This window comes from Stomatobaculum longum, assembly GCA_000242235.1.
GTDB lineage: Bacteria > Bacillota > Clostridia > Lachnospirales > Lachnospiraceae > Moryella > Moryella longum.
Genome location: JH590864.1, coordinates 1 through 115343, shown reverse-complemented (window position 1 = coordinate 115343; position 115343 = coordinate 1). Strand labels below are relative to the sequence as shown.

General features: G+C 50.3%; 108 protein-coding genes, 2 tRNA genes, 1 rRNA gene and 8 pseudogenes. 10 read left to right on the top strand and 109 right to left on the bottom strand.

The genetic code is table 11. The features are described 5' to 3' along the window. Positions 1-59: 59 nt before the first annotated feature. Together HMPREF9623_RS09055 and HMPREF9623_RS09050 are read left to right on the top strand one after the other, a co-directional pair. Positions 60-998 carry an ABC transporter ATP-binding protein gene (locus tag HMPREF9623_RS09055; protein WP_009533583.1) on the top strand — a complete coding sequence of 313 codons (939 nt, stop codon included), beginning with the start codon at positions 60-62 and terminating at the stop codon, positions 996-998. After that, positions 991-1746 (top strand): ABC transporter permease family protein, encoded by a 756-nt coding sequence (locus HMPREF9623_RS09050; RefSeq protein WP_009533582.1) that lies wholly within the window; start codon positions 991-993, stop codon positions 1744-1746. The genes HMPREF9623_RS09055 and HMPREF9623_RS09050 overlap by 8 nt, the downstream gene beginning before the upstream one ends. 281 nt (positions 1747-2027) lie before the next feature. Here the strand turns inward: HMPREF9623_RS09050 and HMPREF9623_RS09045 are convergent, their stop codons facing one another. The 5 genes and pseudogenes from HMPREF9623_RS09045 to HMPREF9623_RS09025 all read right to left on the bottom strand — a co-directional run bounded on the left by HMPREF9623_RS09045 (position 2028) and on the right by HMPREF9623_RS09025 (position 5583). After that, entirely contained in the window at positions 2028-2459 is a 432-nt protein-coding gene (locus tag HMPREF9623_RS09045) for a hypothetical protein (RefSeq protein WP_009533581.1), read from the bottom strand. 300 nt (positions 2460-2759) lie between these two features. Continuing rightward, positions 2760-3164: pseudogene (locus HMPREF9623_RS09040) on the bottom strand (hypothetical protein); the annotation flags it as partial. 233 nt (positions 3165-3397) lie between these two features. Further along, positions 3398-4636, bottom strand: a complete 1239-nt coding sequence (locus HMPREF9623_RS09035; RefSeq protein WP_009533579.1) for a tyrosine-type recombinase/integrase — start codon at positions 4634-4636, stop codon at positions 3398-3400. A gap of 156 nt (positions 4637-4792) precedes the next feature. Continuing rightward, the gene (locus tag HMPREF9623_RS09030) at positions 4793-5002 is read right to left on the bottom strand and encodes a DUF6462 family protein (protein WP_009533578.1); all 210 of its coding nucleotides are present in this window, start codon (positions 5000-5002) and stop codon (positions 4793-4795) included. 14 nt (positions 5003-5016) lie between these two features. Further along, positions 5017-5583, bottom strand: a complete 567-nt coding sequence (locus HMPREF9623_RS09025) for a hypothetical protein (RefSeq protein WP_009533577.1) — start codon at positions 5581-5583, stop codon at positions 5017-5019. 322 nt (positions 5584-5905) lie between these two features. Here HMPREF9623_RS09025 and HMPREF9623_RS09020 point away from each other — a divergent pair, with 322 nt between their 5' ends. Further along, positions 5906-6283: a hypothetical protein gene (locus HMPREF9623_RS09020; protein ID WP_009533576.1), complete on the top strand. Its 378-nt coding sequence runs from the start codon at positions 5906-5908 to the stop codon at positions 6281-6283. Between the two features lie 188 nt (positions 6284-6471). Here the strand turns inward: HMPREF9623_RS09020 and HMPREF9623_RS09015 are convergent, their stop codons facing one another. After that, positions 6472-6825, bottom strand: a complete 354-nt coding sequence (locus HMPREF9623_RS09015) for a helix-turn-helix domain-containing protein (protein ID WP_009533575.1) — start codon at positions 6823-6825, stop codon at positions 6472-6474. A gap of 85 nt (positions 6826-6910) precedes the next feature. Between HMPREF9623_RS09015 and HMPREF9623_RS09010 the strand changes: the two genes are divergently transcribed. Continuing rightward, on the top strand, positions 6911-7267 hold the full coding sequence (locus HMPREF9623_RS09010) for a hypothetical protein (protein WP_040800281.1): 357 nt from the start codon (positions 6911-6913) through the stop codon (positions 7265-7267). Between the two features lie 56 nt (positions 7268-7323). On the opposite strand, the gene HMPREF9623_RS09005 is transcribed toward HMPREF9623_RS09010, so the two are convergent. The 8 genes from HMPREF9623_RS09005 to HMPREF9623_RS08975 all read right to left on the bottom strand — a co-directional run bounded on the left by HMPREF9623_RS09005 (position 7324) and on the right by HMPREF9623_RS08975 (position 12363). Then, positions 7324-7644: a hypothetical protein gene (locus HMPREF9623_RS09005; protein ID WP_009533574.1), complete on the bottom strand. Its 321-nt coding sequence runs from the start codon at positions 7642-7644 to the stop codon at positions 7324-7326. 151 nt (positions 7645-7795) lie between these two features. Next, complete coding sequence (lexA, locus tag HMPREF9623_RS09000; protein WP_009533573.1) at positions 7796-8398, bottom strand: transcriptional repressor LexA; 603 nt, start codon at positions 8396-8398, stop codon at positions 7796-7798. Between the two features lie 200 nt (positions 8399-8598). After that, positions 8599-9528, bottom strand: coding sequence for a helix-turn-helix transcriptional regulator (locus tag HMPREF9623_RS08995; RefSeq protein WP_009533572.1), 930 nt, complete (start codon positions 9526-9528; stop codon positions 8599-8601). An 8-nt stretch (positions 9529-9536) separates the two neighbouring features. Continuing rightward, positions 9537-9848 (bottom strand): DUF1287 domain-containing protein, encoded by a 312-nt coding sequence (locus HMPREF9623_RS12190; protein ID WP_083826803.1) that lies wholly within the window; start codon positions 9846-9848, stop codon positions 9537-9539. 108 nt (positions 9849-9956) lie between these two features. After that, complete coding sequence (locus tag HMPREF9623_RS12275) at positions 9957-10430, bottom strand: nucleotide-binding domain-containing protein (RefSeq protein ID WP_408640652.1); 474 nt, start codon at positions 10428-10430, stop codon at positions 9957-9959. A gap of 55 nt (positions 10431-10485) precedes the next feature. Next, positions 10486-11274: an SMODS domain-containing nucleotidyltransferase gene (locus HMPREF9623_RS10980; RefSeq protein WP_050806356.1), complete on the bottom strand. Its 789-nt coding sequence runs from the start codon at positions 11272-11274 to the stop codon at positions 10486-10488. 182 nt (positions 11275-11456) lie between these two features. Next, positions 11457-11900, bottom strand: a complete 444-nt coding sequence (locus HMPREF9623_RS08980) for an IS1634 family transposase (RefSeq protein WP_456300439.1) — start codon at positions 11898-11900, stop codon at positions 11457-11459. Between the two features lie 4 nt (positions 11901-11904). Then, positions 11905-12363, bottom strand: coding sequence for a hypothetical protein (locus HMPREF9623_RS08975; RefSeq protein WP_009533568.1), 459 nt, complete (start codon positions 12361-12363; stop codon positions 11905-11907). Between the two features lie 538 nt (positions 12364-12901). Here HMPREF9623_RS08975 and HMPREF9623_RS12270 point away from each other — a divergent pair. Beyond that, on the top strand, positions 12902-13147 hold the full coding sequence (locus tag HMPREF9623_RS12270; protein ID WP_083826802.1) for a helix-turn-helix domain-containing protein: 246 nt from the start codon (positions 12902-12904) through the stop codon (positions 13145-13147). Between the two features lie 98 nt (positions 13148-13245). Here HMPREF9623_RS12270 and HMPREF9623_RS08970 read toward each other — a convergent pair whose 3' ends face one another. From HMPREF9623_RS08970 to HMPREF9623_RS08940, 7 genes are all read right to left on the bottom strand, one after another. After that, positions 13246-13434 (bottom strand): cysteine-rich KTR domain-containing protein, encoded by a 189-nt coding sequence (locus HMPREF9623_RS08970; RefSeq protein WP_009214000.1) that lies wholly within the window; start codon positions 13432-13434, stop codon positions 13246-13248. 22 nt (positions 13435-13456) lie between these two features. Beyond that, positions 13457-14890 (bottom strand): sensor histidine kinase, encoded by a 1434-nt coding sequence (locus HMPREF9623_RS08965; RefSeq protein ID WP_009533567.1) that lies wholly within the window; start codon positions 14888-14890, stop codon positions 13457-13459. A 14-nt stretch (positions 14891-14904) separates the two neighbouring features. After that, the gene (locus HMPREF9623_RS08960) at positions 14905-15597 is read right to left on the bottom strand and encodes a response regulator transcription factor (RefSeq protein ID WP_009213998.1); all 693 of its coding nucleotides are present in this window, start codon (positions 15595-15597) and stop codon (positions 14905-14907) included. 76 nt (positions 15598-15673) lie between these two features. Next, positions 15674-16420, bottom strand: coding sequence for a DUF3108 domain-containing protein (locus tag HMPREF9623_RS08955; protein WP_009533566.1), 747 nt, complete (start codon positions 16418-16420; stop codon positions 15674-15676). Further along, positions 16413-17201: a lantibiotic immunity ABC transporter MutG family permease subunit gene (locus HMPREF9623_RS08950; protein ID WP_009533565.1), complete on the bottom strand. Its 789-nt coding sequence runs from the start codon at positions 17199-17201 to the stop codon at positions 16413-16415. The genes HMPREF9623_RS08955 and HMPREF9623_RS08950 overlap by 8 nt, the downstream gene beginning before the upstream one ends. Beyond that, entirely contained in the window at positions 17198-17962 is a 765-nt protein-coding gene (locus HMPREF9623_RS08945) for a lantibiotic immunity ABC transporter MutE/EpiE family permease subunit (RefSeq protein ID WP_009213995.1), read from the bottom strand. The genes HMPREF9623_RS08950 and HMPREF9623_RS08945 overlap by 4 nt, the downstream gene beginning before the upstream one ends. After that, a complete protein-coding gene (locus HMPREF9623_RS08940; protein WP_009533564.1) occupies positions 17959-18660 on the bottom strand; it encodes a lantibiotic protection ABC transporter ATP-binding protein in 702 nt (233 codons plus the stop codon). The genes HMPREF9623_RS08945 and HMPREF9623_RS08940 overlap by 4 nt, the downstream gene beginning before the upstream one ends. 299 nt (positions 18661-18959) lie before the next feature. On the opposite strand from HMPREF9623_RS08940, the gene HMPREF9623_RS08935 reads away from it, so the two are divergent. Beyond that, entirely contained in the window at positions 18960-20129 is a 1170-nt protein-coding gene (locus tag HMPREF9623_RS08935; RefSeq protein ID WP_009533563.1) for an IS4 family transposase, read from the top strand. A 142-nt stretch (positions 20130-20271) separates the two neighbouring features. Here the strand turns inward: HMPREF9623_RS08935 and HMPREF9623_RS08930 are convergent, their stop codons facing one another. From HMPREF9623_RS08930 to HMPREF9623_RS08645, 63 genes and pseudogenes are all read right to left on the bottom strand, one after another. After that, the gene (locus HMPREF9623_RS08930) at positions 20272-20736 is read right to left on the bottom strand and encodes an SLATT domain-containing protein (RefSeq protein WP_009533562.1); all 465 of its coding nucleotides are present in this window, start codon (positions 20734-20736) and stop codon (positions 20272-20274) included. Next, on the bottom strand, positions 20729-20971 hold the full coding sequence (locus HMPREF9623_RS11685) for a hypothetical protein (RefSeq protein WP_009533561.1): 243 nt from the start codon (positions 20969-20971) through the stop codon (positions 20729-20731). The genes HMPREF9623_RS08930 and HMPREF9623_RS11685 overlap by 8 nt, the downstream gene beginning before the upstream one ends. 33 nt (positions 20972-21004) lie before the next feature. Further along, positions 21005-24088 (bottom strand): type III restriction-modification system endonuclease, encoded by a 3084-nt coding sequence (locus HMPREF9623_RS08920; protein ID WP_009533560.1) that lies wholly within the window; start codon positions 24086-24088, stop codon positions 21005-21007. After that, positions 24088-25197, bottom strand: a complete 1110-nt coding sequence (locus tag HMPREF9623_RS08915) for a PDDEXK nuclease domain-containing protein (protein ID WP_009533559.1) — start codon at positions 25195-25197, stop codon at positions 24088-24090. Before HMPREF9623_RS08915 ends, HMPREF9623_RS08920 begins: the two co-directional genes overlap by 1 nt. Continuing rightward, complete coding sequence (locus HMPREF9623_RS08910) at positions 25197-27089, bottom strand: site-specific DNA-methyltransferase (RefSeq protein WP_009533558.1); 1893 nt, start codon at positions 27087-27089, stop codon at positions 25197-25199. Before HMPREF9623_RS08910 ends, HMPREF9623_RS08915 begins: the two co-directional genes overlap by 1 nt. Beyond that, complete coding sequence (locus HMPREF9623_RS08905) at positions 27082-27708, bottom strand: DUF4391 domain-containing protein (RefSeq protein WP_009533557.1); 627 nt, start codon at positions 27706-27708, stop codon at positions 27082-27084. Before HMPREF9623_RS08905 ends, HMPREF9623_RS08910 begins: the two co-directional genes overlap by 8 nt. After that, complete coding sequence (locus HMPREF9623_RS08900) at positions 27709-30939, bottom strand: helicase-related protein (protein WP_009533556.1); 3231 nt, start codon at positions 30937-30939, stop codon at positions 27709-27711. Positions 30940-30974: 35 nt separating this feature from the next. After that, complete coding sequence (locus HMPREF9623_RS08895) at positions 30975-31196, bottom strand: helix-turn-helix domain-containing protein (protein ID WP_009533555.1); 222 nt, start codon at positions 31194-31196, stop codon at positions 30975-30977. 438 nt (positions 31197-31634) lie between these two features. After that, positions 31635-32432, bottom strand: coding sequence for a hypothetical protein (locus HMPREF9623_RS12305; RefSeq protein WP_456300440.1), 798 nt, complete (start codon positions 32430-32432; stop codon positions 31635-31637). Positions 32433-32651: 219 nt separating this feature from the next. Next, positions 32652-33050: pseudogene (locus tag HMPREF9623_RS12300) on the bottom strand (relaxase/mobilization nuclease domain-containing protein); the annotation flags it as partial. Between the two features lie 59 nt (positions 33051-33109). After that, positions 33110-33448, bottom strand: a complete 339-nt coding sequence (locus tag HMPREF9623_RS08885) for a plasmid mobilization protein (RefSeq protein ID WP_009533553.1) — start codon at positions 33446-33448, stop codon at positions 33110-33112. Positions 33449-33461: 13 nt separating this feature from the next. Beyond that, positions 33462-33806, bottom strand: coding sequence for a DUF4316 domain-containing protein (locus HMPREF9623_RS08880; protein ID WP_009533552.1), 345 nt, complete (start codon positions 33804-33806; stop codon positions 33462-33464). Between the two features lie 39 nt (positions 33807-33845). Next, the gene (locus tag HMPREF9623_RS12265; RefSeq protein WP_009533551.1) at positions 33846-34013 is read right to left on the bottom strand and encodes a hypothetical protein; all 168 of its coding nucleotides are present in this window, start codon (positions 34011-34013) and stop codon (positions 33846-33848) included. Between the two features lie 88 nt (positions 34014-34101). Beyond that, positions 34102-35841, bottom strand: a complete 1740-nt coding sequence (locus HMPREF9623_RS08875) for a DNA topoisomerase (RefSeq protein ID WP_009533550.1) — start codon at positions 35839-35841, stop codon at positions 34102-34104. A 64-nt stretch (positions 35842-35905) separates the two neighbouring features. Next, positions 35906-37912, bottom strand: coding sequence for a JAB domain-containing protein (locus HMPREF9623_RS10975; protein ID WP_009533549.1), 2007 nt, complete (start codon positions 37910-37912; stop codon positions 35906-35908). Then, on the bottom strand, positions 37887-38045 hold the full coding sequence (locus HMPREF9623_RS11540; protein WP_009533548.1) for a hypothetical protein: 159 nt from the start codon (positions 38043-38045) through the stop codon (positions 37887-37889). Before HMPREF9623_RS11540 ends, HMPREF9623_RS10975 begins: the two co-directional genes overlap by 26 nt. Next, positions 38038-38208, bottom strand: coding sequence for a hypothetical protein (locus HMPREF9623_RS08865; protein ID WP_009533547.1), 171 nt, complete (start codon positions 38206-38208; stop codon positions 38038-38040). The genes HMPREF9623_RS11540 and HMPREF9623_RS08865 overlap by 8 nt, the downstream gene beginning before the upstream one ends. Positions 38209-38296: 88 nt before the next feature. Then, on the bottom strand, positions 38297-39178 hold the full coding sequence (locus HMPREF9623_RS08860) for a DUF4366 domain-containing protein (protein WP_009533546.1): 882 nt from the start codon (positions 39176-39178) through the stop codon (positions 38297-38299). Further along, positions 39171-39584 (bottom strand): DUF4315 family protein, encoded by a 414-nt coding sequence (locus tag HMPREF9623_RS08855; RefSeq protein WP_009533545.1) that lies wholly within the window; start codon positions 39582-39584, stop codon positions 39171-39173. Before HMPREF9623_RS08855 ends, HMPREF9623_RS08860 begins: the two co-directional genes overlap by 8 nt. A gap of 89 nt (positions 39585-39673) precedes the next feature. After that, complete coding sequence (locus tag HMPREF9623_RS08850; protein ID WP_242822173.1) at positions 39674-41593, bottom strand: C40 family peptidase; 1920 nt, start codon at positions 41591-41593, stop codon at positions 39674-39676. A gap of 12 nt (positions 41594-41605) precedes the next feature. Continuing rightward, positions 41606-42064 (bottom strand): annotated as a pseudogene (locus tag HMPREF9623_RS08845) (VirB4-like conjugal transfer ATPase, CD1110 family); the annotation flags it as partial. 120 nt (positions 42065-42184) lie between these two features. Continuing rightward, positions 42185-44068, bottom strand: coding sequence for a group II intron reverse transcriptase/maturase (gene ltrA, locus HMPREF9623_RS08840; protein WP_009533542.1), 1884 nt, complete (start codon positions 44066-44068; stop codon positions 42185-42187). 734 nt (positions 44069-44802) lie between these two features. Then, positions 44803-46695 (bottom strand): annotated as a pseudogene (locus HMPREF9623_RS08835) (VirB4-like conjugal transfer ATPase, CD1110 family); the annotation flags it as partial. A gap of 16 nt (positions 46696-46711) precedes the next feature. Next, positions 46712-47149, bottom strand: a complete 438-nt coding sequence (locus HMPREF9623_RS08830) for a PrgI family protein (protein ID WP_040800268.1) — start codon at positions 47147-47149, stop codon at positions 46712-46714. Between the two features lie 18 nt (positions 47150-47167). Next, a complete protein-coding gene (locus HMPREF9623_RS08825; protein WP_009533540.1) occupies positions 47168-48034 on the bottom strand; it encodes a VirB6/TrbL-like conjugal transfer protein, CD1112 family in 867 nt (288 codons plus the stop codon). A gap of 101 nt (positions 48035-48135) precedes the next feature. Continuing rightward, positions 48136-48297 (bottom strand): Maff2 family mobile element protein, encoded by a 162-nt coding sequence (locus HMPREF9623_RS12185; protein WP_083826800.1) that lies wholly within the window; start codon positions 48295-48297, stop codon positions 48136-48138. A gap of 21 nt (positions 48298-48318) precedes the next feature. Continuing rightward, entirely contained in the window at positions 48319-49929 is a 1611-nt protein-coding gene (locus tag HMPREF9623_RS08820) for a recombinase family protein (RefSeq protein WP_002569232.1), read from the bottom strand. A gap of 111 nt (positions 49930-50040) precedes the next feature. Then, positions 50041-50229 carry a transposon-encoded TnpW family protein gene (locus tag HMPREF9623_RS08815; RefSeq protein ID WP_002569233.1) on the bottom strand — a complete coding sequence of 63 codons (189 nt, stop codon included), beginning with the start codon at positions 50227-50229 and terminating at the stop codon, positions 50041-50043. After that, on the bottom strand, positions 50226-51080 hold the full coding sequence (locus HMPREF9623_RS08810) for an ATP-binding protein (protein WP_002569234.1): 855 nt from the start codon (positions 51078-51080) through the stop codon (positions 50226-50228). The genes HMPREF9623_RS08815 and HMPREF9623_RS08810 overlap by 4 nt, the downstream gene beginning before the upstream one ends. Next, entirely contained in the window at positions 51077-51826 is a 750-nt protein-coding gene (locus tag HMPREF9623_RS08805; protein WP_002569235.1) for a phage replisome organizer N-terminal domain-containing protein, read from the bottom strand. The genes HMPREF9623_RS08810 and HMPREF9623_RS08805 overlap by 4 nt, the downstream gene beginning before the upstream one ends. Then, positions 51816-52028, bottom strand: coding sequence for a hypothetical protein (locus HMPREF9623_RS11280; protein WP_002569236.1), 213 nt, complete (start codon positions 52026-52028; stop codon positions 51816-51818). Before HMPREF9623_RS11280 ends, HMPREF9623_RS08805 begins: the two co-directional genes overlap by 11 nt. A 185-nt stretch (positions 52029-52213) precedes the next feature. Beyond that, on the bottom strand, positions 52214-53836 hold the full coding sequence (locus HMPREF9623_RS08795; RefSeq protein ID WP_002569237.1) for a relaxase/mobilization nuclease domain-containing protein: 1623 nt from the start codon (positions 53834-53836) through the stop codon (positions 52214-52216). Continuing rightward, complete coding sequence (locus tag HMPREF9623_RS08790; RefSeq protein WP_002569238.1) at positions 53808-54206, bottom strand: plasmid mobilization protein; 399 nt, start codon at positions 54204-54206, stop codon at positions 53808-53810. The genes HMPREF9623_RS08795 and HMPREF9623_RS08790 overlap by 29 nt, the downstream gene beginning before the upstream one ends. Positions 54207-54830: 624 nt before the next feature. Next, complete coding sequence (locus tag HMPREF9623_RS08785) at positions 54831-55034, bottom strand: helix-turn-helix domain-containing protein (protein WP_003505336.1); 204 nt, start codon at positions 55032-55034, stop codon at positions 54831-54833. Further along, on the bottom strand, positions 55024-55470 hold the full coding sequence (locus HMPREF9623_RS08780) for an RNA polymerase sigma factor (RefSeq protein WP_003505338.1): 447 nt from the start codon (positions 55468-55470) through the stop codon (positions 55024-55026). The genes HMPREF9623_RS08785 and HMPREF9623_RS08780 overlap by 11 nt, the downstream gene beginning before the upstream one ends. A gap of 204 nt (positions 55471-55674) precedes the next feature. Beyond that, positions 55675-56442 (bottom strand): class I SAM-dependent methyltransferase, encoded by a 768-nt coding sequence (locus HMPREF9623_RS08775; protein ID WP_009533539.1) that lies wholly within the window; start codon positions 56440-56442, stop codon positions 55675-55677. A 213-nt stretch (positions 56443-56655) separates the two neighbouring features. Beyond that, entirely contained in the window at positions 56656-57111 is a 456-nt protein-coding gene (locus tag HMPREF9623_RS08770; RefSeq protein WP_003505401.1) for an XRE family transcriptional regulator, read from the bottom strand. Positions 57112-57192: 81 nt separating this feature from the next. Next, positions 57193-59112: a tetracycline resistance ribosomal protection protein Tet(32) gene (gene tet(32), locus HMPREF9623_RS08765; protein WP_003505402.1), complete on the bottom strand. Its 1920-nt coding sequence runs from the start codon at positions 59110-59112 to the stop codon at positions 57193-57195. A 361-nt stretch (positions 59113-59473) separates the two neighbouring features. Continuing rightward, entirely contained in the window at positions 59474-59995 is a 522-nt protein-coding gene (locus tag HMPREF9623_RS08760) for an AAA family ATPase (protein ID WP_003505403.1), read from the bottom strand. A gap of 262 nt (positions 59996-60257) precedes the next feature. Beyond that, positions 60258-60398, bottom strand: a complete 141-nt coding sequence (locus HMPREF9623_RS11265; protein WP_009533538.1) for a Maff2 family mobile element protein — start codon at positions 60396-60398, stop codon at positions 60258-60260. Between the two features lie 290 nt (positions 60399-60688). Next, complete coding sequence (locus tag HMPREF9623_RS08750) at positions 60689-61186, bottom strand: hypothetical protein (RefSeq protein ID WP_009533537.1); 498 nt, start codon at positions 61184-61186, stop codon at positions 60689-60691. A gap of 117 nt (positions 61187-61303) precedes the next feature. After that, a pseudogene (locus HMPREF9623_RS08745) lies at positions 61304-62323 on the bottom strand (VirD4-like conjugal transfer protein, CD1115 family); the annotation flags it as partial. A gap of 133 nt (positions 62324-62456) precedes the next feature. Continuing rightward, positions 62457-64364, bottom strand: coding sequence for a group II intron reverse transcriptase/maturase (gene ltrA, locus HMPREF9623_RS08740; RefSeq protein WP_009533535.1), 1908 nt, complete (start codon positions 64362-64364; stop codon positions 62457-62459). Positions 64365-65051: 687 nt separating this feature from the next. Next, positions 65052-65849: pseudogene (locus HMPREF9623_RS08735) on the bottom strand (type IV secretory system conjugative DNA transfer family protein); the annotation flags it as partial. Continuing rightward, positions 65846-66382 (bottom strand): PcfB family protein, encoded by a 537-nt coding sequence (locus tag HMPREF9623_RS08730; RefSeq protein WP_009533533.1) that lies wholly within the window; start codon positions 66380-66382, stop codon positions 65846-65848. The gene HMPREF9623_RS08730 and the pseudogene HMPREF9623_RS08735, both read right to left, overlap by 4 nt. 58 nt (positions 66383-66440) lie before the next feature. Then, entirely contained in the window at positions 66441-67214 is a 774-nt protein-coding gene (locus tag HMPREF9623_RS11910) for a DUF7768 domain-containing protein (RefSeq protein WP_009533532.1), read from the bottom strand. Positions 67215-67227: 13 nt separating this feature from the next. Beyond that, the gene (locus HMPREF9623_RS08720; protein WP_009533531.1) at positions 67228-68097 is read right to left on the bottom strand and encodes a DUF6017 domain-containing protein; all 870 of its coding nucleotides are present in this window, start codon (positions 68095-68097) and stop codon (positions 67228-67230) included. Between the two features lie 201 nt (positions 68098-68298). Continuing rightward, positions 68299-69357, bottom strand: coding sequence for a DUF5688 family protein (locus HMPREF9623_RS08715; RefSeq protein ID WP_009533529.1), 1059 nt, complete (start codon positions 69355-69357; stop codon positions 68299-68301). Further along, complete coding sequence (locus HMPREF9623_RS08710) at positions 69347-69544, bottom strand: hypothetical protein (protein ID WP_040800260.1); 198 nt, start codon at positions 69542-69544, stop codon at positions 69347-69349. The genes HMPREF9623_RS08715 and HMPREF9623_RS08710 overlap by 11 nt, the downstream gene beginning before the upstream one ends. A gap of 157 nt (positions 69545-69701) precedes the next feature. Continuing rightward, positions 69702-70103 carry a hypothetical protein gene (locus HMPREF9623_RS08705; RefSeq protein ID WP_009533528.1) on the bottom strand — a complete coding sequence of 134 codons (402 nt, stop codon included), beginning with the start codon at positions 70101-70103 and terminating at the stop codon, positions 69702-69704. Positions 70104-70134: 31 nt separating this feature from the next. Beyond that, on the bottom strand, positions 70135-70449 hold the full coding sequence (locus HMPREF9623_RS08700) for a hypothetical protein (RefSeq protein ID WP_009533527.1): 315 nt from the start codon (positions 70447-70449) through the stop codon (positions 70135-70137). A gap of 4 nt (positions 70450-70453) precedes the next feature. Further along, complete coding sequence (locus HMPREF9623_RS08695; RefSeq protein ID WP_009533526.1) at positions 70454-70993, bottom strand: hypothetical protein; 540 nt, start codon at positions 70991-70993, stop codon at positions 70454-70456. Between the two features lie 126 nt (positions 70994-71119). After that, the gene (locus tag HMPREF9623_RS08690) at positions 71120-72043 is read right to left on the bottom strand and encodes a DUF6017 domain-containing protein (protein ID WP_009533525.1); all 924 of its coding nucleotides are present in this window, start codon (positions 72041-72043) and stop codon (positions 71120-71122) included. A 53-nt stretch (positions 72044-72096) separates the two neighbouring features. Continuing rightward, complete coding sequence (locus HMPREF9623_RS08685; RefSeq protein WP_009533524.1) at positions 72097-72450, bottom strand: replication initiator protein A; 354 nt, start codon at positions 72448-72450, stop codon at positions 72097-72099. Further along, positions 72443-73387 carry a ParB/RepB/Spo0J family partition protein gene (locus tag HMPREF9623_RS08680; RefSeq protein WP_009533523.1) on the bottom strand — a complete coding sequence of 315 codons (945 nt, stop codon included), beginning with the start codon at positions 73385-73387 and terminating at the stop codon, positions 72443-72445. The genes HMPREF9623_RS08685 and HMPREF9623_RS08680 overlap by 8 nt, the downstream gene beginning before the upstream one ends. Beyond that, positions 73377-74162 carry a ParA family protein gene (locus tag HMPREF9623_RS08675; protein WP_009533522.1) on the bottom strand — a complete coding sequence of 262 codons (786 nt, stop codon included), beginning with the start codon at positions 74160-74162 and terminating at the stop codon, positions 73377-73379. Before HMPREF9623_RS08675 ends, HMPREF9623_RS08680 begins: the two co-directional genes overlap by 11 nt. Positions 74163-74175: 13 nt before the next feature. Next, a complete protein-coding gene (locus tag HMPREF9623_RS11680) occupies positions 74176-74331 on the bottom strand; it encodes a DUF6462 family protein (protein ID WP_195891220.1) in 156 nt (51 codons plus the stop codon). A 46-nt stretch (positions 74332-74377) separates the two neighbouring features. Next, positions 74378-74728 carry a DUF6462 family protein gene (locus HMPREF9623_RS11905; RefSeq protein WP_242822170.1) on the bottom strand — a complete coding sequence of 117 codons (351 nt, stop codon included), beginning with the start codon at positions 74726-74728 and terminating at the stop codon, positions 74378-74380. Next, entirely contained in the window at positions 74725-75012 is a 288-nt protein-coding gene (locus tag HMPREF9623_RS08665) for a DUF6462 family protein (RefSeq protein WP_009533520.1), read from the bottom strand. The genes HMPREF9623_RS11905 and HMPREF9623_RS08665 overlap by 4 nt, the downstream gene beginning before the upstream one ends. A gap of 406 nt (positions 75013-75418) precedes the next feature. Then, positions 75419-75907 (bottom strand): annotated as a pseudogene (locus HMPREF9623_RS08660) (lysine--tRNA ligase); the annotation flags it as partial. A gap of 563 nt (positions 75908-76470) precedes the next feature. Next, a complete protein-coding gene (locus HMPREF9623_RS08655) occupies positions 76471-77718 on the bottom strand; it encodes an SLC13 family permease (protein ID WP_009533518.1) in 1248 nt (415 codons plus the stop codon). 42 nt (positions 77719-77760) lie between these two features. After that, positions 77761-78693, bottom strand: a complete 933-nt coding sequence (locus tag HMPREF9623_RS08650; protein WP_009533517.1) for a hydroxymethylglutaryl-CoA lyase — start codon at positions 78691-78693, stop codon at positions 77761-77763. Between the two features lie 28 nt (positions 78694-78721). Then, positions 78722-79915 carry a CaiB/BaiF CoA transferase family protein gene (locus tag HMPREF9623_RS08645; RefSeq protein WP_009533516.1) on the bottom strand — a complete coding sequence of 398 codons (1194 nt, stop codon included), beginning with the start codon at positions 79913-79915 and terminating at the stop codon, positions 78722-78724. A gap of 277 nt (positions 79916-80192) precedes the next feature. Here HMPREF9623_RS08645 and HMPREF9623_RS08640 point away from each other — a divergent pair, with 277 nt between their 5' ends. After that, positions 80193-82031, top strand: coding sequence for a sigma 54-interacting transcriptional regulator (locus HMPREF9623_RS08640; protein WP_009533515.1), 1839 nt, complete (start codon positions 80193-80195; stop codon positions 82029-82031). A 130-nt stretch (positions 82032-82161) separates the two neighbouring features. Here the strand turns inward: HMPREF9623_RS08640 and HMPREF9623_RS12020 are convergent, their stop codons facing one another. From HMPREF9623_RS12020 to HMPREF9623_RS08575, 13 genes and pseudogenes are all read right to left on the bottom strand, one after another. Next, positions 82162-82641 carry a DUF6462 family protein gene (locus HMPREF9623_RS12020; RefSeq protein ID WP_009533514.1) on the bottom strand — a complete coding sequence of 160 codons (480 nt, stop codon included), beginning with the start codon at positions 82639-82641 and terminating at the stop codon, positions 82162-82164. A gap of 32 nt (positions 82642-82673) precedes the next feature. Further along, the gene (gene lysS / locus HMPREF9623_RS08630; RefSeq protein ID WP_408640651.1) at positions 82674-84569 is read right to left on the bottom strand and encodes a lysine--tRNA ligase; all 1896 of its coding nucleotides are present in this window, start codon (positions 84567-84569) and stop codon (positions 82674-82676) included. Between the two features lie 49 nt (positions 84570-84618). Beyond that, complete coding sequence (gene greA, locus HMPREF9623_RS08625) at positions 84619-85113, bottom strand: transcription elongation factor GreA (RefSeq protein ID WP_009533512.1); 495 nt, start codon at positions 85111-85113, stop codon at positions 84619-84621. Between the two features lie 37 nt (positions 85114-85150). Beyond that, positions 85151-86149, bottom strand: coding sequence for a tRNA dihydrouridine synthase DusB (gene dusB, locus HMPREF9623_RS08620; RefSeq protein WP_009533511.1), 999 nt, complete (start codon positions 86147-86149; stop codon positions 85151-85153). Next, a complete protein-coding gene (locus HMPREF9623_RS08615) occupies positions 86146-86484 on the bottom strand; it encodes a DUF6145 family protein (protein WP_009533510.1) in 339 nt (112 codons plus the stop codon). Before HMPREF9623_RS08615 ends, dusB begins: the two co-directional genes overlap by 4 nt. 8 nt (positions 86485-86492) lie before the next feature. Continuing rightward, positions 86493-87467 carry a 6-phosphofructokinase gene (gene pfkA / locus HMPREF9623_RS08610; RefSeq protein ID WP_009533509.1) on the bottom strand — a complete coding sequence of 325 codons (975 nt, stop codon included), beginning with the start codon at positions 87465-87467 and terminating at the stop codon, positions 86493-86495. A gap of 98 nt (positions 87468-87565) precedes the next feature. Further along, positions 87566-91033, bottom strand: a complete 3468-nt coding sequence (locus HMPREF9623_RS08605) for a DNA polymerase III subunit alpha (RefSeq protein WP_009533508.1) — start codon at positions 91031-91033, stop codon at positions 87566-87568. Between the two features lie 81 nt (positions 91034-91114). Further along, positions 91115-91369: an HPr family phosphocarrier protein gene (locus HMPREF9623_RS08600; protein WP_009533507.1), complete on the bottom strand. Its 255-nt coding sequence runs from the start codon at positions 91367-91369 to the stop codon at positions 91115-91117. Positions 91370-91372: 3 nt separating this feature from the next. Beyond that, entirely contained in the window at positions 91373-92320 is a 948-nt protein-coding gene (whiA, locus tag HMPREF9623_RS08595) for a DNA-binding protein WhiA (protein ID WP_009533506.1), read from the bottom strand. 2 nt (positions 92321-92322) lie between these two features. Next, positions 92323-93192: a UDP-N-acetylmuramate dehydrogenase gene (gene murB / locus HMPREF9623_RS08590; RefSeq protein ID WP_009533505.1), complete on the bottom strand. Its 870-nt coding sequence runs from the start codon at positions 93190-93192 to the stop codon at positions 92323-92325. Positions 93193-93429: 237 nt separating this feature from the next. Then, a pseudogene (gene hprK, locus HMPREF9623_RS08585) lies at positions 93430-94347 on the bottom strand (HPr(Ser) kinase/phosphatase); the annotation flags it as partial. After that, positions 94301-96187 (bottom strand): excinuclease ABC subunit UvrC, encoded by a 1887-nt coding sequence (gene uvrC / locus HMPREF9623_RS08580; protein WP_009533503.1) that lies wholly within the window; start codon positions 96185-96187, stop codon positions 94301-94303. The pseudogene hprK and the gene uvrC, both read right to left, overlap by 47 nt. After that, complete coding sequence (locus HMPREF9623_RS08575; RefSeq protein ID WP_009533502.1) at positions 96180-96758, bottom strand: hypothetical protein; 579 nt, start codon at positions 96756-96758, stop codon at positions 96180-96182. Before HMPREF9623_RS08575 ends, uvrC begins: the two co-directional genes overlap by 8 nt. Positions 96759-96860: 102 nt before the next feature. Here HMPREF9623_RS08575 and HMPREF9623_RS08570 point away from each other — a divergent pair, with 102 nt between their 5' ends. Further along, the gene (locus tag HMPREF9623_RS08570) at positions 96861-98333 is read left to right on the top strand and encodes a DUF1846 domain-containing protein (RefSeq protein WP_009533501.1); all 1473 of its coding nucleotides are present in this window, start codon (positions 96861-96863) and stop codon (positions 98331-98333) included. Between the two features lie 358 nt (positions 98334-98691). Here the strand turns inward: HMPREF9623_RS08570 and ftsH are convergent, their stop codons facing one another. Continuing rightward, a complete protein-coding gene (gene ftsH, locus HMPREF9623_RS08565) occupies positions 98692-100977 on the bottom strand; it encodes an ATP-dependent zinc metalloprotease FtsH (protein WP_009533500.1) in 2286 nt (761 codons plus the stop codon). A 188-nt stretch (positions 100978-101165) separates the two neighbouring features. Between ftsH and HMPREF9623_RS08560 the strand changes: the two genes are divergently transcribed. Beyond that, positions 101166-102554 carry an MATE family efflux transporter gene (locus HMPREF9623_RS08560; protein WP_009533499.1) on the top strand — a complete coding sequence of 463 codons (1389 nt, stop codon included), beginning with the start codon at positions 101166-101168 and terminating at the stop codon, positions 102552-102554. A 57-nt stretch (positions 102555-102611) separates the two neighbouring features. Here HMPREF9623_RS08560 and HMPREF9623_RS08555 read toward each other — a convergent pair whose 3' ends face one another. The 3 genes from HMPREF9623_RS08555 to HMPREF9623_RS08545 form a co-directional block, all read right to left on the bottom strand. Then, positions 102612-103331, bottom strand: a complete 720-nt coding sequence (locus tag HMPREF9623_RS08555; RefSeq protein ID WP_009533498.1) for a hypothetical protein — start codon at positions 103329-103331, stop codon at positions 102612-102614. Next, entirely contained in the window at positions 103328-103552 is a 225-nt protein-coding gene (locus HMPREF9623_RS08550) for a hypothetical protein (RefSeq protein ID WP_009533497.1), read from the bottom strand. Before HMPREF9623_RS08550 ends, HMPREF9623_RS08555 begins: the two co-directional genes overlap by 4 nt. A gap of 117 nt (positions 103553-103669) precedes the next feature. Further along, positions 103670-103749 (bottom strand) — tRNA-Leu (locus tag HMPREF9623_RS08545). A 128-nt stretch (positions 103750-103877) separates the two neighbouring features. Here HMPREF9623_RS08545 and HMPREF9623_RS08540 point away from each other — a divergent pair. Next, entirely contained in the window at positions 103878-104834 is a 957-nt protein-coding gene (locus HMPREF9623_RS08540) for a LysR family transcriptional regulator (protein WP_009533496.1), read from the top strand. 367 nt (positions 104835-105201) lie between these two features. Here the strand turns inward: HMPREF9623_RS08540 and HMPREF9623_RS08535 are convergent, their stop codons facing one another. The 8 genes from HMPREF9623_RS08535 to HMPREF9623_RS08500 form a co-directional block, all read right to left on the bottom strand. Then, the gene (locus HMPREF9623_RS08535; RefSeq protein ID WP_009533495.1) at positions 105202-106074 is read right to left on the bottom strand and encodes a B12-binding domain-containing radical SAM protein; all 873 of its coding nucleotides are present in this window, start codon (positions 106072-106074) and stop codon (positions 105202-105204) included. Positions 106075-106112: 38 nt separating this feature from the next. Beyond that, positions 106113-107090, bottom strand: a complete 978-nt coding sequence (locus tag HMPREF9623_RS08530; RefSeq protein ID WP_009533494.1) for an ABC transporter ATP-binding protein — start codon at positions 107088-107090, stop codon at positions 106113-106115. Beyond that, complete coding sequence (locus HMPREF9623_RS08525; protein WP_009533493.1) at positions 107074-108162, bottom strand: ABC transporter ATP-binding protein; 1089 nt, start codon at positions 108160-108162, stop codon at positions 107074-107076. The genes HMPREF9623_RS08530 and HMPREF9623_RS08525 overlap by 17 nt, the downstream gene beginning before the upstream one ends. A 15-nt stretch (positions 108163-108177) precedes the next feature. Beyond that, a complete protein-coding gene (locus HMPREF9623_RS08520) occupies positions 108178-109236 on the bottom strand; it encodes an ABC transporter permease (protein ID WP_009533492.1) in 1059 nt (352 codons plus the stop codon). A gap of 1 nt (position 109237) precedes the next feature. Next, complete coding sequence (locus HMPREF9623_RS08515) at positions 109238-110173, bottom strand: ABC transporter permease (protein WP_009533491.1); 936 nt, start codon at positions 110171-110173, stop codon at positions 109238-109240. Positions 110174-110248: 75 nt separating this feature from the next. Further along, entirely contained in the window at positions 110249-111949 is a 1701-nt protein-coding gene (locus HMPREF9623_RS08510; protein WP_009533490.1) for a peptide ABC transporter substrate-binding protein, read from the bottom strand. 201 nt (positions 111950-112150) lie between these two features. Further along, positions 112151-112223 (bottom strand) — tRNA-Gly (locus HMPREF9623_RS08505). 69 nt (positions 112224-112292) lie between these two features. Beyond that, positions 112293-115185: ribosomal RNA gene (locus HMPREF9623_RS08500) — 23S ribosomal RNA — on the bottom strand. Positions 115186-115343 lie beyond the last annotated feature (158 nt).

Sequence of the window (115343 nt, the reverse complement as noted above, 5' to 3'; positions counted from 1 at the left end):
ACACATCTCACATGAAATCGAATCGGATACAACCCTTGGCAAGACAGCGGAGGACGCGAATGATTTACTGTGTTGATCAACTTACGAAGTCATTTGGGAATCATACCGCACTCAGGAATCTGTGTGTTGAGATAAGTGAACCCGGAATTTACGGGATTCTGGGGCCGAACGGTGCCGGAAAAAGCACCTTTATCAAACTGATGTTAAAGATATTAACGCCAAGCTCCGGGAACATATACTATAACGGCAAAAACATCGAACACGCCGGAAATGATTATTTTAGGAATATCGGTGCCGTACTTGAAGGGAATCGAAATTTGTATTGGTATATGTCTGCCAAGGAGAATTTGCGTTATTACGGACGCTTAATGGGTCTGGCCGACAACGTCATTCGAAACCGGACAGAGGAATTGCTCTCCATTATGGATTTACAGGGGCACGAGAACAAAAAAGTGGGCTATTGCTCCAGAGGAATGCAGCAAAAAGTCGCCTTGATGACAGCACTCATTCATTCCCCTAAAATTCTGTTCCTGGATGAGCCCACCTTAGGCTTGGATTTAACAACGAAGTTGAGTGTTATTTCTGAAATCCAAAAGATGTCAGAACAGGGCACGACTGTTTTTCTGACGACACACCAGATAGATGTATTGGAGCGCCTTACAAATAAACTCATCATCTTAGAAAACGGCGTTGCCACCTATCAGGGTAGCGTCGATGCTCTCGTAAACGCGCACAAGGGACAACAACGTACGGAATACACCTTGCCCTATACGAAAGAAACCATTGAGGCGCTCGCATCTCTTATGCCCTCGGAAGCAATCCGTATCCATGAAGAAAAAAAACAAATTCATTTGAGCCTTTCCGAGTCCGAGGAAGCTTTTGCGTACTCTCTCGTACAAATGTGTGCAGAGAAGCAGATAAGAATCATAGCTGTCACACCGGAAACACCGACCTTGGAGGAGGTTCTCATTTTTTTTTGGAGGAATCATCATGGCTAAGATAAGGCGTTGCTTTACCGCTGAGTTGCGAAAGTACTATTTGGAAGCGAAATGCTATTATCCGGATCACATCGTCAACTTATTCGTGCTTTTTATCATGTTCGTCGGCTTCTTCAAACTGTTCTCAAACTCTGCCGAACGCCCCAACTCTGCGTATTACATAGGCTTCGTGTATTGGTTTTACGCCAACGGCATCATCGGCGAATCTTCCATGGCGATTTCATCCGAGAAACAGAGCGGAACGTTTGAACAGTTGCTAATAAAGCCCACCGCTCTCTCCGGCATTTTATTTTGCAGAGCAGTCTGCTGGTTGCTGTTTCAGTCCGTCGAAATCATTTTGGTCATGTCCGCAATTCATGTATTGTTTTCTATCCCCATGGCTTTCTCATGGATGGTTCTCCCCATATTTGCGATTACTATGCTGGGGCTCGTCGGAATATCCTATTTTCTTTCGGCCTTAACACTGATCTTTACCAAAACCGCTTCGTTCATATCCATTGCAAGCTATTTACTCTTGTTCTTTTCGGGAGTGGTAGATGGAAGCAACATTCAAGGCTTCGCCTATTATATTATGCCGCTTTCACAGGGCATTTATATTTCACGCAGCATCATCGAAGGGAACATGGTTCCCATTTTTGATGTCGGGCTACTCGTACTTAATTCACTCGCCTATCTTTTCGCCGGTCTATCGGCATTTCACTTTGTGATGAGACACGGCAGAAAAAAGGGTATCAGTATGGAGTACTAAAAACCGAGAGCTATGCCGTTGCAGCGAACACTGCCCGGCATAGCTCTCATTCTATTTTTGAACCTGAATCGCGCCCTTCACAAATCAATCTCCGGCTTCGGCGACCTCGAGATTTCAACAACAAGGTTACTCCCAATAATCAGCATAGTTCCAGCCTCACATTGTATATGCAGACACTTCCGGTACTGATAGTCATGTTTATTTCCGACGCGCTCCATGTAAAGTCACTAGTTAAAATAATCCGCTCGCCTGTCTTTTCACCGATCTATCCGAAAGGCAGACTACAAAACTATTTTCCGAAATCTTCTGTCATTCCTCGCTCTTATGACCCGAACAATTTGCTCATATAGCAGTTCCGTGGGCCACCGATGTGCAAAGTCATGAATAACATTCATGCGTAGGCGAATCATCGGTACATGAGAGTCCGATATCCCGGTAAACATCCTCCACGACTCCTCCAGATAGCCAACTTCGTCATGCATATCTTCGCAATCCCGATACGGCTCAAACAATTCGGTTCTAAGAAACGGGAGTAAGGACTGCATTTCCGTCTCATCCCAAACAAGTCCGATGCTGTTCTTCAGTTCCTGCTTTTCATCAAAGGCCTGATAGGATAATTCTCTTTGCGGCACATTCAATAAAATTCGTGCGCTGACTCGACCGTAGAACTGACCCATATCAACTTGTACTTTAGAAAAAATAGCTGTTGTCATAATCAGATTCCTTTCAGGAAAGAAAGTTCCATATATATGGTAGCACAAACCGATTCACATATAAATATTGACTTTAGCGGTAATTTAAAAACCAGTATTAACTCGAATGGAATTCGTATATTAAACCCAATCAGAAATGCAACACGCATCAATACTATTAAGATAATAAATTCCGAGTTCTTTGCTTCACTGAGTTCTTTGCCTTATCGCCTACATATTCCCCCGCAAAAAGAGAGATACGCTTCCTCAGATTGTTCTGAATCGGCATATCTCTCTCGGTATGTTTTAGTTTTCCATTTTTTAGTACAGCTTCGCTCCCGCCGGGATATGATTATCCACCATGAGAAGATGAAGCTCTTCCTCCCCGTTGCGCTCGTTGACCGCAGAGAGCAACATGCCGCAGGACTCGATGCCCATCATGGGGCGCGGCGGCAGGTTCGTGATTGCAATCAGGGTCTTTCCGATCAGCTCTTCCGGCTCGTAGTAGGCGTGAATGCCGCTTAAAATCGTGCGGTCCGTACCGGTTCCGTCGTCTAAGGTGAACTGCAGGAGCTTCTTCGACTTCGGCACTGCCTTGCAGTCCTTTACCTTGACCGCGCGGAAAGCGCTCTTCGAGAAGGTCTCGAAATCCACCTGATCCTCGAACAGAGGCTCAATCTTAACCCCGCTGAAATCGATCTTCTCGTTCGGGGTAAAGAAGCCGCTTGCCTCTTCCACCTTGCCTTCGCTCTCGCCATGTGCTTCTTTGTTCTCGGCCTTCATGGTCTTCATGGTCGGGATTACATTCGGAATCATGCTATCACCGTACTAACATTTTCTAAGCTATGAGTTTTCGTATCTTTGGCTCCTTGCTATCATCGGGTGACCGAAGATATCCGAAAAGTACATTTTGTTGCAATTTTGTTGTAGAGAGAATTTTTGTTGCAGAGTCGCTTTTCTCAAAACACGTTATCAAGCTTGTCTGCTAAAACATTAAAACTCTCTTTCTTTTTGCGGTCAGTCGCCTCCGCATAAATGTCCATCGTAGTCTCAATGTTCTTGTGACCCATGACGGACTGAATCACCTTCAGATTGCTCTCCGCTTCACAAAGCCTGGTCGCAAAGGTATGTCTTAAGTGGTGGCAGGAAAAATTAGGAAGAAGAATTGGGTCCCTGCCTTCTTTCTTTGCATCCAGAATCTCTTCCGCATTGTAGCTATCCGAGATACGCTTGATAGCCCGGTTGACTGCTCCAGGGTTCGGCACTTCACCAAAGTGGTTCTGGAAAATGAATCCGCTGTAGCCGTCGATTTCCTGCAGGTTCGGTCCGTTCTCGATTTCTTCGTCCTGAAGGATCTGAAAAGCTTCCCTCACTACATCGAGCATCGGGATCGTCCGGATACCGGCTTCCGTCTTCGGCTTCGAAACACGTAACCTGCAGTCTCCTGACTCCTGAGACTTGTAGTAGACCAGGGCATGGTCGATCGTGATGATGCCTTTCTCGAAGTCCAGGTCCTGCCACCGAAGCCCAAGTGCTTCTCCAATTCTGCATCCGGTTCCAAGCAGGATCGTGAAGATCGGCCACCAGTGGACATACACGGGGTGATTCGCCATGTAATCCATGAAGGCTCTCTGCTGCTCCACTGTTAAGGCATGCCGGATGTTCCTGTGCATCCCTGTTTTCTTCTTGACCTCCGCCATCACTCCGTCCGTAGGATTCTTTCGGATGATGTCATCCCTGACAGCGAGCTGGAACGTCGGATGAAGAATACAGTGGATGGAATCCAGAGTAGTCAGTGCGAGATTTCTTTCATTCAGCAGATAAAAATAGTACTGCAATACGTCCGAGTACTTGATATCGATCAGCTTATGCTTCCCGAAATCCTCCCGGACGAAGCGGTCATACATGTAGATATATCCGCTTCTGGTATTATCCCGCAGGTTGTATTTCGTTGAAATGTACCGGTCAAACATATCATTGACCGAAGCCCTTCCCGCAGCGTAACGGTCCAGACCATCGAGCTGATCCTTGATCAGCTTCTTTTCCTTCTCCCGAAGGGACAACAGATCATTGGCGTAGATATAACGGCGCTTTCCCAGTGGATCCGTGTATGTGTAAAGATACCTGCCATCCGAGGACCTCTGAACTTCACCCTTATGAAGAACTCGGCCGCGGGCATCCTTTCTTGACTGAGCCATGTCAACCTCCTTAAAGATCAAAGAGGTGCGACTTATAAGGTTTCAGACAATTTCACATCCCTTATTATGGCTTATTGGAAACTCAATTGCAAGGAATTTCTATCAGTCGCAGCTCTTTGTAGTGCTTCGTGTTACTCTGTCTTAATGCCTTTACATTCAGGCTTCAGCAAAGCCTTCCAGATACTTTTCAAACTTCTCCGTGTTTACCAATGCGATCTTATCCACCTTGTAGACCGCACCTGCTTCATGGGCCAGCTGTCTGAACTTGCAGACTCCCATGCTGTAGAGCTGAGCCCCCTCGTTGTATCTGACGAACTTCTTTGTTCTTCCCATGTTGGCCATAATGACTTCTTTTCTTGCTCTCATTGTCTTATCCTCCGTTAGTTGTTCTCGTATTTTCTTTCCAGGTAAAGTGCTGTTGATTTACGGATGCGATTCCTGGCTCTCTTCAGCCGGTTCTTCACTCCGTCATAGGTGCAGTCTGCTTCTTCTGCCAGTTTCACAAGATCATGAGATCCGTTCAGATAGGAATCCAGGACCCTGTAATCCTGCCAGGGAAGCGTCTTGATCTGGGCTTTGACGAGAAAATAATCATCTCTCATCTCACGGATCACCTCTGCCTCCTTCCGATACTGCTCCGGACATTCGATCCCCTTCAGCTCGGCATCCATGTTTCCACTCCGGATTGCTTCCGTAAGCATGACACTGTCTACCGCTGCATTAGCTGTCGGATCACTAAAGCCGGACGTCTGCACTCTGACCCCCAGGTCTCCCCTGCTCCTGCGCTTAGCCATCTTTCTTCCATTGATGATCAGGTACTTGAGACTTTCCTCAAAGCCGTCCATGATCTCCAGGAAGTTCGGATAGTTGTCCAGGATAATCTCTATTCTTTCCTTAATATTTGCCGTGGCATATTCGTCCACGATTCTGATTGCTCCAGTTGCCATCTCCATCCTCCAGTTTCTGATGTGGTGACACCGCAGCCGCGCGCTGCTTCATGTTTATATCTGTCTGACATGGATTATATTAGGTTATCTTCGGATTTATCTCGTTACCAAATCTGTAAACTGGGTTAGCAAAGCTGTAAACTTCCGAGATCAGAAGATTCAGAAGCAGAAAATCCAGAAGTTCATTCCAAAAACTTGGATTGGATTATTTCAAAGGGTATACTGAGAGCGCAGGCAATGATCCTGCGCGGAGCGCATTTATAAGGATCACGGATTGAAAAACTGAATTCAATGCGTGAGCAAATGTTAAGGAGAAATATTCTTGGATAAGACTGAAGTTGATATCTCTTCAGAAGAGAGAAAAGAGTTGTATGACAGAGCCTTCAAAATACTACCGACCAGAAAAAGACTGACTATATGGGTCTGCCTTGCTGCGATGTTCGTGATAAGTATATCGCTGATCAGGGTTAACACCAATTATTTCAGTATGCGGCTTGAAGATAATCCAAATAAGATCGTCGGAATCATTGCACTGATATTTGTTGTTGCGGCAGCTCTTCTTATGTTGCTGCTACCTCTCCTGGCCAAGAAGAGACTAATGCGAAACCTGCCTGAAAAGACGATGGTTTGTATATCCGAGAGCGAACTTCAAGTTAATCAGATTCGTGTACGCAGGCAGGATATTGTTGGGATTTTATAACTTGGTAATTTTTTATTTGCAGTAACCCGAAATGCCGGCAAATACAAGTATGTGATAGTGCCATTTCTGCCTTATGCCAAAGATCATATTTTGCAGAATCTAAGTGAATACGGGTATCCTACAATAAAGGCGATAAATTCCAACAAAGAATTTCCCTGGATGCAAAAGAAGTAATAGGTAGATAATACTTATTCCATCATCCCCACCAACCGTATATGCTCGATCGCCACTTTTCTTCCCTTCTCTGTCTTCAGGTCTTTCAGCAGTTTGATTGCCATCAGGATGTCCGGATCCATCCCATTCAGCGCTGGTTCCGTGCCATTCACAAGATAGTCCAGCGTCGTCCCGAACTCCCTGGACAGCATCTGCAGAACAGGCAGACTCACCGCCCTGCTGTTGTTCTCGTAAAAGGAAATCACGGACTTGTTATTCACCCCGATTCGGAATCCCAGCTCCTCCTGGGACCATCCCTTCTGCAGCCGCAGTGCCCGGATTCTTCCTCCCATGGTATTTGTATTGATCTTTGTGTTCTTCTGATTCATTCCTGCACCTTTCCGGTGCCTTCCAGAACGGAAGCCTTCCAGAAAAGAGTGCAGGAATACCAGAGGGCGAGATTTTCCCCGAAAAATGGGTACAAAAAAGGAACCTGCAAAACGCATCTGCATGAAGCCTGAAGATGTCCATAACATCTCTTCAGGTCAGCTTCCGTTTTGCAGGCTCCTCTTTACATTTTTAAGTCGCACAGCTGGCGCTTCATTTTCTCTACGCGCTCAGCCCGGGCACATTGATATGCCCAACCGTATAGTTCAGCTCTTGGCAAAAACTCTTGATTTCCTGCGCCCTGCTCCTCCGTATCGTCTTTTCACGCCGGTGGCCTCTGTACTGCACTTCCAGTGTAAGCTGCAGTTCTTCTCCAGAGACCGGCGGCCGGTTCAGCAGCGCCCGCAGAAAATCTCACTCTATGAAATTGTCTTAAATGCTTAATGCCTTATCCCAGGAACCTCCTGTCCTCAGGATGCAGGTATTCTACGGTCCTCTGCTCAGGACCTCTTCCCATACTCCATCCTCTTCTCAGCCACCATCGAAGTGCTATGGTTGCTGGTACCGCTCCTGCTGATCCGGTCATAATGAATCAGCCACAGGCACTGCTCATTCTCCTGTCCCGGATCTGCCTCGCTCCTTGTCTCGCTTCTCCGGTCCATAAACGTTGTCACCTTCCCCTTCCTGATAATCACAACCATCTGCCGGCCGCACTTAGGACAGATCACCCTCGTGCAGCAATCTCCCTTGGTTTCCTGAAGGAATGAGCCACAATAGCAGCAACTGGCAATGTAGCCCATTCTGGATTCCATCTCTCTCATAATCAGATCTTCCCTCCGTTTTCGATCCAAAACCAACGTTACTTCCAGAAAGAAGAAAGGGAAAGAACTCCCTCCTGAATTCTTCCGCACCGGCTTTTCCGACGTGCTGCCAAACACCACACAATGCGGAACGGCAGATATGGTCATCGGCTTACCTTAAAGCCTTGATCACATCGACAGCTACACCCTGGATCTCGCATTCTGGGACGATCAGGTCCTTCATGCTCTTATTCTCCGGATGCAGCCGAATGCAATGGTTCTCCTGATCCCGATAAAACCGCTTCAGCGTGTTCTCATTATCGACAAGAGCAACAACGATATCGCCATCTTCGGCATCCTTTGTCTGCCGGATCAGGACGAGATCCCCGTCACTGATACCTGCATCGATCATGGACGTACCGTTTGCCCTTACGATATAGAAGCTCCCTCTGCCAAACAGGGAGACCGGCAGCTGCACGTATTCCTCGATATGCTCTTCCTCCAGGAGAGGACTGCCACAGGAGACAGAACCGAGGATCGCCACACTTGTCAGTTCCGTGCTGGCTTTTTCGGTCCTGTCCGTGATGATCTGCCTTCCATCATACCGGATCAGCCCCTTTTCATTCATGGCGACCAGATACTTGTAAGCAGTTCCGCGGGCAATCCCGACAGCATCAGCGATTTCCGTCGTAGACGGAGAACGGCGGCGGTTCAGAATGAATTTCTCAGCATAATCCTTAATCGACTGCATGATGACTTCGGATTTATGTCTCATTACGCCGCTCCTTTCTAAAGGAAGCAGTTTGCTTCGTTTCCTGATTTTCATTATATTTGATTCGTTTCAGGTGTCAAGAACATTTGTTCTAAAAGCAATGAGCTGGGAAATATTACTCCCAGCTCATACAATCTTGGATCATTCAGTTTCTCATTCTCAATCCCGGAGCGCATCCTCCAGCATCTGGCGGTACTGCTCCCTCACCTGCTCCAGTCCGATGATCCGGACATCACAGCCGAATTGAAATAGCCAGCTGAAAAAGTACAGCTTACGGATACTTTTATTTTCGCAGTAAAGTATCCTTCTTCTGCAGGCAGGACCTCGAAATCCGTGCCGAAGTGATCTACCAGCTGCTTCATCATGGGCTCTCTGCAGGAAAGCTCCACTTTCTGCAGCGTGCCGTCATACATCCTGAAAACCTTATTTGCAAAATCCGAAATCCGGTAATTCCTAGGCTTCGGCAGGCTCTTCTCTTTCAGAATCTCCAGGTTCACGATCCGGTCAATCCGGAACGTCACAAGGCCCTGATGCTTCTCGGAATACCCGATCAGGTAATACTTGTCATCATTCCAGAGGCAGTCGTAGGGACTGTTCGTGTAAACTTCGCCGCCATTCCGGAGGACTTTCCGTCGCCTGGAATCGTATTCCGCGTACTGAAAACTGACCTGTCTCTTCTGCTTTATTGCAGAGTTCAGCGTGTCAATCGTGTAATAGATCCTTGTCACCGGCGCTTTGATCCTCTCGCCGATCGTAATGCGTGGCTCCAGGTCCTCCTTATGCCATACGCTCACCTGTGAGGACAGCTTGTCGATCAGCTTCCGGCTCTCCCTTGCGGAAATAAATCTTGATGACGCCACCGCATCGATCAGGAGCTTCAGCTCCGACAGCTCGAATTCCCTGCCGCCGATGAAATATTCGTTTCCGCGGTGCTTCTCCGTAATAATATCGATGTCGAAATCTTCCTTCAGAACATTGATATCATCGTAGAGCGTCTTCCGATCAACCTGATGACCGGCGGACTCCAATACTGAAAGCAAATCCGGCGTTGTGACCAGATGCTGATCATCCGTATTCTGCTGAAGATACCGGAGCAGGAACAGCAGACGGCCTTTAGTATTTTTGTTCTTCATTCTTTGCATTACTCCGTGATCCGATAATGAGCGACCATGCCGTCTCGTTTCTCCAGTATGTCCTCTTCATAAGAATTCTGAAATGGGTCATTATGATGGAAAACATAGGGCACGCCGTCCTTATTCCTCCTGTCTGAAATGACTCCTATGTGATTATTGAAGATCACGATGTCTCCACCATGCCATGCTTCGATGTCAGAGAGATCAGTGGTCAGACTGACCGCATTGTTCTTAAACCAGACCTTCAGGTTCTGCATCCTGCGGAAATCAATGTTCTTATCCGGGTTCTCAATATTGTATTCCCCTGGATGCGCTTTGATATCTCCCTAATGACACATGGCTATAGCAGTGATGTTACGGATATGTCACGTTATATTTCACATTGCAGCTCTACTTCTACGGCGATGTGGTCATTCATTTGAAAAGTATTAAACTGATCCGATAGGTACTTCTATTCGATCTCTTGCAACGCAAACTCCATTTTTCACAAGAAAACATTCAACATAATGAGGACCGGCAAAGTCGGTGTGCTCCTTGTGGTGAGAGTCATTTGTTTTGTCTATGGAACCACGAATCATATTCTTTCTTTCAGCTTCAGAACCAACATTTCTGACTTTCCACCATATATCATAGGGACGGGGACAGTTAGTTGACGAAATATAAAAATCAAGTTTCTTGTTATGTCGTAGGAGTCCTTTATGTGTTCTTAACAGGAAAGGCCTCCACCCATCTTGAGTAACTTTACAGTCTATTCGTAGACTGTAGCGAATATCAACAGGTACAAGCTCTTCTATGAATTTTTCAGAAGGTGCACCTCTGTCAAAAGTTTTCAGTATACGCTGTGAATATCCTGCGCTCCGATTCGTTTGCTCTTCAGCCTTAGGGAAATCACTCCCAAGCAATTCCCGAAGCGTGTCATTTATTTCAGGAGTGGCATTTGTCGTCCCTTCAAGTTTGTCATATGGCTTTTTCCGCCTTGGAAACAAAGGCTCCGTTATCGGTATTGCTAACCTGCTGGTTGCTTCCAACAGCAAGCCAATAGCTTTGATCTGGATTCTGATTTTCGAGATACTTATACAGATCTGTCAGAATCTTAAGGTAATCATCTGTAGAGCTATCTTTGAAGTCTTCATTTTCCTGAAAAAAGTTATATATCAGTGTGTCTATCAGCAGCCCGCCCATCTCAAATCCGATGGTATTTTTCCAGCTTCTCAAGATATGGCAGAAATCATAATACGTTCCGTTAGAATCAGAATTGCAATTCTCACATTCATCTTGTTCGCTCAAAGGATCTGTGTATTTCCAACTGCCACCATCATGAGTATCCGGATACTTGAATCTATCATCGGACTGTTTAAATCCAGGCACCAATTCGACGGTATATTTATTAAAGGCAATAACAACGACCTGCCCGTCTCCACTAATATCTGAATTTGGATATCTTTCCTGAACTGCTTTTTTAACGTCTTGAATTAGCGCTGATTGACCATTACTCTTATAATTATCATACTTTTTATAAACACTGTTTGGCAGATTAAATAGGATATCCAAATCACTGCTTCCGGCAATAGCAGTTTTACGACCAATGGAACCAACAATATACATGTGTGATTCTGAGTCTCCATCGAGTTCGTAATAGTAATTATTCAGTTTTTTTGCGATATCACCGGCTGTACTCTCCATGTCCGAAAGATTATCCAGCCGGATAGCTTTACAAAAATTCTCGAAGTCTTTTGATAATGACACGCCTTAATTTATTCCCCCTCTTAATGCTGGTGGCAGAAAATGGTCAATCTCATCCTCGGTGTATGTATATTCGTTATTGCTTTTCAAAGCAAAGGTAGCCTCATGGACTGCCTTATCTGTTGTTGATGGAGCATCGACATACAGCCCGGATTCCCGCAGCACATAACTATGTAGATTGAGAGTTACTTCATCTCCTGCGCTGCCAGCGGCGGCTCCACGCCGAGATCGCGATATATTTGTTCCTGCTTCTTTAGGACTTCGCCCTGAATTGCTGCCTTTCCGGGTTCCCGGAAGCATTCGATGACATCGAGCTCATCAAGAAGTTCCTGCATCGTATACCTTGAAAATAATCCTGTTTCCTCCATCTTTTTCTTGATGTAGGAAAGGTAAATCAGTGCCACAAATTCAACAAAAAACTTGCCTTCCAGTGAACTTTCGGAAGAAGTTAATGTTCTGCGCAGGTTTAGACGCTCCTTGATGTTCCGGAAAGCTTTTTCGATGACATCGCGCATCCTGTATAGGCGGAGTGCCGTGACCGGATCTTTCACTTCGTTACTGATCAGGACAAAGAATCCATATCTCTCTCGGACGGAATCCATGACTTCCTGCTTGTAGGAAAGAGAGATTCCTCTAGAACGGCAGGCCGGAGTTTTCTCCGAAGATCAGGGCCAGATTGATCTGCAAAAGCTTTTCCCCATCCTTGTTCCTGCCGTACTTGACCTGCCTTAGGCTCTCGGAATAACTGGATGCAGAAGTGCTGTCATACGCCCAGTATTCCTCATCGGTCAACTTTTCCAACGCCCGGTGCAGCTCATCTTCAGCCAGCTTGCGAGGTACGGCATCCTCCACACTTTCACCGGCATCCGAAAATTGTCCGGCATTGTCATCTATCAACCGATCCAGAGAATCCTCCCGGCCGGGAATGATCTGCTGCACAGTACCGTCCTCGGCCAGTATGGTCCGCTCCGTCTTCAAATTCATCTCAAAATAACGCATCTTGCGATCACCCTGCATATAGACCTGATAGACCTTCTCGGAAACCTCAATGAACTGACCGTTGACCCATAGTTTCCTTTTGTTATCATCCATTTAGCACCTCCAAATCGCGTGAAAACCTTTGGGCTTCGCACGATTCGGAGGGCTGCGGCAGTGGAAATGATGCTGCCTTCTGTATATGAAAAAACACCCGCACCACAACCTGAAAAGGCGTGATACAGGTGCATAGAAGCCATTTAATTCATGTTTATACTGAACTAACAGTTCAGCTTGTGACGCATAGGAGTACCGGGCGGCGCAAGCGCTTTTTTTAACTGAGTCGCCCTGTTAGTCAGCCGATGGAAAAACAGCTGCTTTTAATGAGCTGAGTATGGTCAAAATGAGACCAACGCATAACAAGACCCTCCTATCGAAGTTTTGACAGGGCGGTCTTGCTTTTATCTCTCAAGATTTGAACTGTTATACCATCTATAATTGAATTCTCATGCCATTATCAACCGGGCAGAAAAGGATAAATTATAGATGGAGGTGAACTGAGAGTGCATATTAATCCTGAATCGCCGGGCCATATCGTCAAATCAGCACGAGAAAGAGCCGGAATAAGCATTGAAGAACCGGCGGAAAAGCGGGTATCTCCGAACGCTATCTGTACCGAATCGAGAACGAAGGGAAAAGGCCAAGTTATAATATTCTCTATCGGATGATCCGGACATTGAATGTTTCTGCCGATATTTTCTTCTACCCGGAGAAGCGGACTGACGATACCGAGGTCGATCACCTTCTCCGTATGCTCTTCAATGCAGATGAGAGGGCCTTGGAAGTTATCAAGGCCACTGCAACGGCCCTTATCAATACCGCCCCTGAAAAGCAGCTGTGAGGCTGCTTTTTTGTTTCTGGCTCTCCATAGCCTTTTTCATAAGCAAACCGTCTCCGTATAAATGAAATGAGCCGACGATCACAGTCATAGACTGTTGATCATCGGCTCTGCGTCTTAGCGTCTGGCTCTTTGATGATAGTAATATTACCCTGTATTAGATTGATAAGTGTTTCCTTGCGGCACTTGGGGCAAAACAACGGAAAGTTCTTTAACTCTGTATCCTTGCGGATTTTTGTCCTGGTCTTTCCGCCGCAGATTGGGCAAAGAATCCACTTTGACCCCTTCATGAAAAACTCTGTTCGTTCCCACTCAAAAGATTTTCTGACTGAATTGTACGCATGCTCCACCATCCTTTCTGTTTGAAAGCTCGACTCTGCCGCCAAGCTGGTGTACCAACTGTTTTAACGTATACAGCCCCAGGCCGGAGTGGCCTTCGCCGCTTTGTCGGGCTTCGTCACCCCGGTAAAATCGTTCCGTTGCGCGCTCTAAATCCCTTTTGCTGAATCCGCACCCCGTATCACACACCCGATATGTGATGGCTTTTTGATCTGCGGAAGCGGAGATCAGGATTTTCCCATTTGCAGGCGTGTAGCGCAGACTGTTGGATACGAGATTATCAAAGATGCGATCCAGCTTGTCCGTATCAAGGGAATATGCACCATATATGCTGGCATCATCACACAGCTCAATTGACACGGCTTTTTCCTTCGCCTGTAATTCGTAATGCTTTACTTTCCGGGAGAGGAATTCATATAAATCCACCTCTGTGAGTTCTAGTTTTTTTCCGGCCTGCTCGGACTCGGAAGCGGCCTGCATTTGCTGGACGAGGTTGCTGCATTTTTGGGCGTTTTCCTCAATGACAGACAAATACCGCTGTGATCTTTCCGGATTCATGTTTTTACTGTCCAGCAGGGATTCTGTGTAAGCCAGAACAATGGAAATCGGGGTCTTTAAGTCATGCGCCAATGCCTCAACCATCTCCACACGCTCCCGTTCCATTTCCCACTGAGTGGAAAGGGAAGTTTTTAATTCCTCCTGCATCTCGGAAAAAGCAGTACAGAGTTTCCCCAATTCGTTTTCTGAATAATAGTGGATCTCGAAATCCAGATCCTTGTCCTTTATCTTTCCTGCCGCCTCCATTAAAAGCTGCAAAGGCCGATTGATCCGCTTAATGAACTGCTTGGAAAACAACATTGTAAACAGGATGATATATAATACAGGTGAAAACAGGGCGACGGCAATCACGCCCAATACCCATCGGCCGCCGCTGCCTGAAGCGGATATTTTCACCTCATAAACGAGGGCAACGGCACCCTCCATTTTCCCGTCCTCGCCCGTAAGCGGGATCACATGCAGGTATGTATTCTTATCCGAATAGACCTCTGTGGTGTTCAGATGGTTAATCAGGTCTGCTTCCGAGGAGAAGATCGGGTCGGTATTTGTCCCATAGAGGACGGCTGCGCTGCTGTCAACGACCTGATAGGAAATGCCGTCACCTTCGATGGAATTCTTCAGCCCCATCTCATTTTCCTGGGACAGTAATCTTGTGTTTTCACCGCGCACATACTGATCGATGGACGGAATCTGCAGTTCATAATAGTTTGCCGGGTAAATGCCCCTGTTCTGTTCCATCAGATACAGGGCGGCGGCAAGGGACCATGTGATCAGCGTGGCCACGATGGATGCGGCGGCGATCCATGTAACCGTCATACGGAAGCCGCCGACAAGAGATTGTTTTTTCATGCGCTCACCACCTCCTATATGCGGTTCCATTTGTAGCCGATGCCCCATACCGTGGAAATATACTCCGTATCAGGGGATACCTCGGAAAACTTCTTCCGTATTTTTCGGATATGCTCCACAACGGTATAGGAGTCTCCTTCTAAGTCGTATCCCCATACTCTTTCGTAGATATGTTCCCTGGAAAAGACCTGACCGGCATGGAGCGCCAGAAGCTCAACGATGTCATACTCCCGTTTGGACAGGGGGATCGCTTCCCCACTGATTTTTACGCTATGCTCCAGCAGGTCAATGCCGAGTTCATTGAAGTACAGCTTTGTGCGCTTCTTTTCAGCGTTGATGTATTGCGACCGCTGTTCCCTTCGGAGGTTCGCGTCGATCCTTGCCAGAAGCTCCCTGAGCCCGAACGGTTTGGAGATATAATCGTCCCCGCCGAGTGTCAAAGCGCGGATTTTATCACTCTCCGCCTGCTTTGCACTCAGGAACAGGATGGGGCATAACAGCTCGTCACGGATTTTCCGGCAGACCTCAAATCCGTCCATCTCCGGCATCATAATATCAAGGACAATGAGCTCCGGCTGCTTTTTCGCAAGGGACACGCCGTCTGCTCCGTTATAGGCTGCCAAAACCTGATGACCCCGCGCCTCAAGCTCGTCCTGCAGGAGCGTAACCAGCTCTTTTTCATCGTCAATAATCAGTATCTTACTCATTTACTATCAGCTCCTTTTTACTGCTGCTGACATACAGGTTGCGCCGGATCATCTGCACAAGTCAAGTCTGCGGCCGTCAGCCGGCCGTATATCCGGCCAGTTTGAACACGATCCCGCCTGATCCTCCATCCTGGTATTGATACAAGATACGGGTTTCTGTAGAGAACCAGAGCGTTGTTTCTCCAAAGGATACCTTAAAGCATTCTGCCTCGCCATAGGGAACCGAGATAGTTTCCGTTCCCTCGTATTTGATCTTCAGCATGGAGATGCTGGCAGTCAGGGGAATGGTGTCGTTCAGCTTGTAGGTTTTCCCGTTCTCATAGAAGACGGCACCTAAAATGACCATGAGAGATTCGTTATCGTAATAAGCGGCTGGCAGGGAAACCGTTTGATTCGAAGATTTCGCCCCGTTTGTTTCCACCTCCCAGCGGTCTGAATATTTCGTACTCACCTCAAATTTTTCATAAGGGGCCGCTTTGTTGTAATAGGAGGAAAGGGGCATGAGCGTGTCCATCGCTATCGTGACACCGCTCTTGATCACCGTTTCGTCCTCATAGCTCTTTGTTTTCTGAATATCGCAGGTCTGGGCGGTCAAGTCCACGGTGATGTCAATTTCTGCAGTACCGTATTCATTGCCTTTGCTGTTGTAGATCACATAGGAAGCCGTTTGGTGTGCCGCCCACGGTATCGTTTCAATCACGGGCAGAGCTTCCGCGTTTGGGTCGCTCTGCTTTGTTTGCAGATTCTGAACGGCACAGCCGCTTAAAAGCAGGGTGCAGCAAAGTGTAAAAACCGCAACATACTCGAAAAAGTTCTTATTCATAATGCTTTCTCCCTTCCCATTTGTTAAACCAGATTACTCCGCCGACATAACAAGCAATCAGGCAGATCAGGACGGCAGCTGTGCCAATGATAAGCTGCTGCGAAACAGCGCCCGATGATATTTCCGCCGGAGGCATATTCATTCCGGCAGTAAATCCCAAGTAGGTTCCCGGCAGCTTTGCCAGCCGGAACGGCCACGCCCAGGGGATGAACATCCAGACTTTATCGCCAAGTACGGTTGTTCCAATGATAGCAGCCGTCACAAGGCCGCCCATGCCGATGCCGATAGACGCTCCCGTTCCCCAGCTAAAACTCAGCCACAAATGGAGCGCCATAAGCGGCAGGGTCCCGAAAAGTTCGAGGATCATTGCAAAGATGAACATGACCCATCCTTTCACGGTTCCCGGAGAAGCGATACTCATCCCGATACAAAATACTATCAGGGCAATCACTGTACTGACCGTATTGCAGAGAAACAGCGTCCAAAACTTTCCGGCGTACAGGGATCTTCGGGGAATGCTTGTGCTGAGATACCCTGTGAAGTTACCGGCCAGTTCTTCTTCCTGCACGATGAAAGCCGCAAGAATGCTGATAGCCAGAGGAACAACGAGTGCAGCCCAAGCGATGAAATATCCCTGAAACACATAGATTTCTTCCAGGTCGCTTCGCATGGATATATATACTACTCCTGCCAGAGAAAACAGGACAGGAACCAGAAAGGTCAGCCAACGGATCGCCGTCCGCTTTGTTTTGGTCCATTCAGATGACAATACTGAAATCATTTCAACTCCCTCCTTTGAAACCACAATGCGGTGAGGCCGGTCACTACGAAAAAGCCGACAACGGAAAGGATGATCCCGACAGGCAGGACAGATGCATCCAAGAGTGGATCGCCCGCCTCCAACATGACACCATTTGGATCTAATTGCAGGACAGGACACATCATGCGCGTCCCCCAACTCCACGGAAGTATAAACCACCATGATTTTTTAACGACGAACATACCTGCGATCAGTCCGGCAAAGCCTACCCCCATGCTGGCAAACATGCCTTTCCACGTCGCAGCCCATAGCTGGATCGGGATGATCGCAAGGCACGAGAGCCACGCAAGGAAATCTGCGGTAAAGATCGTTTTCCACGGAATATCCCATTTCCCATCGGTGATCGTGATCAATCCGGAACAGATCGTCGCTACAAAGAGGATCAGCGTTGCGATGAAAGTAAATATTACCATAGCGGTCACTTTGTTGACCCAAATCTGTCCGGGGGAATACGCATGTGCGCGTAAGCTGCGATAATTGCCGGCCTTCCTTTCCTGCATATCGATCAGATATGCGAATAAGGCAATGCCAAGAGGCAGGAATACGACCGTCCAGATATTGAATACCATCGTATTCACGTGTTCCCAGCCTCGCACAACATCCTTCGGCATGAGCCAGATGCCGGGCATCGCCTGAAGGACAAAGAACAGGGGAAGCAGGATCACAAGTTTCTTTGTGAAGGTTCTTCTATATTTCAACAGTTCAGACCGTAACCCATTCATCTGCGCGCACCTCCTTTGATCACCTCCATGAAGAACGCCTCCAGATCCTCGTCCCGGTTTGGTGTTCCCTGGAACATCAGCTGCCCTTTATTGATGATGCCGATCTCATCCACGACCTGCTCCACCTCGGAAAGAATGTGGCTGGAAAAGATCACTGTCATTCCTTTTTTCGGGAAGGTGGCAATCAGTTCACGCAGTTCCTGGATGCCTACCGGATCAAGCCCGTTGGTCGGCTCGTCCAGTATCAGCAGAGAGGGATCATTCAGCAGGGCAATGGCGATCCCAAGCCGTTCCTTCATGCCGTGTGAGAATTGGGAGGCACATTTGCTGCCGGTGTCCTTCAGATCGACGGTTTCCAAAACCTCGTAGATTTTATCTTTCGGGACGCCCAACAGTTTTGTGTGAACAAGCAGGTTTTCCTCGGCTGTCAGGTTTCCATATAATGCAGGCTCCTCGATCAGCGAGCCGATTTTGGCAAGATGCTCCCGCTTCCAAGGCTCTCCATCAAAGAGGATTTCCCCTTTTGTGGGACGGAGCAGACCCAGGATCAGCTTCAGGGTGGTGGATTTTCCCGCACCATTAGGGCCAAGCAAACCATAAATGGTATTCCTCTTGATTTCCAGCGAAACACCGTTCACAGCAAACTGCCCGGAGAAGTTTTTCGTCAATTCTCTTGTTTCAAGGATATTGTCTCTCATCGTATGAACCGTTCCTTTCTTGCAAACTATAGTTTTTTGTTTACAACCACAGGATACGGGACAATTATCAAGAAACTATCATGATTTCAAAAAAGTTGAAAAGGGTATAAAAGCGCGGCGGCTAACCCGGAAAAGTCGGGAAAGCCGCCGTTCAAGAAAAGGTTACTGAAACTTCCCACATGGGAAATGTCTGTGAACCTTGAGAACTCAATAGTTTAGCCGATAAAAAAGCGTAAGCCCCCATGCTTTAGTATAATGGATTCGACGAAAAAACAATCACACCTTGGAGGGCTTGCGCCATGTTTATTGTACCATCTGAAGCCGGAAATAAACAGGAAATTTCTAACTCAATCTCACGATTTATCCATGCTTTCAAAGTCGGCTCCCTCTTGAAGAAATGCAACTGCAAGAAGGAGAAAGGCATTCCCTTCATGAAGCTGTTCACCTACATTCTCTGCAATGTTTTCCGTGACAGGAGTATGTACATGCAGAAGAAAACGGGAAGCTTCAGGGAGGATTTTTCCAGGAATACCTACTACCGTTTCCTCCGCAGTGCCCGTTCCAACTCTTTCATCCCGATCAACTTTTCCCTGTTAGCTTCTTCGAAAGAAGAAAACATCCTGGGAGAGGTGAAGTCTTACGACAGGCGCTCGCTTGCAGGAAAGAGAAGAATCATGGCACAGCGCAAAGGAACGGACGTCATGATCCAACTAATTGATGAAGCCATGAAGGCTGGTCATAAAGCCGGATACGTGCTCTTCGACAGTTGGTTTTCCAATCCCCATCAGATCGTAGAACCGAAGGATAAGGGTCTGGATACAATCGCCATGGTCAAGATCAGCTCCAGGATCAGCTATGAGTTCAACGGTGAGCGCCGCAACATCAAACAGATCTACAACAGCTGTAAAAAGCGTCGCGGCCGTTCAAGATATCTTCTGTCTGTTCCTGTAAGGGTTGGACAGGATAAGAAAGACGGTCACTCTGTCGATGCCGGGATTGTCTGCGTCAGAAACCGTATAAACCGGAAAGACTGGCTGGCCCTGGTCTGTACGGATATGTCCCTGCGCGAGGAAGATATCATCAGGATCTATGGAAAGCGATGGGATATAGAGGTCTTCTTCAAAACCTGCAAGAGTTTCCTTAACCTTGGCTCCGAGTATCACGGACTTTCCTACGATGCTCTTACTGCCCATGTGGCGCTGGTGTTTACCGGATATATGCTGATGTCGGTCGCAAAACGCGATGATGAAGACGAGCGCACTCTTGGAGAGCTGTTCTATTTCATGGTGGATGAAGCAGCGGATATCACGTTCAGCCAATCCATGAAGATCCTGCCGGACGCCATGCCGGCAAGTATAAGGACAGTCTTTCAGGCTTCTGAAGAGCAGATCAACACATTCATGAACGATTTCATCAGCCGGCTTCCGGAATATATGCAGAAATCTCTTCCGGCAGACACGGCAGCATAAAATGATAATTTTTGGCAGTTAAACTATTGAGTTTTCAATGTGCAAGCCCACTTTTGGTGTGGGAAGTTTGAGTACATAACTAAAAGCAAATCAAGCACAGATACTCGGTTTTATCAGTATTTATGCGGCTTTGCGGCACTTATCATAGTGATATCCTAGTGTGGAATCGCGGGAATGCAGGATACAGCTTATTAAGATCACTTAGGGTGCTTTTGTATTCATCATATATCTCGTCGAAATCGTCTTTCATGTGCAGGCTAGAAATAACATGAAGCAAACGATTTCTGATGACGATAAAATTATTTGCTGCATTCCTATGACGTTGCTCCATACCTTTCAGATCAAAGCTTTTGAAGTAAGCAGTTATGGACAATGTTACGAAAGACAGAACAGCGGAGATAATTTTTGCTGTAATTCCACCCGTAAAAATCGTCGCTACGATCCCGCAAGATGTAGCAGCGGAAAAAAGGATATTTGTTGTTTCAAGCCACTTATATTTTTGAGCGTAAATGTCTGCCTGTTTTTCTTGAATTTTATGAGTCCATACAACACCGGCAAAATTCTGTCTAACTTCATCTAACAGAATATGATAATTAGTATCATCCATTCTCTTTCTTCACCCCCTCTCTTGACCGTATTTTACTCGACGCCCAATGCCTTGAATACCGCATCCTCCGTGCTCTGGTAAGAAGTAAATAGATGCCCGGCCCATCCAGCTCGTTTTCGTAATTCGGTATTTTGTCTTTTTCGACACATATGGCCGATATCTTTGATGAATCACTGCTGATAGTGACAATACCGTCATAAGTTCCATCAGCCAGATAAATTTTTACTCCACGCATCTATACCTGCTCCTCATTTCATTGTCAAAATTATCAGATCGCGTTCATCACACTCAGCAGATTCTGGTAGGAATCCACCTGGTCATAAACGACATCATCGGTTGATATCTCGTTAAACAGCTTCTTTGCACATTTGATCTTGGCCTGCTCAATAGGACGAAGATCCATGCTGTCCATAGAGCCCTTTGTCTCGGCGATGAAGTAAATGTGCTTCACGGTTCCCTTCTGGAAGGCAATAGCCCAGTCCGGCGCATAGTTGCCTACTGGTGTCGGGATCTGGAATCCGCGTGGGAGCTTTGCATAGACGACAACCTTGTCATCCAGATCCATATCCTCCGCGAACTTCCGCTCAACAGATTTCTCCGCCGTACCATCAGCGAACACATAATCTTGCACGTTCTTCTGTGCCCGGTATGCCTTTGAGAAGTCCTTGTTTTTCTCCGCCGTGAAGATCTCGGAGTCGTACTTGCCATCGGTCTGGTTGTAGGTGATGTCCTCCACAATCATGGTGGCCTTCTCTTCGTTAATCAGGCGTGACACTTTCGAGATGAATTCCTCAGGGTTATTCCGGTACATAGCAAACTTCAAAGGGGAAATACCCTTCAATATCGCCGTCACTGTTCTTCTGGTCAGGTGCGTACCGGCTCCAATCTTTCCAATCAGGTCATATTTCACCTGACTGGTTTCGCCACGCTTCAGGTTGTAAGTATGGCTCCTTTCAGCAATAAAACCAGTGCCTGCTTTCACCTTGTCAGCAGACCAGTCCTTGCCCTGCTCTCCCCTGGTAACCGTATATTGCAGCTCCGAGACAAACAGCTTCTCATCAATATGCTTTATTGCCTTTCCAATCAGTTCCTCACTGTCGAAATGCACCGTGTAAGCATACTTGTGGTTGATATAGTTCCAGAGGGTCTGGAATTCCTTCTTGTAGAAATTCTCATTCAGCTTGTTTTCCTGAACCTTCGTCTCATGGCCGTTTTCAATCATGCCATCCAGAGCGTGCTCATCGAAGATACCCTGCACAAGTGCGTGAACACTGTCAGCAATCTTATTGAGGCTATTCTTCTCCGGCAGCGGAGCCAGGGCCTTATTCTCAACATCAGCGCGATACTTGTCCGTTACATGTCCATCTTCATCTATGTATTCGTTCTTGATCAGATAGAACAGGATGCCATGTGCCTGATCGCTTGTGATTGTAACCGTCTCATCGCCGATCTTAAGCCGTTTGCCCTGGAAATATTCCTCTGTCGCCTTTGTCGGACGGTCGTACAGGTCATCTTTGATTTCCTTCTGCAGAGATGATACGAAATCTTTATATCCGTCGCTCGCAATAACAGTCAGCTTATTAATATCCTGCACTTCGGATCCAAGAACGCGCTCATCCATTCGTTCTCCGGTCTGATTGACACAGATACGAAGACCACGGCCCACTTCCTGCCGCTTATTCGTAGTGGAATCTCCCCCATGCTTCAGCGTACAGATCTGGAAGACATTCGGATTGTCCCAGCCTTCTCGCAGAGCGGAATGTGAGAAAATAAACCGCACCGGGTTGTCGAAGGATAGAAGCTTTTCCTTGTCCTTCAGAATCAGCTCATAAGCAGACTCATCATCGCTGACGTCTGTGCCACGCTTAAGGCTCGAGTCCACCTTATGGCCCTTCTTATCGATGCTGAAGTAACCAGCATGAGTGTCATGGACATCAATGCTCCTGAGGTACTGCTCGTAAGGTGTATCGAAGAGTGTCAGATATTCATTCAGGATATCCGTGTATTCTTCCTCGAACATCTGACCGTACTCGGAGTTCACCTCGTTTCCGTTATCATCGTATTTCCGATAGTTTTCGACCTTATCGATGAAAAAAAGGGAAAGAGTCTTGATTCCACGCTCATACAGTTCCTTTTCCTTTTCAAAATGGGAGCGGATGGTCTCACGGATCTGTACCCGGCGGATATCCTTCTCAGATACATCCCCCTGCACTTCACCGGTATGGATCTCCACGCCATTCGTGAATGTTAGAACGCCCCGGATCGGGTCAATATCATTGATGTGGTAATCCTGATACTGTTCCATGCCTTTGGAAAGGGCATAGAGATCATCATCCACACCAACGATCCGAGTCTCCCGGTTGATGGACTTGTCGTAGCCGATCTCGAATTCCAGACGCGCCATCGGAGGTTTGTTGGGAGATACAATAATGCTCTCCAGATAGAGATAACCATCTGTTCCGCGAAGATTCTTAATGTCGAAGCCCTTGACCTCGATCTTCTTGACCAGCTTCATCCGGTAAGCGTCCAGTGCATCAAGAACATAGACAAGGTCATGGTGCTCCTTATGGGTAGCTGAATAGTTCAGCGTAAAGAGCGGACTAAATTCCTTCAGGGATTCCTGCGTCTTTTCGCCGCCCATCTTCTGTGGCTCATCAAGAATTATGATAGGACGGTTTGCCTGAATGACATCAATCGGCTTTCTGCTGCCGAATTCATCCAATTCCATCCGGATGCGACGGGCATCCTTGCCACGGGCGTTAAACGCCTGCACATTGATGATCATAACCGACAGGTCAGCGCTGGAGCTGAAGTTATCGATTTCCGTCAGGTTCTTAGAGTTATAGACAAAGAAGCGTGCCTTCTTACCGTACTGCTCCATAAAGTGTTCTTCCATAGTCTGGAAGCTCTTCTGGACACCCTCGCGGATAGCAATAGAAGGAACCACGACGATAAACTTTGACCAGCCGTACTGCTTGTTCAGCTCAAACATGGTCTTGATGTAGACGTAGGTTTTACCCGTTCCGGTCTCCATCTCTACATCCAGAGAGCAGGCACCCATGTGCTTAGCGAGAGATGAAGACTCCTTGATGTTGTTGTCATTCTGGACAGACCGAATATTCTTGAGCAACTGCGATGAATCGAGCGCAACCGGCGCATTCGCAAAGCCCATGTACAGCTCTTCATCAGAGAGATTCATATTAAAAAGTGTTCTCTCAATCTGCTGTGTGCCAGTATCCCGACGGTAACTGATCCGGTCATGGAAAGGCTGCCCGGCGAATGCCTTCACTACGCTCTCCACAGCATCGGTCTGGTACTGCTGAATTGTAAATTTGAATTTCATCTCTGCCATCAGTCAGTACCTCCATCCCCATTCTGTTGTTGAATCTTGAAGAAATATTTTTGTTCTTCTATTTCTTCCCGCAGTTCCTGTTCGGAAGGAAGATACAGCTTGTACTTCGAAGCGAACAGTTGCTCATTTCCGTGCATAACTGAGTACCTTGCTATATCCTCATCTGTGTCAGAACACAGCAAAATTCCAAGCGTAGGATTGTCATCCAGCCCTTTTTTCATCTCATCATACATGCGGATGTACATATCCATCTGTCCAACATCCTGGTGGGTGATTTTTCGGGTTTTCAAATCGATCAGAACAAAGCATTTCAGAATATAGTTGTAGAAGACAAGGTCAATGTAATAATCCTCTTTCTCCGTATGAATGTGCTGCTGGCGTGCTACGAAAGCATACCCTTTTCCAAGTTCCATCAGGAATTTCTGCAAATTATTGATGATAGCAGTTTCCAGATCAGATTCATGATAATCCGTAGCCTGCTCCATCCCAAGGAACTCCGCTATGATCGGATTTTTCATGTATTCCAGTTTATCCTGATACGGAACCGTAATCTCCTGCATTTCCTTTTTGACTCCTACAGGATCCTGAGTCTTCAATACCCGGTAATAATACTGAGAAGAAATATTTCTCTGCAGTGTCCGACTGCTCCAGGCTTCTCCGTATGCTTCCCTTGCATACCAATTACGTGCGCGCTCATCCTTCACCTGCAGAAGAGCTCTGTAACTCGTCCATGGCAGAATCTCAGATTGTGCCATCGGTGCGGCCACAATCTCATTAATGTCATTATCAGAAGATTGTGCCGCCGCTGCAGGCACAATCTCTGGAAAATAACGATAAAACTGCACATATCGGTACAGGGATCGACGATCGAAACCTTTTCCCTGCTCTCTCGTCAGTTTCTTCGAAACTTCATCAATTATCTGCATTCCATAGCGTTCCGACCGTTCTCCTTTCAGCTCCTCTTCCGAGATTCTTTTTCCGATCATCCAGTTGCGGAGTACAAGTACATAATCTACGGTCTGATAGGCACGTTTTCTGGCTCCGCTTATGATTTTCGAAAGGTCTGCGTAGAGGTCATCCCATTCTCTCTTGTTCAGATGATTTTCCATCACAGCACCTTCCTTACCGTCTCGGGACTGTAGGTCTTGAAGATCTCTTCAAAGTTTGTGGCGACGCTGTCCGAAGCCATGCTGCTGTCACGAGAGACGAAGTAGAAGGGATGCCGCTTGGCAATTTCTGTCACCACATCCTCAGTCACATCTTTATCAAAGCAGGAGATGAGATAGCCATCCGCAACAGAAAATACCTTCTTACCGCCGATCTCTGTCTGTTCCACTTTCGATGAGAGCAGGACTCCCAGATCCAGCATGACCTGAATCAGTAAATCTTCTGGGGTGCGGTCTTCCTTGATATTATCCGTATAATCATCTAGACTCGCCTGTCCAAGTTCAGCCGGACGGTAATAGACATCCTTCATATTGGAAGAGTCAACCTTGAAGCAGCGGAAGCCGTAGTCGATGTCCGCTCCGGTTTCTTCCTTGATCTTCTTTCCAGCCCGCCGGATGCGTTCCTCGCCGATGTCACAGATGGTCTTATAGCCTGCTTTATAGGCTTCGGATTTTTCGTCTGTCTCTTCTGGTAGTTGCACTAAAATAAATTTTCGTTTGATATTGTCTTTAACATTTTGTTCAAACAATGCTTGTGCTGATGCTGCTGTTCCACTGAAGAAATCAAGAAAGATCCCATCTTCAGCTTTTGCAGTTATGCTTATAAAATGCTGAATTAACCCAACTGGCTTAGGTGTTTCAAAAACTGCCAACCCATCAAATAGTGAAACAAGGTCTCTTTTAGCCGAGTCGTTAGTACCAACAAAATCAGCAGCCAATATGCTCTCCGGGGTAAGTCCTTGCTTCCCTTCTGTCATAAATTTTTTTATTCGAGGTACATTATTTCCATCTTCTCCAAACCAAATTCTGTTATCAGCGATTGCCTCCTGCATTTTAGGCCAGGTCATTCTCCAGCAAGAACCTGAAGGTGGATCAAATTTTTTCCCCGATGGAGATTCAAATGTATAAAATTGAGACTTTGTCCCATGTCCACCTTGAGCGATTGCGGGCACTGATGTCCACGGGCCTCTTGGATCATTGTCTGGGTTTTTATATCTACCAATTGCATCTTCATTCATTTCCTCTAATCCAAGTGCCTGGTCTCTTTCGGAATAATTTTTCGAGTAACAAACTATATAATCGTGCCTAACTGAAATGGCCTTTCTGTTTTCACGGGTTTTCCGTTTTTCCCAAATGAACGTGGCAACGAAATTTCCCTCTCCAAAAATCTCATCACAAATTTTTCTAAGATTCTGTTGCTCATTATCATCTATAGAGATAAAGATTAACCCTTCCTCTGAAAGAAGATCTTTGGCAATCTTAATTCTTGGATATAGCATATTAAGCCAGTCAGTATGAAATCTTCCGTTACTTTCAAGATTTTGCACAAGCTGATTTCCATCTTCATCTGTCTGTCCACTATTATCTTCGTATTCATCTGCATCAATATTGAAAGAATCTCGGTACACAAAATCACTGCCTGTGTTGTACGGGGGATCAACGTATATCATTTTAACTTTGCCCAAATACGTCTCCTGCAGGAGCTTTAGCGCATCAAGATTGTCCCCTTCGATATAAATATTCTCAGAGTCTGTCCCACCGAGCGTCCCATCTCTTCCGACAGACTTTTCCTTCTCAAAGCGCAGGGTCTTGGCAATTGGAGCATTGGCTAGAACAACAGACTTTCTCTTATCCGGCCATGTGAACTGGTAGCGTTCCTGCCCGTCATCTATGACCTGGGCATTGATTTCCTGCATCAGGACATCCTTGTCGATGGCACGGACGACATTGCCTTCTTCATCCTTAGTTTCAGTCACGGCATCCGGAAAGAGAGCAGCGAGTTTCCTGTAGTTCTCCTTGGCAATATCAGGCGTGTGCATCTTCAGCTTATCCATTTATTATTTCCTCCAATTGTTTCTTGTATTCCTGCAGCCTTGTGTAGAGTTCAAATCGTTTCTTGGGCTGCTGTTCCTTCCATGCAGCGGTCTCTGTCTTTCTGATCAGTTTGTTCAGGCGGTCGATTTCATCCTGCATTTTCAACTGATCATCGATGGTCTTGCCTTTCTGCCCAAGAGCAGCTTCTGAATGGACAGCCACCTGCTGCAACAGATCATCCCAGATGGCATCCAGATTATCTCCTGAGAGAGACAATCTCACTTTGTCTTCCGGTACCCAGTCCGTCCGGTAAAGCTTGCCGTGATAAACCGCCAGTTGTCGGTTATCCTCGTAGCAAAGCAAAAAAATCAGTTTGTGTGGATTCTGTCTTGCGATAGCCTCCACAATTTTTCCATCGAAGTCCTGCTTTTTCAGAGTGATCGATAGAAGCATTACCTCTTTGATTTCTGCTTCTTTGACCAGATTCAGATTGCTTTTCGTCAGGCTGTTCTCGACCACAATCCGATCGACATCGGACACGAACTTTGCCTTCAGTGCCGGCGTCAATGGAAGATGTTTATAAAAGGCTTCCTTTGGAAGTCTCTTGCCGACTCTCGTACTTCCCGGAAAATTGATCATTTACATCACCACCATAAAGCATATGAGTTCAAAATCCTCAAGTCCAGAAAAGCCGCCGCTTGTGAATGTCGTCTCTCCAGAGGAGAAAAAGCTGCCTATATCTTCTTCATCCTTGGCTTCAATAATCGAGCCAATTGCATCTTCCAGAAGTTTTGAGACAGAACCCATATCCCGTCCATCTTTCGTTTTCTTATTGAAGACCCGGCACAGATCCTTATCTGGCTCAGTCTTGCCTCTCGCAATGTGCCGCATTTCATCCAGCGTATCCTTCGGCTGCAGATGATTGGTGATAATCTCCCCGTCATTGCCCACATAAACCATGTAGAAGGGATGAAGTCGGTTCTGATTCTTGATATTGATTTTCTGATTTACATTTTTCAGAACAAAAATCACACCCGGCTTTTCCCCGTGGACAACTGCATGAATGCCAAAAGGAATATGATCGATGTCTCCATGGTCTTTCATGTAGGCAAGCAGGTCCACGCGAAAATCATTCAGTCCCAGATCCGTAATGGAGATCCCAGAGTTCATATCCTCGAGGTCTACGACTTCTTCGCGCAGCTTCTTTAATTGCTCCTTTCGGTATTCCAGATCCCCCTTCTCGTCCTGATTGATCAGGTCATCGTCTCCGGTAGAAGTCATGACCGAAATCCGCATCCTCGTCTCGACTCTTGCCTTCAGATTGATGTATTCATCCAAGGTCAGATCCGGCCAGAAGTTTACCAGCTGGATCACCTTATTCTTACTTCCGATACGATCGATTCTTCCGAAACGCTGGATGATCCTAACAGGATTCCAGTGAATATCATAATTGATGCAGTAATCGCAGTCCTGCAGGTTCTGACCTTCAGAGATACAGTCCGTACCAATCAGGATATCAATGTCGTTATGTTTATCCTGTGGGTAGAGAATATCCCTGTCTTTCGACACTGGCGAGAAACAAGTCAGTACATGATTCATCTCCGCCTTGAAGCCAGGGATCGTCGTCCTCCCTTCCACACTGCCAGTAACAAGCGCGGCATTGAGTCCCAGCTTCTTTGCACTCGGAGCGATGTTCTCATACAAGTATTCTGCAGTATCCGCAAAGGCAGTAAAAATCAGCACCTTCCGATTTCCGGGATTAATTGGATTCTCTTCCTTCTTGCGGATGACCTCGATCAACTGATTCAGCTTGTAGTCATATTGCGGCGTGATATCTTCAACCATGCTTATGAGAACAGAAAGCGTATCAATATCCGCCTTTATATCCCGCTCCCATGAGACATAGTCCATATCCCGTAAATCGATCTGCACTTTCTTGCCTACAGAGAAGAAATCTGTATTCTGATCGTCATCGTCAAAGTCAGCGGTCTCCCCAGAGAGGTCGGTCATTTCCTTCAGGTTAGCATTGCCGCCTCTCTTGAAATCTTCGATAATCTGCTCCGTATCATACAGATACTGATAAACCCGCTGCACGGTCAGCAGGAAGGAATGAACTGAGCTCTCCATTCGCTTCAGAAGGTTGATATTCATCAATCGCTGAATACCTGCTTCACGGCCCTTTCTGAAATTCTCCGTCTCCTCCTCTGACAAGTACTTCGACAATTTACTCGGAAGAATGAACCGGGTCGGTGTATAAATGGTCAGCTTCAGATCAGACAGGCACTCATAGACTTCCTTGTAGTTGATCGCACCTGGCTTGTCCGTAAGTTTGGGGTATAAGGAAATCGGTTTATTCCTTGTCGGGAAGGTCCCGATATCCTTTGTGTCATAGTAGGTCTGTATATGATGGCGGGATCTGGCAATCGTGACAGCATCCAGCACTTCAAAGAAATCGAAGTCAAGTTGGGACAAAAGATTCTGGGTCGTCCGCTCTTTTTCTGGGAGCTTGCACCAGGCGTTGTAGACCCTCTGCGCCTGCCGGAAGATTGCATCAATGTCCGACTTCGTATTCAGCTTGTCGTTGATTTCTTCTGGATTTCCCTCATAGGCAAGAGCCAGCTGATTCCTGAGGTCATAGAAGCGGTTATTGACCGGTGTCGCAGAGAGCATAAGGACCTTTGTCTTAACTCCCGGACGGATCACCCGATTCATCAGGCGCATGTAGCGGTTTTCTTTCTCGCCGCCATGCGTATTTGTCCCATTGCCGTTACGGAAGTTATGGCTCTCATCAATAACGACAAGGTCATAGTTCCCCCAGTTGATCCGATCGATAGGCAGGCCAATCGGGGTCATTCCGCTGTTTCTGGATAGATCCGTGTGATAAAGGACATCATAACGGAAACGGTCAGCGGCCAATGGATTGTTCACGAGATTTCCACGGTAGGTCATCCAGTTCTCAGAGAGCTTCTTCGGGCAAAGTACGAGGACATTCTTATTCCGTCCTTCGTAGTACTTGATCACTGCAAGAGCTGTAAAGGTCTTACCTAGACCAACGCTGTCCGCGAGAATACAGCCGTTGTACTGCTCCAGTTTGTTGATGATGCCAAGGGCAGCGTCCTTCTGGAAATTATAAAGCTTGTTCCAGATCACACTGTTTTTGAAGCCAGTCGCCTCATTTGGCAGAACGTCTTCAGAGATGTCATCGAGAAATTCACTGAAGATGTTGTAGAGCGTCATGAAGTAGATCAGCTCAGGAGAATTCTCCTGATAGACCGTAGAGATCATATCGATGACTTCATTGGTAACATCCGTCAGCTTCTCCTTGTCCTGCCAGACCGTTTCAAAAAGATTCAGGAACTCTCTGCTTGCCGGATTCTCGAATCGGGTGACCATGTTACTGATGTTATTTCCACGCTCACAACCAAGGTCCACAGCTGTGAATGAATTCATCGGCATATACGTATAGGTATCTTCCGGATTCTCCACAACCATGAAATTGTTCATGCCTTCCCGGGTGGTGTTGGTACGAAACTGAGCCTTCCTGCGCATCCAGTCTGCACATTCTTTCGCCACAGCCTTCTGTTTCAGCTCATTTCTAAGGCGGACCTCAAACTCTGTACCATAAAGACTCTTCTCACGATTCAGGCGAGGAATATAGAACTCCCGGCGCTCCTTTGGCGTTTTTTCCGCAACAAAAGTTGGAGATGTGAAGATAAAGCGAAACTCATCACAATCCTCCAACTCATTCTTCAGTGCCTGATAAGCATAGATTGAGAAACATGCCGCCGCAATAGATATCCTGCTACCGGATTTAATTTTCCGTTCAAGATCATCTTTGACAACCTTGGTGGTATTGTTAAATGTATCCATCTTTTTCTATAACCGTTTTCCCAATAAAACTCCCGTTACTTTGTCTCGGATCCCTTCTCGCTTACAAAATGAACTAGGTCTCCAACATCACAATTCAGCTTATCGCAGATTTTCTCCAGAATCGTCATTGAGACAGGTTCACCTTTTGTCATCTTAGCAACGGTTCCACTGCTAATTCCCACGTCCTTCATCAAGTCCATCTTATTCATGTTCTTATCGATTAATAATTTCCACAGCCCATTGTATGAAAGTGACATAATGTCTACCTCGTCAAATAAAGGTGTTTATGAAAGATACTGTTATTTCCTCTGAACTATGCAAATTTTCACTCATGTCACTGATTATACCCTATATGCGCAGTCTCTTCAATGAGATCATTCAATTCATATTTAATTTCTCGAAGTTTTTTTTTGCGAAATAGAATGTATCCACCATCACATGCCCAGGTAATGGCAAGCAGTGCCCGTTTCCTCACAAACGGTCTGTGCTTGTTGAGGGAGTAACCCCCAATCCCCCAGATCTGTCCGCGGACGGACAGGCGGCGCACTCGAAATGCGAGCGCTTATGCAATGACCAATAGCAAATCCTCAGACCCCGTCGTGCTCATCAGTAATCAGAATCTTCTCTGCGCAGCATTCTCAGAAATAAAAAAAAGCGGGCAGGCAGCATCTGTAAAGGTGCCACCTGCCCATCATTCAGCGGATTTCTGTTTTTGATTTTTCCTTTTCCTGCTTCTTCTGCTCCTGATCGAGTTTCAGGAATTCATCAATGTCCCTCTTTGCGATCTGGTAGTCCATCATCTCCTTCTTGGCTGTGTGGTATTCCTCATAGAGCTTTCTCTTCTCTGAAAGAATCTGCCCGTATTCTTCGGATAGTTCCTTTACCTTCGGCAGCTCTCTGCTATCCAGCCTGTTGAATGCTTCCTTCGCCGCCTGATGAAGCGTGATCTCCTGTCGGTGCTCTTCAAAAAATTTCTTGCTGTAGCCAGACCTGCGGTAGGCCGCGTAAACATCCTTTGTCTTCACGTAATTGATGATCTGCTTTTTTAACTCCGCGATTCCCTTTAGCTGATCTTCCCTCTCTTTGATTGAATCTGACAAAGTATGAAAACGATCTGCGATATTTTCAGCCCTTTTTGAAAGCTCCGCATAATCCCTGATGCCATGTGACTGGAGAAAGAGAAGCGCCTTCGAAACCTGCTTCACATTGAAGACCTTCGCCCAGCGTTCATAGCCTTTTCCCTTGCCATCCTGCATCTTCTGATTGATATCGATGAGAAGATCAAATTCACGCTTCTGCTTTTTCCTGGAATCTCCGGATCTTCTACTCCCGCTCTTCATGGATTTTGCCCTTTGATCATCCGGTTGAAATTCTATTTCCCCTGCAATCCGCTTTCGGATATCTTCCTCGGTATAACCTTCTCCAAGAGATCGGAATCGGATGAAACGCTTCTGGCCTGGGCCGCGGATTGCGAAATGTTTCCCAGCTTTCACCTCGTATCCGGCTTCCCGAAGCTTATGAAGGAGAGTTTGAAAATCGCAGGGATCTTCCAGGATTCGATCTATATTTTCCCGGAGAACAGACCGGAAGGATTCCCGATGATAGGGACATTTGTTGTCTCTCTCCGATGGCTTTCGCGGCGTGATCACAGACAGCGCGTGCTCAAGGCAGACCTGATCGCTCAGGCGCTGCAATGCCAGTGCAATAAACCAGGAGTCGCGGAACTTGCGGTCGCAGTCAAGATTTGTGGAATTGAAAATCACATGATTGTGAACATGCGCTCTGTCGATATGTGTCGCCACGATGAAGGCATGATTGCCTTTGGTGAAGCGCATCGCGGTTTCATAACCAATACTGTTTGCTTCCTCCGGTGTGACTTCTCCAGGCTTGAATGACTGTCTGATCTGATAAGCGATGATGTCGCCATTCGGCTTTCTTCCGGTTATCCGTAAATATTTCTGTTTTGCCAGAAGGAACTCTTGGTCTACCGTCTCCTTGTCGCAAGCATAGGAGGAAATCAGTTCGCCGTCTTCGGTCTTCTCGCCGTTCTTGGCATAATCTGTCCGATCCTTCAGGCACTGGGCGATCGATTTTCCCTTGTTCTGATGCATCGCGATCAGTCTAGTCGCCGCCATCCGGTTTCCTCCTTTTCCTGTTCCGGTATATCACTTCAATGCTGTCCCAGCTTACTGAGCTCTTCAAGGATTTTCCGCATCTCGATCCACATTAGTTTCTGCTGTTTCTGAAGGCTCTGGATATCCTCCAGATAGACAAACCCGCACTCGTTGGCTTTGCGTGCGTACTGATTCAAGTTGTTGGCATTGATCCGGAGAAGCCGGATCATTTCCTGGACACAGGAGAGATCCATCTGGATCAGATAGCCGTCGATCACCATCTTCCGAAAATACGCGCTCTTGTTCTTGATGCCAGCCCGTTTCATTTTCTCTTCCATGAGGTGAAGTTCCTCTTCCGTGAGTCTCACCTCCAGGCGTTTCTCCTGTCTTCCCATCGGCTCTTCTCTATCAGCAGAGATTCCGGTCCGGGCAGAGAGGATCCTTCTCGCGGTGCGGCAGCTCGGTAGGTCTCGTCCGCAGCTTCTCTTCCTGCTCGCGGAGCTTCTCTTTGACTGACATGCGTTCTGATTCCGCGCGACCATCCGTGTCATCTCGCTTCCCGTTATTCACGATGCCATCGATGGAGTCATAATCGTCCTCGATCTGTTCCTCAGCAGCCTTCAAATAATTACTGCCGAGGCCAACCTCCGGCTCTTCCATTCGGTCCTTCGGTGTGATATGAGGTTCAGTGATCTCTTCTTCCCTGCCATTGATCTCGTCCCATTTCATGATTTTGCTTCCTGTCTGATTCATCTCACTCCTCACTTTCTCTATCGGTCTGATCCGGTCTGATCACTTTCTCTTCCGGTCCGGGAACTCCATACGGAAGACTGCCTGTCCCTTGTCATCTGTGTCCAGAAGCAAGGTCGCGTCATAGGTCTTTCCGTATTTTCTGGACCTGCACTTTCTGAGATTCGCCTTACCGGTATTAAGCAGCTCCTCCACGATCTGTTTTGTCATCTTCTTTCCGATCGAATCAAAATAGCGATTCTCCTTCCAAAGAGCGAAGCGGCAATCCCGGTTGCTGCAGAAGAAACCTTTTGATTTTTCAATCACGGGACTTCCGCAGGCAGGACATTTTCCAATGGAGAGAGATGCCCTTATGGGTAGGAACCAGATATTTTGTCTTGTTGTTGCCCTTCCTTTCCAGGAAACCGATTCGGACCAGCTTCTCAATGATTCCTGCTCTTGTAGCTGGAGTTCCAAGACCCTTGCGTTCCGCCTCGTCCGGTGTCTCGCTGCTTCCTGCCCGCTCCATTGCAGAGAGAAGTGTATTCTCCGTATATGGCTTCTTCGGCTGCGTCTTTCCAGCACGGATTTCGGGATCCTGCACGATGACCTCACGTCCCTCTGCAAAAAGGGAAGGATCAGCAGCAAGGACAGCTGCAAGACTCATGCCAGATGCAGTTTCACTCGATTTGTTTTCGTCCGGTGCATTCTCAGGGGATGTATCTTTGCCGGATGCATCATTGCTGCAGTCATCTTTCCTTGTTCTTTCCTTTCCGAGAATCCAGTCCTGGATCTCATGCCAGCCCGGATCCGTTATTTTCTTTGCGAAAGCAGTAAATTTTTCTCCGGCGCATCTTAGTGTCAGATGATACTCCTCGGACAAGCAGGGTCTTCCAAGAGCAGATAACAGCTCTGCTGTCACAAGTCCCAGTATCTTCTGCTCCTCATACGGAATCTGGGAGAAATCCGCCGAAGCCGCATTTTCTGTGGGAATGATGGCGTGGTGGTCACTCACTTTTTTGCTGTTGATGACCTGGCTGGAATTCAGGTAAACAATCCCGGTGAAACCATACTTCTCCTTCATCTGGCAGGCGAGGACTTTCACGCTGTCCTCCATCTCGTCCGTCAGATAACGGCTGTCCGTTCTGGGGTAGGTGACCAGCTTCTTCTCGTAGAGGCTCTGCGTGTAATCCAGTGTCTGCTGTGCCGTGAATCCGTACCGCCGGTTTGCTTCTCTTCGGAGCGTGGTCAGGTCATACAGAAGGGGAGGCTTCTCTGACTTTTCTGTTTTCTGAAGGCTCTCCACCTTTGCCTTTCCGGAGTCCCTGACCGCCTGTAAGATGTTTTCTGCTTCTGCCTTGTCCTTGCATTTTCTTCCCTCCGCCACTACACCGGAAGCTTTGATCCGGACTGAGTAAAACGGCTCCGACTTGAATGTGTCGATCTCCTCCTGCCGCTTAACCAGCATGGCAAGTGTCGGCGTCATGACACGGCCCACGTTCAAGGTCTGACCGTAAAGGCATGAAAAAAGCCGGGTGGCGTTGATCCCGACGATCCAGTCGGCCCGTTCCCGGCAGAGCGCTGCTTCATAGAGCGCATCATATTCAGATGATGGTCGGAGATTCCGGAAGCCCTCCTCGATGGCCTTGTCCTCCATCGAAGAGATCCAGAGGCGCTCGAAAAGCTTTCTGCATCCGGCTTTGTGATAGACAAGTCGGAAGATCAGCTCTCCCTCCCGTCCGGCATCCGTCGCCTCCACAAGGCTTATTACATCTTCCCACTTCATTAGCTCCTGAAGCTTTCGGAACTGCTTCTTTGTGCTCTCCGTCACTTCATAGCGAAAGGGTTCCGGAAAGATCGGAAGGTCCTCCTTCTTCCATTTCTGGTATTTCGGGTCATAGGCGTCCGGTGCTGCCAGCTCGATGAGGTGTCCAAAGCACCAGCTGACCAGATATCCGTTGCCCTCCAGATACCCGTCCTTCTTATTATCTGCGCCGATCACCTTCGCAATAGACTGCGCCACAGATGGCTTCTCGGCAATCACTAATTTCAATCCCATTATTCCTCTCTTTCTGAAAAGGCCCCGGGATTTCTCCCAGGGGCTCTGCGATCATTATTGTGGATCAGATCTCCTGACCCTTGTTCTTCGCTTTTGTTTCCCGGTGCGGATGCGTCGCTACCTTCTCTTTTCCTGCCTCCAGCTTTGCGTGAACAGATTCCTTCTCCGTGCTGTCTCTCTCCACGGCCTCCTGCCGGAGTTCCGGCATCAGGTCCTGTATCTCCTCCGCAGCTTTCTGCACGGAAGGATTCCCTGCCATCTGCGGAACGAACTCCTTCATTTCTTCCAGCTGAAGCTTGCCTCCACGGACCAGATCCCACTCATGGGAAAAGCCGTCAGCATCCTTCATCGAAATGCCGATGGCCTTCACTCCATTCATACGCTCCGGTGGAATCTTCCGATACAGCTCCACCGCCTCCGGCAGCGTCAGCCCTTCCTCGAACTCTCCCAGGGAATGGAACTCGCTGCACTCCGCGACATAGAAGCTCACCTGCTCTTTTCCGACAGTGAGTTCCTGCACCTTATCATCAATCGCCGTAATCAGCTCCGATGCTGCCTTCTGAATCGTCCCGAGAGATTCCTTCAGCTCCGGCAGTTCTTTTCCTTCTGACCAGGAAGCTACATAGGCAAAGCTATAGTCGCTGGTATCAATGCCGTAATGCTGGCAGACTGTGTAGGCGACCGACTCTGCCTCCACTTCCTTGCTGGATCTCGTCTGTCCGCCATCGTCCCTTGCCTTCTGGGCGGTCATGTTGTGAAGCTTCGCATGGGCCATCTCATGGATCAGGGTCTTCACGTTCTGGACTTCGCTCATTCCCTCTTTAATGGCGATCCGGTTCTCCGAGGTCTGGAAATAACCCTTTGCTCCGCCCTTGATCTCCTCAAAAGCAACCGGAACAGGGGATGCCTCCTTCATGGCCTCAAAAAGTTTTGCATAGCCCTCCACGGATCCGGTCAGCTCCTCCACGCCAAGTATCGGCAATGGCTCGCCCTCTGTCTGCGACAGATCGAAAGTAGATACCATCTTGAATCCGGTCATGTCGATCTGCACGGTCTCCTTCACCGGCTCTCCGTCCTTATCGAGGATGGCCTGTCCCTTCTCATCGAGCTTGTTCTGCTCCCGGTCGATCTTGAAGGGCGTCGGTGCGAGAATGCGGATTCCCTTCTCTCCTCGCTTCACAAAGCGTCCCATCTTCTTCCAACCGGTGTAGGACTGGCAGAGCGTCGCATCCGGCTTCTGCAGCATAATGAGAAGGTTGTTGTTATAGGAGTACTGAGGGAATTTTGCCATGGTGTTGAGGAAGGTCTGATACTTTTCACTGTTGAAAAGATCCGCAACGCCCTGTTCCAGCTTCTCCGTGATCTCCTTCATCTCATTTTTCCGGTTCTCAGCGGCCTGCTTCGGATCATATTTTCCTTTTGCCTGGTAGGACGCTTTCCCGTCTGCGATACCAGAGTCGCCGGCTTGTGCAGGGCCAGGTTCTCCGTCTTCCGTATAGGCCATTCCATTTTCCGCGAGCCCCCGGTCGGCAGCCTTCTCCATCTGGTGGATGTAATCAAAATCGACCTCGGTTCCGGTAAAGAGCTCCGGATCGTGCTCCCGGATGCTGTAGAGATCTCCATTCTGCCCGCCGACAATCAGATGATCGATGACGCTCATATCCATAAGCTTTGCCGCTTCTGAAACTCGTTTTGTAAGCTGCATGTCCTCCCGGCTCGGCTCCGTCTCCCCGCTTGGATGGTTGTGAAGGAGCATCATGTTATTGCAATTACTGAGCATGGCACTCTTCAGGATATTCTGAACCGGTGCTAGGGAGGCATTGATACTGCCGATGGAGACCACGTTGAAATTGACTGGCTTCATGTGATTGTCCATGTTGACGACACAGACCCACTCCCGGTCCAGTTCCTTCATGACATCCCGCATGACCATGGCAGCATCTGCCGGATTCTGCAGAGGAGTCTGGCTGTAATACGAAGGGCCGTCCATGAGCTTCAGGCGGACATCGACCTGCTTCAGTTGGTAGTCGTCGAAGGAAAACTGGTTATCCGTCTGCTTCTTCCGCGCCATCCGCATCACCTCCTTCCGGATCTGACAGACCTTCCGGCTCGATTGAAAGGTTCACCTGCACATCCTCCGGAAGATTATTCAGGAATTCTGCAAGGTCTGCCGGTGATCCTGTGATTGTAATCTGCTTATTCATGGCTTCCCACCTCCTGTTTTTCCATGGTCTTTTCCTTTGCCTTCAGACGCAAAAGGCGCTGGTGGATCGATTCGTGCCCGCTTTCCCTCTTCGTTACTTCCGGTGCATTTCTCATAGTTTTCACTGCGTTCTGATACCCCATGTATCTTGATTTTCTTGCCATCAGATTCTCCTTAAAAAAATGCAGATGCCAAAGAATGAATTTTTCTCTGACATCTGCTTCCATCCATATAAATCAGGCTTTACATTTCTTACTGCTCGAAATCCTCTCTGTCTTCCGAACCTGTCGCATTTTCCGGTCCTGCCTGGTCTTCTTCCTTCTCCAGCTCATCCAGATAGTCCTCTTCCTCTCCTTCCCTGTAATCAGCATCCGGATCCGGGCGATCGTCCTTCTTGTTCTTCTTTCCGATCTTCTTATAGATATACGCGCCGATGGCTCCGAAGCCGACCAGGATCATCAGGACCAGAGAGCCAACAGGGACTTTGACTTTCTTTTTCTCCTTCGTCTCTGTCTCTTCAGCCTTTACCGGTTTGACTGTAGAGGATGTGTTCTCTGTCGATGCTGCCGTTACGCTCGTCTCTTTGTCATCCTCTTCCTTCGCCTTTTCAGATGCGTATTCCTTGACCTCGTCCTTATCCATGAGGGAGAGAAGGTCAGATTCATCCACCTGGTTCAGGAAGTGGACGGTCTCATTACCGCTGTCATCGCGGTCGATGATGAGATAAAAATAGTTGCCATTCTTCGTAGTGAAAGTGATGAACTGCTTGCCGCTCTTGTCAGCGCAGCCATAATCATCTACAAGATTCATGTTGCCATCCGGCGTCAGCGATCCCTCCGGCTCGGATTCTGTAGTGGAATCAGATGCTGCGTTGGTCTGATCTGCCTTATCCTTATCAACGTCTTCCATCACTTCGCCAATTGAGGAATCCTCTGCTTTCTCCGTTCCCTGGCAGAGCGTGATGTCTTTCTTGCATACCGGGCACTGATCATTAACGGCACCCTCCTCGCACTTTGTCTCACAGATGCATTCTGCCTCCGGTCCTGTGTGGGCAAATGCGGTCGCCGGCAGCATGCCGAACATGGCCGTGGAGCAGATCACTGCCCCAATCAGTTTTCTTTTGAAATTATGCATTGTACTCATCCTCCCTATCTCCTGTCAGCTCATCTTCTGTCCCTCTGGAAATATCGCTGTAGGCACCGTATACCTCCGCATCCTCGCCCGAATCGTTATCTTTCAGGTCGCTGTCTCCCTGTCCGGCACCCGTTCCCGCGATGTCTTCTACTCCTGCATTCTCCTTCGTAGGACCTGACTTCCTCGGATCCATGCCCATTCCCGGAAGCTGCCCATTCGTCGCCATGGAAAGAAACTGTCCCACCTGCTCCGGCGTGAGGTGCAGTGCCTCCACATCCGCAAGAATCTGCGTGCTTTCCGCCTCCCTCAGACGGTCCTGAGCGATCTTCAGTTTCTTGTCAGCATCTTCCTTTCTCTTCTCCGCTTTTCTTAACTCGTCGCGGAGCTTATCCAATCGTTCGTACATAACTGGCCTCCATAAAAAATCCGGAAGAGGCAGTCTCTGCCCTTCCGGTCTGTTCGTTCACTTTTGCCTGTTGACTTGTTCTTTTCTTGCTACCGCGGGATCCTCCCATAGCAGAGGAAGTGCTGGGCAAAATACCCGCTGTCCACGTTGGATACCTTGATCGGATCCCCGCAGTGTATCATTTTGCCATCACCGATGTAGATTCCGACATGGCTAGCTCCCGGGGTGTCGTAAGTTCCCTGGAAGAAAATAATATCTCCCGGCTGCCGCTCGGATTTCGGGATGGTGTCACACCACTGACGGATTCCCTCCGCGGTTGTTCTTCCGATATGACCGACACCGGACTGGTTGATGACCCAGCAGACGAATCCGCTGCAGTCAAATCCGGTAGAAGGACTCGATCCTCCCCATACATAGGCGCGTCCGAGATACTTGCTCGCTTCCTGCCACATGGCGGCAAACTGGCTGTCCGTAAGGGCCTCGCCGCTCGGCTCATAAGTTACTCCCGCTGAGCCTCCAGTTCCGCCGGTTCCGCCTCCGTCCGCATCCGGATTGGCATAGATGTCATCGCCAAAGAGATACTTCTTGTTGCCATAGGTTTCCTTTAGGAGGTTGTAGCGCTCCATCTGGTCGTCGGTCAGATGAAGATTCTGGATCACCGTACCAAGGGATTTATTTTCCAGTGCAACCTTCAGGATGTAATACTTGTATTCCTCCTCCACTGTGTAGGTGTACTTCTCCCGGGAGGTCGTGCCGTCCTCATGCGTCACTGTGTGGTGCCCGGTCTTGGTCACGGTCCGGGTTCTGGTCTCCACGATCCGCTTCGTTGTCAGCTTGTACTGCTGATCGAAGATCTCCTGCAGTTTTCCCTGCACCTCGTCCGGTGTGTAATCCTCGTAGAGTACGGTCAGAAGAGCTGCAAGATCATAGGGATCATGCCCGATCTCTGCAAGTGTTACCTGGTATTCGTCATACCCCGGGTAGTCATTCTTAATGTTGTCGATCTTCTTCTGAAGATCCGCCTCCAGATCCTTGTAGTTCTGGTTGACAGTGAGGATGTCGCTGTCTTCTGCCGTATAGGAGGAAGCCACCGTACTGCCGCCGAGAAGGTTCATGAGAAGATTCCCTCCGGAAGAACTGCCGGCGATGAGAAGAACGACAATCAGAATGTCCAGGGCAATCAGAAGTGCCATTGGATGTTCCGCCAGATGCTCCTCGATCCATTCTCCGATCTTTCCGCCGATATCCTCCGCCTTATCGACGAATTTCCGGCCGATGCTGCCAAAGGAGTTGGCCGTTTCCTTATCGAACTTCTGGTTCGCCGCCCACTGGAATTCCTTCTTCATCCGGTTTTTCTGGATGGTTCTGGATGAGCTGACGGTTGAGCCTCCCTGGCTGGTTTTCTCACTGGCAGATTTTGCCGTGCGGCCGAGCTTATCCGAGTACTTCCCGTTAAAAACGGATGACTCAGACTTATCCCCAAAACCTGCTGAATTTGCCGCGTTGTCCACATGGATTGCACTGCTTTCGGAAGTTGCCGTATCACTGCCCTGGCTTGCCCAATCACCGTCAGGATTTATCGCCCCGCTTTCTGTCTCTCGCTCTGCCCTCCTCAGTGCTTGCTCCGTGGACTTCAGTTTCCTGCTGTAAAGCCGGTCGCCGGTCGTATCCAGAACACCTTCTCCAGTCTCTATTCCTGAATTCAGTGCCTCCGTACCGACGTTCCGGTCCTCATTCGCTTCATCCATTGCCTTATGGGAAGCTCTGGAAAGAGCAAACTCAGTCTTGGCTGCCTTCTGGTGTGCTGCTTTCTTTTTAAGCAGTTCCCGCTTTTCCTCCGGACTTAGGACATGATCCTCTTTCCCGAAGCGAAGCTTCTTTCCCGCGGCTCTCTTTGCCGAGGATTCATTCTTAAGCTTTCGCCCGTGGCTCGGCGCCCGGGTCTGGTTCTGACCGGATTTCCTGCGCGGCGCTTTTTCCTCCGCCGGCGGGTCCCGGTGAAATTCCATTTCTTCCAACGATTACGCCTCCTTAGCTTCTTTCTCTGCCTTCACCTCTGAAAGCTTTGTTGTCATGATGCGGTAGAGCTCCAGATCCTTCGGAAAGCGGTCCACGAACGGCAGGATGACGTTTCCGTAAAACAAAAGTCCCTCGCCCTCTCCCGAATGGGTTACATACGAGAGCTGGTGGGGACTGATGTTCAGCTGCTTTGCGAGGATCGCCCGATCGCCAACGGCCTGGTTCAGCATGTAGATGAAGTCGCTGTTTTCAAAGATGTTCTCGACCTCTTTTGATGCCAGAAGGTCCTTTACGTTCTGCGTGATGCCGGTAGGAATGCCGCCCCACTTACGGAACCTCTTCCAGATCTCCACAGTGTAGGCCGCCGTCTGCTCCTCGCGGAGAAGAAGGTGCATCTCATCCATGTAGTAGCGGGTGGATTTTCCCTCACTCCGGTTCTCCGTAACTCTCCCCCAGACCTGATAGTGATAGGTAACCCTGCGCTTTTGCTTCGCCGTCAGGCGAAGTAGTCAGGCAGGGTTTTCCCCCACTTCGCACCGTGCTTGCGACTTTCGCCGCACACGGCGCTCCATCAATACGGATTAATTGTTGCTTGTATGCGAAATAACCAGTTTTTCCCTGTAATTCCTAATTCGTTTCTGCGCGTCTGCGTCAAAGATACTCACGTCCATGCCCGGCATATTGATTGCCTGATAGCACTTCCTGTGTACTGATATAAGATTGTTGACTCGATTGACCCTGTCCAAAGGAAGCCTCGGATTAATGCGATGAGTGTACGGTGTGCTGTCGATCAGCCATTTTCCGCATACCCTGCACTTCAGCCTGTCGCGGTTCAAGGCATATGCCCTGTTCATGACAAATTCAAAGTTATTGAGGTGCCCCCATTTCCCGTTCAGGACGGCAGTAGATACATTCTCTGAATAAAGCTCGTCAAGTCTTGCCTGAATTCGCTTTTTCTTCGTCCGCCTGAAATTGATGTCCCTTCCTTCTTCGGTGTAGGGCGTTTCCTTTGGATTCTTTCCGCGTGTCTCCTGCCACTGGCAGAACGTAAGGGAAGTGACGCCGATATAAATATCGCGGTATTTGACCGAGGGTAGCTTTTGCCGGTAATTCTGGTGTATTCGAGGCAGGTTCTTCGTTTCTTTTGCAGGTATCCATTTCCCCTTGAACTGCTTCAGCCGCCGACTGGCGGCAAGCTGCAGTTTTCTGCCATACTTATCCATGCTTACGCTGACCCACGTACAGCATTGGTAGTACTGAATCACCCCTCTGATCTGGCTGTTGATTCTGTTGATCTCGTCGATCAGTTTCTCTCGGCTTGTCTCGCGGGGGATCTTCTTAATGCTGTCCGTTAATGTGTCTACTTTCCTGCAGAGTCTTTCTCTGTCCGGCCTTGTCCTTGTGACGTAGCCGTGTTCGCCTTTTCCCTTGACTACTCTGAATTCGTAGCCCAGAAAGCAGGCGTGCTTCTTTCTTACATCTGTAATCAGTGTTTTCTCTTTGGATAATGTCAGCTTCATTCCTGTTTCCAGAAATGTTTGTAAAGATGCTTTCCAGAATTCAGCGTGCTCGCGGCTGTCCGTGATAATCACAAAGTCGTCCGCATATCTGACCAGAAATCCGGGCACCAGATTTGTTTTCTTCAGTGCCCTGCGCTTGGCGGAATCCTGAATGTACGCATGCTCAGTGTGTTTTAATTCCCACTGCTTCGTAATCCATTCATCCATGATGTCGAGGTATACATTTGCAAGTAGCGGACTGATAATCCCGCCCTGCATGGTTCCCTCTTCATTCACCTCGCACTCGTCGAGGACTCCTGCTTTCAGCATCTGTTTGATGATCTGTAACACCCGCCTGTCCTTAATCCCCATGTGGTAGAGCCTTCTCAGCAGTGTGGCGTGATCGATATGGTCAAAGCATTTGCTGATGTCTCCTTCCACAAACCAGTAATACCCGGTGTGGAAGGTGATGAAATTCAGCCTTTCAAGTGCCATTGCTGTGTCGCGCATGGGTCGAAAGCCGTATGAATGCTCGAAGAACTGCGCTTCCATGATGGGCTCCATAACGATGCGCATGCATTCCTGCACGATGCGGTCTCGTATAGTCGGAATCCCAAGCGGCCGCTTTTCCTTCTTGCCCGGCTTGTCGATATATTTCCTCCGGACTTTCTGCGGTTCGAATTTCTCAAAAGCCTCCTGGATGTCGTTGATTACCCACTTGTAGGATTTTTGGAGATAATCCCGTTTCATGGTTTTGTTATCAACGCCCGGAGTATCACTTCCGTGATTGCTCTTGATGTTATGGATGGCTGTAACAATAGTTGCTTCCGCTGACATTATTTCGAGAAGCCCCTTGAATGCCGGCCTTTCTCCGGCTTCTCTGGCTTCCCTGCTTTGCTGGTATAACTTATCCAACAGAGCGCGTAATTCCGTTTCGGTTTTCGGGTAATCGAATTGTTGTGCCATACGCACCACCCCCTTTCCGAGGTCGTGTTTCTGGTTTAAGTCAGGTACGCCTACGGCTTCCTCGACTTTCTGTTCACATACAAATCCGTATTAACTATGCCCCTTCGCTCCACTCCCATTACAGGAGCTTCATCACTACTACGGGCTGATGCCCCGCGAATTAACAGGTCATTTCCTACCTGCGCGGCAAGGGTGTCACCTTACTTGCACTGGCTTATATGCCAGGCGCCGTTCGCGGTTCCTTTGTTCCCTGGTATCTTAGCTTTACATACAGTTTTAGCTGTGTCCCTCTGACCCGACTGCCATCACTGACCAGTGTGATTTAGTGTCAGTGACATTCGACCTTAATGGTTTTCTGCCGTTTTCCACCAAGACAAATTTCAACGGCGGCAGTACCCCGCATGGGGAGGATGGCTGTATGATCATCCCATCGTTTACGAGCCGTACATTCAGGACATTCGTCGGTTGCAACAAAACATCCTCAGCATGACTGTTTTATAGCTTCCCGCGGTTATCCAAGCTGTCTCAAGCTTCTTCCCCGCTCTTCACCGAGCTTCGCACATCCCACCTGACACGATGGGTGCACGTCGGAGATTAGAATTTTTGTAACCCCTCACACGGGGTCAGGCAGGAACTTCCCCTGCCGAATCAGATACAGAGTTCGAGTTCTTTTTACGGAACTCGTCTCGCTTTATTACGCATTTCTGCGTAGGTTAACGAGAAACAAAGCGCACATCCTGCACGACGAGCATCCCGATTTTCTTCAGCTGTTTTCCGAGGTCCTTGATGTCATAGCAAACCAGGCGGTTGTTGATGTCCACGTTGGTCCGGTGATTGAAAACATTGAGAGATCCTGTCACATAAATCTCCAGCGCTGTTGCAACATTCTTTGCCTCCGGCTCCTCCTGCTTCAGAAGCGCCGTGTAGAGGTCTTCAAGAAGCGGCATCTTCTCCGGTCTTGGGTCCTCAAAATGGTGGTTATAGATCTGATGAATACAGCGGTCGATGACCGTTTTCTCCACAGGCTTCAGGCCTTCCTTCCCACCGACAATCAGCTCGCACAGGGACAGGATAAAGTCCGCCTTCAGCGCGATCGGATTGTCGTCATCCGAGTAGTTCATGTTGATATCCATGGGATTGATGTACTGCTCGCTCGTCGGCGCAATTTTGATGACCTGGCCTCCGAATCGCTGCACCAGGGCAGAATACTCCGCCTCCGGGTCTGAAATAATGATGTCGTCATCCGTCACGAGAAATGCATTGGCGATCTCACGTTTTGCAGCAAACGATTTGCCTGAACCGGGTGTGCCGAGGATCAGTCCGTTCGGGTTCTTTAAGAGCTTCCGGTCCACCATGATCAGGTTGTTCGACAAGGCGTTGAGGCCGTAATACAAGGCCTCCTTCCCCGACTGAAACAGCTCCTGCGTGGTAAACGGCACGAAGATCGCCGTACTGGAAGTCGTCATGCCTCTCTGAATCTCAATCTCATTGTGCGCGAGCGGGAGGCTCGACATCAGCCCCTGCTCCTGCTGGAAATCGAGGCGCACCAGGCTGCAGTTATGCTTCTGGGCGATGCTGTTGACCTGGAAGACGTTATTTTCCAGCTCCTGCTTAGTTCTCCCCGTGTTGAGTACGAGGAAGGTCAGAAGGAACATTCTCTCATTCTGGCTCTGCAGCTCCTTTAAGAGCGCCTTCGCGTCGTTCCCGTAGGTGGCAAGGTCCGACGGGATGATGTCCATGTCGTAGCCAGACCTCACTGCCTTCTTCTGTTCCTCAATCTTCGACCGGTCAAGCTCCGTGATCGTATGTTTGACCGTCTTGATGGCCTCCGTCTGATCCACGGACTGGATATGCATAGTGACGATCTGCGTGGACTCCATCGAGAGGAAATCTGCCAGCATCCGGTCGCTGATGTCCGATGCCGTAATGCTGAGGAAACTCATGGCGCACCAGAGCTCTCCCATCTGAAAAACTCTTCCGTTCTTGAAGTTAAGGCTTGAGGGTGCAATGAAGTCCTTTACGGAGAGGCCGGAGGGCACCAGCCATTTCCAGTCGAAGAAGAATTTCTGGTCGTCTCCCATATGGAACTCCTGATGTATGAGCTCCAGGCGCTCCCTCCCGTCCAGTGTCTCTGCCTGCACACCCAGGCGCTTGAAGTTGTTGAGAAGGTCCATTTCGATATGGATGAGCCTCGGCTTTGCGATTTTCATGGACTCGGCATGGATACCGAAGGTCAGGTATTTTGTCTTTGTGAGGCCGTTGTTGCCGGCTTCCATCTGCCGCTTCAGCATGCCGGTGTATTCGTCCCTCACCTCGTCAAAGCCGTCATCTCTGTGGGCAATTGCGATGCTCTTCTCGAATTTTTCCGAATCCGTCGCCAGGTTCATGAAGCTAAGCTCAAAGTGTACCGAGCTGTCGAAGAAGTTAAGAAAGCTGCACCACTCCTCGAAGATTTCCGTCTGGTCCTCCTGCTGGGCGAGCTGATAGTTGATGTCCTGAAACCGGATTGTTTTCGTGTAGTAGTCCGTTCCTACCCTGCAGATACCATCCTGAAACATCCGGTCGAAGGGGATGCTCTGCTGTGTCGTTCGGGGAATGCCGTCATCCCTCTGGGCATTCCTGATAATCTCCGCTACCTTTTTCTTATCTTTGCTGCTCAGATACTCCGGAATCTGGTAACTTCTCTTTTCCTTCTTCCGGAACAGGTTTGTGATAGCTCCTGACAATCTCCTCTACCTCCTTTTCTGCCGCGGCCTGTCTCATGAGGGCGGCGTAATAGTTGTCTGTCTGGTAAATCCGGATTTTGGGCCGGATGAAATTCGCCTGTATGAAGTGAAAGAGGATGACCTCCAAGGGCTCCCCGTTCCTCTCATACATGGCCACAAAGAAGAGCGGCATCATGACGACCATCATCCCCATGGCGGCCACGCTGATGTTTCCCGTCTTCTTGAGCAGAAAGAAAGACGGCACTCCGATGAGCGCCGCCAGGGAAAAGCAGATCAGCTGCCGCTTGGTGAGATTGAAGGCCACCTTGCTCTTTACTTTGGTAAGGTCCCTTGGGACCGCAATATAACTGGCCAATTTGTTCTGTCTCCTTCCTTAATGTGCATGCAGTACACTCTTTGCAAGGGATCCTGTCTTGAATAGCGTAAATCCTAGAAGCATCGTATACCCAAGGACATTCCACAGGGATCCCATGATGTCTTCCGAGATCGCCACGTTCTGAATCAGGACTGCATAAATTGCAACGCAGATCATGATGAGAAATCCCTGAAAGCCCAGGGCGAACAGGGACCGCAGGTAATTCTGTCCGATCATGCTCTGCTCCCTGTTTCCAAAGGTCGCAAACGGAATCGGCGCGAGGCTTACCATGAGGTAGATCTCGATCATTCGTCCGTACACGATCACGAAAATAATGAGCGACAGGATATTGAACAGGAACTGGACGACAAAGCTCTGCAGGAAGATCCCGAACAGGACGCCCACATCCATGCTTTCCAGCCTGCTCTGCATGGAAGCGATCGTACTCGCATCGATCGCCGTGCTGCCCATAATCAGACTTCCGCTCTGCCGGATTGCATAGCCTGCCACATCGAATACGGCGAGTGTGATGTTAAAGGTATTGCTGATCAGCTCCACCGCAACGAAAGTCTTGAACACCCATTTGAAAAAAATCCATGTCTCGAAGTTCGCCAGGTTATTATGGGCGATGACGAGCTGGATCAGTTCGTAGCAGGCGATAAAGGTGAGTATGATGCCGGCGATCGGCATGATGACATTCTCTGAGATGGTCCGGATCATGGAAAATACGCCCGGTTCAAAATCCGCCGGTGACGTAGCAAGCTGTCCGGCAACATCCCCGACCTTGGCATTCAGGTTGTTGAAGGTATTGTTCAGGTTGTTCATGATGCCGGATACCAGAAGTTCCCGCAGCCACTCAAGGAGCTTTTCCTTTAAGCTGTCCAAGCGTTTTCTCCTTTCCGGGAGGCTGCAGAACCAGCCTCCCCTTTTCCGCCGCCCTTGTCCTGAAGGTCCGGCCGGATGGCCTGCAGTTACTGGAGCATCCTTCAGCCAAAGAGACCGGTCAGAAGAGGAACAAGGGTAGTACCGATCAAAGCGACACCGCCGCCAGCCATCAGCTGCTTCATGCCTTGAGACTTTACTGATGTGCGATAAAGAAGTAATAGAAGTGTAAAAAATTTTGCCGTTCCTATCCGGCACTTGCGCATTGTGTCGGATAGGTCGGGCGGTTATTCGGGCAAGTCCACCTTGCCAACAAAAGAATAATAAATCTCAATGTCCTGTCTGCGGGTCTTGTTCTCGTCATAGCTGCACTCATGCACAACGATTTTCTCTACAAACTCCCGCAGCAGAGTAGGGGTAAGTTCTTCAAAGCTGGTATGCCGCCGGACAACATTCATAAACTTTTCTGCGTTCACGGTGGCTTCCTGTGCTTTGGAAAGCTCCGCTTGAATAGCAGCGGCTCTTTCTTTCAGCTCCCGTTGCTCTGCTTCATAGTCTGCCGACAGCTCTGTGAAACGCTCGTCTGATATGCGCCCGGTCACGCTGTCCTCATACAGCCGCTTGAAGATAGCGGATAACTCGGCTATGCGTTTCTCGGAGGCTTCCAGTTCCTTTTTCTTGGCGGCGTTCCTGCGTTTGCCCCCGTCCTCGTTCTGCTCAATCAAGAGTTTCATAAACCGGGCTTCATGCTTTGCCGCATAGCTGGTCACTTTCCGCAGATTGGAGAGTACACCAGCGGTCAAGAGGTCGGTGCGGATAAAGTGCGCCGTACAGTCATGGGTGCGTTTCTTGTAGTTGCCGCAGATATAACAGTCCTGCTTGCGCTTGTCCGTCTGGTATCGCTGCTGATACATCACGCTGCCGCAGTCCGCACAGAACAGTATGCCGGAGAACAAACCCACTTCATCATAGCGGTTTGGGCGTTTGCGCTGTTTGCGAAGCTCCTGCACCCGTTCCCATGTTTGGGTGTCTATGATAGGCTCGTGGTGGTTCTCGAAAATCACTTGCTTTTCCGGGGGATTTTCTACACTGTGCTTGACTTTGTAAGAAAGTTTTTCTGTCTTGAAATTTACCAGACAGCCTGTGTATTCCCGGTTTTCAAGGATATGCACTACGGTATTGGTCGCCCACTTGCACTCATAGCCGGGGTGGTAGCGGCGGGTGCTGCCCGTCCTGCGGTATTCAAGCGTTCCCGGCGTGGGGATTTGCTGCTCTGTGAGCATACGGGCTATCTTGGTCGGACCATTCCCGGCAAGACAGAGGTTGTATATCTGCTTGACTACGGGTGCAGCTTCCTCGTCAATAATGAAATTTTCATCCTCGTCCATGAGGTAGCCATACACAGGCTTGCTTGTGATGGGCTTGCCATTCATGCCTTTTGAGCGTTTTACTGCTTTGATTTTCTTGCTCGTATCTCTCACCAGCCATTCGTTAAAGATATTCCGCAGCGGGGCAAAGTCATTGTCGCCCTGTGCGCTGTCCACTCCGTCATTGATAGCGATGAAGCGGACACCTTTCTGTGGGAAAATCATTTCCGTGTACATTCCCACTTGCAGGTAGTTTCGCCCTAACCTCGACATATCCTTTACGATAACTGTCCCGACTTTTCCGGCTTCAATGTCCGCAAGCATGGCTTGAAAACCGGGTCTTTGAAAGTTCGCACCAGAATAACCGTCGTCCGTGTACCAGCGCAGATTGGAAAAGCCGTTCTGCTTTGCATAGGTTTCAAGGATACGCTTCTGATTGGAAATGGAATTGCTTTCGCCTTGCAGCTCGTCCTCATGGGATAGTCTTGGGTAAAGGGCGGTAATTGGTTGTTGGTTGGTCTGTCTTAACATAAAATCCTCCGTTTCCGACAGCCAGCCCCACTATTCCGTACCTTGATTGTACCACATGGGGCGGCTGTCTGTATAGCGGCAAAAGCGTCAAATCTGCTTCTTTATGGTCGGTCAAATCGCCGTTTTTTGTGTAGCAGCTTCCGCTTCCAGCACTTTCATCATCTTGTCGGCTGCGGTGTCGGTTGCGCCCTGCTTGAAGAAGCCGGAAACGGTAAGGACGGAGTTGCCCATGCGGATTTCCGTCACACAGTCCGGGCGGCGGTCTGTTTTGGTGGTGCTTGTCTGTTTCGTTTCTGTCATAGGCTCTCCTTTCGCTGCTTCATCAGTTGCTTTAAGCGTTCCAGCTTTTCCTGTGCGGTTTCCTTTCGGAAGTTGCTGCCCGTGAAGCGGACGGGGGCGCACATGGAAGTCAGCCTGTCATAGATACGGGCGTGGGGCGTGTCCTGCGGGTGCTGCAATTCCTCCAGCGTGAGGTTGGTCGTGGCGATCAGCGGCTTGCCGCTTCGGTAACGGCTGTCAATCACGCTGTAAACCTGTTCCAGCCCGTATTCTGTTCCTCGCTCCATACCGAAATCATCAAGTATCAGCAGAGGGTAGCTGCAAAGGCGGGAAATATATTCGTTCCTGCCCTCAAAGCTGGCGGCAAGGTCACCCAGTATCGTTGCAAAGTTTGTCATGCAGACGGCAACCTCTTTTTCCATAAGGGCGTTGGCGATACAGGCGGCAAGGTAGCTTTTTCCCGTCCCCACGCCGCCCCAAAACAGGTAGCCGATATTTTCAGCCTGCATGGTTTCCCAGCTCTCCACATAAAAGCGGGCGGTTTCGGTCTGCGGGTTTCTGCCGTTGTCATGCTCAAATGTCCAGTTCCGCATAGCAGGGTCGGTAAAGCCCCGGCGTTTCAAGTCCTCCACTTTTTCAAGGTGCTTCTGTCGGCTTTCGGCGGCTTGCTGCTTTTCACGGGCTGCCCGCTGGCAGTCGCACTCTGCCGGGTGGCGGTCACGCCCGAAACAAGTCTTTCCCTCTGCAAAATAGGCTTCTTTGGGCGTATGGCACTTACCGCAGTATAAAAGCCCGTCCTCGCCTGTGTAGTCCTCCGCTTCGGCGGTAGTGGCTGTAATGTCCGTAATCATAGCTTCAATTCCGTTTTTCATAAGCTCTCGCCCTCCTTGCATGAATAATCGGGTATGCCCTGTTTCGGGGCAGCCTTGCCTTTGGCAGCGTCCTCCTGCGCCCACTTGTAAATGGTGGCTGCATGGCTGTGGTACTGTTTCCCGGTGGAAGCGATATGGCAGGAAAGCCGGTCAATATAATACTCCCACTTGTCGGGCAACTCTGTTTTTAGCCCGGAAAGCTCTGTATCGGTCAGTATCACATTGTTGTATCTGCCATAAGCGGCGGGGGCGGGGTGTCCCGTTTCTCCCTCTCTCTCTTTTTCTATCTCTATCTCTTTCTCTAACTCTATCTCTATCTCTGGTGGACGAATGTCGGACAAATGTCCGCCTTTTGTCCGGGGCGGTAAAAGTGCCTTGTTTTCCAGTCTTGCAGCCCGTTTCCGCTCGGCTTCGGTAGAGGACTGTCCTATCATCAGCTCAATGTCGGTCATATAGAAAGCCCCGCTGTCAAGCTGCTCCACAAGCCCCAACTGCCGGAAAATCTCTAAAGCCCTCTCAACCGTCCCTATCTGGTGGCGGGTCAGTGTCGCTATCATCTGCGCTGTGTAGGGGATATGCTCGTCAAGCTGCAATTTCCCGCCGTTTTTCAGCGATTTTAAGTACAGCTTCAAGAGGATATTGGAGTATAAAATCCCGTCTTTCATATCTTCCAGCAGCACAATGGAGTCGCTGTCAAAAAAGTTCTCTTTCAGCTTGAGGTAGTAATACTTGCGGTTATCTGCCATTGTCCCTGTCCTCCTTTTTCCGGCGTTTGGAGTAGTAGTGGGGGCAGAGTATGATAACCGCCCGGAAGCTCTGCTTGCAGCTATGGGTACAGCCCCGGCAGAGGTCATTGTATGTGATACGATCGCAGGTGGAATTCCCGACTTTCACTTGCCGCAGGAAAAAAGACCATTCCAGCCGCCGTTTCTTGCTCATTCTTGGCATGGGTGCGCTCCTTTCTGCCGTTTCCGCTGGTGTGGCGGTATCGGCGGTAATTCTGTATCATCTCGGTATCATTTTCGGGTTTTTTCTGCCCTATAAGCCCGTTAAAAAATCCTTTGGTATTTGCGGATAGGGTACGGGGCAGCCCCCTTGTTCTGTATAGGTTCGGGTACATTTTGGGGCGGTTTTTATCGTTCCTGTTCCTGCCTTTTCACAGGCTTGCGCTCCCGGTGTAAAATCTGGTCGATATTGCCCTTGACAGTCTGTAAGCGGCGGTATTCCTCCCGTTTTGCCCGGTAATCGTTGTAGCCGCTGTTTTTCTCTTGGATAAGGGTTTCAATCTCTGCTTGCAGGGCTTTATAGCTCGGCAGCTTGGAAATGCCGTTTTCCCTGAAATAGCGGGCGGCTGCGTCTGCTATGATAAAGTCGCTTTCGTACTTCTGACGGTAGGCTGCTTTTGCTTTGGCGTTTTTCTGCTGTTTCAGCCCGTCCCGGACAGGGCGGGTCTTGGAATAGGCAAGCACCTGCCGTTGCAGCTCCTTTTTCCCGTTCAGCGTCTTTTCCATCTGCTTCAGCTCTGTAAGGCTTTCCCGCATGGCGGTATAGGCGGCAGAACAGGCTTCGTCCAGTTCCTCCGGGGAAGAAAAGCCGTACTGCTGATAGGCGGTAACGGTAGCTGCCATTTGCTTTAGGTTGTGCTTTGCCGCCCAGCGGTCATAGCCCACGCCCTTGCCCTCGGCTCGCTTGGCTTCCCGGTCAACCATGCGCTGCAAGGTGTTGTCTGCCGGGGTGGTTTTTGTGGTTTTTTCCCCTTGTGACAGCTTTTTAACCGCGGCAGGGTATTCGAGTATGGCTTTGCTCTGTTCGGCGGCTCTGTGGGCGTTCTGCGTAAGCAGGACAAGGACAGCAGCCTTGTCAAAATCGTCCCCCAGCTTCCGGGCTGTGATAGGCTTTGTCCTGTCCGGCGTGAGGTAGGAAAGCCGCCCCCGGCTCTCCTTGACGGTCACACCCTCCCGCAGCAAAAGGGAAGAAAATTCGTCAAAGCTGCCAGCTTGGGAAAGTGCCTGCCGTATCGTCCGGCGCAGCTTCGCCTTGTCCGTTTCAAACTTGGTGGGCTTGGTCGGCTGTCCTGCGGCTTCTCTGACAGCGTTCTCTTTATCAAGGGCAAGCTGTCCTTTCTTTGCCGCCCAGTATTCCCGTTCGGTTATCCGTTCCTTGCTGCCGCTTAGGAGGTCGATTTGGTAAAGCCCCTCCCGGTGGCACATCTCCATGACTTCACTCTTGAAATATTCCATAGCGGCGTTGGTGCAGCGGTGCTTGCAGCCCTCCCGTGTGTCGGCTGGTCTGTCCATGTAGGGCAGAAGCGGGACTTCATAAATCCGCAGGGAGTTGATGACGATATGCACATGGATATTGCCGCTGTGGTTATGCCCGTCCGGGTGGGTGCAGACTAAGGCTTGGTGTCCGGGGAAATGCTCTTTACAGAACTGCTCGCCCAGCTCCTGCGCCCGGTCTACGGTCAAGCCGTTGTCTGTCCCGTCCCGTGGGTCAAAGCTGATGATATAGTGGTGGCTTTTCACATCTTCCCGTTTTTGGTTTTTCTCATAGCGGAGATTAGCCCGCATACAGGCAACAGCGAAATCCTCGCCCCCACAGTTGAGGGAAGAAATGCGGTAATCCTCCCTCGGTATCAGCCGCCCGTTTTCATCAAGGGTGGGCTTCATGGTAAACTCGTCATGCTCAAATGTGAGATAGGCTTCCGCTGCGCCATAGTCCGCATTTTTAGAGCTGATATGTTTGAATGTTGCCAACAGCGTCACCCACTTTCTGCAAGACTTCAAACTTTAGGGCAGCAAGGTCGGAAACCGCCGCCCGTACCTCCCCGGCAAGCTGCGGGTAGGGGCTGTGCCACTCGTTCAGCGTCCGGGCTATCTGGTTTAAGTTGCCGCCGATCCTGCCGTATTCGGCGGTCAGCTTCCCGACAGCGGCAAGCAACTCGTCATTGACGGGGGAAACGGTTATGATGGGGCGTATGGCTGCCCCGGTTATGGCTTGCCGGATAAACTCGGCTTGGCTCATGTTGTAAGCAGAAAGCCTTTCCGCAAACTCGGCGTATTCTTCCTCGGTCATGCGTGTCTTGACTACCCGGCTGCGGTGCGGCGTGTTATATCGTTTTCGCATGGTAAAACCTCCTTCGGCTGTGCGTGGTGTCCTCTCACTAATAGGAGAAAAACAGGGTGTAAAGCGGAACTGTTTTTGAAAAATCCGAAAAATTATTTTGAGGGATTTTCCAGCGGCGTAAGCCGCATAAGCAGGGTTTGGGGAAGGCACTCCCCAACAAGATTCCCGCAGGGGCAAAATGAGCGATAAGCGAATTTTGGTACTGCGGTAGAATCTTGCTCTGAAAAACTCCGGCGTTCCCCGGCTTCCGTACTTTCCGCTAACAAGACGTTTCAAAAGGGCTTTGCTACCCGCTATTCCGGCATATCTTGAAAATTTTCCTTTCACTACCTACAACACCACGCAAAGCAAAATGGACGGAGATTTTTAGAATTTCCCCTTATTCCCTACAACACCACGCAAGCCGAAAAAGGCGGACAATGGCAGTATTTTTTTCTTTGATACCCTCCACGGATAAGTAAGGGATTTTGCCAACTGCGGCGGCAATTTTCCCTTTTGTTTTTTCATACTGGGGATTTTCAAAAATGCCAAACAGGAACGAAAAAAAGCAGCAAATCTGTTGAATAGATTTACTGCTTTCTGGTTGCCGGCGAAGCGGCGGTTATTCAGTTGTAGGCGGTAGGGCTATCTCCCAAAGCGGAACTTGAAAATAGCTGTGAGAAGCGTCTGGGTGATGTAGTCCTCTGTATCTTGGTCTACCCGTCCATTCACACGGGCGGCACATTGTATGCGGCGGCGGTAATACTGCAATACAGTTCCCACCGCTTCCGGCTCCCCGCTGGTGGCTTGGACGATTGTTTCATAGGGGAGAAGCCTATTATTTCTCATATGCCATTCCCTCCATTTCCGCTTGGAGCTGCCGTAGGACTTTTCGGATATGGTAGCCCGCTGTGCTGCGGCTGCGCCCGTACTGTCTGCCAATTTCGTGCTGTGGAATACGCTTGAAAAAGGACAGGTAAATCATTTCCCGCTCCCGTTCGTCCAGCCGTGACAGGGCTTCCGCAAGTAAGCCGCTGCTGAAAATGACCGTATCGCCGCAAAGGGTAAGTATGTATTCCTCGTCCGGCTCCGGGGCTTGGAAATATTCATCTGTCGTGCCTAAAGGGTAGTGCTTTTCGTCTGTGAGGTATTCAAGGGATATTTCTCTTTTGTGCTTCCTGCTCCGTGTCCTCGCTGCGTTGATCGTTGCATTTCGGATAACGACTTTGCAAAAGGCATGGAAAGTGTACTCGATATGTTCCCGATATTCTTCTGTACAGGTCATGGAAAATCCCCCTTTCCTCCCAAAAGGGCTGTGGCTGGTTAGTAGTTGCTTTTTATGATAGTAAGGGGCGGCAGCACTTTAGGCTGTCGCTCCTTGACTGCCTAACTGCAAAACCGGGCGGGGCTGTCAACGGCGGGCGAAGCCCGTTCATCTTGACCGTTGACTGGCTCGGCCAGGTTTGCTATTTATCCGGCAAACTTGAATTTATTTTAAGCTATCACGTTTTACCTTTTTAAGCCTTACTATCATTACCATAGGAATTTCTTTGTTGTTTTTGAAACATTCTTCATAAAATCCATCAATGACAAATCCAGCTCTAAAACAAAGGTTAAAAATATCTTGTATGGAACGATGATAATAAATCTGCTCCTCCGGTTGCCCTTCAATCGCTATACCATAGTAACTGTGCGGTGTCATATATTTTTCAGTCAACGTGATAAAACAAGGGTGTTGCGTTGCAAAGACAAAAATTCCGCTTTCCTCCAACAGTTCATAAACAGCCATAAGAAGTGGTTCAATATCCGTAATATCCATAATTGCCATATTAGAAACTGCTTTCGTAAAGGCTCGATTTCTTTTTAATTCTAATATACTTTCTCTATTGGTCGCATCCGCTACACAAAATTCAATTTGTTTTGCATATTGTGATTGCCGTCTTTTAGCCAATTCTATCATTTTTTTGCTGTAATCAAAAGCGACAATCGAAGCGCCTCTTTGTGCAAGATACGAAGAATAATTTCCATTGCCACACGCAATATCCAAAATGTAATCCGCAGGATTAGGAGATAGAAGTTCCGTTACTTTGGGACGCACTACCTCTCTGTGAAATTCATTAGATTCGTCACCCATTGCATTATCCCAAAATTGTGCGTTTTTCTCCCAGATTTTTTTACTTTCCTCTGTTCCCATGTTCTCTCCCACTCCCAAAATTTGCCTTTTTGCTTCCATTAAATCTTCCTTACTATATTCCATTGTTACCCTCCATAACTTCTGATTGTTGCCGTCTTGACTATTATGTATCTTTTCTTTCCAAAATGGTATAGGCTTTTATTTTTATAATGCTGCAAAACTTTTCTTCTGTAAGGTATTCAAAGGATATTTCCCTTTGCCGCCGCTATTGGAAAGCCAAAAGCAGCGGCTTTTTTACGCGATATGACCGAAAAGTCTAGAAAGCAGGATATGTCATCATTTGTCATTTCTTCTCAATGTAATAACTGCATGGCATATCAAGCCAAATACAAGAGAAAAACAGCCACCGCCAAATAGTGATGCTCCCCACCCTGCACCCGACATTGTCATAAAACCGCCAACAAAGAAAATACCAATGCCAAGAAATATCCCGACACCATAAAAAAGTCCAATTGCCATATCATACTTATTAAATTGTCGTTTCTCTTTTTTTTCACATGTTTCCATTTTTGTTATTACCTCCTTCGCAAAATCGTCCATGTGGACTCCAAAAAGAAAACAAATTTTTTTCAACGTATTTAAATCGGGTTCATTAACATCTCTCTCCCAATTCGATAGCGCCTGCCGGGTAACATTCAATTCCCCAGCCAGTTCTTCCTGTGTCATTCCCGATTGTGTTCGCAGATGACGTATTTGCTTTCCTGTTGTAATATCCGTCTGTTTCTGGTTCAAAATGGTTCCTCCTCTCTGATGCTGATTTTATCAATGATATTTCGCAATAGCCAGCAATGAACGCTTGCATTGCGCAAGACGTTACATTATCTTCTGAAACATATGCCGGATCTTGTCTAAACGGCTGTTCGGGCGGCGTGGCTGAAATACAGGCTCGCCGGAAGTTTCCTGATACCCTTTTAATTCTGTAATGCAGACACTTCTTCCATTTGTATAAAAATTCAGATCATTCCTATATTCACCGATACAACGGGCAGGGATTTCACCCTTAAAAATAACTTCATCTTTTTCAAGTCTGGTTGATTCAATGATTGCGCAATACTTTGGTGCATCATTATAAGCCCGTGAAAGATATTCCTGCGGTGCAAAAAGGGTAAAGGAAAGGTATGGTTCCAACAGTTGTGTCCCTGCTTTTTTCAATGCCTGCTCCAACACGACAGGCGCAAGAAAACGAAAATCAGCGGGGGTGCTGACCGGGCTGTAATAAACTCCATAATCAAAACAAATTTGGCAGTCTGTCACTCCCCAGCCATATAAGCCCTGCTCCATTCCATAACGCACACCCTCCATGACGGCATTTTGAAAACTTTGGTTTAAATAGCCGAGAGATACCTCGCTTTTATATTGTGTTCCGCTTCCAACAGGAAGCGGTGTTACAGTCAAACCAATAGATGCCCAAAACGGATTCGGCGGCACTTCAATATGAATCGTGCAGCTCGCTTTTTTTTGCGGTCTTTCCAGATAAATAACCGAAGGCTCTTTCATAGCCACGCCCACATGATATTTTTCTTCTAATAGCGAACAAATAACTTCTAACTGTACTTTTCCCAAAAAAGATAACATAATCTCATGGGTAACAGTATCAATGTCAAAATGCAAAAGAGGGTCTGTATCAGCAATCTCTGCGAGGGCATTTAACAGGGCTTCCCTTTGCTCCGGCTTTTGCGGCTCTACCGTTGTCCGAAGTAATGGCATGGGATTATCAATCCGTGTTTTGTGAGGCAGGAGTTTTTCATTTCCCAGGATATCGTTCAGTTTCAAAGTATCATCAGCTAAAATAACAATTTCTCCCGGACAGGCATGGTCAGCCGGGACGATTTCACCATTTGACGGAATACACATTTCTGTAATCTTTATTTTTTCCTTTTTTGACAGCAGCAGGGTATCCCGTAAATGGAGCGTCCCATGATACAGGCGTAAATAAGAAAGCCGTTTTTTCCGCTCTGTATACTCAACCTTAAAAACATATCCACATAATTCAGACTGAATATCGTCCGTTTCTGTAATGAAAGTTTCTATAATCGCTTCAATCAGTTTTTCTGTTCCTAAATTGTCTTTTGCACTCCCATGATAAACAGGAAACAAAGAGCAGCATCTGGTTCTTTTGCACTTTTCATATTGTAATTCCTGTATATCCAAAGAATCCTCTGCAACATATCGTTCTAATAGTTCATCGCTTCCGGAAATAATCATATCCCATTTGTCTAAATCAGAAATATCGGTCATGGTTATCTTTGGCGACAGGGAAACCTCCTGCATGACAATCATATCACTGGTAAGTTTATCTTTAATGCTTTGGTAAACACACTGCAGGTCGATCCCATTTTGGTCTATCTTATTTATAAAGATAATTGTCGGAATGTCCATTTTCTGAAGCGCATGGAATAATATACGGGTTTGTGCCTGTACGCCGTCTTTTGCTGAAATGACTAAAACAGCTCCGTCAAGGACAGATAAAGAGCGGTATGCTTCGGTTAAAAAATCCATATGACCGGGAGTGTCCACGATATTGATTTTATAATCATTCCAATAAAAAGAAGTAACCGCTGTCTGAATGGTAATTCCCCGTTGCCGTTCCAAAATCATAGTGTCTGTTCTTGTGGTCCCTTTATCCACGTTTCCCTGTTCCGCAATCGCTCCACTGGTGTATAGCAGACTTTCTGTCAATGTAGTTTTTCCTGCGTCTACATGGGCCAGAATGCCGATATTGATTATTTTCATGTGATTGTCCTCCCTTTACAGCCCCAAAGGGCATAAAAATCCCCAGCAGTAAAATACTTTTACCACTGGGGATTCTAATTTGCGGACATACACATATACAGCATACACCTATTTGTGATTGCTGTTTTTTGAATATGTCAAAATTGATAAGGCAAAAGTATTCTTAAATTGGGTACAAAAAACCAAGCCCCCACAAAAGGAGCTATCATAATTCTTTGTTCCCACTATTTGATTATAGTTTTATTTAAGAATACCTTGCCGCATATTTTTTACTCCTTTTCTGGAATGAAGCTATTATATCACATCAGTTTTAGGAAAGAAAGTACTTAAAAGAAATTTTTCTTCCCCTTATATGTAACAATCATACCGGCTTCCTGGTGTTCAGAATGGTTTCTGCTGTCTGCTGTGGTGTTTGATTGGAATTGTCCAGCCAAAAGCCGATCCGTGGTGTTGTCTGCATAAATGTATCGTATAAGGTTTCAACCGTAAAGCCGGAATAGCCTGTTTTCTCCCTGTATCGTTCCCTTTCTTTTATTGTTTCCACATCTGGACAAAGAACGACAACCTCAACAGGGTATTTATGCAGATAATTTATCATTCGGTTTAATTCATCACCGTAGTAGTTATCTTGGATCACTACAGAAAAGCCGTTGTCAAAGTATGACCTTGCCGCATCAGCAGTCAATTTGTATCGAAGGTACAGCTGGCGGACTGCTTCCGCTGATGGGGTAGCTGACATATTTTCTCTGCCTGAAATAATCATTTTTCGGAACACATCACCACGAAGATGGACGCATTTTTCTATTGATTTTGCCAGTAAATCGGAAACTGTAGATTTTCCAGAAGCCATTAAGCCTGTAATGAGATAAATTTTTTGTTTCATTTCACTTCCTCCGGCACAAAAAATATGTACATGTAACTAATTCAACACATTTATAATTTGAATAGGGACATTATAGCATTTACTAAATACAAATTCAATGTATACGGAAAGAAAGATATAAGGAGTGGGAGGGATTCCGCCGTAGTCGGCATTGTAGGAAAATCCAAAAGTTTAGATTTTCCCACAATGCTTATCTTTTGGTCTTTGGTTCGGAATAGTGTAGTGCTGGCGGTCTATCTCTTGTTTTCGGTTGCTTGCTTCCTTACCGTACATGAGCATTCGCGCCGGGATTGTCATTGCCGTAACCTTCCATCAGGTTTACAGCACCCCAGATGCCGAGACCTGCACCAATTGCGATAACGAGAGTCTGAAGAACGCCAACTGCGCTGTTGAAAAATGCCATAATGTTTTTCCTCCAAAAAATGATGTGTTTAATGAATGTTTGCATAAATATAGACCAGCCGGCACCTTGCCGATCGGTCCTTAGTGAATGGTTCCATATGAAGTTGTCTGTCTGTAATTCTGCTTCCCGCCCTGATCGAGAGTTTTCTCATGGCTGGTCGGCATTTTCTTAATAGACCAGATCCGCCCCGATCTGCCAGCCCTTTCTTAATTGGGTGGTCTTGGAAGTATCCGTATCATCTACTTCTCCACTCCTTTCGATTTCACATGAGGAGGTTTCAGTTTCTCCGGCTACAGGGCAGCTTCCTCCTTCCTTTCCTTAAGGGAACCGAGGACCGATTCTCTGTCTCCTGTCCGGTCCTTTGTCTTATAGGCCTCCATCATTGACTTGAGCTCCGTATTGGGGATATCCCGCACGTTCCGGTCCCATCTTCTCTGCCCATTCGGGTCCGTTGCGACAATAAAAGGCTTGGATACCCTGGTGGTCCCATCCTCCGGAAGCTTCATCCAGACGCCCTTTCCGAACTTGTTGTCATGGATCATCTTCGGAGAGATCACAAAGAATGCCCAGGGTGTCTTATCTGCCGGATCCGTATTCGGGATCTTCACCTCAACCAGCTCTTTCCCGCTCTTTGAGGTAAAGGGTTCCCCGACCAGACCCTTGCCGAACTTGATGGAAATCTCTTTCACTTCCGGCATATCCAGCGTCTCTCCTCTTGCCATTGCCTCTTCCGCTTCCCGTACCCAGTCGGGAATGTCGGCCGGCATCAGCTCTTTCTCCTCTGCCATATATTTCCTCCAATCCAGCTTCCCACTGACTGTTTGCCATCAGGCGGTTACTCATGCTAACACGGCACCCATTCTCTGTCCCTTCACAAAGAAAAAGGCACCCTCCGTGGATGCCTATTACACTTTGATTACCTGATACGTATCATCCGGATGCAGGACCAGCCTCCGCTTCAGGTATTTCTCCACATCGAACCAGTTCTTTTTGTCGTAGTCAGACGTGAGGTGGTAGTTCGGGTGCTGTGTCAGGTCATATTTGTCCGAGAAGAATGGTCTCACGCCTCTTACCTGTACAATGCATTTGCTGCCATCCATCACCGCCAGCTGATCCAGGGACATAAGATCATGCCCAAGCTTCTGGTAGTTCATGTTGTAGGACTGCTGACTGCCCCGGCTCTCGCCAGTGTTGTACATATCTATGGTTTCCTTGCCGAGCGCCTCGTTCAGATCCTTAAGCGTCGTCTTCTCCGAGCCGCCGAGGAAGATCTGGGAGTCGCAGTTGCCGATGATGGTATCCGCATTATCCTTGTAGATCGCCTTGAGCTGCGATTTTGCCTGCAGCACCAGCATCGCGCTGATCTCACGGGACCGGATCGTCGCCATCAGCTTCTCCAGGTTCGGAATCTGCCCGATATTTGCCATCTCATCGATGAGGCACCGGACATGGACCGGAAGCCTTCCGCCGTACACATCGTCTGCCTTCTCACACAGCAGATTGAAAAGCTGCGTGTAGATCATGCTGATCAGGAAGTTGAACGTGCTGTCCGTGTCACTCATGATCAGGAACAGCGCCGTCTTCCGGTCTCCGATAGTATCCAGCTCCAGCTCATCGTAAGCTGTGATCTCCCGGAGCTCCCTGATATCAAAGGGAGCAAGCCTTGCACCGCAGCTGACCAAAATTGATTTGGCTGTCTTACCAGCGGCCAGTTTGTACTTTTTATATTGCCTCACGGCAAAGTGGTCCGGATCCTTCTCCTCCAGCTCATCAAAGAGCATATCCACCGGATTCTTGAATGACTCATCGTCCTCCCGTACCTCCATGGAATTCAGCATTTCGAGGAGAGTCGAGAAGTTCTGTTCCTCCTCCGGCGCCTCGTAATGGATGTAGCCGATCAAGGCACTGTACAGCAGTTTTTCCGCTTATAGTGATAGGTAACCCTTTGATACTATCTCCGGGTTTTCCCCCACTTCACACCGGACATGCGACTTTCACCGCATCCGGCGTTCCATCGATTGTTTTCGCAAGCATTTAATCAGTCACCAAAATAGCGTTTTAATCTATTGCCGCCAGACCAGCCTGCTCTCGCAGTCTGTTTACTTTGGACACCTGTTTCTTTGTCATGTTGAGCGTTTTGGTTAAGGCTGTCAGTTTTGCCATATCTGATATTTCCAGTAATGGCAGATACCTGTAATGCAGTAAAATCATGTTTTGATAGCGCTCCTGACCGCCGTCTTTTCTTGGCTTTTTCAGCCAACATGCGATTTCGGATGCACTTCTGAATTCCTCACCGCTGACCGCACATTTTCCGCCTTGGGCTGAGAATAATGAAATCCTGCTGTCGGCGTATTCTGTACTGTGTCCACCCGATGCCATCGACCGTAATCCCTCAAGAACAAATGGGTTCAATCTGAGATTCGTGTGTATTGGCTTTCTGCCTTCTGCCGTGTAGCTACATACGGCAGACCGCTTAGAGTGCGGTATCCTGTTTTTCACGAATGCAAGCGGATATATCGGTTGGTCAATCCCGGCTACATACCGTACCATCTTCGACCTCCCATACCGTTCCTTCTCGGCTTGGGGCATGGTTCCGCCTTCGCGTTGAAGTTTGCATCCTTTTTCTGAATTCAGCCTGTTGGTTAGAACGGTCATTACCTGTCTGTGGATAATCCTGCAATCAAGGCTGATACAGGTGGCGATCTCGAAGTAGTTCTGGATTCCCATCACCATCGAGTTGTAAGTCCGGATTTCCCCTAATGGCGTCTTGCCTTCAGATGGTCTGGCTATTCTTTTCGCCTGTTCCACGAGCTTTTCCCGCTCTATTCCAAACTTCTTGTCACATATGTGGGACTGCACAGTGTATTTCTTTGCTTTCTGTCTGACCCGTATCTTGAAACCGAGGAATTCCGAATAGCGTTTTCTCACGTTCACCGTTCGTGTTTTCTCCGGAGACACCTCAAGCCGCAGTCTTTCTTCCAGCCACCGTGTCACAGCTTCCCTTGTCTTTTCGGCGTCTTCCTTCGAGCGGCAGAAGATTCTGAAGTCATCGGCATACCTTACGATATACATTTCCTTCAGGTTCGTACTCTTCATGGTTCTGTACCCGTGGCTCTTGTCGAATACCTCGTTTTTACCGATTATCCTGTATCTTCCACGGGCTACGGCTACCGGGTTGTTCTGCCATTGGCTTTCTACCCAGTGATCCAGTTCATTCAGCACAATGTTTGCCAGTAACGGCGAAATGATGCCGCCCTGCGGAGTGCCTTTGTCCGGTAGGATAGTAGTTCCATCGGGCATTCTGATCGGCGCCGTCAGAATCCGCCTTATTACGAATATCAGCTGTTTGTCCCTGATTCCCATTGCCCATATCTGTTTGATCAGCTTGCTGTGATTCACGTTGTCGAAAAAGCCCTTAATGTCGAACTCTATGACGTAGTGAAGATGCGTCACCTGCATCAGCGAATAGGTTCTTGCGATGGCGTGTTCCGCCGAGCGATTCGGACGGAAACCGTAGCTGTTATCGCTGAACTGAGCCTCACAGATTGGTTCCATGACCTGCTTGATGCATTGCTGTATCAGCCTGTCCCAGATGCATGGGATGCCGAGCGGTCTTGTTTTTCCGTTTGGTTTCGGGATGTCTTTGCGTCTGACCGGTTTAGGCCGGTAGCCGTGTCGACTCCCTGTGACAATAAACCTCACTTTCTCCACGACTTCTTCGGGAGTCATCCTCCCGATGTCTGTGATGTTTCTGTTGTCTGTGCCTGCCGTGTAACTTCCCCCGTTGGTCTTGATATTCCGATAGGCAAGGAGGATATTTTCACGCTTCATGATGATATCCATCAGATTTGTGAGTGTCTCTCCATCTTTGCTTCTTCGGTAAAGCTCATCATAGACCGGTTGCATGCCGTAATACTCTGCATGCCGAAGGTCGTCAACACATAGACTCTTTGCTTCTCCTGGCATAAGGCATCACCCCCTTTCGAAAGTGACCCTTTTGGTCTTATTCGAATCCTTATCTATGGACTGAATAATGCCTGTTTAGACCAACCGACTGGTGACCATTCCTCGTTCCCCCATTACAGGGGCTGTCATAGGTTCGATCACGGCTTTTCAGCACCGGTTCACCTGCTTATTGTTCTTCGTCAGGTTCTTCCTTGCGGAATCCGGTACCTTTCCACGTTCCGATAGTTCTATCTGTACATACGCGCCTTTAGGTTCCCACTATAGTCCTGTCGGCTTGCCTGTGCCTGTAACCCAGCATGGTCGTTCATAGGAAAAATTTTTACTAGACCACACCGACTGCGCTTTAACGCACCCCGGCATTTCTACCGGGTCTTCTTTTAGACCTGTACATTCGCGGGTTCGTCAGTCCGCCCGCCAAGGCGAACATTCTAACCATGGGCGTCTTATAGACCCTTGGCTTATAGGCAGCACACCCCACCTCTGGGGCGCTTTCGCCGGCATTGGCTGCCGGTACGGCTGCTCTCAGCCGTTGTCGTGGGGCTTCATACAAAAGCCTTTACAGCTTATGCATGCCCACCGAGGGCAGGCGTTTCAGGGCGTTACCCCGTCATTCCACCTGTCAAACTATCAGTTATCCGCACGACCGTAGTCGTGCGTCCGCCAACTTTCTACCGCTGGCGAACGTGTCGCACTCGTCCAGAATTCATCACCGGCCTTGCCGTCTCCTTTGGTGTTGGCAATGAGGGTTGTGGTCAGCTTCAGGATGTCCTTTTCGCTATGAATATAGGCAAAAGGATTGTAGTGCATCGACCGTTTGAAATTGATCGTGTTGAACACCCGGATATGATAGGGATCATGGATGGGCCTGCCATTCCTGTTCTTCATAGGCTTTCCCTCGCTGTCCTTTTTCACCGGACCGATCTGAAGAGCCTTCCCACACTCGTTCAGCACGGTGCCTTTCGGATCTGTGATTACGTAAGAGCTGTGCATCTGCAGAAGGTTCGGCTTGAGGACAAATCTCGTCTTGCCGGAACCGGAGCCGCCGATCACCAGCACGTTTTTGTTCCTCGCATATTTTGGATTTTTCGGCCTTGAGTTCATGGTGAGACGCTCTGACGGCGAGAGGATCACGTTATTTTCAAAAACCGGATCCTCATACGGTTCGATATCTGCATGCGTGCCCCATCTGGCGGAGCCGTACTCCTCGTTATGCCGGAACTTCTTTGCATTCTTCCCCTTCAGGTAGACAGCAAGCCGGAGTGCCAGCGCACAGCAAATGCCGACCGTCAGATCCAGCGGATAGAAACTGGGGAGCGGATTGGAAAAGGCCTGCTGGAAACCTCCGTTCAGGATCATGCTCTGCAACTTTTCTGAAGCATTCATCCCCTCAGAGATTCTCCAGGCTTCCCCGAAGTTGGTGGCAAAGAGACCAAGAACCGCATAGGGTATGTTCAGGATCATCTGCTTTTTCACCTTCTGGTTCATCGGTCCACCTCCTTATGCTTCTCCACGACCTTCTTCGGCAGCGCGGCTACAATCGCCTTGAACTTACCGAGCTTTTCCAGAAGACTTGGCCTGCTCTCCTTCCCGATTCGCATCTGTTTTGCGGTATATTCATTCACCACCGCATTGACGGCATCTGCATCCCTGGCCTTGAAGAAGACCGAATACTTTGGCGGATCCAGTTCCGTACTCTTTACGATGGCAAAATCCATCCCGTATTTGTTGGCAATCTTCCGGAAGTCTCCAAGCCCTGCTCCGTCAATGTCGATGGCCTGGGCTCCCTGGTCCTTCCGGATGAGGTCCTTGACCTTCATCTCGCCGTGTTCCGGATGCAGCTTGTTCTTGATTGCTTTTCCCGGCGCGGTAACTGCTGCTTTCAGCCCCTTGACCAACATCTGCGCTGTCGGTTTGCCAATGCATTCCACTACAATGCGCTGCGCTGGCTTAACTACTTCTTCCTTTAGCCCTCTGGCCGCCCCGTCTACGATCTCTTTTGCAATTTCTTCATTCATCATCCGGGCTCACCTCCTTCCCTGATTCCAGGCAAAAGAAAAGGCCAGCCAGAGGCGGCCCTCATTCATATCCAATCACACCTTCCAGGGATGTGACGATCACCTTTGCCTTCCTGGCGATGGCGATATCATCATTCACCTCGTCGTTCTGCTCCTTACCACAGATCACGAGAAATCTTGCCCTTCGAAGCAGATCCTCTGACATTTCTCTTCTGCGCTTATGGGATTCCGTATCCTCCGTGGAAAAGATCCCATCAAAGGCCAGTACCGGGCACAGAGGAAGATACCCTTCCCTGATCAGCTCACTGCAGTACTTCCTGGCTTCCTCCTTTGCGACCACCGGATTTTTGTCCCATGCCGCGGTCACATAGGCTCTTGGAATTGTTCTGCTCATACGATCCTCCTTAAAAAGTGTCAACGCAGAGAAAGTATCGCCCTCATCAACCAGAGTGACCATTCTTCCATCCATCATGTCCTTCACCTTATAAACCTCCTCATCAGTAAGTCCATGAAGCCGCTTTCCCTCCATCTTCAGCATCAACATACTGCCTACAAAAAAACGACTTTCCTCCAGGTCAAAGGCCTTATGGTCATTGAATATAACAAGGAAATCAATACCATCCGGTACATCCTCGAGTATGATTGATCCACTGCACTCGGAAGTAGCAAGTTCTCTCAAAATAGTGTCAGCTTCTCTAATATCTGTCAGCCTGAAATCGCCATTGGTTGCAATAATCAGGGCATGACGGTCTGCCCGGATAGCATTAACTGCCGCTTTGTTTTCTGTGAATCCATCCGTCAGGGGATCCAGTCTGATCTCAATGTGTTTACTCATTCCTTCATTCTCCTCAGATATTCCCTTCCGCCATGTCATGGTGGACAAGAGATTTGTAGTAGTTATTGATTGTCAGCGGCGCATTATAGAGTGCCGCCAACAGGTACTGCTTCATGTTCCGGACCAGAGTCGTATTTTCAAAAAGCCCTTTCAGAACGAATTCCAGATGGCTGGAATCAAGCTTCATAAAGCGGCTCTTCACAACCTCCGCCGGTCTCTGCTCTCCTGCAATGCCTATGGTCTTTCGACTGGTGCAGACGGTATCCAAAATGAGCTCCAGAATCTCATCGATGGCATCCGTGTCGTAGGGATACCGTTCCTTCATGAGCTCAATGGCAAGTGCATCCATGAAATATTCCCGGTACGCCTTCCTCTCTTCCATTCTGTTCTCGTCTCCAGAAGAGATAAGATCAGTATCGCTGTACTCAGTCTTAGTAATATCAGTATTATTTCCGTTCGATTTTCGTGACTCCAGACTCACGGAATTCGTGACCCCGGACTCACGATTTTCGTGATTCCGGAGTCCGGTTTTTCGTGAGCGGATAAAATTCTTCACATAGATCCGGTTCGGCTTGCAGAGCCCCTGTACTGTCCGCTCGATCAGCCGGTACCGTTCCAGCTCCTTCAGGAGCTTTGTCGCCTTCTCATTGGCGCAGAGCAGATCTGCCTGAATACTTTCCAATGTGTAGTAAATGTAGACCCTGCCCTGCTCATCGACCCACCGGTTCTTTGCGGACAATGAAACGCGGTCCAGAAGCAGTCCATACAGCACTTTGGCCGATGTGGAAATGCGTCTGAACCGCTCATCCGTAAACAGGACCTTCGGTATCCGGTAGAAGGCAAACTGCTCTGACTCTTCCTCATAAAAGTAGTCATAGTCCAAGAGATCACCTCTTCTATCCGCTTCTCCTTTTCTCCAGGATCTCTTTCATGCAGGGCCAGCAGAAGCATCTTCCCTTGCCATAACAGCAGGGATGCTCACAGTTCAGCGGGTATGGCGTCGGGGCTCCCTGAAGGAAGTTCCCACCGCCGTATCTGTTTTCCACAGGAATATGACCTGCAAAGATTACGGAAGTACTCATGTTCATAATGCTTTACCTCCGCGGCTCTTCCTGACCGCATCCTTCGCGGCTTTTTCCGGTGCCTCCTTTGCAGCTTCCTCCTTCTTTGCATTCAGCTGATCAATGAGAGATCCCCTGTCTTCTTCCGGTCCTGCAGCCTCCATTTCTGCCTGGCGCTCCTCGAATTTGTCCGCCGATTCGAAAATGTGCTCCTTGCTGTCGTAGTGATAGGCATGGTCCGTCAGAACGTCTTCCGGAGCAACCTCAGTGGCATTGACCTCCCTGATCATTGCTGCCAGATCCCTGGCATTCATTTCACCGGTATCCTTGACCAGAAGCACTTCATGAATACTGCTGGGAATGATGAAATAATCTCCGCCGAGCTTTTCAGCGGCATCCTCAAAGAAATTGGGATACGCAATGACAGCGGCTCCGTGGTTCTGGTCCGGTACGCCTGCCACAAACAGGATTTCATCCGGATCCGGCTCTAGTACAGGTCCGCCCTGCATTTCATTCAGCGTCTCCTCCATTCCCTTAATCTCCGCGGGGCGAATGAGTGGTGCATTTTTCATGGCGTCATTATGGAGCTGCTCATGTGTGATTCCGAACTTGTCCATCAGGTCATTGGTGACCAGAACCGTGCTGCTCGCATCTTTACTCGAATCAAGCACCAGGCGATAGACAACGGCGATGTCCTCCATCTGCTCATGCGGAACATTCTGAAGCATTCCTGCGTTCCGCTCCGCGGATACGACCTCCATGGCCAGCTTGTTCTTCATTTCAGCGTAGTTGGTAAGATCCGAAACCTGCAGTTTCGGCATATGTTCAAAGCTGCCTTTCAGTGATTCGGTAACTCCGGAAAGCACCTCGCTGTAATCTCTTCCTCTTTCCACTGCGTGGAAAATTTCATCGAGGTTCGCATTGACACCAATGCTACTTCCCTTCGGCGTAACACTTAATGCATCGTAGGAATCGTTCAGCTTCTCAATGTAATGTTCGCTGACATCGACCTCGATTTCCTGCTTCTGGAGATTGGTTTTGAGATCCTCTGCGAACGTTGCCTTAAACTGTTCATAATCCATCAGGCTGTTTTCCTTTCTCTTGTGCTTTGTCTGAAATCAGGTCGTCACCTGATTTCGGGCAAAAGAAAAGCGCCAGACCCGCGGCCATTCCGGTCACGAGCTGACGCTCATCAAAAGTCCCTATTTCATTCTTCTGCAAAAGAAAAACAAACGTGAGGTTCCTCGCCGCACCGGCGATTTCATTCACGTTTGTCTATGATAATAATAACAGTCCTAAAATCAGAAGTACAGTATCGATTGGTATCGTTTAGTATCGTTTGGTATCATTTTGGGGTTAATTAGGGTCACCTGCAATTGTGCCCATAAGCCACTGCTTTCGTATTTGTATGTCAAGCCTTTACCCTTCAAGGCACAGCCTTCGTTACCGTTTCCTCGATTGAATCGAAACATACGCTTCGAATAATTCGATTCCAGTAGCTTCTGTCTGCGACATTCCCACTAAGTACCTGATCGCACAGCTCATTCAATTTTGGCTTGCTAACGGCGCCGCTCGTCTCTGCCATCCAAAATATAAGTTCTCCACACTGAATTGTTTTATTGAATGGAGCCTCTGGCTTTTTATTATCAGACCATGAATGTATTAAATGCCAGTACTGACTTGGTGCCTCTATTCCCACACGTCTGGCATTAGATATATATTCTCCAGACGATTGCATGTAACCTCCACTGATTAATCTGTCGGTTATCGGATGGTCAGTATGCTCTTTATCAATATAAAATTTTCTTACCTGTCTATTGGTCATCATATGAAATCTCCTTCCATTCAGGCATTGGAATTTATATCTTGCTCAGCAGACCCTTAACAGCATAAATCCCTTCTACTCCCACATTAGTTATGAACGCCGGGACCGCACCTAAGGCTATTCCAAAGAAAAACATCGGCCAGAACTCCTTCACTGTTACGATACCAGAGGGGAGGCACAACAGACTTGCTACCACAAAAACGAATCCGATAATACCGCAAATCGTACAAAATACACCACCTCCGAAACAAATACAGGTTGCAATGAATGTCAGCACAATCTGGATGACTCCGATCACCATCTTCAGCGCAATATATAAAATCCATCCGATAATCTTCAAAATGATCATGATCTTATTTCCCTTCCATCTTCTTCTGATAGTCCATCAAAAGCTTCCTGATCTGCTCCCGGATCTCTGCTCTGTCCGAATCTTCCCCGGAATCACAGAAGAGATCCACGCAGAGCTTCAATGCATCTGCATTGCTGAGATCCTGTTTATCCCCATAGACTAAGTGAGCATAACTGGTTAGTCTGGCTATCGGTTTCATTTCCTCCAGGCCCCATTTGATAATCGTTCTGGCAAGAAAAGCCTTCTGTACGCCCCGCGTCATGTTCAGTTGCTGATTAATATCGTTTCTCAGTTTTTCATAGGTCTGATCATCTATCGTCAGATGGCTGATCGAGCTGTCATCGTCACTGAATCCTTCCGAGGAAAATTCATTTTCGATCCGGATCCGACTGATCCTCTCCCAATCGATTCCCGATTTCCGGGCTGCTGTATGTGACGCCCAGCGAAATCCCGGATTTTTTTCCTGATATACCTCTGGAGCGTTCCTGTTCAAATAGTCAATCGCAGCTTTCTCATAGGCCTTTAACTTTATTGGGATATCCATGGCGCACCTCATAGAATTATCTTTCTATATTACTGTTTGTTACGTTATATTACTGCTCTTCACTGTCATCATACTCTCTTGCCAAGGTACTGTCAATTACGTTTTAATACGCCATATAATTTCCACTCAGACCACCGGATGCATCATGTCGTAATTGACCTCTGCCTGATAGTAATTCCCGATGGTCGCCGGAGCATTAAAGAGCGCCGCCAGGAGATATTTCTTGATGTTGCACACCCTGGTCGTGTTCTTCTTCATTCTGTCCAGCACATACTCCACATGGTCACACCGGAGCTTCAGGAATCTGGACCGTACCAGCTCTGCCGGATAACTGTCCCTTGCTATGCAGATCCGGTCCTTCTGGGACAGAACCGTTTCCAGGATCAGCTCATAGATTTCCTCCACGTTGTCCTGCTCATAAGGGTAACGCTGAAGGAGAGACGGGTAATCGATATTGTCCTTGATCAGCTCTGAGTATCCAGCGACATCTGTCTGTGGCGTCTTATCCACATCCACAGATCGGATCAGATAAGAGGTCTTACTAGACTCAGTATTATTAATATTATTCTTATTCGGGTCCCCTTTCGGGACTCCTAGAGGTTTACTTTCGGGACTTCCAGAAGTTTGATTTTGGGACTTCTGGAAGTTTGAAATATAAACTTCTGAACCGCTTTTTCCATCTCCCTTCCAGAAGTTTTTCACGTAGATCAGCGCCGGTTTTCCCTGCCCCGGACGCTTTCTCTCGATGAGCCCGATGCCTGTTTTCTCATCCAGCTCGGACATGATCTTCACCGCTTTATTTCTGCCGATTCTCAGAAGACTCATGGTATCTTCAATGGAAAAGTAGATATAGACACGGCTTTCCGCATCTATCCAGCCATTCTTCGCTGACAGGGACATCCGATCCAGCATCAGACCGTAAAGCATCTTGGCATCATTCGAGACCTTTTCGAAATAATCACTCGTGATCAGGAGCTTCGGCACCCGATAGAAAGTGAGCATTTCTGATTCTTTCCCGGTAAAATAACCGAACCTGATTTGATCATCCATTCGTTTATCGCTCCTTTCCGCTTCGATTCAGAAGTGCAGAATCTGCACTTCTGCTACCGGGATTCCACAATGAAATTCTTGACATAGATGCAGTTCGGCTTGCCATTTCCCTGCTTCTTCCGTTCCACCAGACCGACCTTTTCCAATTCGGAGAGATTGTCCATGATCTTCCTCCGGGACAGGTTCAGGTCCTCCTGGATCTCATTGACCGGATAAATGATATAGGCCTTGCCTTCCTCATCGAGCCAGTGATTCTGGAAGGACTTAGACATCCGGTCTAGGAGCATTCCGTAGAGCACCTTGGCCTGCAGGGACAGGCTGTTAAAGTAATCCTCCGTGATCAATGCCCTGGGGATCCGGATAAAGCTGAACTGCTCGGACTGGTTGACCTCGATATAATCAAACATCCGCACCCTCCCGTCTGTTCTTCCAGTCATCCAGCAGAGAGAAGATGATCTCCTGCCGCTTCTGCATGGTGTAATTCTTCGGGAAGTACTGATCCAGCTTCTTCCTCGTGAAGCTGATCCTTCCTGCTTCCTTGATTTCCGGCTGAACGGAATTCAACAGCTGCTTCAATGTGTACTCGGTGGCATTCTCCAGATTGGTCTGGTTCTTCAGAACCTGGATCTGCTCCTTGGTCATGGCTCCCGTTTCCTTGTAATTTACATAGATGGCATGCTGAATCTCCTTGCTGAAGTAGGAGATCTCAACTGCCAGAGTAATGGCCAGATGCTTGTTGTCTACCATGTCCAGCAGCTCCGGGATCAGCTCGGTCAGACGGATATAATTCTGAACCTGTCTGCCCTTCAGCCCGAAGGATTCACCAACCTCCTCCCTGGTCTTCTTATTCAGAGTGTCTGCATCCTCTGACTTGTGGCACTCACTGCCACAAGTTCCATTCTCAAGATCTGCCCGGTAGCCCTGCCTCCTCATGGCATCCATCTTCATCTTCAGTGAGAAAGCCCTCTCGCTTGGCAGGATTTCCTCTCGCTGCATATTGGCATCGACCATGGCAATGGTTGCTTCATCATTGGTCATTGGCTTGATGATAGCCGGAATGGTGGCCAGGCCTGCCAGCTTTGCCGCATGCATTCTGCGGTGACCGGAGATCATTTCATAGGTTCCTTCATCATCCGGTCTCACCAGCACCGGAACAATCACTCCGTTATCCCTGATGCTCTGGACCAGGTCAGACATCTTGTCGTCATCCACTACCTTGAAGGGATGATTCTCAAAGGGATAGATCTGGTCAATCCGGATCTCGGTCGTTGCGTCCTTTGTTACCGGAGCGCCAAGCAGCTCCTCAACGGTCTCAAAATGAATCTTTTCTCTCTTAGCAGCCATGCTTCAATACCTCCTGTGTCAGTGCAGAATATGCGGATGCAGCCTTTCCCTTGGGATCGTAGTCATAGATGTTCTTGGCAACCATGCTTGTCTCAGATGCCCGGACGGAAATCGGGATCTCCGTGGAGAATACCGGAATGGACTTGCCATAAGCCTCATTCACTTCCTCAATAATTTCCTTCGCATAAAGAGTCCTGCGGTCCACCATGGTGAAGAGGATCCCCTCGATGGAAAGTCTGCTGTTCAGCCTCCGCTTCACGGTGTAGATAGTCTTGATCAGCTGTTGAAGGCCCTTGACCGGAAGATAGGCAGCCTGGACCGGCACCAGAACGGAATCTGCAGATGCCAGGGCATTGACGGTGAGGATTCCAAGGGACGGCATACAGTCGATTAGGATGAAGTCGTACTTCTCCCTGGCCTGCTCAATGTAATATCGAAGAACCAGCTCCCGGCTCATGGCATTCACCATGGAAACCTCCACAGCGGAAAGCTGTATATTGGAAGGAAGCAGATCCATATTGTCAGAGACATGGATGATCCCAAGCCCCTCCGGGATGTCCTCATCGTTCACGACTCTGGAGATAATGTCTGCGACAGAAGCTTCCAGCTTGTCCGGCTCCCGATAGCCAAGGCTTAATGTAAGAGATGCCTGCGGATCCAGGTCCACCAGCAGGACCTTCTTTCCTGCAGAGGCCAGCCCTGCTCCAAGATTCATGACAGAGGTCGTTTTGCCGACCCCTCCCTTCTGATTTGCAACTGCGATTACTTTGCTCATATTTTTCCTTCCCTCATGCATCACGGAATGAATCAATATACTTGTTCAGAATCTCCGTATCGATCATGACGATGCGGCCGATCCGTATTGTCGCTCCGGCTTCCTTGGCAAGCCTCTGAATGGTATTCATGCCCAGGCAGTAATACGCCCTAGCCTCCCGATATCTCATATACTTGCTCTGCCGGATCTTCGTATTCCTGATCTCCTGTACCTTTTCAGAGATTCCGGCGATCTTTTGCTGGTTCTTCGCCAGTCTCTGCTTCTCCTTCTCCTTCTCCTGCTCCTGGATATAGGCCATCACTTCCTGGTAAGTCAGTCTCGCCTTCATCTGCCAGCTCCTTTCTGTACTGTTCCCTCAGATATTCCTCAAAAACATCCCTTCGGATCCTGACGAACCGGGTGCCAATCTTATAGACAGCTCCTGCATCCTGGGCAAGCCTGGTCATTACCTTTTCTGTCAGATCGTAATAATCACAGCCCTCCCGGTAGGTTATGAAGGATTTCTGGGCGAAGAGGATATCCCAGTCATCCATCCGGTCCGAATACATCCAGATCGTCCCGCTCATTTCTTCCACCTGCTGATCTTCGGTGCAGCCTTGCCTTTCGTCTTGGGCGGCTGACGGAACTGCTCCAGGTATTCATCGAAGATATCCCGGTTGATGAGCACGTATCCGTCGATTCGGTAAAGTGCTCCTGCATCATCGGCAAGCTCCAGGAGCTTTTTATGCTGAATGCTGTAAACGATCTCTGCTTCCTTGTATCTCAGGTATTTCTTCCGGAGCTTCCTGGATTCCTCTCGGACCTGCTTTCTCCTTGCTACGCTGTAATAGTCATCTTTCTCTGTTTCCATTGAACTTCCTCCTTGTGTTCTGTCTGTTTACTGATTCAGGTGTGAAACTGGTGAAACCGTGGGTGCTCTACGGCGGTGCATCTCGAAAAGCTTCGCTTTCCTCGATGTCGCGCTGTCGCGCTATAGATCTGTTCGCAGAAGCCGTCTTGCGTGAGCAAGCTCCCGCCGACGTCTCTGCTCCATATCTGCACCGCTCGTAGAACACGCAAAAAGAAGCCGCCCCTCTTAAAATTTCTTTTAAGAAAAGCGACTCCTTGAGAAGTCTAATGACTATTCAATTCTGCAACTTGTTGACACCGCCTGTCACAAAGTGACTTCAGATGGGTTTTTGTGGTCAGATTGTTGTAAATCGGCCACTACAACACATTTTTTGAACTCAATTTGTTGTCAGGCTCAGCGCCAATTCTCAATACAACTTCGCACCTGCCGGGATGTGGTTGTCCACCATCAGAAGGTGAAGCTCCTCATCCTCCGAATCCTTGTAGTTGCTTACTGCGGACAGAAGCATACCACAGGAATCGATGCCCATCATCTTACGAGGGGGCAGATTTACGATTGCAATCAAAGTCTTTCCGATCAGCTCTTCAGGCTCGTAGTATGCGTGAATACCGCTTAAAATCGTGCGGTCTGTGCCAGTTCCGTCGTCCAGTGTGAACTGAAGCAGCTTCTTGGACTTCGGTACTGCCACGCAGTCCTTAACCTTTACAGCTCTGAAATCAGACTTGGAGAAGGTATCAAAATCAACCTGCTCTTCGAACAGAGGCTCGATTTTTACATTGCTGAAATCGATCTTCTCGTTCGGTGTGAAGAACCCGGTCTTGGACTCCTCTTCCTTGCCTTTTTCCTCATGGCCTACAGTGTTAGACGTCTTTTGTGACTTGAGTGTCGGGAATATACTTCCGATTCCTTTAACATTACCTAAAACCGCTTGTTATAGGGCTTTCCAAGATTCCGAGCTAAGTTCTCATTCTATGTTATGGCCTATTATGATGTGCCATACCCAATGGATTTGTTGTCAATTTGTTGTAACTTTCCAAAGTTGTTACAGAGGTGATCTGATTTTCGGCTTATCCTCCTATTCATGCGCAATCGTCGTCGACCGGGACAAATCATGGCCTAACATCGCAGTCAATTACAATCGCTACGAAACCCAACACATCGGAAACACCATTCCATGCCCCAATCTCCTACTATTATAGAAGAAACCGGGATTGAATCCGAACGCTTTCATGTTAGGATTTCTGACCTCGGCTTCCTGTTGTCACCTGAAGTTTTTAATGCCCTTGTAAGCCTCAAAACATGTGGATTAGGCTGAATCTCTTTCACATATCATAGCTACATATGCGAGCTTCCTCGCTCTTCTGTATCATCCGAAAAAGCGAAGCCAATGGCATTACCCATTGGCCTCGCTTCTATATGGCAAAAGATTAAATTGTCCAGTAGTCCGGAGGAAGTATCTTATCCCAGAATACTGTACAGTCCTAAAAGTGCCGCAAGTACAAGAAGGAAAAGGCACACTGCCGATACAGCAAACAAGGTCAGAAATAGCTTGTTCTCCTTCTCTTTATCGAAATCAGGATCGGAGGAAGCAGCAGCCATAATCAATCCGCCACCGGTGGATGCGGGGCTGAGACCGGCAAACGATGCTGTAAGGCACATAATGCTGATTAATCCAACCGGAGAAACTCCGACATTGGTTGCAACGCTTCCTACTGTCGGGATCATTGTCGGCCAAACAACACCGATGGCCGAACTGAACCACGACATAATTCCTGCAGTCAAACCTTGGATTGCGGTAGCTGTTTTAGATGTCATAACCGATGCAAGTGCATTGGAAAGTAGCTCTACGCCACCAACGGAAATCACAATGTTCATCAGCATGCCGAAACCCGTAACCATAAGCAAAGTCGACCACGAAATTGCCTGAAAGACCTTTTTCTCATCAGCGGCTCCAACCAGAATAAGAAAAATTCCGATTGCAAATGCCAGAAGACCGACATTGCGCTTGAAAAATGCGGAGCCGACAATAAGTACAGCAAAACCTGCAAGCGTAAGCAACTGTTTTGAGTTGAAGTGCGGAATGCTCTCTCGCTCAGCAACGGCCTCCGATTTTTTCTCTCTTCTGAACCAGAAATACGTAGCCAAAGCAAGAATAATCGTCGTAATGGTTGCATATATCAATACATCAATCTCATAACCTTGAATTCCCTGCGGCGCGGCAAGTTCTCTGATCAGTGCCGACTCGGGCGTTATCGGAGAAAATCTCCCTGCGAAAGACCCCATCTCTCCGATAATAGCCAACATGGTTGAGCTATATCCTGTGGTTTTGGCAAGCGGCAAGGACAGTGCAGCAACAATACCCAACGCAGGCACACATCCGGGACCGATTGCTGCAATCCCATAGCCAATCAGATATAACATAATCGGCGCAATGAATGCATGTCCTCCGGAAAGGCGTAACACCTTTTTAGCTAAGAGTTCCAGTGAACCATTCGTAATTCCGACGGCACACAGAAAAGAAACACCCAGCAACATGATGAACAAACCGGAAGAAAATCCTTTTATAACATCCTTATCTGTTGCACTGATGAAGCTTGCAAAGATTGTGACTGCCAAAATAGCAATCAAACCAACGTTCATCTTGCGGAAAAAACCAATCAAGATTGCTGCAATTAAGACAGCAAGAGAAATTAATGCGATGTTCATTGTACATTCCTCTCATAAATGTAGACTTGTGAACAACAAGTATCAGGACTTCTGCGGGAGGGGAATCAAATCATAAATCGTGTTTTTTACAAGAAGGTTAGCCCCTGAGTAACTTCCTTGAATTTCTGAGTGCTCTTCCTTAGCTAATGCAAGAATATCTTTAAAAGAAATTCCTGTATCAATACCCATTTCCTCAAACATGAAAACCAGATCTTCCGTAGCTGTGTTGCCCGAGGCCCCCGGCGCAAACGGGCAGCCTCCGAGTCCTCCTAAGGTAGATTGAATTCCGTCTGCTCCGGCTTTCCACCCCTCTAGAGAACAAGCAATTCCCATTCCGCGGGTGTCATGAATATGCAACTCAAGGCGAGCATCCGGGAACGCCTCTTTCATCGCGCACGTAAAAGTGGCAACTTGTGCGGGATCGGACTGCCCGACAGTATCGCAGAGATTAAATGTTCTCACCCCCATGTCATAAGCCCGTCCGCAGAACTCAACCACAGCCGATGCAGAGCGTTGCTTTCCCTCAAACGGACAGCCAAACGCTGTTGCGACATCAAGAACAACCTCCATATCGCTCAGATTTTCAATTATCTTTCGAAGTTCCTCAAAGCTCTGGTCGTGCGTCTTGTTTACGTTTGCCATATTATGGCTTTTGCTCAAGGAAATAACCGTGTTAACTTTACGGAGTCCGGCCTCATGAGCGTTTTGCGCCCCTCTAAAATTCGGAACAAGCGCAAAGAGATCCAAGTTGGGATGACGTTCAACAATAGTACTTGCAACCGTAGCCGCATCTTTCATCTGCGGAATCGCCTTGGGACTCACAAAACTGGTAATCTGTAAATGCTTGAGACCGGCAGCAATCAACTGTTCGATGTAATAAATCTTCCGATCGGTCGGCAGATAGCTGCAGAGATTCTGAAAGCCATCGCGAGGACCGACTTCAATGATGTCAATCGTTTGTTTCTTCTCACTCATAACAAATCTCCTTGTAATTCCTGCGCTGTCAGATGATTTTCTTGGCTCTGAGTTCCTCAATTTCCTTGGAACTGAGATCGGCATAAGTGCTGAAAATCATGTCGTTGTCCTGTCCTAATGTAGGAGCAGGTTCCTCCGGATCGGCCGGGCAATTGGTAAATTTCAGCGCATTGTTGGTAGTCGGTACTCCACCGATTCCGGGTTGCTGAATGACAGGGAACATTTTTCTTGCACCGGCAATCTGAGGATCTTTTACGATGCGGTCGATGGTATTAATCGGTGTCGAAGGAACTCCGACTTTATTGAGTCTGTCCGCAATTTCATCAATCGTAGACTTCGAGGTCCACGTCTCTATTATTTCTTTCAGCGCTGTGTGGTTTTTGACTCGATCCGATACAGTGAGAAATCTCGGGTCATTCTTCAACTCAGGCATTCCCATTTCTTCACAAAGCGTCGCATAGAGCTTGTCATTACCGGCACCGATGATGACATCGCCATCAGATGTACGGAAGGAATCATACGGGTAAGTGGATTCGTAACGATTACCGATACGAGTTGGTATACGTCCCTCATTGAGGTAAATCATGTTGATATTCTGCATTGCGGAAACAACTGCATCGACCAACGCAACATCAACCTTTTCACCTTGTCCTGTCTTATTTTTGTGGTTTAAAGCTGCCAAAATTCCGATTGTCAGATTTAAACCACCCAGAACATCTCCCATCGGAGTTCCCGTTCTAGTAGGTGAGCCGCCTTCCCATCCGGTCGTGCTCATAAGACCACCGGCTGCTTGACCGATAATGTCGTATCCGGCACGCTTGCTGTAAGGTCCGGTATGACCAAATCCTGATACTGCCCCATAAATAAGTCCCGGATTTACCTTCTTCAATTCATCGTATCCGAGATGCAACTTTTCCATGGTTCCAGGACGATAGTTTTCAATCAGGATGTCTGCTTTCTTGACCATCTTGAGGAATATTGCACGCCCCTCCTCTGTCTTAAGGTTCAGGGTACATCCCTTCTTTCCTCTGTTCAGTCCCATGTAATAGCAACTTTCTCCGCCTGCAAAGGGACCATAGGCCCTGCTGTCATCCCCCTTTCCTATCATTTCCACCTTGATGACCGTTGCTCCCATGTCTGCAAGCAACATGCCGCAATACGGACCTGCGAGAACTCTTGTCAGATCCAGAACAACTGTGCCACTCAATAATCCTTGTGCCATCGTGCTCCTCCTTATCTTCTGCTTTACGGTTTGTCTGTCCTTTTGCACATTGAGAACATAACAGCTTGGCAAAAAGATAGCATACGTTTTCCATAGCAACAATAAAGCCCAAAACCTCTCTATCTTCGCCTATAAACGTTTCATATCTTTGATTTATTTTTAAATTGAAACATTTTATGCTAAAATCAAACTGTTTCTAACGGGTGTCAACCAACGCTATGGTCGTAAAACCACAAAACAAGCAAAAAGAAATTTGATTTGGTGGGAGAAAGTGCAAATGAACAGCTATAAGATTTGTTTTCTGGGATACCCGGGTCTTACTGAAATGGCAAAAAAGACCATTGAGGACATGAAACTTTCAGATACCGAGTTCATGTTGCGAGATTGTACTCCCGGAACTTTAAGAGAAGTGCTCGGCGAGGCCGTCAGCAACGGATTTGAGGTATTTGTCGGGGGTGGAAGTAACTATGCCAAATTTAAGCAGATCAGTACCTTGTATATTCAGGAGCTACAGGTAACTGAAATCGACTATCTTATTGCACTAAAAAAGGCAGAATCATGCGGACACAATCCTGCCATCGTTTTGTATAAATACAGTCAACCCGTCGACATTTCCCTGTTATCACAGCTATTGGGAAAGGATGTCGGATTACTGGTATATGAGGATATACTGGAACTGCGTGATTTAATTGAAAAATCAGTGTATGACGTTCTGATCGGTACGACTGTCGTGCGGGACTATGCGCTACAATGCGGTCGGCAATATGTACTTGCATATACCGGAGATAAGACAATACGAAGTGCAATCATGCGTGCCAGAAATACAGCGGCATTTATCAGAAAGGAACAGCGTTTTTCAACCATCAATCGTGCGCTTATTCAAGACACAAATATTGGGATTATCATCAGCAATGAAAACGGATATATAACAATGATTAATCGCAAAGCGGAAGAATATCTGGGGGTTGATTCAGGTGTTGCCAAAGGAAGATTGTTGGCAGAATTGCAGAAAAACTTGGTTCCGCGCGCTCAAAGAGCTTCTGAATTTTTTTGTGTTATTCAAGGAGTTCGTCTCCGTTGTACACAACAAGTACTGCTCGTAAAAGGTGAATTGATTGGACATTTTACGACTCTGAGAATAGATAATTCCAGACTCGCCACCTTACAGAAGGAAAAACTTGCATTACAGACCGAACTTGCTTATCAATGGCACGATATGATTACCGAATCTTCAGTTATGAAGAAGGCTATCAACTACGGAAAAACAATCTCCGATTCTACATTACCCTGTGCCATCGTCGGAGAGCAGGGAACACATAAAAAGTTATTTGCCGAGTGCTTGCATTCCGGCAGCACTCGCGCAAAAAAGCCACTATTAATATTGAATCTCTCGACTATTTCCGTTAACGACGCAGGGCGCCATTTACTGGGCTGCAGTGATCCTATGGAGCCGCACACCGGTCTATTGGAAATGGCAAATGGCGGAACCGTTGTTTTGCGCAATCTTAATCACTCAAATCCTGCCGTGCAGTCGTGTCTTCTTGACGCAGTAACATACCATCAGATTACTCCTACCGGGGGATACAAAAAGATTGGTTTAGACATCCGCTTTGTAACAGTTATTGATACCCCCATTGACATGGGGGAGATTAACACAGGTCTTTTTAGCTTACTCACAACTCAAATAATCAATGTCCCGGCAATACGTGACCGAAAAGAGGATATCGTTCCCTTGTTCGAACGAGAGATAGAGCTATGTACCAATAAGCCGCTTCGATTGAAGCGTTTTGAACGCGCTACGAGCCTCCTACGTTGGTATGAATGGCTTGGGAATTTATCTGAGATTCAAGCCGCAGCCTCAAGACTTGCTTCTATGCACTTAGAGACATCCAATTTGACTCAGTCATCGGTTTATAGGGCTGTGATAGACTCTATCGGGAAAGAAAAGCTAATCCAACAAGCAACAGATTACTACGAAGCATCCGACAAAAGCGATGAGGCATTTGCATTGATGGTAAATAATATGTGCGATTATGCCGGAATGACACTTGCAGAAGTCGCTGATCAGTTGGGAATGAGCCGTACAACACTCTGGAGAAAAATGGGAGAAAAATAATCTCCCTCATAGGCAAATGGTGACTCAACGTCCGCCACTGAGGGGTGGGGGCTGAGTCACCATTCTCCGTTTTCCCGTATGCTCTGCACCGACTCCACGCTCTTTTCAAGCCTTGTGATGGTCTTCTCCGTCAGGCGATAATAGGCGATTCCCTCTGCATAGCGGAAAAAGCTGTGCCGCACAAATTCAATATCCTCATCATCCAATTGGTCTGAATACATCCACAGCTTACCGCTCGTTTCTCGGTCTCCTTTTGGGCGCGCTCCGCTTTACCGAGGCCCCGCTTTCCGATTCCTTTGTTACTCTCGTGAAAGTTCTCGAGAAACGCCTCGAAGATATCGCGATTGATCAGCACAGTCCCGTCAATGCGATACAACGCCCCCGTCCGATCCGAGAGCTCTATTAACTTGCGGTGTGAAATGCTGTAGACCACTTCTGCCTCTTGATAGCGGAGAAACTTCTTTCGAAGCTTCTCCACTTCCTCCCTGACTTCCCTTGTACGACCGATCTCCCTGTACTCCTGTCTTATAAGATTCTCCTTTTCTTCGTTGTTCGCGTTCTCCCACATAAAAAGAGAGATACGCTTCCTCAGATTGTTCTGAATCGGCATACCTCTCTCGGTATGTTTTAGTTTTCCATTTTTTAGTACAGCTTCGCCCCCGCCGGGATGTGGTTATCTACCATGAGAAGATGAAGTTCTTCCTCCCCATTGCGCTCATTGACCGCAGAGAGCAACATGCCGCAGGACTCGATGCCCATCATGGGGCGCGGCGGCAGGTTCGTGATTGCAATCAGGGTCTTTCCGATCAGCTCTTCCGGCTCGTAGTAAGCGTGAATGCCGCTTAAAATCGTGCGTTCCGTGCCGGTTCCGTCGTCTAAGGTGAACTGCAGGAGCTTCTTCGACTTCGGCACTGCCTTGCAGCCCTTTACCTTGACCGCGCGGAAATCGCTCTTCGAGAAGGTCTCGAAATCCACCTGATCCTCGAACAGGGGCTCGATCTTAACCCCGCTGAAATCTATCTTCTCGTTCGGGGTAAAGAAGCCGCTTGCCTCTTCCGCCTTGCCCTCGCTCTCGCCATGTGCTTCTTTGTTCTCGGCCTTCATGGTCTTCATGGTCGGGAACAGCAGAACATCGCGGATGGCCGGGCTGTCGGTGAGGAGCATCACCAGACGGTCGATGCCGTAGCCGATACCGCCAGTCGGCGGCATGCCGACATTCAGCGCGTTCAGGAAGTCCTCGTCCGTGTGGTTTGCCTCTTCATCGCCCGCCGCTGCCAGTGCGTCCTGCGCCTTAAAGCGCTCGCGCTGGTCAATCGGGTCGTTCAGCTCGGAGTAGGCGTTGCACATCTCTCTGCCGTAGATAAAGAGCTCAAAGCGCTCCACATAGTCCGGGTTGTTCGGCTTCTTCTTCGTGAGCGGCGAAATCTCAATCGGGTGGTCGGTCACGAAGGTCGGCTGAATCATGTGCTCCTCGCAGAAGGTCTCAAAGAAGAGGTTCAGGATGTCGCCTCTCTGATGTCTCTCTTCGAATGCGACACTCTTCTCCTTCGCAACAGCTCTCGCCTCTTCGAGGGTCTCAATCGTCGCGAAATCGACGCCGCTGTACTCCTTGACCGCCTCGGTCATCGTGATACGGCGGAAGGGCTTCTCGAGGTCAATCTCGGTGCCGCTGTACATAATCTTCGCGCTGCCGTTTACCTCGCGCGCCACGTGGCGGAACATGTCCTCGGTGAGATTCATCATGCCCTCGTAGTCCGTGTACGCCTGATAGAGCTCCATCAGCGTGAACTCCGGGTTGTGGCGGGCATCCAGGCCCTCGTTCCGGAACACGCGTCCTATCTCGTAGACGCGCTCCAGGCCGCCGACAATGAGGCGCTTTAAGTAGAGCTCCAGGGAGATGCGGAGCTTCACATCCTCGCTCAGCGCGTTGTAGTGGGTCTCAAAGGGACGCGCCGCCGCGCCGCCCGCATTCGATACGAGCATCGGGGTCTCGACTTCCATGAATCCTCTGTCATCCAAGTATCTCCGGATCGAGGAGATAATCTTGGAGCGCTTCACGAAGGTCTCGCGCACCTCCGGGTTCATGACGAGGTCGATGTAGCGCTGACGGTAGCGCTGGTCGGTGTCGGTGAGGCCGTGGAACTTCTCCGGGAGCGGCTGCATGCTCTTCGTGAGCAGGGTCAGCTCCTCCGCGTGAATCGAAATCTCACCTGTCTTGGTCTCAAACACCTTGCCGCGAACACCGATGATATCGCCGATGTCGTACTTCTTAAACTGCGCATACGCCTCTTCGCCGACCGCATCGCGCGCCACATAAATCTGAATGTCGCCGCTCAGATCGCGAACCGCGCAGAAAGACGCCTTGCCCATGATGCGCTTACTCATCATGCGGCCTGCGACCGAGACTTCCGTGTCCTTAAGCTCATCAAAATGCGCCTTGATTTCCGCGGCGTGGTGGCTCTGCTCGTAGGTCGTAATCTCAAACGGGTCCTTGCCCGCTGCCTTTAACTCGTTCAGCTTGTCAAGGCGCACCTGCATTAAGCGGTGCACATCTTGCTGCTCCTGCGCTTCGCTGTTCTTCTTCAGCTCACTCATCGCTGCTCTCCTTTGTAATACTGAGTACCCGATAAGAAAGATCTCCGGCCGGAAGTTCGACCGTGACCTGCTCTCCGACTTCCTTGCCGAGTAACGCCGCGCCGAGCGGCGACTCATTGGAGATGCGGCCCTCCATCGAGTCCGCCTCCTCGTTGCCGACAATCTTAAATGTGAGCTCTTCGTCCTCGTCGATGTCAAGCACCTTCACGAGGCTGCCGATGCCGACCTTGTCGATCGGCGTCTCCTCGGTCACATAGACCTCCGCGTGCTTTAAGAGCTCCTCGAGCTCGCCGATTCTCGCCTCGATGTCGCGCTGCTCGTCCTTCGCCGCATCATACTCTGCGTTCTCCGAGAGGTCGCCCTGCTCTCTTGCCTCTTTGATTTTATCGGCAATTTCCTTGCGCTTATTGACGCGCAGATCCTGCAACTCTTCCTCATAGCGCTTTAACCCTTCCTGGGTCAAAACATTCTTTTTGATTTCCGCCATGGCGAACCTCCTTGGTTAAATAAAAACAGTCATACTATTATAAAGAAGTACATTCCGCCGTGTCAAGGCGATTCGCCGCCTGAAAGGCACTCTCCAGAATTTCGAGGAGTACTTCCTGAGACTCCGCTGTGTTAATCGCATGTCTCCACTTTGCCGCATTCGGAAAACCGTGCAGGTACCAGGCAAAGTGGCTTCTGAGTTTCCGCACCGCCATGCGCTCGCCGTCCGCTTCTACCTCTAGGACAAGGTGGCGCCGCATGACGGCAAAGCGCTCTTCGATGTCCGGCGGCGGCAGAGTTTCGCCCGTCTCCAGATAGTGCTGTATTTCCCGGAAAATCCAGGGATTGCCCTCGGCCGCCCTGCCGACCGCAATGCCGTCGCAGCCGGTCTCCCGCAGCATGCGCGCCGCACTCTCGCCGCTCACAACGTCACCGTTTCCGATGACCGGAATCGAGACTGCCTCTTTGACCTGCCGTATGATGTCCCAGTCTGCGGTTCCCGCGTAGTACTGTTCTCTCGTCCGGCCGTGTACGGTGAGCATCGCGGCACCGGCAGCCTCTAAGCGCTTTGCGAGTTCCGGTGCGTTCTTCTCTTCCTCAGTAAAGCCGGCGCGCATTTTCACGCACACCGGCTTTTTACTTTTTTTTGCCATTGCGGCAATGATTTCCGCGGCGAGTTCCGGCTTCGTCATGAGTTTCGAGCCGTCGCCGTTATTCACGATCTTCGGCATCGGGCAGCCCATGTTGAAGTCGATCAGGGCAAATGCAGAGCGCTCCGAGAGTGCCTCCGCCGCCTCCGCGCAGATTTCCGGCTCCGAGCCGAAGAGCTGCACCGCGAGCGGCCTGTCGCCCTCACAGCTCTTTAAGAGTTCTTCGGTCGCCTTGTTCTTATAGTGCAGCGCCTTCGCACTGACCATCTCGGTGACTGCGAGCTCCGCGCCCTGCTCGCGGCAGAGCAGACGAAACGGAAGGTCGCTGACGCCTGCCATCGGCGCGAGCATGAGCCCGTTCCGCAGTACAAGTTCTCCGATTCTCAAATCTTCTCCCCCAGAAAAACAACGCGGTAGTAAAGCTCCAGTTCCTCGAGAAGTTCCTGGTGGTCAAAGCGCGCTCTGCCTATCTTCATGCCGCTCGCAATGTCATCGAAGAGATAGTCGCCGTCCTCGGCACTCGCCTTAAATAAGAGGTTTCCCGCCTCGTCGAATTCGAGCGTCAACACGCCGCCCGCCTCCTCCGTGATGCTCACGCAGAGAATCTGCAGCTCGCGTTTGATGCTCTCGGGGAGCTTTTGAAACGCCGGATTCAGATAAAACTTCTGCACATAGGAATTCGCGCCGCAGAGAACGGTATTTTCCGCTGTATGTTCCGCCATAAGCCTCCTCAGCGCGTCAGCTTTGCGGAGAGTTCCAGCTGGTACGCCGGAATGTCCTTCTTCATGCGGAGCGCCTCTTCAATGTCAAAATCACAGAACTCGCCGTTCCGGTAAGCGACCAGGCGGTTTGACTTGCCCTCGGCGAGCAGGTCCACGGCTTTGGAGCCCATGATCGAAGCGTAGAAGCGATCCTTACAGGAAGGCGAGCCGCCGCGCTGCATGTAGCCAAGAATGGTCGCGCGGGTCTCAATGCCGGTCGCTGCCTCAATGCGCTTTGCCATGGAGCTCGAGTGCCCTATGCCCTCGGCATTGATGATGATGAAGTGCTTCTTGCCGCGCTTCCGGCTCGCAATGATGTGATTTACGATTTCCTGCTCGTTGCCGTCATAGTGCTCGGGAATCAGAATCGCGTCGCTGCCGGTCGCAATGCCGCTCCAGAGCGCAATATAACCCGCGTGGCGTCCCATGACCTCGATGATCGAGCAACGCTCGTGCGAAGTACTCGTGTCGCGCACCTTATCGATCGCGTCGATTGCGGTGTTGACCGCCGTGTCAAAGCCTATCGTGTACTCGGTGCAGGCAATATCGAGGTCAATGGTCCCCGGCACACCGATCGTATTGATGCCGAGCTTCGAGAGCTTGCCCGCACCCTTAAAGGAGCCGTCGCCGCCGATGACCACCACACCGTCGATGCCGTGCTTTTTGCAGATCTCCGCCGCCTGGCGCTGGCCTTCCTCGGTCACCATCTCCATGCAGCGCGCCGTATAGAGGATGGTGCCGCCGCGGTTGATGATGTCCGCGACGCTGCGCGCATTCATGTCGATAAACTCCTCATCGAGCAGGCCGGAGTAACCTCTCATAATGCCCTTTACCTTCATGCCGTAGTGCAGCGCGGTGCGAACCACCGCGCGGATTGCCGCATTCATACCGGGGGCATCGCCGCCGCTCGTCAAAACACCAATGGTCTCAATTTTCTTTGCCATAACAGGAACCTCCTCACTGTTCCCCACGCGCGCTGCGCCTCGCAGTGCGCCTTTGTTTCTCGTGAAAACTATAACACAGCGCCCCTGCTTTTACAATTTCAGAGGCTCTGCTTCACGGTCGTCTTCACATTTTCCGCGCCGAACGCTGCGCGAAGCGCTTGCAGCAACTCTTCTTCGGCCGCGACACGCCAGTCCCGCCCGAGCTGTATAATTTTTTTCTCCGCCCTGCAGTAAATCTTGACCGTATCCTGTCCCTCGCTGTTGCCGAGCGCAAGTAAAAGGTCGCCGCGCTTCTCGCGAAACTCGTTCTCATCCGCAAACTGCAGCCAGAGCGTGCGCTGTCCCGTGCCGAAGACGGACAGCCGCTCACAGATCAGTTTTCCCGCCACCTCATCGCCGCTCAGCGTGACCCGGCCGGAGAGAAAAAGCTTCGCGTCCGGCGTCAGGAGCTCCCGATAGCGCTCATAGGCTCTCGGGAAGAGCAACACCTCGACCGTGCCGACCAGGTCTTCTATGGTGAGAAAGGCCATCGTATCGTTGTTCCGCGTGATTTTGGTCGTGACATTTGTGAGCACGCCGCCGATTACGACCTGCTCGTGGTCCGAGAGCGCCGCGCTGCCGCTCTCATCGTCCACGAGGAAGTCAACCGTCTTTGCGGTCACTGTCTTCTCCCAGAGCTCGCGCACATCGTCGAGCGGGTGCCCGCTCAGATAGACGCCGACCGTCTCCTTCTCGAAGGCGAGAAGATCTTCCTTCCGGAATTCCTCGACCTCCGGCAGCGCTGTCCGGAGGCTCTCGCGTGCCTCCTCGCCGAGGAAGTCAAAGAGCGAGACCTGCCCCGCAATCGCATTCTTCTGCTTTGCCTTCTTGTCGAGCAGTTCGGGAATCAGTAAGAGCTTCTGTCTCCGGTTTCCCGGCATCGAATCCAGCGCCCCGGCCTTCACAAAGCTCTCGAGCGTTCGCCGGTTCGCCTCCTTGTTGGAGAGTCGCTCGATAAAATCTTCGAACGAGCGGAACGCGCCGCCTGCCTCCCGCTCCCGTACAATCTCCTCGCTCACGCCGGTGCCGACCGCGCGGATTGCCGAGAGACCAAAGCGGATTCCGTCCCCCGAGACCGAGAACACAGACTGCCCGTCGTTCACATCCGGCGGCAGAATCGGAATGCCCATCTGGCGGCAGACCAGAATGTACTCGGCAATCTTACTGCTGTTGTCGATGACCGAAGTCATGAGCGCCGCCATAAATTCCTTCGGGTAATAGTGCTTTAACCAGGCCGTCTGGAAGGAGACATACGCATAGCAGGCCGCATGGCTCTTATTGAACGCATAGTTCGCAAAATCCATCATCTCGTCGAAGAGGTGATTTGCGACTTCCTCGCTGATGCCGTTGTTCACACAGCCGCGTATGCCCTCGTCCTCGTTGCCGTAGACAAAGTTTTTCCGCTCCTCGCGCATCACGGACTCTTTCTTTTTGCTCATCGCGCGGCGCACCAGATCCGAGCGCCCCCAGGTGTAGCCCGCGAGGTCTCGCACAATCTGCATGACCTGCTCCTGGTAAACCATACAGCCGTACGTCGGCTTGAGTATCGTCTCAAGCTGCGGGCACTCGTACCGCACCTCTTCCGGGTGATTCTTGCCTTCCAGATAGCGCGGGATAAAGTCCATCGGACCCGGGCGGTACAGGGAGATGCCGGCGATGATGTCCTCGAGCGTGGCCGGTTTTAACTCCTTCATGAAGTTTTTCATGCCCGCACTCTCGAGCTGGAAGATGCCCTCGGTGTTGCCGCTCCCGATGAGCGCCATGACTTCCGGATCGTTAAAATCGATGCCGAGCATGTCGATCGGCTTTCCGCTCCGCTTCTCTGCCTCCGCAGCCGCATTCTGAATCACAGTCAGCGTCCTGAGGCCGAGGAAGTCCATCTTTAAGAGCCCCAGCTCCTCTAAGGTGTTCATGCCGAACTGGGTCGTAATCGAGCCATCGGCGCCCCGCGCGAGCGGCACATACTCTTCCGCCGCCTTCTTCGAGATAACCACGCCCGCCGCATGGATCGAGGCGTGGCGCGGCAGCCCCTCGAGCCGTCTTGACATATCAATCAAATGGCGCACACTCTCATCGCCCTCATAGAGCGCGCGGAGCTCTTTCGACTGCACCAGGGCCTTGTCGAGCGTCATCTTTAAGTCGTTCGGAATCAGCTTCGCAATCTGGTCGCAGCGCGCATAGGGGAGATCCAGCACGCGCCCCACATCGCGCACCACTCCCTTCGCCGCGAGCGTACCGAAGGTGATAATCTGCACAACCCGCTCTTTTCCGTACTTTCTGCCGACATAGTCTATGACTTCCTGCCGTCTCTCGTAGGCGAAGTCCACGTCGATATCCGGCATGGAGACACGCTCCGGGTTCAGGAAACGCTCAAAGACCAGCTGGTATTTTTCGGGGTCGATGTCGGTGATGCCGAGGCAGTACGAGACCACCGAGCCCGCCGCCGAGCCGCGCCCCGGCCCCACACCGATGCCGTGCTCCTTCGCATAGTGAATGTAGTCCCAGACAATGAGGAAGTAGTCCACATAGCCCATGCGGCTGATGACGCCGAGCTCCTCTTCCATGCGCGCCCGGAGTGCCGCCGGCTCTTCCGGGTAGCGCGCCCGGAAGCCCTCTTCCGAGAGCGCGCGCAGATAGCTCTCGGCGTCCGGATAGTCCGCCGGGACATCGTACGCGGGGAGCTTTAACTCATGAAAGCGTATCTCGACCTCGCAGCGCGCGGCGATTTTTGCCGTGTTCTCAAGTGCCTCCGGCACCGCCGCAAAGAGAGCACGCATCTCCTCCTCGGACTTTAAGTAGTACTGTCCGCCCTCATAGCGCATGCGGTCCGCATCGCTCGCCTTCTTGCCGGTCTGGAGGCAGAGCAGCAAGTCGTGCGCCTCCCAGTCCTCCGGGTTCGTATAGTGAATGTCGTTGGTCGCAATCAGCGGGATTCCCGTCTCGCGGGATAGGCGGATTAACTGCTGATTCACCGCCTTCTGGACGCTGAGCCCGTGGTCCTGGAGCTCGAGGAAAAAGTTCTCTTCGCCGAAAATGTCGCGGTAGCGGAGCGCTGCCTCCTTGGCGTCCTCATAGCGGTTCACCGCGAGATTTCGCGCCACCTCGCCCGCTAAGCAGGCGGAACTCGCAATGATGCCCTTCGAGAACTCGCGCAGGGTCTCAAAGTCGACCCGCGGCTTATAGTAAAAGCCGTCGACAAAGCCCCGCGAGACAATTTTCGTTAGGTTCTCATAGCCCTCGTTGTTCTCCGCGAGCAGGATCAAATGGTAATAGCGCGCCTCGCCCTTTTTGTTGTCCCGGTCAAAGCGGGAACCCGGCGTCACATAAATCTCACAGCCGAGTATCGGCTTAATGCCTGCCGCCTTTGCCGCCTTGTAAAAATCAATGACGCCGTACATGACGCCGTGGTCGGTCACCGCGAGCGCTGTCTGCCCCAGATCCTTTGCGCGCTGAATAAGCTCCGGAATTTTTCCCGAGCCGTCGAGCAGTGAGTACTCCGTGTGTACATGCAAGTGTGTAAATGCCACTGAAAACCTCCGAATCTCTTTCTGCGGCAACAAGAAAAACCGGGCGAATTCGCCCGGCTCAAAAGTTTGTCCTATCCGCGTTTACTGGCAGAGATACTCCTCAATGCCGGTAATCGCTGCGTCTTCGTCTTTGCCGTCTGCCGTCACGACAATCTCCAAGCCGTTTGCAAGTCCAAGGGTCATCATGCCCATGATACTCTTCGCGTTGACGCGCTTGTCCGCGTCGTCCACATAAATGCTGCTCTCATACTGGCTTGCAACCTGTACCAGCATCGCTGCCGGCATGGCGTCCGCTTTCTTCCCGTTCAACTTCACTACCATAGACTTTTTAATCATTGTTCACCCCTCTTTTCTCTTGCCCCGCAACTCGTCCGCATATTCCGAGAGTTTCCGCAATCTGTGATTCACGCCGCTCTTGCCGACCGGCGGGTTCAACCGGGCTCCCAACTCTTTGAGAGACATATCCGGATACTCTAATCGGATTTCCGCCATCTCGGCGAGTGCCGACGGCAGGTCATCGAAGCCCTCCGCATCGCGAATATACTCGATGTCCTTCCGCTGTTTCAGGGCTGCCGCCACCGTCTTCTGCAAATTTGCCGTCTCACAATTGACCGTGCGATTCACACGATTTCGCATGTCCTTTAAGACACGGATTTCTTCCAAAGCCAGCAGCGCGCGGGAAGCGCCCATCCTGCCGAGCAAGTTCACAATGTCGTCGCTGTCTTTGACATACACGACATAATGCCCCTTCCGCTGCACGACACCTGCCGTTGCATCGAGCGCGGAGAGAAGCAACTTCAAATACCAGGCCTTGGTCTCATCCGGGCAGACAAATTCCAGATGATAAAAGCGCGCAGGGTCGGAAATGGATCCAGCCGCGAGAAAGACTCCCCGGAGAAAGGCGCGCCGCTCCTCCTCACCGGAGAGCTTCTGTTCCGACTTTCTGCCGATCTCAAACTCCCCGTCTTCATAGCCGAGCCCGGCACTCTCAAGGAGCACCGCCGCGTCTTCCCGGGCCAGGACAGCACTGTAACTTTTAGTTTTTCCGTTCGGATGCTGTATCGTGATGGCAAAATCTGTTTTGATTCTATCTGTTTTTTTTATGAATGTAAAGTATTTCTTCGTACTTTCCTCGCTCTCACCGAGAACGCGAAGCACCGCACCGCCGTCTGTTTCTGTCAGTTTTGCGCCGTAGAGCAATAAACCTTGCAACTCCGCCGAAAAGAGCTCGCTGTCTTCCGGTATCATCTCCGCGAGTTCGCGCTTAACCGCCGCCGAGAACGACATGCTCAGAACTCCCCGAGGAAGCGAATTTCCGGCTCAAGCCGGATGCCGGACTGCGCCTCGACCCGATCGGCCGCCTCTTTCAGCACCGCGCGCACATCGGCCGCGCTCGCGTGATCGAGGTTCACGAGAAACCCTGCGTGCTTTTCCGAAATCGCCGCGCCGCCGACGCGGAGTCCCTTGCAGCCCGCCGTGTCGAGGAGACGCGCCGCTATGTCGCCCGCCGGGCGCTTAAAAGCCGAGCCCGCGCTCGGGAATTCGAGCGGCTGCTTTTCGCGGCGTGACTCCGCATATCGCTTCATCTCTGCGAGAATTTCTTCTTTCTCACCGGGTTGCAGGACAAACACGGCCGAGAGCACAATCGCCCCCAGTTCCGGAATGTTGCTGTGCCGGTAGCTGAGCTCCAGTTCCGCGCCGGTGAAGTGCCTCACACTGCCGTCCGGCAGGAGGAGTTCCGCGCTCTCTAAGACATCCTTCATCTCGCCGCCGTACGCGCCTGCGTTCATGACCAGTGCGCCGCCGACCGTGCCGGGGATACCCGCCGCAAAGGCGAGGCCGCTAAGCCCCGCATTCGCCGCCGTACGCGCCAGTTTCGCAAGCAGCGCCCCCGCCTCGGCTTTCAAGCGGTTTCCGTCCGTTTCAATGGCACCGAAGCCCTCGCCGAGGCGTATGACTGCGCCGCGAAAGCCCTTGTCGCCAACCAAGAGATTGGAGCCGTTACCTATCACTGCCGTGCGGATTCCCTCTTCCTTGCACTGCAAAAGGAGGTCCCGAATCTCCTCTCTTGTCTCCGGCTCATAATAGAACGCCGCCGGGCCGCCGATCCGGAAACTAGTGTGGTTCGAGAGCGGTTCTTCTCTCAGCTGTCTTCGCAACTTGCCTTCCTCCTCAATTTTAATTTAATTCAGTTCTCCGACATCCGCGCTGTCGGACTCAATCCGGTAGCCGCTCCGCTCAAACTCGCCGTAGTGCGGCGGGAGATCGCTCTCGTCGATCGTGTCGAGGTGGCCGAGCATCCTACTCTTGACCTCCTGATTCAGCGCCTCACCGATGCGCTTCCGCTCGGCAATCAGCTCCTCTTCGCGGCGCTCTTTTTCATGCTCCTCGGCGCTCTTTGCCATATTGTCGCTCACGCGGCGGTAGAGCTCCTTCGCCGCATTGTAGCCCATCTTCTTCTGGCGGCGGTTCACGGCCGCGGTCTCACAGATGATCGCGAGATTCCGCCCCGGACGAATCGGGAGCGTGTTGCAGACCACGCGCACACCGAGAATCTCCGTGTACTGATCCTCCATGCCGAGGCGGTCGTAGTCCTTGGTCTTATCCCAGTCCTCAAGCTTAATCACGAGGTCCACGGTCTGCACATCTTTCACGCACTCTGCGCCGAACAGCGCGCGCACATCGATGATGCCGATGCCGCGGAGCTCGATAAAGTGCTTGGTAATCGCGGGTGCCCGTCCGACCAGAGCGACCTCCGAGACTTTCCGGAGCTCGACCACATCGTCCGCAACCAGACGGTGGCCGCGCCGGATGAGTTCCAGTGCCGCCTCACTTTTTCCGACGCCCGAGTCGCCCATAATGAGGACGCCCTCGCCGTAGACATCCACCAGAACGCCGTGAATCGAGAGCTGGGGCGCGAGTTTTGCCTTGAGCCAGCGAATCAGCTCCGAAGTCAGATCGCCCGTGGTCTGCGAGGTCACCATGCAGGGGATGCCGTACTCGCGGCACTTCTTTAACAAGGTCTCGTGCGGCTGCAAATTCCGCGAGAAGATAAAGCCCGGCACGCGGAAGCGGCACATGCAGTCAAACACTTCTTCGCGCCGCGCTTCGTCCATCAGGCCTATGTACTCCGCCTCGACATTGCCGATGACCTGCAGTCTCGCGTTGTCAAAGTGCGCGAAAAAGCCGGTCAGCGGGAGTGCCGGGCGGTTGATATCCGACGCCGAGATGATGATTTCGTCCGTGTTAATCTCCGGTGTCAGATTTTTAAAGTGGTTTCTCTGAATCAGTTCCGTCACTGTCACGCCGTACATCTTCCTGACTCCTTTCCCGATGAAAATACCGATAGACTTCCTCCGCCACGCGGAGATTGAAACTGGGCAGGGTGCTGAGTTCCTCTACGCTCGCGGCGCGGACCCCTTCGACGCCGCCGTACTGCCGGAGCAGGGTCTTTCGCCGCACCGCACCGATGCCCGGAATATCGTCGAGCACCGAGTGTACCTCCGCCTTCGAGCGAAGACTTCTGTGGTACTCAATCGCAAAGCGGTGCGCCTCATCCTGAATCCGGGTCACGAGTTTAAAGCCCTCGCTCCGCTCGGAAATCGGCAGCTCCGCTCCCCGGTACCAGAGCCCGCGCGTCCTGTGCCAGTCATCCTTGACCATGCCGCAAACCGGAATTTGCAGATTGAAACACTGTAACACTTCGAGGGCGATGTTGACCTGCCCCCTGCCGCCGTCCATTAAAATCAGATCCGGCAGCTTCACAAAATTGCCGTCCTCGGCCGCGAGACTCCGCTGAAAGCGGCGCGTCAAGACCTCGCGGAGCGACGCGTAGTCGTTCGGCCCGATGACGGTCTGAATGCGGAACTTCCGGTAGTCGCTCTTTTTCGGCTTGCCGTCCTCGTAGACAACCATGGAGCCGACCGAAAGCGTTCCGCTGATGTTGGAAATATCATAGGCTTCCATGCGGTGCAGGTTCCGAAGTCCCGTCAGTTCTTCGAGCTCGTGCACGGCGCCCTTGCTGCGCGCCTCGTCCATCTGAAGCCGCTGTCTGTCCTTTTCGAGAACCATGTCGGCGTTTCGCGCCGCGAGCTCCATGAGCTTTTCCTTCTCCCCCTTCTTCGGCACCACGAGCCGGACGCGCGCGCCGCGCTTCGCGGAGAGCCAGTCGGTGAGGAGGGCGCTGTCCGTGAGTTCCTCCTGGAGCCAGATTTCCTGCGGGATGAAGGGCGTCCCGGCGTAGAACTGTTTCACGAAGCTCTCGAGCAGTTCCCGGTTCTCATCCTCCATTGCAATGTGGAGATAGTGGTGCTCGCGTCCCACAATTCTGCCCTCGCGGACAAAGAAGACCTGCACCACAGCTTCCCGCTCATCTCTGCCGAGCGCGATGATGTCTCTGTCCTCCATGCCCTCCGAAGTCACCTTTTGCCGCTGCTCAATGTGCTCGATGCTGCGGAGCAGATCCCGGAGCTCACCCGCGCGCTCAAATTCCATGCGCGTCGCCGCATCCTCCATCTCATCTTTCAGCTTTCTGACCGTCGGCTCGAACTTTCCGTTCAGAAAGTCGAGCGCGGCGTCCACATTCGCGCGGTAGGCCTTCTCTCCCATATAACCGGCACACGGCGCGCCGCACTGGTGGATGTGGTAGTTGAGGCAGGGTCTCTCTTTGCCAATGTCCCGCGGCAACACGCGCTTGCAATCCCTAAGCTGAAATGCGCGGTACATAAAGTCCAGCGTCTTTCGCACCGCCTGCGAAGAACTGAACGGACCGAAGTATTTCGCCTTGTCTTTCTTCATCTGCCGCGTCATGAAGATGCGCGGAAACGGCTCCCGGACCGTCACCTTGATATAAGGATAGGTCTTGTCGTCCCGGAGCATCGTGTTGTACCGCGGGCGATTCTCCTTGATTAAGTTATTCTCGAGCACCAGCGCCTCGAGCTCCGAGTCCGTCACAATGTACTCGAAGCGGGCTATGCGGCTCACCATCTGCATGATTTTAGGACTCTTGCCCCGCGAGGACTGGAAATACTGCCGCACGCGGTTTCGGAGTGAAATCGCCTTGCCCACATAGATAATCTCGTCCCGTTTGTCATGCATGATGTAGACGCCCGGGCTCCGCGGCAGTTTTTTCAGTTCCTCCTCAATATCAAACATGGCGGTCGCCGCGCTCCTTCTCGTAGCGCTCCTGCACGCGGAGTGCCGCAAATGCATTCCGGAGCTGGTCCTCGGGCTCGCCGCTGTCCTCAATTTCGAGCGTTGTCGCAATCCGCAGAATGTCCCGCTCGGTCAGATTGTCGCGCTCTTCCTCGAGGTAGATTCTGCGCTCCCGCGGACTCTGAAGCTCGAGAAAATGCAGAAAGCGACGGTCCCGCTCTTCCGGCGCGGGCTCCGGGATGGAGTGCCGCGTTTCCGTCTTCGCTTCGCTCTCCTGTTCCTGTTCCGCAGACTGCTTTTGTTCTTCAGAAATGCCCCCGGGCGTGTCGCCCGTGCACGCAGTCGCCTCCGGCGCCGCTGCCTCTTTTTCCTCCGGCAACGTCACCTCCGAAAACCGCGTCGCAAACTGCGACAGGCGGTAAGCCAGGAGGCCGAAATCAGCGGACAATTTCTGGCAAATCACAAGCGCCTCGCCGCCTGCGGCATCGTCCGCGACGCAGCGCACCTGGTACAGACTTCCCTCTTCCTGCCGGTAAAAGGCCCCCGGCAACGGGCTCTCTTTTTTATTCATGGCAAAAAGTATACCACATTTTTGCAAAGCTATGATACAATCTCGTGCGTGTCAAATGCACCCGGCACAGGGTCGGGCGGAATTCGGCGCAAAGGAGTGGATATGAAAATTGGGTTTGACAACGATAAATACCTCCGCATGCAGTCTGAGCACATCCGCGAGCGCATCTCCAAGTTCGGCGACAAGCTTTACCTCGAATTCGGCGGCAAGCTCTTCGACGACTACCACGCATCCCGCGTGCTCCCGGGTTTTCAGCCGGACAGCAAGCTCCGCATGTTGCTGCAGCTGGCCGATCAGGCTGAGATTGTCATTGCGATCTCCGCTGCGGATATCGAGAAGAATAAAATTCGCGGCGATCTCGGCATCACCTACGATGTCGATGTGCTGCGTCTGATTCAGGCTTTTCGCGACGCCGGTCTCTATGTCGGCTCCGTCGTCATCACCCGCTACACCAATGCGGCCGACCAGTTTAAGAGCAAGCTCGAGGCCATGGGCATCAAGGTCTATCGCCACTACTCGATTGACGGCTATCCCGCAAATGTGCCGCTCATTGTGAGTGAGGATGGCTACGGCAAGAACGAGTACATCGAGACCACGAGACCCCTCGTCATTGTGACCGCACCGGGACCGGGCAGCGGCAAAATGGCAACCTGTCTCTCCCAGCTCTACCACGAAAACCGCCGCGGCGTGAAGGCCGGCTACGCGAAGTTCGAGACCTTCCCGATTTGGAACCTTCCCTTAAATCACCCTGTGAATCTCGCTTACGAGGCTGCGACCGCTGACTTAAACGATGTCAATATGATTGACCCCTTCCACCTCGAAGCCTACGGTAAGACGACCGTCAACTATAACCGCGACGTGGAGATTTTCCCTGTGCTCTCTGCCATGTTCGAGGGCATCTACGGCAGCTGCCCCTACAAGTCTCCGACCGACATGGGCGTTAATATGGCAGGCAACTGCATCGTCGACGATGGGGTGTGTCGCGAGGCGGGACGCCAAGAGATTATCCGCCGCTGGTACACCACCATGGACCGCCTCGTGAAGGGCGAATCCCGAAAGTCCGAGGTCACAAAGATTGAGTTCCTGATGAAGCAGGCCGGCGTGACCACGGCAAACCGTCCGGTGGTGCACGCAGCGCTCCTCAAGGCGGAAGTGACCGGCGCACCGGCCGCTGCGATCGAGTTGCCGGACGGCCGCATCGTGACCGGCAAAACCTCCGAACTGCTCGGCGCAAGCGCAGCCGTACTCTTAAATGCCGTCAAGACGCTCGGCGACATTCCGGACGAAATCAAACTGATTTCCCCGACTGTCATTGAGCCCGTACAGGCGCTGAAGATTAACTATCTCGGCTCCAAGAATCCGCGCCTCCACACCGACGAGATTCTGATTGCGCTCTCGATGAACGCCGCGAGCGACCCGAATGCCGCCAAGGCGCTGGAACAGTTGAAAAAGCTCCGCGGTTGCCAGGTGCACACCTCTGTCATGCTCTCCGAGGTGGATATCCGCATTCTGAATAAGCTCGGCCTCCAACTTACGAGCGAGCCGCGCTACGAGAACAAGAAAATCTATCACTGAGAAGTTCTTCTCATACAAAAGGGGACACCCGACGGGTGTCCCCTTGCTTTTATCCGCAAGCAGGCCGAACTATAACTATAACAGTGAACTGTCCGCTTCTTTCTGCGAGAGTCTTGCGGCTCTTATGTCGCGGTGGCAAACCCGGGGGTAATCATCATCGTACAGACCTTACAGCGCTATTACCGGGATGCGAAGCGATTCTTTCCGTAGTGCATACAGGGCTCTGCGCAAGAAAGACAGCTCGGCTGCTTCATGACGGCAGAGAAGTTTGTCCGCCTTCTGAATTTTTGCCGACTCTTTTTGTCCGCTTAGCCCGTTTTAAAACCCCGGCCGGACTTTTTCATTTTTGTAATCCGCCTCAGATCAGGATGGGCTCCTGCTCGGAGAGCGGCGTCGGCAGGTTCTTCACCTTCCGGAGAATCCGCATGAACTCCTTGCCGGTGATGGTCTCGCGGTTAATCAGGAAGTCCGCAATCTGATCCAGCACCATGCGGTTTTCGCGAAGCAGCTGCAGGGCTGTCTGATAAGCCTCTTTCAGAATGCGCTCCACTTCCTTGTCCACCTGTGCGGCGGTCTGATCCGAGCAGTCCATCACGGTTCTTCCGGAGAGATACTGATTCTCCACGCGCGCCAAACCCATGAGACCGAAGCTCTCGCTCATGCCGTACATCGTGACCATCGACTTTGCGATGTTGGTTGCCTGCTCAATGTCGTTCTGCGCGCCGGTCGTGACATCGCCGAAGACCAGCTCCTCCGCCGCTCTGCCGCCGAGGGTCGAGACCAGCCGCTCCTCAAGCTCTTTCTTCGACATGAGATAGGTCTCCTCCTCCGGCACATACATGACATAGCCGAGCGCACCCATGGTGCGCGGCACAATCGTGATTTTCTGCACAGGCTCCGCGTTCTTCTGGAGCGCGGAAATCAACGCGTGACCGACCTCGTGATACGAGACAATGCGTCTCTCCTTCTGGTTCATCACGCGGTCTTTCTTCTCCTTGCCGACCAGAACCACCTCGACCGACTCAAAGAGATCCTTCTGGCTCACGGCCTTCCGTCCGTTCTTGACCGCGAGTATCGCAGCCTCGTTGACCATATTCGCGAGCTCCGAGCCGACTGCCCCGCTCGTCGCGAGACCGATGGCATCAAAGTCCACGGTGTCATCGAGCATGACATCCTTTGCATGCACCTTCAGAATTTCGATTCTGCCCTTTAAGTCCGGCCGCTCCACAATGACGCGGCGGTCAAAGCGCCCCGGGCGCAGGAGTGCGGGATCCAGAATCTCCGGACGGTTGGTTGCGCCAAGCACGAGGAGCCCCTTCGAGGAGTCAAATCCGTCCATCTCCGAGAGCAACTGGTTCAGGGTCTGCTCCCGCTCGTCGTTGCCGCCGCCGTAGCGCGAATCGCGGCTCTTTCCGATCGCATCGATCTCATCGATGAAGATGATGCAGGGTGCAGCCTCCTGCGCCTGGCGGAAGAGGTCTCGCACACGGGACGCGCCGACGCCGACATACATCTCGACAAAGTCGGAACCCGAGAGCGAGAAGAAAGGCACATTGGCCTCACCTGCGACAGCCTTCGCGAGCAGCGTTTTTCCGGTTCCGGGCGGTCCCACGAGGAGCGCCCCCTTCGGCAATTTTGCACCAATTTCCCGGAAACGCTCGGGGTTATGCAAGAAGTCGACAATCTCGGTCAGACTCTCCTTTGCCTCGTCCTCACCGGCGACATCGGCAAAGGTAACGCCGGTTTCCTTCTGCACATAGATCTTCGCATTGCTCTTGGTGACACCGCCCATGAAACCGCCGCCGCCCCCGCCGACACCCATGCGCCGAATCAGGAAGTTCATCGCGACAAAAATCAGAATGACCGGCAAAAAGAGCGCCGCGCCCGAGAGCAACAGACCGCCGATATCAAAGCGCTCCCGCGTCACGACCGCGCCTGCCTGATAGAGCTTCTCGGGCAGGTCCCGGTCGCTGTCCATGCGCGTTGTCACATAGTGCAAGGTGTATTTCTTGCCCTCCGGTTTCACGTCAAAGCGAATCACCGAATTGCCGATTTTCGCCGAGACAATCGACTTTTCATCGATGCGGCGCAAGAACTCCGTGTACGAGACCTCTTTGACCTGCGCGCTGTTTCGCTTGCCGCCGAGGGGCAACAGTAAATTGAAAAACAGCATGACAACCGCAAGCAGCATGAGCAACGGGAACAACAGACTGCCGAAACCGCGCCCGCCGCGATTGCCGTCGTCATCGCCCGGATCGCCTCCCTCCGGATTCTCGTACTCCTCGTCGTCCTCCTCTTCTCCGTCGTCACCGCGCATCCAGCGCGGAATCAGACTTTCGGACACATGTCCGCCCAGTGATTGCATCCGATTTTTCAGGCTGCCGGTCAGCGGCTCCTCCCGAAAGGAGTACTCGTCTGTTTCCGGATCAAAGGAAATTTCAATGTGATACTTAGCCTCTAATTCTTTTCGTTTGCTCTCCCGTTCCTCCGGCGGACAAGCCTTCAGCTCCTCACAAATTTTTCTGTATTTCTGCTGGAGCTCTTCCGGCAACGCAAAATCTTCCGTGTCCGCATCGTCGCCGCCGAGAATCAAATCTCGCAGGCGCCGATAGAGCCCCCCTTCATCCCTCTTTCGTTTGCTCATAAACTCGTATTCTTTTCTCCTTCAACATCGAACGGATTCCCCGTCCTCCCGGCTGAGATAATCCTGTTTTCTCATAATATCTGTGCTACTTAGTATAGCACTTCTTTTCTTTTTCGTGGGGAATCTTTTCATTGTCAACCGCCTGTGCTATGCTTTTTAGACCTATTCTTTTTTCAGAGGAGCGCTCCATGAAAGCCAAGACACAGGCGCCGTCAATCACGACGGGCCCCATCACCGGACAACTTTTACTGTTTTTCTTTCCGATTCTGCTCGGTACCTTTTTCCAACAGCTCTACAACACCGTAGATACCGTGATTGTCGGCAGTTTTGTCGGCACCAATACCGCCCTCGCCGCGGTCGGCGGTGCGACCGGCCAGCTCGTGAACCTGTTTGTCGGCTTCTTCATCGGCCTCTCCTCGGGCTGCGGCGTCATCATCTCACAGTACTACGGCGCGCGCGACCGGAACGCGGTCTCAAAGAGTGTCCACACGGCTCTGGCCTTTTCGCTGGTTTCCGGCGTCGTGATCATGGTGCTCGGCCTCGCGCTGACCAGATTCTCGCTCCGTGCAATGTCTCTGCCGGATGAAATCATGCCGGAGGCCTCCGCCTATCTCCGCATCTACTTCCTCGGCATGATTCCGAATCTCTTTTACAACATGGGGGCGGCCGTGCTCAGAGCGATCGGCGACTCCAGACGCCCGCTCTACTTCCTGATTCTAAGCTGTCTCAGCAACATTGTGCTCGACCTGGTCTTCGTGGTCTCTCTCCACATGGGCGTCGCGGGCGCTGCACTCGCAACCATACTCTCACAGGCGGCTTCTGCGATTATGGTTCTCTATGTCCTGCTCCACACGGACAGCGAAGTGCGTCTCAACCCGCGGGAACTCCGCATGGACTTCGGCTGGCTCAAAAAAATGATTTATGTCGGTCTCCCGGCCGGTCTGCAGAGCACCATGTATACCATTTCGAATATCATTGTGCAGGCGACCGTCAACAGCTTCGGCACCAACACCATTGCCGCCGTCACAGCCTACGGCAAGATGGATGTGCTGTTCTGGATGGTTATCAATGCCTTCGGCATTGCGATTACGACCTTCGTGGGACAAAACTACGGCGCAGGACAGGTAAAACGCGCCTTTCAGGGCTTCCGCGTCTCCTTCGCGCTCTCCGCATTCGCGACCCTCTTTCTCTCGGCCGTCATCTGGTTCTTCGGCATGGATTTCCTGCACTTCTTCACGAAAGATCCCGCTGTCCTCGCGATTTGCCGGCGCCTGATTCACTATGTGGTGCCTTTCTTTATCACCTACATTCCGATTGAGCTCTGTTCCGGCACTCTGCGCGGCATGGGCAACAGCTGGATGCCCATGATTATGACCATGATCGGCGTCTGTGTGCTCCGCCTGTTCTGGATTTTCCTCGCCGTGCCGCTGCACCGCGATATTCTGACCCTGATGACGGCTTACCCGATCAGCTGGATCACGACCTCCGTCGCGCTGAGCCTCTACCTCTTCCTGACCAGACATCGCTATCATCCGAAAAATCTGGTGAAGCAAAACGAAAAGAGCACCGCGGTTTAAAAAAATCCCCGGCAGTATCCAAACGATACTGCCGGGGATTTTTCTGTCCGGATGCAATCAGCGCTCCGAGAGCGAAAAGTCGTCGTAACTTGCGGCGACCGCTCTGCCGTTTTGAAACAGAATCATCACGACCTGGTTCGAGTAAATGTCCTCGCCGAACTGATATACCATATTGGACATATGCTTCTCGTTGTCAAAGGTCTTCGAAAAAGGCTCTCCGTAGACATCCGCAACCTGCTGTCTCGTTGCTCCCATCGGAATCCCGTAGAGGGTGAGATCCGGATCCGGATCGGAACTGCCGATCTCGATGCCCTTAATCGTGCAGTCCTTGACCGGTAAATCCTCGTCCTGATTGTTCCGCACATTGACCCGAATGTGTCCGAAGGAGCCCCGATACTGCACGCGGCAACTCCCGGTTGCCCCGGCCTTCACGATTTCATTCTCACCGCTGAATACCGCGCCCTCTTTCTGCAGGCCCTCAAACGAGGTCGGCACCGAGATGGTCTGCGCACCGGCGCGCACCATATGCCTGCCCTCCTGCTTGTGTTTTTCGACTTTCAGGTCGACAGTCACCGTCTTTGCGGCAGCCTCGCTCTCTGCCGCCTCAGCGGCCTCTGCCTTAATGTCCGGAATGCTGCTCTCCGCCTGAATGGTCAGCGCCTCGGCGGATGTCTGTGCCGCAGTGTTCTTTTTATGCCCGCAGCCGGTGAGCAGACTCACGCTTATCATTCCGATGATCACCGCGCCGCAAACCGCGCTCCGTTTACTGCCTTTCACCTTGTCTCCTCCTCTGTTGCCCCGGGTTCGCAACCGACTTGAACCGGTTCCGCCGTGAAATCTCGAAAACGGCAGGCGGTGCCCGGCGCCTCGCTGCCGATTTCTTCTTCGGCGGAGGGCTGCGCTTTCGTTTTCCCACCAAGACTTCCGCAGGCAGCCATCCAACAGCTGAAAAATCCGATTGTCAGGGCCAACACGAAGCCTCTGCCTCGCCGTTTCATCCGCATACCTCCCCCGCTTTTTCTCTATTGTACCATGCCCCCCGGCTCCTGTCCCACTATGACAAAAAGCGGCTCACACCGCTCTCGTGTGAACCGCTTTTGTGACAGGACTCCTGCTGCGCCCGACAGGACTTGAACCTGCACGGTCTCCCACTGGAACCTAAATCCAGCGCGTCTGCCAATTCCGCCACGGGCGCCGACTCTTGCTATTTTACGCAAGCCCTGCGGAACTGTCAATTGACCTTTGGGACAAGGCAGGTTTTATGTTATGATAGAAACAGCATAAGGGCGGCGCTGCCGCCGCAAAGACAGTTCGGAGGCTTGCTTGGATACTAAAAATTTGAAATACTTTGTCGGTGTCGCGCGTTACGGTTCCATCAATCAGGCTGCGAAAGCCATGTATATCTCCCAGCCCCAGCTCTCGCATATCATTAAGAGCATCGAAGAGGAAGTCGGCTTTGACCTCTTTCAGCGCACCAACCAGGGCGTGCGGCTCACCAGAAACGGCGAGAGTTTTCTCTCACATTGTCAGGTGATTCTCGACGAGATGGACAGCCTCGACCGCTTCATCAACCAGACGCACCAGCAGGGCAGTCGTCTCGTGGTCTCGATGACCCGCTTCTCCCACACGGCGGTCTGCTTCAATGAGGTTGTCTGCCGCCACCAGGACCAAGAGAGCCTGTTTCTTCGCCTCCGGGAGACTGATGCGATGGATGTCGTGGATGATGTGGCCAGCGGCTATTCGGAAATCGGGGTCTTACACTTCTCCGTCTCCGAGAGCGAGAGCATGCTCCGGAACTTTGAAAACAAGCGGCTTCGCTTTCAGAGCATTGCCCGCTTTAAGCCCTATGTATTTCTCTCGATGAATCACGAGCTGCTCCGCGGCAAGGAGGTCCGGGAACTGGATATTCGCGACCTCTTAAACTACGGCTTTGTGCGCTACATCGGGCAGTACGAGAACTTTTTTTACCACATTGCGACCGAGAACGGCATTGTGGATCTCAATGACTCCGCAAAAATCGCCTATGTCAACGATCGCATGGAGCAGATTAGGCTCCTTGCGCGCTCCAATTTTTACACGATAGGCATTCCGAAATATCCCGACGAGGGCATGCACTACAATGTCGTGAATATTCCGCTCCGTGCGACCAACGAGCATCTGCGCTTTGGCATTCTCACGAAAGAGAGTAAGCGCCCGACCGACATCGAGGACGAGTTTATCGCAGAGCTCAAGTCGCGCTACGGTGCGCTCTCGGATGAGGCCGAGGCAGCTGCACAGTGAGGCGTCCTGTGCGGTTCTCCGTACCGTTCGCTTTTTGCCGCTGTCGCATCCTTTCGCTACTTTGATACATGAAAAGAGAGAAACCGCTTTCTGCTGCGGTTTCTCTCTTTTTTGCTTCCGTAATCTAATTCGGCTTTAAGCGTTCCGTCTCGCCCCGCTGTATCTCCCTGACCATCGGCGACTCGGGTGAGAAATGCAGGGGTAGAATCGAAGCGTGCGCCTCCATACCCGCGCTGACATCGACTGCTGCCGTGAATATCCGTACGCAAACAAAGCAGGCAAATTTTATAGCGTTTTCCTGAAACTGTACCCTTTCAAAGAAGCTATGGCAAAGAAAAAAGCAAGTTTCCGTACGCCTGACACTTGCTCAGAGCCTTCTGCGCCAGCTCTCCATGCGGTAGCGGCTGTGCTCGCGCGCCTCTCGCACTTCGCGGAGGAGGCGCGGCAGATCCTGATTAAAGGTACCCGCGAGCGCCAGATAGTTCGAGGCGTGGTTCGTGCGGAACACGGTTCCCGGCGAGTCGATATGCGTTAAGAAGAGCTCCGTCTCATCCATGATCTGATCCGGCTTTAAGAGCTCCATCTCGCCCCGCTGTATCTCCTTCGCCATCGGCGACTCCGGCGAGAGGTGCAGGGTCAGAATCGAAGCGTACTCCGGGTTCATTGCGTTGATGAGCTCCGCAGACTTCACGGCGTGCGCCTCCATGCCCGCGCTGCCGCCGAGGCCGGAAATTAAGGTCACCGAGGTCTGAATGCCGCAGCGCTTTAACTTCTGCCCTGCCGCGATAATCTCCTCCGCCGTCTCGCCTTTTTGAATGTGCACGAGTACTTCATCGTCCCCCGACTCCGCGCCGAGGTAAATCATCGCGAGTCCGGCTTTCCGAAGCGCTACCAGCTCTTCCTCCGACTTTCGCAGCACATCCTTCGCCGTGCCGTAGGAGGTAATGCGCTCGGCATAGGGGAAGTTTTTCTTCACATAGTGTAAGAGTTCCAAGAGGAGCTCGGTTTTCACGACCAGCGCATCGCCGTCCGCGAAGAAAACGCGCTGCACATAGGGACCGTAGGTATCCCGGCACTCGTCGAGGTCGGCAAGAATCTCCTCCCGCTTTCGCACGCGGAACTGCTTGTCCGTGTACATGTGGCAGAAAGTGCACTTGTTGTGCGAACATCCTATGGTTACCTGAATAATTAAACTGCGCGCCTCGCTCGGCGGGCGGTAGACATCACCTTCGTATTGCATCTGCTTCCCTTACTCCTTCATCTCCTGACACATTTGTCTCAGTATAGCTGATTTGTGCCAAAAAGGCGAGTGTGGGAAGCAGCACCGACCCATTTTTCAAACTCCTGATCCGTGCACCGCACATAGTGTGTGCCCTCGACAAGATGGTTCGTCCCCTTGTTGTAGTCGATGCCGGAAGTCTTATAGTCGTAAATTTCAGCAATCCTCTGTTTTTCCACAATCGGATTCGGCACAGGAATGGCAGACAGAAGACTTCTCGTGTATGGATGAATCGGGCGTGAGAAGATTTCATCCTTGGATCCGGTCTCCAACAAATGCCCGAGATGCAGGACACCGATTCGATCGGAGATATATTTGACCATCGCGAGATCGTGCGCGATGAAGAGATACGCCGTCCCCGTCTCCTCTTGAATATCCTTCATGAGATTTACAACCTGCGCCTGAATTGAGACATCCAGCGCAGAAATGCACTCGTCCGCAATAATGAGTTTCGGATTCATCATGAGCGCCCGCGCAATGCCGACGCGCTGCCTCTGTCCGCCGGAAAACTGATGCGGATAGCGCGAGTGGTGCTCCGGATCCAGACCGACTTTCCGGAGCATGGCCTTAATGCGCGCCTCTCTTTCCCCGGCATTTTGACAGCTGTGGTGGATGTCGAGCCCTTCGCCTATAATATCCCCTATCGTCTTTCTCGGATTCAACGACGCCATCGGATCCTGAAAGATCATCTGCATCTGCCTGCGGAGGTTTTTCTCGGTCTGACGACTCATCTTCCCGGAGATATCCATGCCGTTGAATTGAACCGTTCCGGCCGTCGGGTTATAGAGGCGAATGACTGCTCTGCCGATTGTCGACTTTCCCGAACCGGATTCGCCGACCAGACTGTAAGTCTCGCCGGGCCAAATCTTAAAGCTGACATCATCCACCGCTCTGACCGCATATGTTCTGCTGACCTGAAAATACTGCTTGAGTCCGTTCACTTCGAGAAGAGGCTCTGCATTATAATTCGCCGCCATACTGTTCCGCCTCCTTCTTCATCCGCTCAATTTTTCGTTTTAGCTCTGTCGGCATCTCCACCCGCGGTGCCCTCGGATCGAGAAGCCAGGTCGCCGCACAATGGCTGTCGGTAATTTGAAACATGGGCGGATCGAGTTTATCATCAATCGCGAGCGCGTACACATTTCTCGGTGCAAACGCATCTCCCGCCTTCTCATGCAGCAGATTTGGCGGAGAGCCGGGAATCGTACACAATCTGTCATCATCTGTGTCGAGATCCGGCATCGCGGAGAGCAGCCCCCATGTGTAAGGATGTCTCGGATCGTAGAAAATTTCGTTGCTCTTGCCCTTCTCGACAATTTTCCCGGCGTACATGACATTCACATAGTCCGCAACTTTTGCGACAACGCCCAAGTCGTGGGTGATGTAAACAACAGAGAGTCCTCTCTCTTTTTGAACTCTGCGGATCAGCTCTATAATCTTCGCCTGAATCGTGACGTCAAGTGCCGTCGTGGGCTCATCGCAAATCAGAAGATCGGGGTTACAGGCGAGCGCAATCGCAATGACAACCCGCTGCCTCATGCCGCCGGAGAGCTGATGCGGATATGCCTTCATGCACTTCTCGGCATTCTCAATTCCAACCTCATCCAACAGTTGAACAGCCTTCCGGTAGGCCTCCTTCTTCGGCGTATGATAGTGCCAGATCATTCCCTCCATAATCTGTCTGCCGATTTGCATTGTGGGGTCCAGCGATGTCATCGGATCCTGGAAAATCATTGCAATCCGCTTGCCATTGATATGCCGTCGAATCCATTTCTTGTCTTTCGTGAGAATATCCACTTTCTCTGCCGTGCCGTCGTCGTGACAATAGCGGAACTCTATGTTTCCGTGATTGATCACTGCATTTTTCGCGAGTATGCCCATTGCCGCGCGCATTGTAACAGACTTTCCGGATCCCGACTCGCCGACAATGGCGACCGTCTCCCCTCTGTAGAGATCAATGTTGACATCGCGGATTGCATGCACGGCACCCGCCGTCGTCTGAAATGTTATGTCGAGATCGCGGATATCAAGTATTTTTTCTTCGCTCATGGACTTACCTCCCTCTTACATCTCCTTCAACTTCGGATCCAGCGCCTCGCGCAACCCATCGCCGACCAGATTGAAACTCAGCATCAAAAGCGCCATGACGGTGATCGGCGGAAGAATCTGGAACGAGTGCGTCGTGAAAGAGTTGAAGCCATCACTGATCAGAGAGCCCAACGAACACTCCGGAACCGGAATTCCCAGTCCCACAAAAGAAAGAAAAGCCTCTGTGAAGATGGCCGTGGGAATGGAAAACATGACCTGTGTGATAATCGGACCAATGATATTGGGCAGAATTTCCTTGAAAATGATGAAGAAAGGACCTGCCCCGAGTGTCCGGGAGGCAAGTACAAATTCCTGTTCCTTTAATTTCAGCATCTCTGCCCGCGCAATACGACTCATACCGATCCACTCTGTCAGCATCAGCGCAAAGATAATGGTCAACATCCCCGGCTTCAATATCAACAGAAGAAGCGTTACGATCACAAGCCGCGGAATTCCGTTTGAGATTTCCAGAATGCGCTGCATGATGATATCGACTTTGCCCCCAAAATATCCGGAGATCAAACCGTAACTCATGCCGATGAGCATATCAATCACTGCTGCCGCAATCGCAATCATCAGAGACACGCGTGCGCCGGACCAGGTTCTGGTCCAGAGGTCCCGCCCGAAATTATCCGACCCGAACCAGTAATAGACGTTATCAAGTTTTTTCTCCCGATAACTGTTTACTTTCTTAGATCCGCTCGTCGTCAAAATGGTCTCACTGCCATCCAGAATTCCAAACTGCTCGAGTCCGGGAACACGGGGTGCAAAGTTTTTCTGCGCAATGTTCTGCGCACTGTAAGAGTACGCATTCATTTTCGGGCCGACGGCCGCCAGCACCACGATCAGAGCAATCAGAATCAGCCCAACCATTGCGCTTTTCTTCCGGACAAAGCGGATGAACGCCTCTTTCCAAAAACTCTGCGCGGCAAAATTTGTGTCGATGGCAAGCTCTTTCGTATTGTTTTTTAAGCAAAAGTCTTTTGCTGTGGGAACATATGCCGCAGCATCCGTTTTCACTGCTGTTTCGCTCATCTCAGCCTCCCTCCTTTGCCAACCTGATTCTCGGATCAATGATGCCGTAGAGAATATCGACAGCAAGCATAATTGCGATATACATCGCCGAGTAGATGAAGCTCAGAGAAATCACGACATTGTAGTCATTGCTCTGGATTGCGTTGACAAGCAGTGAACCGACGCCGGGAATCGCAAAAATTTTCTCGACGACGAGAGAACCGGTCATCAAATCGACAATCAGAGGCGCCAGAACCGTAATGATCGGAATCAGGGCGTTGCGAAGTGCGTGCCGGAACAGCAGTGCTCTTCCGGACAGCCCTTTCGATTCCGCGAGAAGCATATACTCGCTGTCAAGAACTTCTACCATTTCCGATCGTGTAAATCGCGCGATCGAAGCCAATGTAAACATCGAGAGTGCGATACTCGGCAATACGCTTGCATTCAGTGCTTCCTTCGTGCTGTACAGCATCGGAAACCAGTGAAGCTTAAACCCGAACTGAAAACTAAGTGCCAGTGCAAACACATAAGAGGGAACTGAGACGCCAATGACCGAAATAACCGTCGCGAGAGAATCCCAGATAGTATCTCGGTTCAACGCTGCAACCAATCCGAGCAGCAAACCAACCAGCGCCCCGATTGCGACTGCCATGCCGCCGATTCCAATCGAAATGGGAAGACGCTGTGCAATCAACTGTGCGATCGGCGTGTTTTTGGAGATGTTATAACTGACGCCAAAGTCCCCGCGGAGCATATTTAATACGTACCTGAAAAATTGAAGGACCACGGGCTGATCCAAGCCATACTTCGCATATAACAGAGCTCTCTGTTCAGCATTCAGCTTTTCATCGTTGAAGGGTGAACCTGGCATGAGCTGCATCAAAATGAACAGAACCAGCAGAATGACCAACAGCGTGAAAACAGCAGTCAGAACTCGTTTGAGAACATATTTTTTCAATGTAATTGCCTGCTTTCAGAAATTGAAAAAGAAGCCGCGCCACATACATGACGCGGCCTCTTCGCACTGTGAGGATTAATTAGATTTTACAGTGTCTTTGTAAACACGGTTCAGAGCGACCGGATGATAGTCGATACCTGTTACTTTGGAAGAAATCATCTGTGCATTGGACTGTGTGTACAGCGGAAAAATAACCGCATTGTCCATGACAATCTTCTCCCCATCAAGCAGTTTTGCCCAGCGACCTGCTGCGTCCATTGCCAGATCGCCTGTTGTGCATGCCGCCAGTATCGCATCATAGTCCGCATTGCTCCACTCGCCGTAGTTATTGGAATTACCCGTGCCCCACATGCCAAGGTAGGTCATCGGATCCGCATAGTCAGGCCCCCACCTTGTGAGTGCAACTTCAAAGTTGCCATCCTGCATATCTTGAACTCTCTGCTTCTTTGGTTCCACAACAAGGTTGACTGTGAGTCCCGGAAGGGTGGTCTCCCACTGTTCCTTCAAAACCTGTGCGACTTTCTGCGGCGCATCGTCAGCGTCCACTATCATATTGAGGCTGATGCTGCTGACGCCGAGCTCTCCAAGCCCCTTCTTCCAATAGTCCGCAGCTGCAGTTGCGTCAAACTTGCAGACATTCTCAAACTTCTTCTGGTCCCCGGCAAAGTCAGAGCCATCCGGTCCTGTCGCGAAGTCGATTGGAACCGCTGTATAAGTTGGAATCGAACCGTCTTTCAAAACACCGGTCGTAATACTCTCGCGATTGATTGCCATGGTCATTGCAAGACGAACATTCAGATTGCTGAGCTCCTTGACCTTGCTGATATTCGGCACCACATACCAGAGATAGCCTGCCGCAATCGCATGGAACGTTGGGTCGTCCTTCACCTGATCAACCTGCTCGCCGTTCACAAGCGTAGTGTCAACAGCGCCTGTCTGATAACTCATCAGCGCCTGCTGAGAATCCTGAATCACCTGGTAATTGATGCCAGTGAGTTTAACCCGTTTAGCATCATAGTAATCCGGATTCTTTTTGAGATGCAAGGTTGTCGCAGCAGGTTCATAGCTGTCAAGAATAAACGCTCCGTTCGACAGGGTTGTCTCCGGACTTGTAGCAAAGGTATCGCCGCAGGACTCGAAAAACTTCTGGTTGACCGGATAAAATGTTGGGAAATACATAAGTCCCAGGAAATAGGGAACTTGAACATTCAGTTCTACCTTGAGAGTTTTGTCATCTACTGCTGTCACGCCGAGTTCGCTCTTGTCTTTTTTCCCGGCAATGATCTCGGCTGCATTTTTAATCTGACCGACATCACTGAGCATATATGCATACTCTGATGCAACCTTTGGATCAACAGCTCTCTGCCACGCAAAGACAAAATCCTGCGCCGTAACCGGATCTCCATTGCTCCACTTTGCGTCATCCCTGATTTTGAACGTATAGCTCAGACCATCTTCAGAAATCTGTGTGTCGGCTGCGAGCGCCGGAACTGCCTCTCCATCTTTATCCATCTGGTAGAGACCATCGGTATAATCCGCGATCACCTCAAAAGACGTTCCATCGACTGCCTGCTGTGGATCCAGCGCCTCCACAGGCGTCTCCAACATGACATTCAGGTCGGACGTCCCGGAAGCTGAGCCCCCGTTTGCTGCTGTTGTTGTCGCCCCTGCGGACGCAGCTCCGTCCTTGGAGGAAGCACCACAGGCAGCCAGCCCAACTGTCATAGCAGAGACCAGCAGCAACGAAACAGCTTGTTTCCATCGTTTCTTCATCATACATTCCCTCCTTCTGTTCTGCCTGAGATGTCCGCACAAAATATATATTCTATGCTCTGTCACTTCACCGCTTTATCTCGGTAAACATCTCTTGCCAGATAACTTATCACTTTTCTTTATGCTAGTCAACGTATTTTTATGCAATTCATTTCAATGCAAAAAAAAGAGCGCTCTGCTTTCGCAGAACACTCTTCTCTTGAGAGCGATAGACGGGACTCGAACCCGCGGTCTCGACCTTGGCAAGGTCGCGCGTTACCAACTACGCCACTATCGCATGTTCACACCCTGAAAACCACACACAGAATGATCTCTTCAATCATCTATTCATCTCTTCCCAAACCCTTTGGTTAAACCCTCGACCGATTAGTAAGAGTCAGCTGAACGTGTCACCACGCTTACACCTCTCTCCTATCTACCTTGTCGTCTTCAAGGGGTCTTACCGCTTTCGCATGAGATATCCCATCTTGAGGGGGGCTTCACGCTTAGATGCCTTCAGCGTTTATCCCGTCCCGACTTGGCTACCCGGCCATGGGGTTGCTCCCCAACCGGTGCACCAGTGGTCAGTCCATCCCGGTCCTCTCGTACTAAGGACAGCTCCTCTCAGATATCTTACGCCCGCGCCGGATAGGGACCGAACTGTCTCACGACGTTCTGAACCCAGCTCGCGTACCGCTTTAATGGGCGAACAGCCCAACCCTTGGGACCGACTTCAGCCCCAGGATGCGATGAGCCGACATCGAGGTGCCAAACCACTCCGTCGATGTGAACTCTTGGGAGTGATAAGCCTGTTATCCCCAGGGTAGCTTTTATCCGTTGAGCGATGGCAATCCCACTTTATACCACCGGATCACTAAGTCCTACTTTCGTACCTGCTCCACCCGTCGGTGTCGCAGTCAAGCTCCCTTCTGCCTTTGCGCTCTTCGAATGGTTTCCAACCATTCTGAGGGAACCTTTGAGCGCCTCCGATACGCTTTCGGAGGCGACCGCCCCAGTCAAACTCCCCACCTGACATTGTCCCCCATCCGGTTTACGGATGTAGGTTAGAAATCCAGTGCCACAGGGGTGGTATCCCAACAGCGGCTCCGGAAAGACTGGCGTCCTTCCTTCTTAGCCTCCCACCTATCCTGTACGAGTAACACCGAATCCCGGTATCAAGCTGGAGTAAAGCTCCATGGGGTCTTTCCGTCCTGGCGCAGGTCACCAGCATCTTCACTGGTACTTCAATTTCACCGGGTGCATTGTTGAGACAGCGCTCAAATCATTACGCCTTTCGTGCGGGTCGGAACTTACCCGACAAGGAATTTCGCTACCTTAGGACCGTTATAGTTACGGCCGCCGTTTACTGGGGCTTAAATTCAAAGCTTCGCTTTCGCTAACCTCTCCTCTTAACCTTCCAGCACCGGGCAGGCGTCAGCCCATATACCTCACCTTACGGTTTCGCATAGACCTGTGTTTTTGCTAAACAGTTGCTTGAGCCTTTTCTCTGCGGCTGCATCTCTGCAGCACCCCTTCTCCCGAAGTTACGGGGTCATTTTGCCGAGTTCCTTAACAATGCTTCTCCCGCCGGCCTTAGGATTCTCTCCTCATCCACCTGTGTCGGTTTGCGGTACGGGCTGACATGATACAATAGCGGCTTTTCTCGACAGTCCCTCCACCGGCTTCGCTACTTATATTTCGCTCCCTGTCACGCTTTCGGATTGTGCGGCGGATTTGCCTACCACACTCCTAGCTTCGCTTCGCCCGGTCTTTGCTCTCCCGGGTCCGGTTTTGTTCCTGTGTCCCCACAGTTCTGATCATGTCAGGTGCAGGAATATGAACCTGCTGTCCATCGACTACGGATCTCTCCCTCGCCTTAGGTCCCGACTTACCCAGGGCAGATCAGCTTTACCCTGGAATCCTTGGATATTCGGCCATGATGATTCTCACATCATTCTCGCTACTCATTCCGGCATTCTCTCTTCTCAGAACTCCACGCTTCCTTGCGGTAGCGCTTCGGCACTCTGAGATTGCTCCTCTACCAATGTATTACTACATTCCTAAGCTTCGGTATCGTGTTTTAGCCCCGGAAATTTTCGGCGCAGGACCTCTCGACTAGTGAGCTATTACGCACTCTTTGAATGTGTGGCTGCTTCTAAGCCAACATCCTAGCTGTCTTCGAAATCCCACATCCTTTTCCACTTAACACGTATTTTGGGACCTTAGCTGTAGGTCTGGGCTCTTTCCCTTTTGACTGCCCAACTTATCTCGTGCAGTCTGACTCCCGACCATCATCAGGACGGCATTCGCAGTTTGATATCCCTTGGCAGGCTTTGACGCCCCCTCAGGAATTCAGTGCTCTACCTCCGTCTGACTAAGTCGAGGCTAGCCCTAAAGCTATTTCGAGGAGAACCAGCTATCTCCGGGTTCGATTGGAATTTCTCCCCTATCCACACCTCATCACCACCCTTTTCAACGGATGTGTGTTCGGTCCTCCATCCCCTTTTACGGGGACTTCAACCTGGACATGGATAGATCACCCGGTTTCGGGTCTGCCGATGCTGACTGTAAGCCCTATTAAGACTCGGTTTCCCTTCGGCTCCGGACCTGTAGTCCTTAACCTTGCCAGCACCGGCAACTCGCCGGACCGTTCTACAAAAAGTACGCGGTTGTGCGTTCATGTATCGCACTTCCACTGCATGTAAACATAGGGTTTCAGGTTCTTTTTCACTCCCCTCCCGGGGTCCTTTTCACCTTTCCTTCACAGTACTATGCACTATCGGTCACTAAGTAGTATTTAGCCTTAGGGGGTGGTCCCCCCGCCTTCCCACAAGGTTTCACGTGTCTCGTGGTACTCTGGATCCTGCTGGGTCTTAACTCGTTTTCCCGTACGGGGCTTTCACCCTCTCTGGCAGACTGTTCCAAAGTCTTTCCGGTAACGATTCAATTCCCGTGTGCAGTCCGAACCCCGCAGTGCACGCACTGCGGTTTGGGCTCTTCCGCGTTCGCTCGCCGCTACTTACGGAATCACTGTTGTTTTCTCTTCCTCCGCCTACTTAGATGTTTCAGTTCAGCGGGTTCCCGGCTGTACGCTATGGATTCACGCACAGTCACTGCAGCTCTTCTGCAGTAGGTTTCCCCATTCGGAAATCTGCGGATCAATAGATATTTGCTCTTCCCCGCAGCTTATCGCAGCTTATCACGTCCTTCATCGGCTCTTAGTGCCAAGGCATCCGCCCTACGCTCTTTTTTGTTTAACCTCTTACATGTTCTCTAGCGCAAGAACATGCGGGTTGGTCGCTCTGCTTTCACAGAGCATACGTTTATATCTTGGATACGACTTTCATCGTATCACCTCGGATGTCTAGATATTCTAAAATTGAATATTCATTCTGTATGCGATTTTCAAGGTGCAAAA

Coding starts and splice junctions, on each gene's coding strand:
- HMPREF9623_RS09035 (WP_009533579.1), bottom strand. CDS start 4,636: ATGGCTCAGTCAAGAAAGGATGCCCGCGGCCGAGTTCTTCATAAGGGT.
- HMPREF9623_RS08895 (WP_009533555.1), bottom strand. CDS start 31,196: ATGTCACTTTCATACAATGGGCTGTGGAAATTATTAATCGATAAGAAC.
- HMPREF9623_RS09025 (WP_009533577.1), bottom strand. CDS start 5,583: ATGGCAACTGGAGCAATCAGAATCGTGGACGAATATGCCACGGCAAAT.
- HMPREF9623_RS09055 (WP_009533583.1), top strand. CDS start 60: ATGATTTACTGTGTTGATCAACTTACGAAGTCATTTGGGAATCATACC.
- HMPREF9623_RS08945 (WP_009213995.1), bottom strand. CDS start 17,962: ATGAATGGGTTACGGTCTGAACTGTTGAAATATAGAAGAACCTTCACA.
- HMPREF9623_RS11910 (WP_009533532.1), bottom strand. CDS start 67,214: ATGAGTAAACACATTGAGATCAGACTGGATCCCCTGACGGATGGATTC.
- HMPREF9623_RS11685 (WP_009533561.1), bottom strand. CDS start 20,971: ATGCGTGGAGTAAAAATTTATCTGGCTGATGGAACTTATGACGGTATT.
- pfkA (WP_009533509.1), bottom strand. CDS start 87,467: ATGGCAAAGAAAATTGAGACCATTGGTGTTTTGACGAGCGGCGGCGAT.
- HMPREF9623_RS08535 (WP_009533495.1), bottom strand. CDS start 106,074: ATGCAATACGAAGGTGATGTCTACCGCCCGCCGAGCGAGGCGCGCAGT.
- lysS (WP_408640651.1), bottom strand. CDS start 84,569: ATGCAGGTGCGCCTTGACAAGCTGAACGAGTTAAAGGCAGCGGGCAAG.
- HMPREF9623_RS08940 (WP_009533564.1), bottom strand. CDS start 18,660: ATGAGAGACAATATCCTTGAAACAAGAGAATTGACGAAAAACTTCTCC.
- ltrA (WP_009533542.1), bottom strand. CDS start 44,068: ATGGCACAACAATTCGATTACCCGAAAACCGAAACGGAATTACGCGCT.
- HMPREF9623_RS08655 (WP_009533518.1), bottom strand. CDS start 77,718: ATGAACATCGCATTAATTTCTCTTGCTGTCTTAATTGCAGCAATCTTG.
- HMPREF9623_RS08920 (WP_009533560.1), bottom strand. CDS start 24,088: ATGGCAGAGATGAAATTCAAATTTACAATTCAGCAGTACCAGACCGAT.
- HMPREF9623_RS08570 (WP_009533501.1), top strand. CDS start 96,861: ATGAAAATTGGGTTTGACAACGATAAATACCTCCGCATGCAGTCTGAG.
- HMPREF9623_RS08885 (WP_009533553.1), bottom strand. CDS start 33,448: ATGGGAAGACAGGAGAAACGCCTGGAGGTGAGACTCACGGAAGAGGAA.
- HMPREF9623_RS08550 (WP_009533497.1), bottom strand. CDS start 103,552: ATGAAACGGCGAGGCAGAGGCTTCGTGTTGGCCCTGACAATCGGATTT.
- HMPREF9623_RS08760 (WP_003505403.1), bottom strand. CDS start 59,995: ATGAAACAAAAAATTTATCTCATTACAGGCTTAATGGCTTCTGGAAAA.
- HMPREF9623_RS08905 (WP_009533557.1), bottom strand. CDS start 27,708: ATGATCAATTTTCCGGGAAGTACGAGAGTCGGCAAGAGACTTCCAAAG.
- HMPREF9623_RS08850 (WP_242822173.1), bottom strand. CDS start 41,593: ATGGAATTTCACCGGGACCCGCCGGCGGAGGAAAAAGCGCCGCGCAGG.
- HMPREF9623_RS08915 (WP_009533559.1), bottom strand. CDS start 25,197: ATGGAAAATCATCTGAACAAGAGAGAATGGGATGACCTCTACGCAGAC.
- HMPREF9623_RS08510 (WP_009533490.1), bottom strand. CDS start 111,949: ATGATGAAGAAACGATGGAAACAAGCTGTTTCGTTGCTGCTGGTCTCT.
- HMPREF9623_RS08780 (WP_003505338.1), bottom strand. CDS start 55,470: ATGACCTGTACAGAAGAATATCGGGAACATATCGAGTACACTTTCCAT.
- lexA (WP_009533573.1), bottom strand. CDS start 8,398: ATGAGACATAAATCCGAAGTCATCATGCAGTCGATTAAGGATTATGCT.
- HMPREF9623_RS08525 (WP_009533493.1), bottom strand. CDS start 108,162: ATGAGCGAAGAAAAAATACTTGATATCCGCGATCTCGACATAACATTT.
- HMPREF9623_RS09010 (WP_040800281.1), top strand. CDS start 6,911: ATGGGTACAAAAAAGGAACCTGCAAAACGCATCTGCATGAAGCCTGAA.
- HMPREF9623_RS12185 (WP_083826800.1), bottom strand. CDS start 48,297: ATGCGCAAGTGCCGGATAGGAACGGCAAAATTTTTTACACTTCTATTA.
- HMPREF9623_RS08615 (WP_009533510.1), bottom strand. CDS start 86,484: ATGGCGGAACATACAGCGGAAAATACCGTTCTCTGCGGCGCGAATTCC.
- HMPREF9623_RS08865 (WP_009533547.1), bottom strand. CDS start 38,208: ATGGCAAGAAAATCAAGATACATGGGGTATCAGAACGCAGTGAAAACT.
- HMPREF9623_RS08950 (WP_009533565.1), bottom strand. CDS start 17,201: ATGATTTCAGTATTGTCATCTGAATGGACCAAAACAAAGCGGACGGCG.
- whiA (WP_009533506.1), bottom strand. CDS start 92,320: ATGTCGTTCTCGGCGGCGGTTAAGCGCGAACTCGCGGAGATGATACCG.
- HMPREF9623_RS08810 (WP_002569234.1), bottom strand. CDS start 51,080: ATGAAAAACGGAATTGAAGCTATGATTACGGACATTACAGCCACTACC.
- HMPREF9623_RS08675 (WP_009533522.1), bottom strand. CDS start 74,162: ATGAGCAAAGTAATCGCAGTTGCAAATCAGAAGGGAGGGGTCGGCAAA.
- HMPREF9623_RS11540 (WP_009533548.1), bottom strand. CDS start 38,045: ATGAATAAGCAGATTACAATCACAGGATCACCGGCAGACCTTGCAGAA.
- HMPREF9623_RS08700 (WP_009533527.1), bottom strand. CDS start 70,449: ATGATCATTTTGAAGATTATCGGATGGATTTTATATATTGCGCTGAAG.
- HMPREF9623_RS08975 (WP_009533568.1), bottom strand. CDS start 12,363: ATGGATGATAACAAAAGGAAACTATGGGTCAACGGTCAGTTCATTGAG.
- HMPREF9623_RS08970 (WP_009214000.1), bottom strand. CDS start 13,434: ATGAAGGGGTCAAAGTGGATTCTTTGCCCAATCTGCGGCGGAAAGACC.
- HMPREF9623_RS08530 (WP_009533494.1), bottom strand. CDS start 107,090: ATGGCGGCGAATTATAATGCAGAGCCTCTTCTCGAAGTGAACGGACTC.
- HMPREF9623_RS09005 (WP_009533574.1), bottom strand. CDS start 7,644: ATGAGAGAGATGGAATCCAGAATGGGCTACATTGCCAGTTGCTGCTAT.
- HMPREF9623_RS08775 (WP_009533539.1), bottom strand. CDS start 56,442: ATGGAATATAGTAAGGAAGATTTAATGGAAGCAAAAAGGCAAATTTTG.
- HMPREF9623_RS11680 (WP_195891220.1), bottom strand. CDS start 74,331: ATGAGATATCGGGAGGCTAGGGCGTATTACTGCCTGGGCATGAATACC.
- ltrA (WP_009533535.1), bottom strand. CDS start 64,364: ATGCCAGGAGAAGCAAAGAGTCTATGTGTTGACGACCTTCGGCATGCA.
- HMPREF9623_RS09030 (WP_009533578.1), bottom strand. CDS start 5,002: ATGAGAGCAAGAAAAGAAGTCATTATGGCCAACATGGGAAGAACAAAG.
- HMPREF9623_RS08935 (WP_009533563.1), top strand. CDS start 18,960: ATGTTTATTGTACCATCTGAAGCCGGAAATAAACAGGAAATTTCTAAC.
- HMPREF9623_RS11265 (WP_009533538.1), bottom strand. CDS start 60,398: ATGGCATTTTTCAACAGCGCAGTTGGCGTTCTTCAGACTCTCGTTATC.
- HMPREF9623_RS09015 (WP_009533575.1), bottom strand. CDS start 6,825: ATGAATCAGAAGAACACAAAGATCAATACAAATACCATGGGAGGAAGA.
- HMPREF9623_RS08790 (WP_002569238.1), bottom strand. CDS start 54,206: ATGCGAAAACGATATAACACGCCGCACCGCAGCCGGGTAGTCAAGACA.
- HMPREF9623_RS08960 (WP_009213998.1), bottom strand. CDS start 15,597: ATGAGTAAGATACTGATTATTGACGATGAAAAAGAGCTGGTTACGCTC.
- HMPREF9623_RS08930 (WP_009533562.1), bottom strand. CDS start 20,736: ATGGATGATACTAATTATCATATTCTGTTAGATGAAGTTAGACAGAAT.
- HMPREF9623_RS08880 (WP_009533552.1), bottom strand. CDS start 33,806: ATGAATCAGACAGGAAGCAAAATCATGAAATGGGACGAGATCAATGGC.
- HMPREF9623_RS08965 (WP_009533567.1), bottom strand. CDS start 14,890: ATGAAAAAACAATCTCTTGTCGGCGGCTTCCGTATGACGGTTACATGG.
- HMPREF9623_RS08750 (WP_009533537.1), bottom strand. CDS start 61,186: ATGGCAGAGGAGAAAGAGCTGATGCCGGCCGACATTCCCGACTGGGTA.
- HMPREF9623_RS08575 (WP_009533502.1), bottom strand. CDS start 96,758: ATGAATAAAAAAGAGAGCCCGTTGCCGGGGGCCTTTTACCGGCAGGAA.
- HMPREF9623_RS08650 (WP_009533517.1), bottom strand. CDS start 78,693: ATGAGTGAGAAGAAACAAACGATTGACATCATTGAAGTCGGTCCTCGC.
- HMPREF9623_RS08875 (WP_009533550.1), bottom strand. CDS start 35,841: ATGGGATTGAAATTAGTGATTGCCGAGAAGCCATCTGTGGCGCAGTCT.
- HMPREF9623_RS08645 (WP_009533516.1), bottom strand. CDS start 79,915: ATGGCACAAGGATTATTGAGTGGCACAGTTGTTCTGGATCTGACAAGA.
- HMPREF9623_RS08785 (WP_003505336.1), bottom strand. CDS start 55,034: ATGAGAAATAATAGGCTTCTCCCCTATGAAACAATCGTCCAAGCCACC.
- uvrC (WP_009533503.1), bottom strand. CDS start 96,187: ATGTTTGATATTGAGGAGGAACTGAAAAAACTGCCGCGGAGCCCGGGC.
- HMPREF9623_RS08600 (WP_009533507.1), bottom strand. CDS start 91,369: ATGATTAAAAAGTCTATGGTAGTGAAGTTGAACGGGAAGAAAGCGGAC.
- HMPREF9623_RS08900 (WP_009533556.1), bottom strand. CDS start 30,939: ATGGATACATTTAACAATACCACCAAGGTTGTCAAAGATGATCTTGAA.
- HMPREF9623_RS10975 (WP_009533549.1), bottom strand. CDS start 37,912: ATGGCGCGGAAGAAGCAGACGGATAACCAGTTTTCCTTCGACGACTAC.
- HMPREF9623_RS08855 (WP_009533545.1), bottom strand. CDS start 39,584: ATGTACGAACGATTGGATAAGCTCCGCGACGAGTTAAGAAAAGCGGAG.
- HMPREF9623_RS12020 (WP_009533514.1), bottom strand. CDS start 82,641: ATGCCGATTCAGAACAATCTGAGGAAGCGTATCTCTCTTTTTATGTGG.
- HMPREF9623_RS08805 (WP_002569235.1), bottom strand. CDS start 51,826: ATGGCAGATAACCGCAAGTATTACTACCTCAAGCTGAAAGAGAACTTT.
- HMPREF9623_RS08640 (WP_009533515.1), top strand. CDS start 80,193: ATGAACAGCTATAAGATTTGTTTTCTGGGATACCCGGGTCTTACTGAA.
- HMPREF9623_RS08680 (WP_009533523.1), bottom strand. CDS start 73,387: ATGGCTGCTAAGAGAGAAAAGATTCATTTTGAGACCGTTGAGGAGCTG.
- HMPREF9623_RS08560 (WP_009533499.1), top strand. CDS start 101,166: ATGAAAGCCAAGACACAGGCGCCGTCAATCACGACGGGCCCCATCACC.
- ftsH (WP_009533500.1), bottom strand. CDS start 100,977: ATGAGCAAACGAAAGAGGGATGAAGGGGGGCTCTATCGGCGCCTGCGA.
- HMPREF9623_RS08955 (WP_009533566.1), bottom strand. CDS start 16,420: ATGAATAAGAACTTTTTCGAGTATGTTGCGGTTTTTACACTTTGCTGC.
- HMPREF9623_RS08665 (WP_009533520.1), bottom strand. CDS start 75,012: ATGGAAACAGAGAAAGATGACTATTACAGCGTAGCAAGGAGAAAGCAG.
- HMPREF9623_RS08910 (WP_009533558.1), bottom strand. CDS start 27,089: ATGGATAAGCTGAAGATGCACACGCCTGATATTGCCAAGGAGAACTAC.
- HMPREF9623_RS08995 (WP_009533572.1), bottom strand. CDS start 9,528: ATGAAGAACAAAAATACTAAAGGCCGTCTGCTGTTCCTGCTCCGGTAT.
- HMPREF9623_RS08715 (WP_009533529.1), bottom strand. CDS start 69,357: ATGGATTATGAACAGTTTAAGGCAACGTTCGCAGAGGATCTCAAAACC.
- HMPREF9623_RS11280 (WP_002569236.1), bottom strand. CDS start 52,028: ATGCCAAGAATGAGCAAGAAACGGCGGCTGGAATGGTCTTTTTTCCTG.
- HMPREF9623_RS09050 (WP_009533582.1), top strand. CDS start 991: ATGGCTAAGATAAGGCGTTGCTTTACCGCTGAGTTGCGAAAGTACTAT.
- HMPREF9623_RS09045 (WP_009533581.1), bottom strand. CDS start 2,459: ATGACAACAGCTATTTTTTCTAAAGTACAAGTTGATATGGGTCAGTTC.
- HMPREF9623_RS08690 (WP_009533525.1), bottom strand. CDS start 72,043: ATGGATGATCAAATCAGGTTCGGTTATTTTACCGGGAAAGAATCAGAA.
- HMPREF9623_RS08820 (WP_002569232.1), bottom strand. CDS start 49,929: ATGTTAAGACAGACCAACCAACAACCAATTACCGCCCTTTACCCAAGA.
- HMPREF9623_RS08860 (WP_009533546.1), bottom strand. CDS start 39,178: ATGCATAATTTCAAAAGAAAACTGATTGGGGCAGTGATCTGCTCCACG.
- HMPREF9623_RS08730 (WP_009533533.1), bottom strand. CDS start 66,382: ATGATGAATGAAGAAATTGCAAAAGAGATCGTAGACGGGGCGGCCAGA.
- HMPREF9623_RS08705 (WP_009533528.1), bottom strand. CDS start 70,103: ATGATGACCAATAGACAGGTAAGAAAATTTTATATTGATAAAGAGCAT.
- HMPREF9623_RS11905 (WP_242822170.1), bottom strand. CDS start 74,728: ATGAGCGGGACGATCTGGATGTATTCGGACCGGATGGATGACTGGGAT.
- HMPREF9623_RS08520 (WP_009533492.1), bottom strand. CDS start 109,236: ATGAGCGAAACAGCAGTGAAAACGGATGCTGCGGCATATGTTCCCACA.
- greA (WP_009533512.1), bottom strand. CDS start 85,113: ATGGCGGAAATCAAAAAGAATGTTTTGACCCAGGAAGGGTTAAAGCGC.
- HMPREF9623_RS12265 (WP_009533551.1), bottom strand. CDS start 34,013: ATGACAAAACAGATCGTGGAGGAGCTGCTTAATACCGGTAAGGCGAAT.
- HMPREF9623_RS08695 (WP_009533526.1), bottom strand. CDS start 70,993: ATGGATATCCCAATAAAGTTAAAGGCCTATGAGAAAGCTGCGATTGAC.
- HMPREF9623_RS08815 (WP_002569233.1), bottom strand. CDS start 50,229: ATGACAGAAACGAAACAGACAAGCACCACCAAAACAGACCGCCGCCCG.
- HMPREF9623_RS08685 (WP_009533524.1), bottom strand. CDS start 72,450: ATGTTTGATTATATCGAGGTCAACCAGTCCGAGCAGTTCAGCTTTATC.